100 protein-coding genes, 4 tRNA genes and 5 pseudogenes (1 of these 109 running past the window's edge) are annotated in these 113,035 nt (G+C 70.7%); 42 read left to right on the plus strand and 67 right to left on the minus strand.

Annotation, left to right across the window (positions count from 1 at the left end; genetic code table 11):
• From ACIQMX_RS20215 to ACIQMX_RS20255, 9 genes are all read right to left on the minus strand, one after another.
• On the minus strand, positions 1-450 hold the 5' portion of the coding sequence (locus tag ACIQMX_RS20215; RefSeq protein ID WP_363066868.1) for an HAD family hydrolase. 348 nt of this gene lie to the left of the window's left edge; 450 of the gene's 798 nt are visible here — the first part of the coding sequence; the start codon lies at positions 448-450; the stop codon falls past the left edge of the window.
• Positions 447-1,736 (minus strand): serine--tRNA ligase, encoded by a 1,290-nt coding sequence (gene serS / locus ACIQMX_RS20220; RefSeq protein ID WP_402479859.1) that lies wholly within the window; start codon positions 1,734-1,736, stop codon positions 447-449. The genes ACIQMX_RS20215 and serS overlap by 4 nt, the downstream gene beginning before the upstream one ends.
• A gap of 707 nt (positions 1,737-2,443) precedes the next feature.
• Entirely contained in the window at positions 2,444-3,379 is a 936-nt protein-coding gene (gene pheA, locus ACIQMX_RS20225) for a prephenate dehydratase (RefSeq protein ID WP_219573947.1), read from the minus strand.
• Positions 3,380-3,480: 101 nt separating this feature from the next.
• A complete protein-coding gene (gene efeB / locus ACIQMX_RS20230) occupies positions 3,481-4,731 on the minus strand; it encodes an iron uptake transporter deferrochelatase/peroxidase subunit (RefSeq protein ID WP_402479863.1) in 1,251 nt (416 codons plus the stop codon).
• Positions 4,732-4,836: 105 nt separating this feature from the next.
• Positions 4,837-6,918, minus strand: a complete 2,082-nt coding sequence (locus tag ACIQMX_RS20235) for a copper resistance protein CopC (protein WP_402479866.1) — start codon at positions 6,916-6,918, stop codon at positions 4,837-4,839.
• A 14-nt stretch (positions 6,919-6,932) separates the two neighbouring features.
• Positions 6,933-7,382 (minus strand): copper chaperone PCu(A)C, encoded by a 450-nt coding sequence (locus tag ACIQMX_RS20240; RefSeq protein ID WP_363066863.1) that lies wholly within the window; start codon positions 7,380-7,382, stop codon positions 6,933-6,935.
• The gene (locus tag ACIQMX_RS20245; protein ID WP_363066862.1) at positions 7,379-8,032 is read right to left on the minus strand and encodes an SCO family protein; all 654 of its coding nucleotides are present in this window, start codon (positions 8,030-8,032) and stop codon (positions 7,379-7,381) included. Before ACIQMX_RS20245 ends, ACIQMX_RS20240 begins: the two co-directional genes overlap by 4 nt.
• A 71-nt stretch (positions 8,033-8,103) precedes the next feature.
• On the minus strand, positions 8,104-8,847 hold the full coding sequence (locus ACIQMX_RS20250; protein ID WP_363066861.1) for a YcnI family protein: 744 nt from the start codon (positions 8,845-8,847) through the stop codon (positions 8,104-8,106).
• Between the two features lie 163 nt (positions 8,848-9,010).
• Positions 9,011-9,814 carry a hypothetical protein gene (locus ACIQMX_RS20255; RefSeq protein WP_402479870.1) on the minus strand — a complete coding sequence of 268 codons (804 nt, stop codon included), beginning with the start codon at positions 9,812-9,814 and terminating at the stop codon, positions 9,011-9,013.
• Between the two features lie 257 nt (positions 9,815-10,071).
• Between ACIQMX_RS20255 and ACIQMX_RS20260 the strand changes: the two genes are divergently transcribed.
• Positions 10,072-10,677 carry an ATP-binding protein gene (locus tag ACIQMX_RS20260; protein WP_402479873.1) on the plus strand — a complete coding sequence of 202 codons (606 nt, stop codon included), beginning with the start codon at positions 10,072-10,074 and terminating at the stop codon, positions 10,675-10,677.
• Between the two features lie 37 nt (positions 10,678-10,714).
• Here the strand turns inward: ACIQMX_RS20260 and ACIQMX_RS20265 are convergent, their stop codons facing one another.
• Entirely contained in the window at positions 10,715-12,178 is a 1,464-nt protein-coding gene (locus ACIQMX_RS20265) for an aminopeptidase P family protein (RefSeq protein WP_402479876.1), read from the minus strand.
• Positions 12,179-12,301: 123 nt separating this feature from the next.
• A complete protein-coding gene (locus tag ACIQMX_RS20270) occupies positions 12,302-13,789 on the minus strand; it encodes a PP2C family protein-serine/threonine phosphatase (protein WP_402479879.1) in 1,488 nt (495 codons plus the stop codon).
• 483 nt (positions 13,790-14,272) lie between these two features.
• On the opposite strand from ACIQMX_RS20270, the gene ACIQMX_RS20275 reads away from it, so the two are divergent.
• Positions 14,273-14,995 carry a bifunctional DNA primase/polymerase gene (locus ACIQMX_RS20275; RefSeq protein ID WP_363066856.1) on the plus strand — a complete coding sequence of 241 codons (723 nt, stop codon included), beginning with the start codon at positions 14,273-14,275 and terminating at the stop codon, positions 14,993-14,995.
• 966 nt (positions 14,996-15,961) lie between these two features.
• Here ACIQMX_RS20275 and ACIQMX_RS20280 read toward each other — a convergent pair.
• The 3 genes from ACIQMX_RS20280 to ACIQMX_RS20290 form a co-directional block, all read right to left on the minus strand.
• Positions 15,962-16,927, minus strand: a complete 966-nt coding sequence (locus ACIQMX_RS20280) for a DUF5926 family protein (protein WP_402479882.1) — start codon at positions 16,925-16,927, stop codon at positions 15,962-15,964.
• Positions 16,928-17,069: 142 nt separating this feature from the next.
• Positions 17,070-17,765, minus strand: coding sequence for an ATP-binding protein (locus ACIQMX_RS20285; RefSeq protein WP_363066854.1), 696 nt, complete (start codon positions 17,763-17,765; stop codon positions 17,070-17,072).
• A gap of 205 nt (positions 17,766-17,970) precedes the next feature.
• Entirely contained in the window at positions 17,971-18,816 is an 846-nt protein-coding gene (locus ACIQMX_RS20290) for a glycerophosphodiester phosphodiesterase (RefSeq protein WP_363066853.1), read from the minus strand.
• 190 nt (positions 18,817-19,006) lie between these two features.
• Here ACIQMX_RS20290 and ACIQMX_RS20295 point away from each other — a divergent pair, with 190 nt between their 5' ends.
• Positions 19,007-20,551, plus strand: coding sequence for a trypsin-like peptidase domain-containing protein (locus ACIQMX_RS20295; RefSeq protein WP_363066852.1), 1,545 nt, complete (start codon positions 19,007-19,009; stop codon positions 20,549-20,551).
• 53 nt (positions 20,552-20,604) lie between these two features.
• Positions 20,605-20,694: transfer RNA gene (locus tag ACIQMX_RS20300), tRNA-Ser, on the plus strand.
• Positions 20,695-20,839: 145 nt separating this feature from the next.
• Here the strand turns inward: ACIQMX_RS20300 and ACIQMX_RS20305 are convergent.
• Both ACIQMX_RS20305 and ACIQMX_RS20310 read right to left on the minus strand, forming a co-directional pair.
• Positions 20,840-21,406, minus strand: a complete 567-nt coding sequence (locus ACIQMX_RS20305) for a GrpB family protein (RefSeq protein ID WP_402479887.1) — start codon at positions 21,404-21,406, stop codon at positions 20,840-20,842.
• Between the two features lie 49 nt (positions 21,407-21,455).
• Positions 21,456-22,364: a bifunctional DNA primase/polymerase gene (locus ACIQMX_RS20310; protein WP_402479889.1), complete on the minus strand. Its 909-nt coding sequence runs from the start codon at positions 22,362-22,364 to the stop codon at positions 21,456-21,458.
• Positions 22,365-22,686: 322 nt separating this feature from the next.
• On the opposite strand from ACIQMX_RS20310, the gene ACIQMX_RS20315 reads away from it, so the two are divergent.
• The 8 genes from ACIQMX_RS20315 to ACIQMX_RS20350 all read left to right on the plus strand — a co-directional run bounded on the left by ACIQMX_RS20315 (position 22,687) and on the right by ACIQMX_RS20350 (position 31,047).
• Complete coding sequence (locus ACIQMX_RS20315) at positions 22,687-22,998, plus strand: hypothetical protein (RefSeq protein ID WP_363066833.1); 312 nt, start codon at positions 22,687-22,689, stop codon at positions 22,996-22,998.
• Positions 22,999-23,262: 264 nt separating this feature from the next.
• Positions 23,263-24,444, plus strand: a complete 1,182-nt coding sequence (locus ACIQMX_RS20320) for an acyl-CoA dehydrogenase family protein (protein ID WP_402479892.1) — start codon at positions 23,263-23,265, stop codon at positions 24,442-24,444.
• Positions 24,441-25,475, plus strand: coding sequence for a bifunctional MaoC family dehydratase N-terminal/OB-fold nucleic acid binding domain-containing protein (locus ACIQMX_RS20325; RefSeq protein WP_402479895.1), 1,035 nt, complete (start codon positions 24,441-24,443; stop codon positions 25,473-25,475). The genes ACIQMX_RS20320 and ACIQMX_RS20325 overlap by 4 nt, the downstream gene beginning before the upstream one ends.
• A 1-nt stretch (position 25,476) precedes the next feature.
• On the plus strand, positions 25,477-26,583 hold the full coding sequence (locus ACIQMX_RS20330) for an acyl-CoA dehydrogenase family protein (RefSeq protein ID WP_402479898.1): 1,107 nt from the start codon (positions 25,477-25,479) through the stop codon (positions 26,581-26,583).
• Complete coding sequence (locus ACIQMX_RS20335) at positions 26,580-26,975, plus strand: MaoC family dehydratase (protein ID WP_402479901.1); 396 nt, start codon at positions 26,580-26,582, stop codon at positions 26,973-26,975. The genes ACIQMX_RS20330 and ACIQMX_RS20335 overlap by 4 nt, the downstream gene beginning before the upstream one ends.
• Positions 26,972-28,138, plus strand: coding sequence for a lipid-transfer protein (locus ACIQMX_RS20340; protein WP_402479904.1), 1,167 nt, complete (start codon positions 26,972-26,974; stop codon positions 28,136-28,138). Before ACIQMX_RS20335 ends, ACIQMX_RS20340 begins: the two co-directional genes overlap by 4 nt.
• Positions 28,139-28,343: 205 nt before the next feature.
• Positions 28,344-28,988 (plus strand): SigE family RNA polymerase sigma factor, encoded by a 645-nt coding sequence (locus tag ACIQMX_RS20345; RefSeq protein ID WP_363066827.1) that lies wholly within the window; start codon positions 28,344-28,346, stop codon positions 28,986-28,988.
• Positions 28,989-29,397: 409 nt separating this feature from the next.
• Positions 29,398-31,047: a long-chain fatty acid--CoA ligase gene (locus tag ACIQMX_RS20350; RefSeq protein ID WP_402479908.1), complete on the plus strand. Its 1,650-nt coding sequence runs from the start codon at positions 29,398-29,400 to the stop codon at positions 31,045-31,047.
• Between the two features lie 191 nt (positions 31,048-31,238).
• On the opposite strand, the gene ACIQMX_RS20355 is transcribed toward ACIQMX_RS20350, so the two are convergent.
• Together ACIQMX_RS20355 and ACIQMX_RS20360 are read right to left on the minus strand one after the other, a co-directional pair.
• Positions 31,239-35,858, minus strand: coding sequence for a PAS domain-containing protein (locus ACIQMX_RS20355; RefSeq protein ID WP_402479911.1), 4,620 nt, complete (start codon positions 35,856-35,858; stop codon positions 31,239-31,241).
• Between the two features lie 212 nt (positions 35,859-36,070).
• Positions 36,071-36,529, minus strand: coding sequence for an SSI family serine proteinase inhibitor (locus tag ACIQMX_RS20360; protein WP_363066824.1), 459 nt, complete (start codon positions 36,527-36,529; stop codon positions 36,071-36,073).
• Between the two features lie 226 nt (positions 36,530-36,755).
• On the opposite strand from ACIQMX_RS20360, the gene ACIQMX_RS20365 reads away from it, so the two are divergent.
• The 3 genes from ACIQMX_RS20365 to ACIQMX_RS20375 all read left to right on the plus strand — a co-directional run bounded on the left by ACIQMX_RS20365 (position 36,756) and on the right by ACIQMX_RS20375 (position 37,832).
• A tRNA-Ser gene (locus tag ACIQMX_RS20365) sits at positions 36,756-36,846 on the plus strand.
• Between the two features lie 240 nt (positions 36,847-37,086).
• Positions 37,087-37,159, plus strand: a tRNA-Arg gene (locus tag ACIQMX_RS20370).
• A 229-nt stretch (positions 37,160-37,388) separates the two neighbouring features.
• On the plus strand, positions 37,389-37,832 hold the full coding sequence (locus tag ACIQMX_RS20375; RefSeq protein WP_402479914.1) for a hypothetical protein: 444 nt from the start codon (positions 37,389-37,391) through the stop codon (positions 37,830-37,832).
• Positions 37,833-37,934: 102 nt separating this feature from the next.
• Here the strand turns inward: ACIQMX_RS20375 and ACIQMX_RS20380 are convergent, their stop codons facing one another.
• Positions 37,935-38,375: a VOC family protein gene (locus tag ACIQMX_RS20380; protein ID WP_363066761.1), complete on the minus strand. Its 441-nt coding sequence runs from the start codon at positions 38,373-38,375 to the stop codon at positions 37,935-37,937.
• Positions 38,376-38,623: 248 nt separating this feature from the next.
• Between ACIQMX_RS20380 and ACIQMX_RS20385 the strand changes: the two genes are divergently transcribed.
• Positions 38,624-39,160, plus strand: coding sequence for a hypothetical protein (locus tag ACIQMX_RS20385; RefSeq protein WP_402479918.1), 537 nt, complete (start codon positions 38,624-38,626; stop codon positions 39,158-39,160).
• Positions 39,161-39,173: 13 nt separating this feature from the next.
• Here ACIQMX_RS20385 and ACIQMX_RS20390 read toward each other — a convergent pair whose 3' ends face one another.
• Positions 39,174-39,611, minus strand: coding sequence for a glutaredoxin domain-containing protein (locus tag ACIQMX_RS20390; protein WP_402479921.1), 438 nt, complete (start codon positions 39,609-39,611; stop codon positions 39,174-39,176).
• Positions 39,612-39,727: 116 nt separating this feature from the next.
• Here ACIQMX_RS20390 and ACIQMX_RS20395 point away from each other — a divergent pair.
• A pseudogene (locus ACIQMX_RS20395) lies at positions 39,728-40,180 on the plus strand (helix-turn-helix domain-containing protein); the annotation flags it as partial.
• A gap of 264 nt (positions 40,181-40,444) precedes the next feature.
• On the opposite strand, the gene ACIQMX_RS20400 reads toward ACIQMX_RS20395, so the two are convergent.
• From ACIQMX_RS20400 to ACIQMX_RS20410, 3 genes and pseudogenes are all read right to left on the minus strand, one after another.
• A complete protein-coding gene (locus tag ACIQMX_RS20400; RefSeq protein ID WP_402479923.1) occupies positions 40,445-41,872 on the minus strand; it encodes a serine hydrolase domain-containing protein in 1,428 nt (475 codons plus the stop codon).
• Positions 41,873-42,121: 249 nt separating this feature from the next.
• A pseudogene (locus tag ACIQMX_RS20405) lies at positions 42,122-42,310 on the minus strand (IS5/IS1182 family transposase); the annotation flags it as partial.
• A complete protein-coding gene (locus ACIQMX_RS20410; protein WP_402479925.1) occupies positions 42,283-42,549 on the minus strand; it encodes a hypothetical protein in 267 nt (88 codons plus the stop codon). The gene ACIQMX_RS20410 and the pseudogene ACIQMX_RS20405, both read right to left, overlap by 28 nt.
• Before the next feature lie 164 nt (positions 42,550-42,713).
• Between ACIQMX_RS20410 and ACIQMX_RS20415 the strand changes: the two genes are divergently transcribed.
• The 3 genes from ACIQMX_RS20415 (at position 42,714) to ACIQMX_RS20425 (ending at position 44,796) form a co-directional block, all read left to right on the plus strand.
• Positions 42,714-43,040: a helix-turn-helix domain-containing protein gene (locus tag ACIQMX_RS20415; RefSeq protein ID WP_402479928.1), complete on the plus strand. Its 327-nt coding sequence runs from the start codon at positions 42,714-42,716 to the stop codon at positions 43,038-43,040.
• Between the two features lie 205 nt (positions 43,041-43,245).
• A complete protein-coding gene (locus tag ACIQMX_RS20420) occupies positions 43,246-44,463 on the plus strand; it encodes a cell wall protein (protein ID WP_402479931.1) in 1,218 nt (405 codons plus the stop codon).
• A 63-nt stretch (positions 44,464-44,526) separates the two neighbouring features.
• Positions 44,527-44,796, plus strand: a complete 270-nt coding sequence (locus ACIQMX_RS20425; protein WP_402479934.1) for a hypothetical protein — start codon at positions 44,527-44,529, stop codon at positions 44,794-44,796.
• 124 nt (positions 44,797-44,920) lie between these two features.
• Here ACIQMX_RS20425 and ACIQMX_RS20430 read toward each other — a convergent pair whose 3' ends face one another.
• The 3 genes from ACIQMX_RS20430 to ACIQMX_RS20440 all read right to left on the minus strand — a co-directional run bounded on the left by ACIQMX_RS20430 (position 44,921) and on the right by ACIQMX_RS20440 (position 48,644).
• Positions 44,921-46,144, minus strand: a complete 1,224-nt coding sequence (locus ACIQMX_RS20430; protein WP_402479936.1) for an NAD(P)/FAD-dependent oxidoreductase — start codon at positions 46,142-46,144, stop codon at positions 44,921-44,923.
• A 94-nt stretch (positions 46,145-46,238) separates the two neighbouring features.
• On the minus strand, positions 46,239-47,183 hold the full coding sequence (gene sigJ, locus ACIQMX_RS20435) for an RNA polymerase sigma factor SigJ (protein WP_402479938.1): 945 nt from the start codon (positions 47,181-47,183) through the stop codon (positions 46,239-46,241).
• 60 nt (positions 47,184-47,243) lie between these two features.
• Positions 47,244-48,644, minus strand: a complete 1,401-nt coding sequence (locus tag ACIQMX_RS20440; protein WP_363066751.1) for an FAD-binding oxidoreductase — start codon at positions 48,642-48,644, stop codon at positions 47,244-47,246.
• A gap of 138 nt (positions 48,645-48,782) precedes the next feature.
• On the opposite strand from ACIQMX_RS20440, the gene ACIQMX_RS20445 reads away from it, so the two are divergent.
• From ACIQMX_RS20445 to ACIQMX_RS20470, 6 genes are all read left to right on the plus strand, one after another.
• Positions 48,783-49,673, plus strand: coding sequence for a DUF2797 domain-containing protein (locus tag ACIQMX_RS20445; RefSeq protein WP_402479941.1), 891 nt, complete (start codon positions 48,783-48,785; stop codon positions 49,671-49,673).
• A 35-nt stretch (positions 49,674-49,708) separates the two neighbouring features.
• A complete protein-coding gene (locus ACIQMX_RS20450) occupies positions 49,709-50,584 on the plus strand; it encodes an amidohydrolase family protein (protein WP_363066749.1) in 876 nt (291 codons plus the stop codon).
• A gap of 110 nt (positions 50,585-50,694) precedes the next feature.
• On the plus strand, positions 50,695-51,435 hold the full coding sequence (locus ACIQMX_RS20455; protein WP_306070916.1) for a response regulator transcription factor: 741 nt from the start codon (positions 50,695-50,697) through the stop codon (positions 51,433-51,435).
• A gap of 64 nt (positions 51,436-51,499) precedes the next feature.
• On the plus strand, positions 51,500-53,047 hold the full coding sequence (locus tag ACIQMX_RS20460; protein ID WP_402480151.1) for an ATP-binding protein: 1,548 nt from the start codon (positions 51,500-51,502) through the stop codon (positions 53,045-53,047).
• A 26-nt stretch (positions 53,048-53,073) separates the two neighbouring features.
• Positions 53,074-54,504 (plus strand): glycosyltransferase, encoded by a 1,431-nt coding sequence (locus ACIQMX_RS20465; RefSeq protein ID WP_402479945.1) that lies wholly within the window; start codon positions 53,074-53,076, stop codon positions 54,502-54,504.
• Positions 54,501-56,681, plus strand: coding sequence for an ArnT family glycosyltransferase (locus ACIQMX_RS20470; RefSeq protein WP_402479947.1), 2,181 nt, complete (start codon positions 54,501-54,503; stop codon positions 56,679-56,681). The genes ACIQMX_RS20465 and ACIQMX_RS20470 overlap by 4 nt, the downstream gene beginning before the upstream one ends.
• Positions 56,682-56,700: 19 nt before the next feature.
• On the opposite strand, the gene ACIQMX_RS20475 is transcribed toward ACIQMX_RS20470, so the two are convergent.
• Positions 56,701-57,564, minus strand: coding sequence for an endonuclease/exonuclease/phosphatase family protein (locus tag ACIQMX_RS20475; RefSeq protein ID WP_363066745.1), 864 nt, complete (start codon positions 57,562-57,564; stop codon positions 56,701-56,703).
• 163 nt (positions 57,565-57,727) lie between these two features.
• Between ACIQMX_RS20475 and ACIQMX_RS20480 the strand changes: the two genes are divergently transcribed.
• Both ACIQMX_RS20480 and ACIQMX_RS20485 read left to right on the plus strand, forming a co-directional pair.
• The gene (locus ACIQMX_RS20480) at positions 57,728-59,251 is read left to right on the plus strand and encodes an MFS transporter (RefSeq protein WP_363066744.1); all 1,524 of its coding nucleotides are present in this window, start codon (positions 57,728-57,730) and stop codon (positions 59,249-59,251) included.
• A 94-nt stretch (positions 59,252-59,345) separates the two neighbouring features.
• Positions 59,346-60,164, plus strand: coding sequence for a TetR/AcrR family transcriptional regulator (locus ACIQMX_RS20485; RefSeq protein ID WP_363066743.1), 819 nt, complete (start codon positions 59,346-59,348; stop codon positions 60,162-60,164).
• Here ACIQMX_RS20485 and ACIQMX_RS20490 read toward each other — a convergent pair.
• The 5 genes from ACIQMX_RS20490 to ACIQMX_RS20510 all read right to left on the minus strand — a co-directional run bounded on the left by ACIQMX_RS20490 (position 60,158) and on the right by ACIQMX_RS20510 (position 65,655).
• Positions 60,158-61,084: an NAD(P)-dependent oxidoreductase gene (locus ACIQMX_RS20490; protein WP_363066742.1), complete on the minus strand. Its 927-nt coding sequence runs from the start codon at positions 61,082-61,084 to the stop codon at positions 60,158-60,160. The genes ACIQMX_RS20485 and ACIQMX_RS20490 overlap by 7 nt on opposite strands.
• A gap of 5 nt (positions 61,085-61,089) precedes the next feature.
• Positions 61,090-61,560: a PPOX class F420-dependent oxidoreductase gene (locus ACIQMX_RS20495; protein WP_363066741.1), complete on the minus strand. Its 471-nt coding sequence runs from the start codon at positions 61,558-61,560 to the stop codon at positions 61,090-61,092.
• A gap of 26 nt (positions 61,561-61,586) precedes the next feature.
• Entirely contained in the window at positions 61,587-62,405 is an 819-nt protein-coding gene (locus ACIQMX_RS20500; protein ID WP_402479952.1) for a YceI family protein, read from the minus strand.
• A 203-nt stretch (positions 62,406-62,608) separates the two neighbouring features.
• On the minus strand, positions 62,609-65,110 hold the full coding sequence (locus tag ACIQMX_RS20505; protein WP_402479954.1) for a DHA2 family efflux MFS transporter permease subunit: 2,502 nt from the start codon (positions 65,108-65,110) through the stop codon (positions 62,609-62,611).
• Positions 65,111-65,133: 23 nt separating this feature from the next.
• On the minus strand, positions 65,134-65,655 hold the full coding sequence (locus ACIQMX_RS20510) for a MarR family winged helix-turn-helix transcriptional regulator (RefSeq protein WP_363066957.1): 522 nt from the start codon (positions 65,653-65,655) through the stop codon (positions 65,134-65,136).
• 582 nt (positions 65,656-66,237) lie between these two features.
• Here ACIQMX_RS20510 and ACIQMX_RS20515 point away from each other — a divergent pair.
• Entirely contained in the window at positions 66,238-66,450 is a 213-nt protein-coding gene (locus ACIQMX_RS20515; RefSeq protein WP_363066738.1) for a hypothetical protein, read from the plus strand.
• A gap of 30 nt (positions 66,451-66,480) precedes the next feature.
• Here ACIQMX_RS20515 and ACIQMX_RS20520 read toward each other — a convergent pair whose 3' ends face one another.
• The 9 genes from ACIQMX_RS20520 to ACIQMX_RS20560 form a co-directional block, all read right to left on the minus strand.
• Positions 66,481-67,329, minus strand: coding sequence for a hypothetical protein (locus ACIQMX_RS20520; RefSeq protein ID WP_402479956.1), 849 nt, complete (start codon positions 67,327-67,329; stop codon positions 66,481-66,483).
• Positions 67,330-67,386: 57 nt separating this feature from the next.
• A complete protein-coding gene (locus ACIQMX_RS20525) occupies positions 67,387-68,253 on the minus strand; it encodes an RNA polymerase sigma factor SigF (RefSeq protein ID WP_148019555.1) in 867 nt (288 codons plus the stop codon).
• 234 nt (positions 68,254-68,487) lie between these two features.
• Positions 68,488-69,438 carry an RNA polymerase sigma factor SigF gene (locus tag ACIQMX_RS20530; RefSeq protein WP_402479960.1) on the minus strand — a complete coding sequence of 317 codons (951 nt, stop codon included), beginning with the start codon at positions 69,436-69,438 and terminating at the stop codon, positions 68,488-68,490.
• 179 nt (positions 69,439-69,617) lie between these two features.
• Complete coding sequence (locus ACIQMX_RS20535) at positions 69,618-69,911, minus strand: Dabb family protein (RefSeq protein ID WP_402479963.1); 294 nt, start codon at positions 69,909-69,911, stop codon at positions 69,618-69,620.
• A gap of 11 nt (positions 69,912-69,922) precedes the next feature.
• Positions 69,923-70,087 carry a hypothetical protein gene (locus ACIQMX_RS20540; RefSeq protein ID WP_187285206.1) on the minus strand — a complete coding sequence of 55 codons (165 nt, stop codon included), beginning with the start codon at positions 70,085-70,087 and terminating at the stop codon, positions 69,923-69,925.
• A 541-nt stretch (positions 70,088-70,628) separates the two neighbouring features.
• Positions 70,629-70,713: transfer RNA gene (locus tag ACIQMX_RS20545), tRNA-Ser, on the minus strand.
• Positions 70,714-70,791: 78 nt separating this feature from the next.
• Entirely contained in the window at positions 70,792-71,313 is a 522-nt protein-coding gene (gene tadA, locus ACIQMX_RS20550; RefSeq protein ID WP_402479966.1) for a tRNA adenosine(34) deaminase TadA, read from the minus strand.
• Between the two features lie 9 nt (positions 71,314-71,322).
• Complete coding sequence (locus ACIQMX_RS20555; RefSeq protein ID WP_363066736.1) at positions 71,323-71,868, minus strand: hypothetical protein; 546 nt, start codon at positions 71,866-71,868, stop codon at positions 71,323-71,325.
• Positions 71,869-72,114: 246 nt separating this feature from the next.
• Positions 72,115-72,315, minus strand: a complete 201-nt coding sequence (locus tag ACIQMX_RS20560; RefSeq protein ID WP_363066735.1) for a hypothetical protein — start codon at positions 72,313-72,315, stop codon at positions 72,115-72,117.
• Positions 72,316-72,417: 102 nt separating this feature from the next.
• Here ACIQMX_RS20560 and upp point away from each other — a divergent pair, with 102 nt between their 5' ends.
• Positions 72,418-73,053, plus strand: a complete 636-nt coding sequence (upp, locus tag ACIQMX_RS20565; RefSeq protein ID WP_148019550.1) for a uracil phosphoribosyltransferase — start codon at positions 72,418-72,420, stop codon at positions 73,051-73,053.
• Positions 73,054-73,151: 98 nt separating this feature from the next.
• On the opposite strand, the gene ACIQMX_RS20570 is transcribed toward upp, so the two are convergent.
• From ACIQMX_RS20570 to ACIQMX_RS20590, 5 genes are all read right to left on the minus strand, one after another.
• Positions 73,152-73,751, minus strand: a complete 600-nt coding sequence (locus ACIQMX_RS20570) for a LytR C-terminal domain-containing protein (RefSeq protein WP_363066955.1) — start codon at positions 73,749-73,751, stop codon at positions 73,152-73,154.
• A 144-nt stretch (positions 73,752-73,895) separates the two neighbouring features.
• A complete protein-coding gene (locus ACIQMX_RS20575; RefSeq protein WP_073736427.1) occupies positions 73,896-74,192 on the minus strand; it encodes a type II toxin-antitoxin system VapB family antitoxin in 297 nt (98 codons plus the stop codon).
• 158 nt (positions 74,193-74,350) lie between these two features.
• Positions 74,351-74,971, minus strand: coding sequence for an HhH-GPD-type base excision DNA repair protein (locus tag ACIQMX_RS20580; protein WP_363066734.1), 621 nt, complete (start codon positions 74,969-74,971; stop codon positions 74,351-74,353).
• A gap of 214 nt (positions 74,972-75,185) precedes the next feature.
• The gene (locus tag ACIQMX_RS20585; RefSeq protein ID WP_402479971.1) at positions 75,186-76,433 is read right to left on the minus strand and encodes an RNA polymerase sigma factor; all 1,248 of its coding nucleotides are present in this window, start codon (positions 76,431-76,433) and stop codon (positions 75,186-75,188) included.
• The gene (locus ACIQMX_RS20590; protein ID WP_363066732.1) at positions 76,430-76,843 is read right to left on the minus strand and encodes a YciI family protein; all 414 of its coding nucleotides are present in this window, start codon (positions 76,841-76,843) and stop codon (positions 76,430-76,432) included. The genes ACIQMX_RS20585 and ACIQMX_RS20590 overlap by 4 nt, the downstream gene beginning before the upstream one ends.
• A gap of 280 nt (positions 76,844-77,123) precedes the next feature.
• Here ACIQMX_RS20590 and ACIQMX_RS20595 point away from each other — a divergent pair.
• Together ACIQMX_RS20595 and ACIQMX_RS20600 are read left to right on the plus strand one after the other, a co-directional pair.
• Positions 77,124-77,834: pseudogene (locus ACIQMX_RS20595) on the plus strand (response regulator transcription factor); the annotation flags it as partial.
• A gap of 131 nt (positions 77,835-77,965) precedes the next feature.
• Positions 77,966-79,588, plus strand: coding sequence for an ATP-binding protein (locus ACIQMX_RS20600; protein ID WP_363066731.1), 1,623 nt, complete (start codon positions 77,966-77,968; stop codon positions 79,586-79,588).
• Positions 79,589-79,622: 34 nt separating this feature from the next.
• On the opposite strand, the gene ACIQMX_RS20605 is transcribed toward ACIQMX_RS20600, so the two are convergent.
• The 5 genes from ACIQMX_RS20605 to ACIQMX_RS20625 all read right to left on the minus strand — a co-directional run bounded on the left by ACIQMX_RS20605 (position 79,623) and on the right by ACIQMX_RS20625 (position 83,964).
• Positions 79,623-80,825: an ABC transporter permease gene (locus ACIQMX_RS20605; RefSeq protein ID WP_402479976.1), complete on the minus strand. Its 1,203-nt coding sequence runs from the start codon at positions 80,823-80,825 to the stop codon at positions 79,623-79,625.
• On the minus strand, positions 80,822-81,544 hold the full coding sequence (locus ACIQMX_RS20610) for an ABC transporter ATP-binding protein (protein WP_363066729.1): 723 nt from the start codon (positions 81,542-81,544) through the stop codon (positions 80,822-80,824). Before ACIQMX_RS20610 ends, ACIQMX_RS20605 begins: the two co-directional genes overlap by 4 nt.
• Positions 81,541-82,944: a peptidoglycan-binding protein gene (locus ACIQMX_RS20615; protein ID WP_402479979.1), complete on the minus strand. Its 1,404-nt coding sequence runs from the start codon at positions 82,942-82,944 to the stop codon at positions 81,541-81,543. Before ACIQMX_RS20615 ends, ACIQMX_RS20610 begins: the two co-directional genes overlap by 4 nt.
• Before the next feature lie 13 nt (positions 82,945-82,957).
• Positions 82,958-83,542, minus strand: coding sequence for a hypothetical protein (locus tag ACIQMX_RS20620; protein ID WP_363066727.1), 585 nt, complete (start codon positions 83,540-83,542; stop codon positions 82,958-82,960).
• Positions 83,543-83,667: 125 nt separating this feature from the next.
• The gene (locus tag ACIQMX_RS20625) at positions 83,668-83,964 is read right to left on the minus strand and encodes a hypothetical protein (protein ID WP_402479983.1); all 297 of its coding nucleotides are present in this window, start codon (positions 83,962-83,964) and stop codon (positions 83,668-83,670) included.
• A gap of 582 nt (positions 83,965-84,546) precedes the next feature.
• On the opposite strand from ACIQMX_RS20625, the gene ACIQMX_RS20630 reads away from it, so the two are divergent.
• Both ACIQMX_RS20630 and ACIQMX_RS20635 read left to right on the plus strand, forming a co-directional pair.
• On the plus strand, positions 84,547-85,374 hold the full coding sequence (locus tag ACIQMX_RS20630) for a PP2C family protein-serine/threonine phosphatase (RefSeq protein ID WP_402479985.1): 828 nt from the start codon (positions 84,547-84,549) through the stop codon (positions 85,372-85,374).
• Positions 85,375-85,506: 132 nt separating this feature from the next.
• Complete coding sequence (locus tag ACIQMX_RS20635; RefSeq protein ID WP_402479988.1) at positions 85,507-86,493, plus strand: MASE1 domain-containing protein; 987 nt, start codon at positions 85,507-85,509, stop codon at positions 86,491-86,493.
• Between the two features lie 143 nt (positions 86,494-86,636).
• Here ACIQMX_RS20635 and ACIQMX_RS20640 read toward each other — a convergent pair.
• Together ACIQMX_RS20640 and ACIQMX_RS20645 are read right to left on the minus strand one after the other, a co-directional pair.
• Positions 86,637-86,723 (minus strand): annotated as a pseudogene (locus tag ACIQMX_RS20640) (TetR family transcriptional regulator); the annotation flags it as partial.
• Between the two features lie 199 nt (positions 86,724-86,922).
• Complete coding sequence (locus tag ACIQMX_RS20645; RefSeq protein WP_402479991.1) at positions 86,923-87,057, minus strand: hypothetical protein; 135 nt, start codon at positions 87,055-87,057, stop codon at positions 86,923-86,925.
• 188 nt (positions 87,058-87,245) lie between these two features.
• On the opposite strand from ACIQMX_RS20645, the pseudogene ACIQMX_RS20650 reads away from it, so the two are divergent.
• Positions 87,246-87,844, plus strand: a pseudogene (locus tag ACIQMX_RS20650) (adenylyl cyclase).
• Between the two features lie 601 nt (positions 87,845-88,445).
• Here ACIQMX_RS20650 and ACIQMX_RS20655 read toward each other — a convergent pair.
• The 9 genes from ACIQMX_RS20655 to ACIQMX_RS20695 form a co-directional block, all read right to left on the minus strand.
• Positions 88,446-93,311, minus strand: coding sequence for a DEAD/DEAH box helicase (locus ACIQMX_RS20655; RefSeq protein ID WP_402479993.1), 4,866 nt, complete (start codon positions 93,309-93,311; stop codon positions 88,446-88,448).
• A 297-nt stretch (positions 93,312-93,608) separates the two neighbouring features.
• Positions 93,609-94,244 (minus strand): histidine phosphatase family protein, encoded by a 636-nt coding sequence (locus ACIQMX_RS20660; RefSeq protein ID WP_402479996.1) that lies wholly within the window; start codon positions 94,242-94,244, stop codon positions 93,609-93,611.
• Positions 94,237-94,986 carry an SDR family NAD(P)-dependent oxidoreductase gene (locus tag ACIQMX_RS20665; RefSeq protein ID WP_402479999.1) on the minus strand — a complete coding sequence of 250 codons (750 nt, stop codon included), beginning with the start codon at positions 94,984-94,986 and terminating at the stop codon, positions 94,237-94,239. Before ACIQMX_RS20665 ends, ACIQMX_RS20660 begins: the two co-directional genes overlap by 8 nt.
• Entirely contained in the window at positions 94,971-96,107 is a 1,137-nt protein-coding gene (locus tag ACIQMX_RS20670) for a hypothetical protein (RefSeq protein ID WP_402480002.1), read from the minus strand. The genes ACIQMX_RS20665 and ACIQMX_RS20670 overlap by 16 nt, the downstream gene beginning before the upstream one ends.
• Positions 96,104-97,252, minus strand: coding sequence for a glycosyltransferase family 9 protein (locus ACIQMX_RS20675; RefSeq protein WP_402480004.1), 1,149 nt, complete (start codon positions 97,250-97,252; stop codon positions 96,104-96,106). Before ACIQMX_RS20675 ends, ACIQMX_RS20670 begins: the two co-directional genes overlap by 4 nt.
• Positions 97,249-97,824, minus strand: coding sequence for a phosphoribosyltransferase domain-containing protein (locus ACIQMX_RS20680; protein WP_402480006.1), 576 nt, complete (start codon positions 97,822-97,824; stop codon positions 97,249-97,251). The genes ACIQMX_RS20675 and ACIQMX_RS20680 overlap by 4 nt, the downstream gene beginning before the upstream one ends.
• A gap of 46 nt (positions 97,825-97,870) precedes the next feature.
• On the minus strand, positions 97,871-99,670 hold the full coding sequence (locus ACIQMX_RS20685; protein WP_402480009.1) for a DUF4254 domain-containing protein: 1,800 nt from the start codon (positions 99,668-99,670) through the stop codon (positions 97,871-97,873).
• Positions 99,667-100,314 carry a hypothetical protein gene (locus ACIQMX_RS20690; RefSeq protein WP_402480010.1) on the minus strand — a complete coding sequence of 216 codons (648 nt, stop codon included), beginning with the start codon at positions 100,312-100,314 and terminating at the stop codon, positions 99,667-99,669. Before ACIQMX_RS20690 ends, ACIQMX_RS20685 begins: the two co-directional genes overlap by 4 nt.
• Before the next feature lie 3 nt (positions 100,315-100,317).
• Positions 100,318-100,785 carry an NUDIX domain-containing protein gene (locus ACIQMX_RS20695; RefSeq protein WP_402480013.1) on the minus strand — a complete coding sequence of 156 codons (468 nt, stop codon included), beginning with the start codon at positions 100,783-100,785 and terminating at the stop codon, positions 100,318-100,320.
• A 213-nt stretch (positions 100,786-100,998) separates the two neighbouring features.
• Here ACIQMX_RS20695 and ACIQMX_RS20700 point away from each other — a divergent pair, with 213 nt between their 5' ends.
• Genes ACIQMX_RS20700 through ACIQMX_RS20715 form a run of 4 tightly spaced genes read left to right on the plus strand, consistent with a single transcriptional unit; the run spans position 100,999 to position 104,108 of the window.
• Positions 100,999-102,132, plus strand: a complete 1,134-nt coding sequence (locus ACIQMX_RS20700; RefSeq protein WP_402480015.1) for a helix-turn-helix domain-containing protein — start codon at positions 100,999-101,001, stop codon at positions 102,130-102,132.
• Between the two features lie 25 nt (positions 102,133-102,157).
• Positions 102,158-102,727, plus strand: coding sequence for an isochorismatase family cysteine hydrolase (locus ACIQMX_RS20705; RefSeq protein ID WP_402480018.1), 570 nt, complete (start codon positions 102,158-102,160; stop codon positions 102,725-102,727).
• A gap of 4 nt (positions 102,728-102,731) precedes the next feature.
• Positions 102,732-103,646, plus strand: coding sequence for an FAD-dependent oxidoreductase (locus ACIQMX_RS20710; RefSeq protein ID WP_402480020.1), 915 nt, complete (start codon positions 102,732-102,734; stop codon positions 103,644-103,646).
• Between the two features lie 24 nt (positions 103,647-103,670).
• Positions 103,671-104,108, plus strand: a complete 438-nt coding sequence (locus ACIQMX_RS20715; RefSeq protein ID WP_402480023.1) for an NUDIX hydrolase — start codon at positions 103,671-103,673, stop codon at positions 104,106-104,108.
• A gap of 46 nt (positions 104,109-104,154) precedes the next feature.
• Here the strand turns inward: ACIQMX_RS20715 and ACIQMX_RS20720 are convergent, their stop codons facing one another.
• The 4 genes from ACIQMX_RS20720 to ACIQMX_RS20735 form a co-directional block, all read right to left on the minus strand.
• Positions 104,155-105,873: a relaxase/mobilization nuclease domain-containing protein gene (locus ACIQMX_RS20720; protein ID WP_402480026.1), complete on the minus strand. Its 1,719-nt coding sequence runs from the start codon at positions 105,871-105,873 to the stop codon at positions 104,155-104,157.
• Positions 105,870-106,211 carry a hypothetical protein gene (locus ACIQMX_RS20725; RefSeq protein ID WP_076967746.1) on the minus strand — a complete coding sequence of 114 codons (342 nt, stop codon included), beginning with the start codon at positions 106,209-106,211 and terminating at the stop codon, positions 105,870-105,872. The genes ACIQMX_RS20720 and ACIQMX_RS20725 overlap by 4 nt, the downstream gene beginning before the upstream one ends.
• Positions 106,212-106,536: 325 nt before the next feature.
• The gene (locus ACIQMX_RS20730; RefSeq protein ID WP_402480030.1) at positions 106,537-107,913 is read right to left on the minus strand and encodes a hypothetical protein; all 1,377 of its coding nucleotides are present in this window, start codon (positions 107,911-107,913) and stop codon (positions 106,537-106,539) included.
• Between the two features lie 253 nt (positions 107,914-108,166).
• Positions 108,167-109,687, minus strand: coding sequence for a DnaB-like helicase N-terminal domain-containing protein (locus ACIQMX_RS20735; protein WP_225679214.1), 1,521 nt, complete (start codon positions 109,685-109,687; stop codon positions 108,167-108,169).
• Between the two features lie 321 nt (positions 109,688-110,008).
• Here ACIQMX_RS20735 and ACIQMX_RS20740 point away from each other — a divergent pair, with 321 nt between their 5' ends.
• From ACIQMX_RS20740 to ACIQMX_RS20750, 3 genes are all read left to right on the plus strand, one after another.
• Complete coding sequence (locus ACIQMX_RS20740; protein ID WP_402480033.1) at positions 110,009-110,503, plus strand: helix-turn-helix domain-containing protein; 495 nt, start codon at positions 110,009-110,011, stop codon at positions 110,501-110,503.
• A 170-nt stretch (positions 110,504-110,673) separates the two neighbouring features.
• The gene (locus ACIQMX_RS20745; protein WP_402480035.1) at positions 110,674-110,970 is read left to right on the plus strand and encodes a helix-turn-helix domain-containing protein; all 297 of its coding nucleotides are present in this window, start codon (positions 110,674-110,676) and stop codon (positions 110,968-110,970) included.
• Entirely contained in the window at positions 110,967-112,733 is a 1,767-nt protein-coding gene (locus ACIQMX_RS20750) for a tyrosine-type recombinase/integrase (RefSeq protein ID WP_402480038.1), read from the plus strand. Before ACIQMX_RS20745 ends, ACIQMX_RS20750 begins: the two co-directional genes overlap by 4 nt.
• 82 nt (positions 112,734-112,815) lie before the next feature.
• Here ACIQMX_RS20750 and ACIQMX_RS20755 read toward each other — a convergent pair whose 3' ends face one another.
• On the minus strand, positions 112,816-113,019 hold the full coding sequence (locus tag ACIQMX_RS20755; protein WP_402480041.1) for a hypothetical protein: 204 nt from the start codon (positions 113,017-113,019) through the stop codon (positions 112,816-112,818).
• Positions 113,020-113,035 lie beyond the last annotated feature (16 nt).

Raw genomic sequence — 113,035 nt, forward strand, 5'->3', positions numbered from 1 at the left:
CTTGTTCAGCGGGGCGGACCACATCTCGGCCGGGTCCTCGACCGGAACGGCCGGCAGCGGGCCTTCCTGCACGCGGTACCCGGGGCCGACCAGTACTTCGCCGTCGAGCCCGTCGCGGCTCGCGGCCAGCGCGAGCGGACCGACCTCGGCCTCGACCTTGGAGAGGGCGAGGCCTGCCAGCTGCCGGTCCAGCGTCAGCGACGTCAGCAGCTTGTGCTCGCCCGCGTGGTAGACCTGCGCGCCCTGGCCGCAGACCGCGAGGCCCTCGTAGCCCAGGTCGTCCAGGATGTGCCGGGTCCACGGGACGGCGCGGCCGGTGACGATGATGTGCGCCGCACCGGCCGCGGTCACCGCGGCCAGTGCCTCGCGCGTGCGCTCGGAGACCGTGTCGTCGTCACGCAGCAGCGTGCCGTCGAGGTCGGTCGCGACGAGCTTGTAGGGAAAGGTCACTTGGCGACCGGCTCCAGCAGCTCGCGTCCGCCCAGGTACGGCCGGAGAATCTCGGGCACCCGCACCGAACCGTCGGGCAGCTGGTGGTTCTCCAGGATGGCCACGATCGTCCGCGGTATGGCGCAGAGCGTGCCGTTGAGCGTGGACAGCGGCTTCAGGACCTTCTTGCCGTCGCGGTTGTCCCGCATCCGTACGGACAGCCGGCGTGCCTGGAAGCCGTCGCAGTTGGACGCGGAGGTCAGCTCGCGGTACTTGCCCTGGGTCGGGATCCACGCCTCGCAGTCGAACTTCCTGGAGGCGGAGGAACCCAGGTCGCCGGTGGCGACGTCGATCACCTGGAAGGGCAGCCCGAGCGCGGTGAGCCACTGCTTCTCCCAGTCCAGGAGGCGCTGGTGCTCGGCCTCGGCGTCCGCCGGGTCGACGTACGAGAACATCTCCACCTTGTCGAACTGGTGGACCCGGAAGATGCCACGGGTGTCCTTGCCGTACGTACCCGCCTCGCGGCGGAAACACGGCGAGAAGCCCGCGTAGCGCAGGGGCAGTTTGTCCGCGTCGATGATCTCGTCCATGTGGTACGCGGCGAGCGGTACCTCGGAGGTGCCGACCAGGTAGTAGTCGTCCTTCTCCAGGTGGTACACGTTCTCCGCGGCCTGGCCGAGGAAGCCGGTGCCCTCCATGGCGCGCGGGCGTACCAGCGCCGGGGTGAGCATGGGGATGAAGCCGGCCTCGGTGGCCTGGGCGATCGCCGCGTTGACGAGGGCGAGCTCAAGCAGCGCGCCGACGCCCGTCAGGTAGTAGAAGCGCGACCCGGACACCTTGGCGCCGCGCTCCATGTCGATCGCGCCGAGCGCCTCGCCGAGCTCCAGGTGGTCCTTGGGCTCGAAGCCCTCGGCGCCGAAGTCGCGGATGGTGCCGTGCGTCTCCAGGACGACGAAGTCCTCCTCGCCGCCGATCGGCACGTCCGTGTGGACGATGTTGCCGAGCTGCAGCAGCAGGCTCTTGGTCGCCTCGTCGGCCTCGGTCTGTGCCGCGTCGGCCGCCTTGACGTCGGCCTTGAGCTGCTCGGCCTTCTTCAGGAGCTCGGCGCGCTCGTCCGGAGAGGCCTTGGGAATGAGCTTGCCGAGCGCTTTCTGCTCGGAACGGAGCTCGTCGAACCGGACACCGGACGACCTGCGCTGTTCGTCGGCGGAGAGCAGGGCGTCGACGAGGCCGACGTCCTCTCCACGGGCGCGCTGGGAGGCGCGAACACGGTCGGGGTCCTCACGAAGCAGGCGAAGGTCAATCACCCCTCCAGGCTACCGGTGTTGGCTTCGGTAGTCCGAACCGATTCTGACAAGCGTGTCACTTTGCCCGAATTGCCGGTATTGGTAATGCTGAGGGCGGAATCCCCGCGGATCCGGAGTGGGGCCATCAAGGAAAGGGTCTCTATTCCCCTAAATGGGGCAGAAGGGTGAGGCGCCTTGACGCATCGGCCTTGCGCGGGCGGGGAGTTGGGCGACGCTTGTCCACAGGAATGTGCGGCCGGTCAAAGTTATCCACAGGCTGTGAGGAAGGTCTGTGGACATGGAGTTGATCATTCCGAAAGCCGCGTGACGGCTTGTGGATTCAGGGTTCAAACCCCCTTCAGACGCTCGTTCGGGTGGGAATTCCTCGCCCTAAAGAGTTGATCATTGGAATTGAGATGACAACACACGACCCGTCGACCTGTGGGTCGGTCTGAGTGACGTGGGCAGATTTGTCGACCATGTCGCGTTGTGGTGTCGACTTGTCCCCAGGCCGAGAGGCGTGCCTGTGGATAACTTTTCCGACGGTGACCATCAGCTGATCGCACCGGCCATGAGCGCAGTGACAACGGCCGACGGGCAGCGGTCGAGCCGGTCGGCGAGCGGATGAAGGGCCGTCGGGCAGGGGCGGCGAGTGGTCGGGGAACTGGCAAAGCGGTCGACGGGTGGCCGAAGGACCGGCGGACCGGTCGAAGGGTCGACCGCGAAGGTCAGGCCCGGCCGTCCTGGTTCCGGGCCAGCCAGTCGGAGGCCTCGGTGAAGGCCGCATCCGATGTGCCTGCCCGGAGGGGCCGTACGTCCGCCGTGGTCACGCCGGCCCGCGGATAGGAGCCGAGGAACCGCACGTTCGGGCAGATCCGCTTCAGCCCCATCAGCGCCTCGCCGACCCGGCGGTCGGAGATATGGCCTTCGGCGTCCAGCGCGAAGCAGTAGTTCCCGATCCCCGCACCCGTCGGCCGCGACTGGATCAGCATCAGGTTCACCCCGCGCACCGCGAACTCCTGAAGCAGCTCGAGCAGTGCTCCGGGGTGGTCGTCCCCGAGCCAGATGACCACGGAGGTCTTGTCCGCACCGGTCGGCGCCGACGGGCGGGCCGGGCGGCCCACCAGAACGAAGCGGGTCTGGGCGTTCTCCGCGTCATGGATCTCGGTCACCAGCGGCTCGAGTCCGTAGGTCGCCGCCGCGAACTCCCCGGCGAAGGCGGCGTCGTAACGCCCCTCCTGCACGAGCCGGGCCCCGTCGGCGTTGGACGCAGCCGACTCCCACACGGCCTGGGGGAGATGGTCCGCCATCCAGTTGCGTACCTGCGGTTGCGCGGCCGGGTGCGCGGTGACCGTCTTGACGTCGGACAGCTTGGTGCCGGGACGCACGAGCAGGGCGAAGGTGATGGAGAGCAGCACTTCGCGGTAGATCATCAGCGGTTCGCCGCTGGTCAGCTGATCGAGCGTGGTGGTGATGCCGCCCTCGACGGAGTTCTCGATCGGTACGAGCGCCGCGGCGGCCGTGCCGTTGCGCACCGCGTCCAGTGCCGCCGGTACGGAGACCATCGGGACGAGTTCGCGGGTGGCGGCCTCCGGGAGCGTACGGAGGGCGACCTCGGTGAAGGTGCCTTCGGGGCCGAGATAGGCGTAGCGCGTGGCGGACATACCGTCACCCTAATGCGCCGGGCCGGCCTGCCGTCCCCGTAACGGGCCGCTCTCTCCGGCAGCGGATGCGGGTCCACCGTGTCCCCCCGTCCCGCAGCGGATCACGACTCCAGGAGCCGCTGCCCCACGTACTCTCCCTGCGCCGCACCACCCGGCACCGCGAACAGTCCGCTCGCCTCGTGGCGGAGGAAGGGCGACAGCGCGTCACCCCGGTCGAGCTTGCGCTGCACGGGGACGAAGCCGCGCAGGGGGTCCGCCTGCCAGCAGATGAAAAGCAGCCCGGCGTCCGGACTGCCGTCCGAGGAGATGCCGTCGTGGTACGAGAACGGGCGTCGCAGCATGGCGGCGCCGCTGTTGCGCTCGGGGGAGGAGATGCGGGCGTGAGCGTTGTCGGGGATCAGCAGCTTGCCGTCCGGGCCCGCCTTGTCGAGGTCCATCTCGGTGGTCTCGGTGCCGCCGCTGAGAGGGGCGCCGTTCGCCTTGCGCCGCCCGATGACCCGTTCCTGACGTTCCACCGGGAGCTTCTCCCAGTCGTCCAGCAGCATCCTGATCCGTCGGACGACCGCGTACGAGCCACCGGCCAGCCAGTCGTACGCGGCGTCCTGGGCGCCCGCCGTGACGAAGACACGCCGGTCGAAGTCGCTGTCGGCCGGTTTCGGGTTGCCGGTGCCGTCGATCTGGCCCATGAGGTTGCGGGCGGTCATGGGCTTCGCCGCGGCGCCGGGGGTGCGGTTGAAGCCGTCCATCTGCCAGCGCACGGTGGCCGTCGAGGCGGCCTCCTTCTGCACGGCTCGCAATGCGTGGAAGGCGACGAGCGCGTCGTCGGCGCCGATCTGTACCCAGAGGTCGCCGTTCGAACGGCGGGCGTCGAGATGGTCGGCGGAGAACGGTGGCAGTGGGTCGAGTCCGGGCGGACGGTGGCCCGTCAGGCCCGTCCGTTCGAAGAAGGTGGCGCCGAAGCCGAAGGTGACGGTCAGCGAGGACGGTCCGGCGTCCAGGGCGATGCCGGTGTCGTGCCCGGTGCCGTCCGCCGAGCCGCCGGTGACGGGTTCACCGGCCATCAGCCGCTCGGCCGCGGCCGACCAGCGGCGCATCAGGGCGGCCGCCTCCTTGCGTCCGGCCCCGGGGGCCAGATCGAAGGCGAGGAGGTGGCCGCGGGCCTGAAGCGGAGTGGTGATCCCCGGTTGATGTTTCCCGTGAAACATCACCTCGGTGGAGCCCACCGAGGCCAGTGCCGCCGGAGCCTCGTCCCGGGTCGCGGCGTAGCCGGTGGCGCCGCCGGCTGCCCCGAGGACCAGGCCGGTGGCCCCGGCCGCTCCCGCGGTGCCGAGCAGTCGCCGCCGGGAGACCACGCCGGGCGACGAGGCCGCGGAATCGCTTCCGGTTCGCCTGTTCCCCTTGCCCGCGCTGGTCGACGTGTCTGTACTGTCTGTCCGGTTTCCGCTCACGGTCCCTGCTCAGCCGATCTTGACGTTCTTGTCGACCGTGGTCTGGTCGATGTCCGAGGTCCGTACGGTGACCGCGACGTTCCAGTCGCCCGCGATCGGGATCTGGATTCCGGTGGAGGTCCAGTGCCCCTCCGTCAGCCGCACGGGCACGGCCGGGAGGGGCCCGATGTCCTTGGACTTCAGGGTGAAGGCGAGCTTCACCTCGGGGACGTCCATGGCCTTCCCGTCGATGCCGTCGATCCAGAGGTGCGCCACGTTGGTTCCGGTGCGCCCGGGGTCCAGGTCCATGCGGACCGTGCCCTTGCCGTTCTCGCCGCCGGTGTCGAAGGGCAGGGTGAGGTTGATGGGGCCGTTCGCCGCCGGCGCGGCGGCCGGGGCGGATGAGCGCGCCTCCTCCTCGGTGCGTCCGGGCTCGGTCGAGGTCAGGACGGTGGTCACCGCCAGCAGCGCCACCGCGACCCCGACTTCGGCCAGCACCGAGCGGCGCAGGCCGGAGCGGTCGGGGTCGGCGTCGCGTATCCGCTTCTTCTCCGCGGTGGCCACGGCGGTCTGCTGCCGCGCGAGCTGGGCGGCGCGCGCGGGGTCCTCGGGCTCCTTGGGTTCCTCGGGCTCCTCGGGGGCTGCGGGGGCTGCGGGGGCCGCCACCTGCGACGTCTCGGCGCCGACGCCGGCGGGGTGTGCCCGGGGTGTGTCGTTGTCGACGGTGGCGGGGTGTGCCTCGGACGTGTCGGCGCCGACGGTGGCGGGGTGGGCCTCGGACGTTTCCGTGCCGACGGCGATGGGGCGTGACTCGGACGTGTCCGCGCCCCCGCCCGTCGCCAGCCGGGCGGTCCATCGGCGCGAGATTCCGGCGATCCCGACGAGGACGGCGACGAGCCCCACCTTCACGAGCAGCAGCTGCCCGTATCCGGTGCCGGTCAGTGCGGACCAGGAGCCGACCTGCCGCCAGGACTGGTAGATCCCGGTCGCGGTCAGGACGAGCACGCTGATGAACGCGATCCGCGAGAAGCGGCGTACGGCGTCCGCGGTGATGTCGGGGGTGCGGTACAGCGCGATCAGCAGGGCGGTGAGCCCGCCCAGCCAGGCCGCGACGGCCAGCAGATGGAGCACGTCGACGGGCATGGCGATACCGGGCTGGATCCCGGTCGACGCGTGCTCGGCCAGGGCCCAGGTCCCGGCGATCCCGGCGGCGATGACCGCACCACCGGTGGCCAGACCGAAGGTGAGGTCCTTCTTCTCTCGTTCGTCCTCGCGCTTCGCGTACGCCCCGAACAGCACTGCGATGAACAGCGCACTGGCTCCGAGCAGCAGCAGCCGCGAGACCAGCGCTGCGCCGGGCTTGGTGTCCAGTACCGCCTGGAGACCGTCGAGGTCGAACGCGTCGCCGAGCTTCCCGGAACCGGTGTACGGGCTGCGCAGCAGCAGCATCGCGAGCGTGGCCGCGGTGAGGGTCATCCAGCCGCGGACCACGAGGCGTTGCAGGGGACGGGCGCCCGCTCCGCGCTGCCAGCAGGCCAGCACGAACGCGGCGCCGCCCGCGAGCACGATGAATCCCGCGTACGCGGCGTAGCGGGCGATGCCGTAGAGCGTGCCGACCAGGCCGCCGCCGGCCTCGCTGTCCGGGAGGGCGACGGTGGTCTCGGAGGGCGCGCCGATGGAGAAGGTGAAGGCCCCGGAGACGGGGTGGCTGTCGGCGGAGACGGCCTGCCAGGCAACGGTGTACGTACCGTCGGGCAGCCCGGTGTGCAGGGAGACGCCGTACTTCACGATCGAGCCGCTGTGCAGGTCGCGCGGGGCGTCCTCGGTGTCCGCGCGCTTGCCGGCGGGGTCCAGCACCCGGATGGAGCCGTCTCCCATGGCGACCTGCTCGGAGAAGGTGAGCGTGACCTCCTTGGGCGCGGCGGCGACCACCGCCCCGTCCTGCGGATCGCTCCCGGTGAGCGCTGCGTGCGCCGACGCGGGACCCGCGGCGGCCAGCAGCAGACCGAACACCACGCCGGCCAGGGCGGCGAGGAGCCCGGCGAAGGCCAGTGGCCGACGCGGGGCGGATGCGGACGGGGAGGGCCCGAAAGGCGGGGCGGTGGCTGTCATGGTGTGTCAGTCCCTCACTGCTTCTTCGGGTTGTGGGTGGTCTCCTTCACGGGAAGGTCGACCTTCATGGGGCCGGCCTTCTCGAAGTGCAGTTCCACGGACACGGTCTCGCCCTGCTTGGGCTGCTGCTTGAGCTTCATGAACATGATGTGGTTTCCACCGCGTTCCAGATCCAGCTCACCGCCCGCGGGTACGTCGAAGGACGTCACCATGCGCATGGCCTGGTTCTTCGTCTCGTGGATCGTGACGTCGTCCGAGAGCGGACTGGTGACCGAGGTGAGGCGGTCGGAGCTGCCGCCGTCGTTCCGCACGACGAGGAAGGCCGCTGCCATGTCGTTGACGGGCTGCGGCATGAACGCGCCCATGACCTTCAGCTCCGGTGCGCCGTCCGAGGTCGAACACCCCGCCAGCGTCAGACCCGTGGAGAGGGCCAGGACGCCGGCGAGGGTGGTGCGGCGGTTCACGGCTTCTCCCCCTTGACGAGCTTGGGGAGGTCCTTGGTGTAGTCGTCGGGCGTCGTGTCCTCGCTGTACAGCACGTAACCCTGGTCGGTCTTCGGGGAGAAGGCGATGACCTGGGAGCCGTGCATCGAGACGACCGTGCCGTCCTTCTCCTTCTTCGGAGCGTCGATACCGATGCCGATCTGCCGGGCGCCCGCCTGGATGGTCGGGAAGTCGCCGGTGAGACCGATGAAGGACGGGTCCTGGGACTTGAGCCAGGAGCCCAGCGAGGCCGGGGTGTCGCGCTCCGGGTCCGTGGTGACGAAGACGACCTGGAGCTTTTCCTGGTCGGCCTTGGGCAGGGACTTCTTGGCGATCGCGATGTTGCTCATGATGAGCGGGCAGACGTCGGGGCAGTTGGTGTAGCCGAAGTAGATGAGCGTCGGCTTGCCCTTGGTCTGCTCGCGCAGGTCGTACTTCTTGCCGTGGGTGTCGGTCAGGACGAGATTCGGCTTGGTGAACGGCTGGTCGAGCACCGTCGCGGCCTGTGTCTTCGCCTCCGCCGATACGTCGGCGATGGGCTTCTTGCTGTCGTTGTCACTGCCGCCGCAGGCGGACAGGGTGAGCGCGGCCGCGGCGACGAGCGCCGCGGCCAGCACAGACTTCTTAACCATGGAGCACTGTTCCTGATGGGTCGGTGGAGCGGGTGGGCCTAGCGGGTGGCGCGGGAAACCCGGGTGTGTGTTCAGGCGGTACGGCGACGGCCGGCCAGGACGCCGAAGGCGACGCCCGCGACGCCGATGACGATGCCGACGATGCCGAGCACTCGGGCCGTGGTGTCACTGGAGGAGGAGGCCGAGGCCGTCGTCTTCTCGTCCTTCGCGTGGTCGTCCGTGGCGTTCTTGTCGGCGGAGTCCGAACCGGAGGCGGCGGTGGCGCCGTGCGCGTCCCCGGCGGCCGCGGTCAGCTTGAGGACCGGAGCAGGGCTCTCGGGCTCCTCCGCGCCGTCCTTCGGCTCCTCGATCCAGCGCACGACCTCCTTGTTGTCGTACGTCTGGATGGCCTTGAACACCAGCTGGTCGGCGTCCTCCGGGAGCTGGCCGACCGAGAGCGGGAACTGCTGGAAGCGGCCGGGCTCGATCTTGCTGCCGTCCGCGGTCCAGGTGACCTTGGAGACGGCCTCGTTGATCTTCTTGCCGTGCATGTCGAGCGGCTTGGCCAGCTTGCTGGTGGTCACCTTGATGTCCCAGCCGGGTACGGGCTGCGGCATGACGGACGCCAGCGGGTGGTCGGCCGGGAAGTTGACTTCGAGCTTGGTCGTCGAGGCGTCGTCGCGCTCGTTGGGGACCTTGAAGTTGATGACGGCGTAACCGCCCTTGGCGGCCTCGCCCTGCGGCTGGACGCTGACGTGGGCCGAGGCCGTACCGGCGAGGATCAGCACGGTGGACGCGGCGACGCCGCCGGCGAGGGCGATGCGGGAAACGTTCATGGCAGGGATCACTCCACAGATGCACGAAGGAAGGGTGCTCCGGCGCGCGGGTGCGCGACGGGGTCGCGACACCTCTTCCTCACGAGCGGCGTGCGTACGAGAACCCGTACGGCACCGGAGGGTGCGTGGCAGGGTCGTGCGGCATCGCGTGGAGGGCGTCGCGTCAGGCTGCGAGGGTGAATACGGAGGGCGGCCCGCGCCTGATCACCATGTGCTGCAAGGGATCCCCGGTGGCCGGGGACGGTGCGTCCACGGCGGTACGGGAGAGGCGGGGCCCGGTCACCGGCCCGCCGGGAAGCCCCGCGCGCAGCGCGGCCACGAGGACGAGCGCGGCGCGCAACGCCCGCAGACGCGCCCCCGCCGCCACCTGCTGAGCGCCGTGGACCGACAGCCGGGCGATGCGGAACAGGGCGACCTCGCCGCGCCGCAGCAGCCAGCCGGCGGCCAGTGCGGCCAGCAGATGCCCGAGCATCATGGGAAGGTCCGGCACCATCCCGGCGAGGCCGGCCGAATCGGTGGAAGAGGCGGCCGCCAGGTGCTGGTGGGCCTGTCCGGTCACCGACGCGGGGTCGATCCCCGCGGTGGTGACGATGCGGTGGGCGTCGGTGGCGTTCAACCGGTCGGGCCCGGCACCGCAGACGAGGTTCGCCGCGAACCGGATCAGCGCGTCCTCGCCGGCCGGTACCCGGGGCGAGGCGGCGTGCGTACCGGCCCCGAAGAGCGTGTGCAGGACGAGCTGTCCGCCGGCCAGGGCGCCGGCGATGGAGGGCAGTGAGCGTTCGCGTCCGGCGAGAGGGGCCGCCACCGCCAGGATCCCGAGGAATCCGGCGAGCAGCGTCCACCAGGGGACCGTCGCGCAGGCGGCCAGCGCGTGCCCGGCTGCGGACAACGCGACACAGACCGCGGCGAACACCGCGGCCCTCAGCAGCCGCATACCGGCTCCGGCGCGTCCCACAGACGTAGTCATGGCCGAGACATCATCCCACTGCACCCCCCGTCCCCGTACGGCAGGTCCGGAAGGTCGTCTTCCGCCCGAATGGGCGGGAGCCGGGCCGTTCGGACCGGTTACTGACGGGGCAGAACGGTTCTATGGGTTGGGGATGCACAGGTGTGGCGAATACGGGTATCCGCCGAATGAGCGGTCTCACACCCCGCCCGTGCTTACAAACCGTCTCGGGCGGCAATACGTATCGGTATGTCGAGCCGCAGCCAGGAGGCTGGAGCATGAGCATCTGGTGGTCACTCCATTTGCGGCGCGAAGCTGCGAGCGTTCCGCTCGCCCGACGGTTCCTGCTCGGCACGATGGAATCGGCGGGCGTGGACCCGGACGTCTCCTTCGACCTGTCGCTCGCCTTGAGCGAAGCCTGTGCCAACGCCGTCGAGCACGGCGGGACGCACGGGGGCCAGGGTGATCCGGACCGGGGCGATGGAGCGGAATGGGAAGCCTGGGAGGAGCCGTCCGGTGCCGCCTGCGGGCAGTACCGGGTCACCGCGTATCTGGACGGCGAGAAATGCCGTATCGAAGTCGCCGATTCCGGACCGGGGTTCCCCGCGAGGCGCGCACTTCGCACCGCCGCACAGCAGCATGAGGCAGAGCAGTACGGCGCTGGGCCGTACGACGCAGATCAGTCGTACGCGTCCCAGCAGCAGTACCCACCGCAGTACGCCGAGCACCCGTCGCTCACCGCCGAGGACGGGCGGGGACTGTGTCTCATCGAGCAGCTCGCCGACCACGTCCACTTCGGCAACCGCCCGGGACGGGGCGGTGCCGTGGTGAGTTTCGACAAGGTCCTGAAATGGCGGGAGGGCGCCCTGCTCATGGTTTCCTGAGCAGGGCACCCTCCGGCGCGCGGGACGGGGCGGACGGTCAGCCCTTGAGCCGCGCCATCCACGCCTCGACCTCGTCGGCCTGCCGCGGCAGCTTGTCCGAGAGGTTCCGGTTGCCGTCCTCGGTGACGAGGATGTCGTCCTCGATCCGGACGCCGATGCCGCGGTACTCCTCGGGCACGGTCAGGTCGTCGGCCTGGAAGTAGAGGCCGGGCTCCACGGTGAGGCAGACGCCGGGCTCCAGCGTTCCGTTGACGTACGACTCGGTCCGCGCGGCGGCGCAGTCGTGGACGTCCATGCCGAGCATGTGACCGGTCCCGTGCAGCGTCCAGCGGCGCTGCAGTCCCAGCTCCAGGACCTCGTCCACGGTCCGGTCGCCGAGCAGACCCCACTCGACGAGCTTCTCGGTCAGTACGCGCTGCGCGGCGTCGTGGAAGTCGCGGAAGCCCGCGCCGGGCTTCACCGCGGCGATGCCGGCCTCCTGAGCCTCGTACACCGCGTCGTAGATCTTCCGCTGCAGCGGCGTGAACGTGCCGTTGATGGGAAGCGTGCGGGTCACGTCGGCGGTGTAGAGGTCGTTGGTCTCCACGCCGGCGTCGAGCAGCAGCAGTTCGCCCGAGCGCACCGCGCCGTCGTTGCGTACCCAGTGCAGCGTGGTGGCGTGCGGGCCGGCGGCGCAGATCGAGCCGTAGCCGATGTCGTTGCCCTCGATGCGGGCACGGAGGAAGAACGTTCCCTCGATGTAGCGCTCGCTCGTCGCCTCGGCCTTGTCGAGGACCTTCACGACGTCCTCGAAGCCGCGCGCGGTGATGTCGCAGGCCTTCTCCAGCTCCGCGATCTCGAAGGCGTCCTTGACCAGACGCGCCTCGGAGACGAAGACACGGAGCTCCTCGTCGCGCTCCGCGGTGACCTTGTCGGTGAGCGCGGCCTCGATGCCGGAGTCGTGACCGCGGACGTTGCGGACCGGGCCGGTGGCCTCGGTCAGCGCGGCGGGCAGCTCGCGGACGTCCTTTGCCGGGATGCCGAGCAGCTGACCGGCCTCCGTGAGGGAGTGACGGCGGCCGACCCACAGCTCGCCCTGGCCGTCGAGCCAGAACTCGCCGTTCTCCCGGTCGGAGCGCGGCAGCAGGTAGACGGTCGCCTCGTGGCCGTCGTCCTTCGGCTCCAGGACGAGGACGCCGTCCTGCGTCTGGTCGCCGGTGAGGTACGCGTACTCGGTGGAGGCACGGAAGGCGTACTCGGTGTCGTTGGACCGGGTCTTCAGCCGGCCGGCCGGAATGACCAGCCGCTCACCCGGGAAGCGCGCCGAGAGTGCGGCGCGGCGGTCGGCGGTGTGCGCGGCCTGGGCGATCGGCTCCAGACCATGCAGCTCGGTGTCGGCCCAACCGGACTTCATGTTCGCGGCGAGCTCATCGGAGACGCCCGGGTACAGGCCGTTCTTCCGCTGCTTGACCGGCTCTGCCTCTTCGGTCTCCGGGTTCTCCGGGGTGAGCTCCTCAGACACGACTTGTCTCTCCTTGATACGACACTGGACCCCCTCCATCGTACGGGCGTACGGAAGGGGGCCCAGGGCCGGAAGACCTCTTACACAAGGTGGGCCGCCGCGACCGGCGGGCGAGGGGCCGGCTCAGTCGAAGCGTGCCGCGAGCAGGACCACGTCCTCGGTGCCGTCGCCCCGGTCGATTCCGTCGGGCAGCACGGTGCGCACCACATGGTCGGCGACGGATCCGGCGTCGTGGCGCAGCGCCCTCGGGACGCTCGCCGCGGCCGAGTGGAGCCGCGCGAACGCCCGGTCCATCGAGTCACCGGCGCGGCGCAGCAGACCGTCGGTGTACAGCAGGACGGTCTCGCCCGGAGCCGGGTTGATCTCCACGCTCGGCGCCTCCCAGCACGCGAGCATGCCGAGGGGGGCGGAGAGGGTCGTCTCGACGAACTCGGTGCGCCGGTCGCCGACGATCAGCGGTGGGGTGTGCCCGGCACCGGCCAGCAGGATCTTGCGGCGGGTGGGCTCGCAGTAGGCGAAGAGCGCGGTCGCGGAACGGGCCGGCTCGGTCAGCCGCATCAGGAGTTCGAGATCGGAGAGCACGGCGACCGGGTCCTCGCCCTCCATCACCGCGTACGCCCGCAGGCCTGCCCGCAGCCGTCCCGCGGCGGCCAGGGCGCTGGGCCCGGAGCCGCCGACCGAGCCCACGGACAGGCCGAGCGCTCCTTCCGGCAGCGCCAGCGCGTCGTACCAGTCGCTGCCGCTCTGCGGCGCGGCGTGATGCCGTACGGCCAGCTGTACGCCCGGGACGCGGGGCAGCCGGCTGGGCAGGAGCTCCTCGGCGATGGTGGCGACATCGGTCCTGGCCCGCTCCAGTTCCAGCAGCCGGGCCAGGTGTTCGGCGGCGTACCCGGCGTACAGGCCGACGAGGTGGCGCTGGCGTTCGAGCGGCTCGGCGGGTTCGTCGTAGAGCCAGACCGCGGCGCCGAGCCGTCCGGTCCGCTCGGTGGTGATCGGCAGCGCGTAACTGGCGGCGTACCCCAGACGGGCGGCGACCTCGCGCCTGCGGGGGTCCAGGCTGGTGTCGCCGAGCAGGTCGGGGGTCGTCAGCGGGCCGTCGGCGGTGGGCAGACCTTCGAGGATGCGGCCGTAGGAGGTGGCACTGCGCGGCACCGTCTCGATCTGGCCGAGCTCCGCGTGGGCCAGCCCGAGACCGATGGTGCTGACGGGGCCGCGGAGGTCGGACGGTTCGAAGGCGACCAGTCCGCGACGGGCGCCGACCAGTGCGGCTCCGGCGTCGAGCAGCTCGTGCAGGGCGTCGTCGAGCGTGCTGGTTCCAGCCAGCCGTTCGGTGAGCTCGTGCAGCGTGGTGAGGTCGGAGACCCAGCCCGCCAGACGGTCCTGGATGAAGGCGCCGGGCCCGGGCGGCACCTCGGAGAGAGGCCCGGCAGTGTGCGCCGAAACCGGAACTGTGGGATCGATTCCAGCCACTTTCGGCAGGTGTGGGGCGCTCATGGTCGCCGGCTTTCCGACTGGTTTGTTTCGTCGAATAGCATCGCAAACCCCCATGTCATTCTGCGCCGCTATCAGTGCATCCACATGTACACGTACAAGTAAGGCGATGTCCAGCATTGTCCCCACGGGACTTGTGGTGTCCATGGGGTGAGTAACTTGGCCAAAAAATGCACCCCGCGGCAGTCATTTGCGGTCGACTGAGGTTGCTCGACCGGGGGTTGCCTCCGGATGAAGTGCCAGGGGGAGCGTCATTCCGGGCATGCTGGGTACGTAAATCGGTAGATGGCCGGACGTGGTTCCGACCCCCTTCCGGAACCTGGCAGCGGGCCCGGACGTCCTCACCTGTGACGGCCACGCCCCACCCCCGAGTGGCGGGGCCCGTACGACGGACGGCAGGCGCGGTACACGCCCTGCACCTCGCGACATTCTCGACTGGAACCGGCTCGATTCGGCTCAGCACAGCTCAGGCTCGGTACCGACGATCAACCCGTACCGCAGGCTCGACGGGCATGTACACACAGTGAATTTCCGCACACGTGTTGTGACGCGCGCGTGGTGTGATGTGGACCCTCGGCGTTCAACGGAAAGGAACGAGCGCTCATGCGCGAGATCCTCGGAAGGCGACGCAGGCTCCGGCTCGGACGCAGGGACGGGGCCGCCCGGCTCGACGCGGCCCTGACCTGTGCCACCGCGTGGCAGTGGCCCGTGCTCCCCGGGATCGGCCTCCAGGCGGCCGACGGCCGTGGCGAGCGCGGCCGAGGCTGCGCCTGCCCCGACCCCGAGTGCGCCGTCCCCGGCGCGCACCCCTTCGATCCCGGACTCCTCGCCGCGACCACCGACGCCCGGATGGTGCGCTGGTGGTGGACGAACCGGCCCACCGCGCCGCTCCTGCTGGCCACGGGCGGGCACGCGCCGTGTGCGCTGAGCCTGCCGGCGGTGGCGGGTGCCCGCGCCCTGGCGGAGCTCGACCGGATGGGTATGCGGCTGGGCCCCGTGGTGGCGACGCCGACCCGGTGGTCGCTGCTGGTCGCTCCGTACACGCTGGAACGGCTCGGTGAACTGCTGCACGCCCAGGACTGGGTGCCCAGTTCGCTGCGGTTCCACGGCGAGGGCGGCTATCTCGTCCTTCCGCCGTCCGGGATCGGCACGGGGCAGGTGCGCTGGGAGCGGGCCCCGGAGCGGGTCTCCCGGCCTGGCTCCGGTGGCGGGGCGCCGGTCCGTGCCGTGGCGTCGCCGTGGCTGCCGGATGTGGGGGCGCTTCTGGACGCGCTGGTCGAGGCGAGCAACAGCGCCCCGGACGGCGGAAGCCGGCTCGCGTACTGAGTTGCGGGCTGCCGGCCGGTGGCGGCGCATCGGCGCTCGGCGCTTCGTGGGTGCTCCCGTGCCGTGCGGCGTTCCGCGCGGCGCGGTGATGTGCGGTGATGTGCGGTGGCGCCGTGCCGTCGCACTGTGGTGACGCGGTGGCGTGCATCGGTGCCGTGCCGTCGCACTGTGGTGACGCGGTGGCGTGCATCGGTGCCGTGCCGCTGCCGTCCTTGATGCGGGGCTGTTCTTTTTCGATGCTCCCCGCCCGCCTCTCCGCACCTTCTCTGCCCGCCTCTCCGCCCTCCTGCCCACCCGCTTCTCCACCCGCTTCTCCACTCGCCGTCATTACCGAGCGCTGTCGGATCCCTGCCGGATCACTTCAGGATGCGGTGATCGACGAGGTGCGTTTCGGTCATTCCGTGCGGGCTGTTTCGGTCATGCAAAGTCTGCCGATGCAAAGTCCTTGGGTGGTCGGCTTTCTGATGCGCTTTCCGAAAGCCGTTCGATCCCTCTTCGAAGATCTCTTCGGCAGCCGTTTAGCGGCGGAATCGGAAATCCGGGCCGCCGACGACTTCTGTCCGATTCCGAGCGGTCCGGTGATCGTGCGGAGCCTTTGTCGACGCGGGATCCAACAAGGCGTCCAGGGGGACGGGTTGACGCCGAGCCACGTGGAAGACGTCTCAAGGCCGACGGAAGGGCGGCCGGGGCGAGGTGCGGGGCGGCGGGGAAGCCGCGGGCGCGACCGGTGTCTGTGCAGGGCCTGTGCGCGGTTCGTGCGCCGTGTGATGCGCCGTGGTGCGCCGTGCCCGGACATGAGGATGCCCGATCGCTGGCGACGGGGGATGCACCAGCGACCGGGCTTCTAGAACGGTAACAAGAGATCTGCCGTTCGCAAATTCGATCTCGCGTATTCGGACAGCGATTTACCTGTGAGTACGCTGAGTTGTGACGGGAGTCACCGTGCCGTCCGGATGGTGGTCACTGTCAGCTGAGGGTCACTTGGCGGTTGGTGAGCCCGCCCCGTGCCCGACGCTCCTCGGCGGTGAGCGGCGCGTCCGACGCGAGCGCCGTCGTGAGCCGCTCCGCGAACGCGACGGCGGGCTTCTCGCAGTCCTCGGCGCCCATCGAGCTCGGCAGGTCCCAGACCGGGACCATCAGGCCGTGCGCACGGAAGGAGCCGACCAGCCGGGTCCCCTCGCCGAGCGAGGACGTACCGGCGGCGTGCAGCCGGGCGAGAGCGTCCAGGAGCCGCTCCTCGGGGTGCGGCATGACCCAGCGGAGGTGGTTCTTCTCCGGGGTCTCGCACCAGTAGGCGGCGTCCACCCCGGAGAGCAGGACGGTCGGAAGCGCCGCGTCGTTGGCGCGCTCCAGAGACGCGGACACCTCGGCCGTGGCGTTCTCCGCGTCCGGCACCCAGAATTCGAAGCCCGAGTGCACGACGGGCGCGAACGGGGCTTCGGCGTCCAGGAGGTCCTGGAGCCGCGGCCCTTCGGCCGGTACGCGCCGGGCGGCGACGGGCGAGCCGGGGTCGGCCTCCAGCGCACGCTGGAGCGTGTCGGCGAGGTCGCGGCTGAGGTCGCCGGAGGAGGTGTCGTTCTGCAGGGCGAGCAGGACCGAACCGTCATCGCGCCGCAGCGCGGGCCACGCCATCGGAAGGACGGTCGCGAGCGTCACCGACGGCACGCCCTCGGGCAGTCCGCCCTTCAGCGTCAGTTCGACCGTGGCCGCGGGCACCAGCTCGCGCAGCGCGACCCAGTCGCATTCGCCGGCCAGGCCCTCGAAGGGGCGCTGGACGAGTTCGGCCACGGCCTGGGCGGCGGCGCGGCCGTGACAGGCCTTGTAACGGCGGCCAGAACCGCACGGGCAGGGCTCGCGAGCCCCGACCACCGGGATCTCGCCGTCGTCAAGCTGCTGCTTCCCGGCCTTGGTCTGAGGGCGCTTCTTCGCCATGGTGGGCTTTCTCCCGATTGCGACAGTGCGGTCTGGGCCGCGAGCCTAGCCGCCCGTGCGCCGTACGGGGCACAGCCGGCCCGGCAGCCGGCTGTCGGGGAACGTCCCGCCCGGTGCCTGCGCGCTGGTGTGCGGCTCCGGTTCAGCCCAGGTCGTCGAACGCGCCGGCGAAGTCCAGCCCTTCGAGACCCGCCGAACCGTTCACGGCCGAGCCGCGGCCCGCCGGTCCTGACGTGCCCGGGCCCCGTCCATTGACGCGTCCATTGCCCCGTGTGCTGCCCTGTGCGTCAGGCCGTTCGCCGGCATGGCCGTGCCCTTCGTTGACCAGCACCCAGACGGTCACCTCGCCGGACGAGTCGTCACGCACACCCCACTCCTCGGCGAGGGCGCTGATGATGTTGAGGCCCCGGCCGCCGTGAGCGGTCACCGACGGAGTGGCCGGAACCGGCCGCGTCGGGCCACCTCCGTCCGTCACCTCGACGGTCAGCCCGCCCGTCGTGTCGACGCGCCAGGCGGCGCGCACGTCGCCGTCCCCCACATCGGTGTGCCGGCCCAGTGGCCTGCCGTGCCGGCAGGCGTTGCTGAGCAGTTCGGAAAGAATCAGTACAGCATCGTCGACGACCGAATCCGACACCCCGTGGCTGCGCAACTGCTCACGCATCCGATGCCGTGCCTGACCCACGCCCGCAGGGCCATGGGGTACGGCCATGCTCGACGACGTGGGCACTTCTTGTGCCACCACCAACGCCACCCCCGAGACCTCCTTTGCCCCACGCCACGGAGTGGATGCCCTCCTGGGCTGTGCCGGAAACCGGCCAATGGCCCGCGAGTGACGCACTCGTAACGATCGGGTACGGGGCGAATGCGCCGGTGTACTCCCTGTGACCGACAGTGCGGGGGTGCCTCCCCGCTTGTTCCGGCGGTCTCCGCACCCGGTAGCCGCCCCCCGTCACGGCTCCCGGGCGCCGCTTCCCGTCACGGCTCCCGGCAGGCACCTGCCACGCGGATGCCGCTCCGCCGGTCGCGTTCCACCACCGTTGCGGCTACCCGCGCCCCAGCTGGGCCAGAACCTGTTTCGGACGGTTCGTGATGATCGCCTCGACCCCCAGCCGGATGCAGAGCTCGACGTCCTCCGGTTCGTTGACCGTCCAGACGTGCGCCCGATGACCGGCGCGGTGCAGACGGTCGATGTACCCCGGGTGGCTGCGTACGATCCGCATCCCCGGCCCGGCGATCCGGGCGCCGGCCGGCAGCCGTCCGTCACGCAGCCGCGGCGAGACGAACTGCATCAGGTAGACGGTGGGCAGCCGGGGCGCGGCGTCCTGGATGCGGTGCAGCGAGCGTGCGGAGAAGCTCATGATGCGGACCGGCGAGGGGGCGTCGGACGGCGGTACGTCGAGCTCGAAGCGCTTCAGCAGGTGCAGCAGCCGCTCCTCGACCTGGCCCGCCCAGCGCGTCGGGTGCTTGGTCTCGATGGCCAGCTGCAGCGGGCGGCCGGCGGCCCTCGTCTCGACGAGCAGCTCCAGGAGCCGTTCCAGCGTGAGTACGGAGGCGAGCTCGCCGGGCACCGGGTCCCAGTCCGGGGACTCCGCCTCCTCGCGGTCCTTCCACGAGCCGAAGTCGAGGGCCGCGAGTTCGTTGAGTTCCAGGGCGGAGACCGCGCCCCGGCCGTTGGAGGTGCGGTTCACCCGACGGTCGTGTACGCATACGAGATGACCGTCGGCCGTGAGCCGTACGTCGCACTCCAGGGCGTCGGCGCCGTCCTCGATCGCCTTCCGGTACGCGGCCAGGGTGTGCTCGGGGGCGTCGTCGGACGCGCCCCGGTGTGCGATGACCTGGATGGGATGCTGGCTGGGGCGCTGCTGCCGTGCTTGGGTCACCCGCGCCATGGTGTCACCGGGAGGCCATGGATGCGTACACCTGGTGACGGGAGACCGTTTTGTCCGATGTAAGGGGCCGTGCACAGATGCACAGGTCCTGCTTACAGTGGCCTGACGTGCCGTGGGAAAAGCTGACTCCAGACACGTACACAGCGGATCTCTTGCCGAATGATGATGTGGAACCGAGGAGTAAAGAGCTGTGAGCACAGAGAACGAGGGCAACGAGGGCAACGCGGCCGAGGCCGCCCCGTCCGTTCCGTCCGCACCTCCAGTGCCGGCCGACGCTCCCCAGGGATCCCCCGAGAGCGCGCCCGACGCCCCGCAGCACGCGGACGCGACGCCCACACAGCAGCAGCCGGCCTCCCCGCCGGCCTCCCCCGCCCAGGACCCGGCGACCACGCCCATGACCCCGGTTCCGCCGGCCGCGCCGCAGTACGCGCCCCCGGCCGCGCCGCAGTCCGCAGCCGATGCCGGTTGGCCCCCGCCCCCGGCCGCGCCGCAGTCCGCAGCCGATGCCGGCTGGCCCCCGCCCCCGCCTGCGGTCCCGTCGTACGCCCACGGGGCGCAGGGCGGCGGCCCCGTGTGGGGCGCGCCCGCCCAGCCTCAGACGTCCGGCGCGCCCCGCAAGCGGGGCGCGGGCAGCCTGGTGGCCGCGGTGGTCGTGGCGGCGCTCGTCGCGGGCGGAGTCGGCGGAGCCCTCGGCTTCTGGGCCGCCGACAGCAACAACGGATCCGGCTCCTCCGGTTCGACCACGGTCGCCGCGTCGGGCACCCCCCAGGACCTCAAGCGCGACCCGGGCACGGTCGCCGGCGTCGCGGCGAAGGCGCTCCCCAGCGTGGTCACGATCGATGCGCAGGGCGGTGACGGCGAGGGCGGGACGGGCACCGGCTTCGTGTACGACAAGGAAGGCCACATCCTCACGAACAACCACGTGGTGGCCTCCGCGGCGGACAGCGGCCAGCTCACGGCGACGTTTTCCAACGGCAAGAAGTACGACGCCGAGGTGGTCGGCCGCGCCCAGGGCTACGACGTGGCCGTCCTGAAGCTCAAGAACCCGCCGCAGGGGCTCACCCCGCTGCCTCTGGGCAACTCGGAGCAGGTGGCGGTCGGCGATTCGACGATCGCGATCGGCGCCCCGTTCGGGCTGTCCAACACGGTCACCACGGGCATCATCAGCGCGAAGAACCGTCCGGTCGCCTCCGGTGACGGCAGCGGAGGCAGCAACTCGTACATGAGCGCGCTGCAGACCGACGCCTCGATCAACCCGGGCAACTCCGGCGGCCCGCTGCTGAGTGCCGGGGGCGCGGTCATCGGCATCAACTCCGCGATCCAGTCGACCGGAAGCACCGGTCAGAGCCAGGCCGGTTCCATCGGCCTCGGCTTCGCGATCCCGATCAACCAGGCGAAGAACGTCGCCCAGCAGCTGATCAAGACCGGCCAGCCGGTCTACCCGGTCATCGGCGCCACGGTGACGATGGACGAGAAGACCGGCGGTGCGGTCATCTCGGACCAGGGCGCCGGCGGCACGGAAGCGGTCACGAAGGACGGCCCCGCGGCCCGCGCCGGCCTCCGGGCGGGCGACGTCATCACGAAGTTCAACGACACCGTCGTCGACAGCGGCCCGACCCTGATCGGCGAGATCTGGACCCACAAGCCGGGCGACAAGGTCAATCTGACCTACAAGCGCGACGGCAAGACGTCCACGGTGGAAGTCACCCTGGGCGAGCGCAAGGGCGACAGCTGACCGGCTAGGCTGTCCTCCGCGTCGAAACCGGTCTGCACCGGCTGCTGACGCGGGGTGGGTTGCCCGAGCGGCCTAAGGGAACGGTCTTGAAAACCGTCGTGGCAGCGATGTCACCGTGGGTTCAAATCCCACACCCACCGCCAGTTCAGAGAAACAGCAGGTCACAGGGCGGGTCTCCGGTTCGGAGGCCCGCCCTGTGCGTGTGCTGCGGGCGCACGCGGGCCGTGTGGGCACGGGCATGAGCGGGCCGGAATCATCCGCACCGGACGGCTGCCTGGCGCGGTCGGCTCACTGGCTCCAGCCGGTCTCGGCGGCCCATCGCTCGGCCGCGGCCATCAGGACCTCCGTGGCGGGGGCCTTGATCTGCCCGTAGTCCTGAAGGTCCGGCACACTCGTCGCCAGCCGTTGCTTGAAGGCTCCCCAGGCGCGGCGCGTGGTGTCGTCCGCGCGCAGGTAGTCCCGGAACAGCAGCGCGAAGCGGGCGTTGGCGCCGGTGCTGGGCCGAAGGTGGACGTTGCAGCGGCGCGCGCCGACCGGCGGCGCGAAGACGAGTTTGTGGCAACGGCGGCCGCTGGAGACCTCGACGCGGTTCCACGGCTCGGGACGGCACCGGTAGCCGATGGCCGACATCAGCAAGGTGGCCTGTGTCTCGTCGACCGATCTCATCCGCACCTGGACATCGATGCAGTCCTTGGCGGACAGGCCCGGCACCGCGGTGGATCCCACGTGATCGATGCCGACCGCGAGGCCGCCCAACGCATCGCGCAGTGTGCCGGCCAGCGCCTCGAACTCCACCGGCCACTGGGGCCGGTAGTCGACCACGACCAGGGGACCGAGCTCATCGGGAAACGGCATGGCGCCAGAGGCTACATCCTGTCCGGACGGCTTCGCGGGCGAACGGTACTCATCGTGGGGGCTCGCAGCGCGTGCGGGTGAGCCGGGCGGCCGAGGCGATGGTGGCCCGGGCCTCGTGTTCGGTGAGGCCGGTGGCGACGGCGGCCCGGGTGAGGTCATCGGCCAGCGCGTCGCCGAAGCCGTGTTCGTAGGCGCGGCAGGCCGCCCAGAAGAGCCGGGTGTTGCGCTGGCCCTCGTCCGCGGCCAGGACGAACCGGACCAGTCCGCGTCCTTGTTCGTGATGGCCGTGATCGCGATGGCCCGGGTCGGGATGTCCGTGCCGGTTCCGGGGGCGGGCCGGAGGCGTCAACAAGTGGAGCAGGGCGGTCGGGCAGGGGGCGGGCGGGAGACTGCCGGTGCCGGGTACGAGGCGGTAGGTGCCGTGGGCGGTGACCGAGCCGGGGCCGACCAGATAGCCGCCGGAGCCGCGGATGTCGATGCCGGGGGCGAGGCGGCCGGCGGAGTTCGGTACGGCCACGTCGGGTGGGCCGGTCAGCCAGAGGTGGCGGCCTCCGCTGGGGGTGAGCACCGTGACGGTCGGCGGGATGGTGAAGAGGTGTTGCAGGGCCAGTTGCCGCAGGGCCGCCACGGAGTCGGTCCGGCCGGCGGCGTCGATGTCGAGGTCGATGCCGACGAGGTGGTGCGGGGCGCGTCCGCAGGCGATTCCGTAGCCGGTGGCCCAGGGGGCGGCGGCGAAGAGGGCGCGCACGGCGGTGGGGTCGGTGGTGGCGTCGTGGACGCCGTGTCCGGGACGGCCGCAGGCGCCCCGGCAGCCGGACGGAGGGTTCTCGTCGCGGTGCGGGGAGCGCAGGGCGGGGAGTTTGGTGGCGGACAGCGGAATGACGGGAAGCCCGTGCTCGGCGGCGGAGAGCGCGTGGGCCAGGGCCAGGGTGGCGGTTCGCCGGTCAGTGGTGGCCATGGTTCTATGTTCGTACGAATGTTCGAGTAAAGGAAGAGGGAGGGGAGGGGTCGAGGGAGTGAGGGCGGCGGTCGGGGTCCGTTGGCGGAACGCTTCTTCTCCCGTGGGGCGGGGGCTGTTGCCGCAGGCGTGGCTGACCTGGGAGTTTGCGGGATCTGGGAGTTTATCTTCGCTTCCTCACGCTTGCGAGGGAATCGAATCGAGTGGGTGGTTCGCCGGTGTGGTGCTGGGCAACTTTGATCTCGCGACGTCGTGACCATCGCCGGGCGGTCGGCCAACTGGCCCGGGTTCACTCTTACTTTCGGTTCCTGGAGGAATAGACATGGCAAGCATCCGTACCGCTCGTGCCCTCGCCGTTGTTGCGGCCCTGCCTCTTGCCGCCGTTCTCTTCAGTGGTGTGGCCCAGGCCGACAACGGCTCGTTCGCGAACGACGGATCGAATGCGGGAGTGGCCACGATCGCCGGCAGCGGGGTCGGTGGGGACAACTTCGGTAACTCGTCCACCTCGCAGCAGCAGGCCACGGGATCCGGGGCGTCGAATCAGAGCAACTCCGCCCAGGTGAACGGATCGGCGTTCACCGACATCGACCAGTCCACGCACAACCTGGCGGTGAACTTCACCAACCTCTGGTGATCCGGGGCCTGCCGCGGCCCGGTCGGGGGGCCGGGCCGCGGTTGGGGGAACGACGGCCTGCGTGTCGCCACTGCGGTGGCGGACGCGGGCCGTTGCGTCTCCGGGGCCGGGTGGCCGGTGATCGGGATCGGGTGCGGGTTCAGGGCCGGGAGTGAGGAGGGAATCGGGGGTGGGTCCGGCCGTCCGGTGCCTTGACAGGTGAATGGAATCTGACGGACAGTCAGAAACCCTGATCCTTGTGCCCTTTCCCGGGAGGCAGTCGACGTGCATCTGGCCCCGACCGAGCGCCAGCGGGAGCTGCGCGCCGAACTCCGTGCGTACTTCGCTGAAGTGATGCCCGCAGGCGGTGGGCACGCCGGCCCCGGCTCCCCGGACTCGGACCCGGAGGCCCAGCGGCGGCTGCTGAGTCGCATAGGGGCCGACGGGATGCTCGGTCTCGGCTGGCCCGTCGAGTACGGCGGGCAGGGACGCGGCGCGGACGAACAGTTCGTGTTCTTCGACGAGGCCTACCGGGCCGGCGCCCCGGTCTCCATGGTCACTCTCAACACGGTCGGCCCGACACTCATGAAGTACGGAACGGAGGAACAGAAGGACTACTTCCTGCCGCGCATCCTGGCGGGCCAGCTCGTCTTCGCCATCGGCTACAGCGAGCCGGAGGCCGGCACCGACCTTGCCGCGCTGCGCACCCGGGCCGTACGCGACGGCGACTCCTGGGCCATCGACGGGCAGAAGATCTTCACGAGCAACGCGCAGAACGCGGACTGGATATGGCTCGCCTGCCGTACGGATCCGGACGCGCCCAAGCACCGGGGCATCTCGATCGTTCTCGTGCCCACGGACGCGCCCGGCTTCAGCTGGACACCCATCGACACGGTGGGCGGGCTGACCACGACCGCCACCTACTACGACGGCGTACGCGTGCCCCTGACCTCGGTGGTCGGGGCGGAGAACGGCGGCTGGGGGCTGATCACCAACCAGCTGAACCATGAGCGGGTGGCGCTCGCCGCGATCGGCATGCAGGCCGAGGACTTCTACGGGGCGGCGCTCGCCTTCGCCCGCACTCGCGACCCCGTGACGGGGAGGCGGCCGGCCGACGAGCCGTGGGTCCGCTCCCGGCTGGCCGAGGCGCATGCCCGGCTGGCGGCGACGCGCCTTCTCAACTGGCGCCTGGTGGGGGACGTGGGCGCGGGAGCGCTGGCGCCCGGCGACGCGAGCGGGGTGAAGTTCGCGGGCACCGAGAGCGCGGTGGAGGTGTACCGCCTGTGCCAGGAGGTCACGGGCGATGCCGGTTCGGTCCGGGGCGGTTCGCCCGGCGTCTTCGGGGACGGGGAGCTGGAGCGGATGAACAGGGCGGCACAGATCAACACCTTCGGGGGCGGGGTGAGCGAGGTGCAGCGGGAGATCGTCGCGACGATGCGGCTCGGCATGGAGAGGGGGAAGCGGTGACGGCCGGGCAGGGTGTGGGGGACGAGCTGTACGAGCGGCTCAGGGCGTACGAAGGCCGGGCGGCGGCCACCGCGGGCATCGGCAAGGACCGGGTCAACGAGCCGATGATCAGGCACTGGTGCGAGGCGATGGGGGACGAGCACCCCGCCTACGGCGGACCCGACGCCGTCGCCCCGCCGGCGATGCTCCAGGCATGGACGATGGGCGGGCTGTCCGGACACACGGACCGGAGCGGGGCCTACGACGAACTCTTCGGGCTCCTCGACGGGGCCGGATACACCTCCGTGGTCGCGACCGACTCCGAGCAGGAGTATCTGCGGCCTCTGCGGCCCGGGGACCGGATCACCTTCGACGCGGTGATCGAGACTGTGTCGGAACGCAAGACGACGAAACTGGGGACGGGCTATTTCGTCACCACGCGCATGGATGTCAGGGCGCAGGATGAGATCGCCGGAACGCATCGATTCCGCATCCTCAAATACCGCCCCGCGAAGCCGAATGTGCCGAAGCCGCAGTCCGGGCCGGAGCCCGAGACCACGGGAATGGGCAGGGGAGCGGGAAAGGAAACTGGAAGGGAATCGGGAAGGGAATCGGGAAAGGCGAAGGCGAGGGGGCACGGGCTGCGCTCCAGGCCCGTGATCAACCGGGACAACGCCGGATTCTGGGAGGGCGTCGCCTCCCGCCGGCTGCTGATCCAGCGCTGCACCGCGTGCGAGGCGCTGCGTTTCCCCTGGCTGCCCGGGTGCAACGCCTGTGGGTCGCCCGACTGGGACACGGTCGAGGCGTCGGGTGAGGGCACTGTCTTCAGCCACGTCGTGATGCACCACCCGTCCTTCCCCGCCTTCAGCGAGGACGGCGAGGGCGGGCCGTACGCCGTGGCGCTGATCGAGCTCGCCGAGGGGGTCCGGATGGTCAGCAACGTCATCGGAATGCCCTGCGACAAGGTGCGCGTGGGCATGCCGGTGCGACTGGAATTCCTCCGTACGGACCCTGAGTTGGTCCTTCCGGTCTTCCGGGGAAGTGAGGGCTGACATGGATTTCACGCCGAGCGAGGAACAGATCGCGGCGCAGGGCCTGGCCGCCCGGATTTTCGGTGATTTGTCGACGCATGACCGTATGGTCGCGGCCGGCAGCGGTACGGACGCCGGGCTCTGGAAGGAGGTCTGCGTGGCCGGGCTGCCCGGCGCAGCCGAGGAGACGGGGCTCCTCGGGCTGGTACTGCTGGCGGAGGAGCAGGGCCGGACGACCGCGCAGGTGCCCTTTGTGGCGAGCTGTGTGTACGGGCTCCTCGCCGTCGCCGAGCACGGTACGGACGAACAGCGCGAGCGCCTGCTGCCGCCGCTCCGGGACGGGACGGCGGTGGCGGCCGGGGCGTTCCCGGCCGCTGGCACGGTGCACGTGGCGGCGGGCGGACGTCCGGACGCCGCAGCGGGAAGGGGAGTCGGCGGAAGCCCGGGTGCGGCAGCGGACGCCGCGGCGCACGGGCGGCTGAACGGCCATGTCCCGCTGGTGCCGTGGTTGCGGGATGCCACCCACGTGCTGGTCGCGGCCGCGGACCGGAGCCTGTGGATCGCGCGGACCGCGGGCCCCGGAGTGGTGACGGAGCACGTGGAGACCACGGCCCCGTGGTCGGCGGGGCGGCTCGTGCTGGACGGGGCGCCCGCGGAGCGGCTGGGCGGACCGGGGGCGTACGAGGAGGTGCTGGCCATCGCCCGGACGGCGTTCGCCGGAGTGCAGGCAGGGGTGTGCGCCGGTTCGTTGGCCCGGGCGGTCGAACACACCGGCACACGCGAGCAGTTCGGGCGTCCGCTCTCGACGAACCAGGCGGTGCTGCTGCGGGCGGCCGACGCGTACATGGACACCGAGGCGATACGTGTCACGGCGTACGAGGCGGCATGGCGGCACGACGAGCGGCTGCCCTTCGCGGAACAGGCGCTGACGAGCGCGTGGTGGGCGTCCGAGGCCGGAAGGCGGGTCGTCCACGCGGGTCAGCACCTGCACGGTGGTACGGGCGCCGACCTCGACCATCCCGTACACCGCCACTTCCTCTGGGGGCGTCAGCTCGACGCCCATCTGGGCGGCAGCGGCTCGGTGCTTCAGGAACTCGGCGAACTGCTGGTGAAGGAGGGACCGGAGTGAAAGCCGGTGAGGAACTGGCGCCGCTGGAGATCGCGGTGACCCGCACACTGATCGTGGCGGGCGCGCTCGCCTCCCGCGACTACCAGGACGTGCACCACGACGCGGAACTGGCACGGGAGAAGGGGTCCCCGGACATCTTCATGAACATCCTGACGACCAACGGCCTCGTCGGGCGGTACGTCACCGACCGGTTCGGGCCCTCGGCCGTGCTCAGGCGGGTCGCCATCAGGCTCGGTGCCCCCAACTACCCGGGCGACACCATGGTGCTGAGCGGCACCGTCACCGCAGTGGGCGCCGACGGGACGGCCGAGGTGGCGGTCGTCGGCGTCAACGGGATCGGCAGACATGTGACCGGCACGGTGACCGTCGCTGTGGCGGAGGGGGCCGCATGAGCCTGCGCAGAGCCGATTCGCTCGGCGGAAAGGCGGCGGTGGCCGGGATCGGGGCGACCGAGTTCTCCAAGGATTCCGGCCGCAGCGAACTCAAACTGGCCGTCGAGGCGGTGCACGCCGCGCTGGACGACGCGGGTCTTACGCCCGCCGACGTCGACGGACTGGTCACCTTCACCATGGACACCAGCCCCGAGATCACCGTCGCCCAGGCGGGCGGTATCGGTGAGCTGTCGTTCTTCTCGCGCATCCACTACGGCGGCGGCGCGGCCTGCGCCACCGTCCAGCAGGCGGCTCTCGCCGTCGCCTGCGGGGTGGCCGACGTGGTCGTCTGCTACCGGGCGTTCAACGAGCGGTCGGGGCGCCGCTTCGGCTCCGGGGTTCAGCAGCGGGAGCCCACGGCCGAGGGCACCGCGCTCGGCTGGAACCTGCCCTTCGGGCTGCTCACGCCGGCCTCCTGGGTGGCCATGGCGGCCCAGCGCTATCTGCACGCGTACGGGCTGACGCCGGAGGCCTTCGGCCATGTCGCGGTGACCGACCGGCGCCACGCCGCCAACAACCCGGCGGCGTACTTCTACGGGAAGCCCATCACGCTCGCCGACCATGCCGCCTCCCGGTGGATCGTCGACCCCCTGCGGCTGCTCGACTGCTGTCAGGAGACCGATGGCGGGCAGGCCATCGTCGTCACCAGCGCCGAACGGGCCAGGGACCTGCGGCAGCCGCCCGCGGTGATCGTCGCGGCCGCGCAGGGCGCCGGACGGGCGCAGGAGCAGATGACGAGCTTCTACCGTGACGATCTGACGGGGCTGCCGGAGATGGGTGTCGTCGCCCGCCAGCTGTGGCGCAACTCGGGACTGGCCCCCGCGGACATCGACGTGGCGATCCTGTACGACCACTTCACCCCGTTCGTGCTGATGCAACTGGAGGAGTTCGGTTTCTGCGGACCGGGGGAGGCGGCGGACTTCGTTGCCGCCGGCGCACTGCCCCTGAACACCCACGGCGGTCAGCTGGGGGAGGCGTACCTGCACGGGATGAACGGCATCGCGGAGGCGGTCCGGCAGATCCGGGGGACCTCGGTGAACCAGATACCCGGGGCGGCCACGTCCCTGGTCACGGCAGGCACGGGGGTACCGACCTCGGGCCTCGTGCTGGGCCGTGCAGGGTGACGGGAGCAGGCCCGGTCGCGCAGCGGACGGGCCGGGCCCGGGTCCGTGGTCCCGTCCGTGGTCTCGGGGACGACCCTGAGCGCAGAAGGAGCGCCACCTCCACCTACAGGAGGTGGAGGTGGCCCTGCGCCTACACCCTGAGGCGGACGCGGTTTCGGGACCTGGGGCCGATCCCCGCGGCGGCGCCCGCTCCTAGCGTGGAGTTATGACCACGCCAGTCTGCACGGGCGCCTCCAGGGGAGCCGCTGCCACCGCCCAGGCCGTCCCGCGGAGCCATGCCGTCCCGCGCGCCCACGCCGCCACGCGCACCCCGGCCGCCGCGCGGCCGACGTACGGCGCGCGTGCGCCGTACGTCCCGTACCCGTCGTTCACGTCCTTCGTGAAGGCCCGCGGCCCGGTTCTGCTGCGCGCCGCCCGCTCGCTCACCGCGAACCCCAGCGACGCCGAGGACCTGCTGCAGACCGCGCTGACCAAGACGTACGTCGCCTGGGAACGGATCGAGGACCACCGGGCGCTCGACGGCTATGTCCGCAGAGCCCTGCTGAACACCCGCACCTCGCAGTGGCGCAAGCGCAAGGTCGACGAGTTCGCCTGCGACGAGCTGCCCGAGCAGGAGAGCCTGCCCGGACCCGACCCGGCCGAGCGGCAGACGCTGCACGACGCCATGTGGCGTGCCGTACTGAAGCTCCCCGACCGCCAGCGGGCCATGGTCGTCCTGCGCTACTACGAGGACCTCAGCGAGGCCCAGACCGCCGAGGTGCTCGGAGTGTCCATCGGCACGGTCAAGAGCGCGGTGTCGCGGGCGCTCGGCAAGCTGCGCGAGGATCCGGAGCTGGCCCCCGTCCGGTGACCCGGCCGTCCCGGCGAGGGCCATGGTGTCGCAGGCGGGCTCGCTCGACGGCGGTGTGCGGTGATCGTGTGCGACGGCGGTGTGCGACGGCGGTGGTCGTGTGCGACGGCGGTGTGCGACGGCCGTGTGCGGAGGCTGGGCGCGACGGCGTGCGTGTCGGTCGTGTGGGTCGGCCGCGCGTGTCGGCCGCGCGTGTCGCATGCATGCCGGGGGTCATCTTCCGGCCACCCTTCGGCCACCTTTTGAACGGATTTCGACCTATTTCCAGCCGGAGTCCGACCCACTTCCGGCCGGAGTGAAATTGCCCGGCGACACCGATTCGTTCCCTCGGGAGTAGTGACATACCGCTTGGTATGTGCGCAGAATCAGCGGAACCTTACTGCCGCGTAGCGCCCACCGGGAGGACGCCGTGCTCAGCACCATGCAGGACGTACCGCTGACTGTCACCCGCATCCTCAACCACGGGATGACCATCCACGGGAAGTCGCAGGTCACGACCTGGACCGGAGAGCCGGAGCCGCACCGGCGCAGCTTCGCCGAGATCGGCCGGCGGGCCACCCAGCTCGCCCATGCTCTGCGCGACGAGCTCGGCATCGACGGGGACCAGAGGGTCGCGACCCTCATGTGGAACAACGCGGAACACGTGGAGGCGTACCTCGCCATCCCGTCGATGGGCGCTGTTCTCCACACCCTCAACCTCCGGCTTCCCGCCGAGCAACTGGTCTGGATCGTCAAGCACGCCGACGACAAGGTCGTCCTCGCCAACGGCTCCCTGCTCCCGCTCCTCGCCCCGCTGCTCCCCCAGCTGACGTCGCTGGAGCACGTGGTCGTCTCGGGCCCCGGTGACCGCTCCCTCCTGGACGGTGCCGCGGTGCGGGTGCACGAGTACGAGGAGCTGATCGCAGGCCGTCCCACCACCTACGACTGGCCCGAGCTGGACGAACGCCAGGCCGCCGCCATGTGCTACACCTCCGGCACCACCGGCGACCCCAAGGGCGTCGTGTACTCCCACCGTTCGATCTACCTGCACTCCATGCAGGTCAACATGTCCGAGTCGATGGGCCTGACCGACAAGGACACCACTCTGGTGGTCGTCCCCCAGTTCCACGTCAACGCCTGGGGTCTGCCGCACGCCACGTTCATGTCCGGCGTCAACATGCTGATGCCGGACCGCTTCCTGCAGCCCGCCCCGCTCGCGGACATGATCGAGCGCGAGCGTCCGAGCCACGCCGCCGCCGTCCCCACCATCTGGCAGGGCCTGCTGGCCGAGGTCACCGCGAACCCCCGCGACCTCACCTCGATGGCCAACGTCACCATCGGCGGCGCCGCCTGTCCGCCCGCGCTCATGGAGGCGTACGACAAGCTCGGCGTCCGCCTCTGTCACGCGTGGGGCATGACGGAGACCTCGCCGCTCGGCACCATGGCCAACCCGCCCGCCGGGCTGACCGAGGAGGAGGAGTGGCCCTACCGCATCACGCAGGGCCGCTTCCCGGCCGGTGTGGAGGCGCGGCTGGTCGGCCCCGCCGGCGAGCACCTGCCGTGGGACGGCGAGTCGGCCGGTGAGCTGGAGGTACGCGGTGCCTGGATCGCCGGTGCGTACTACGGCGGCGCCGACGGTGAGGCGCTGCGGCCGGAGGACAAGTTCAGCGAGGACGGCTGGCTGAAGACCGGTGACGTCGGTGTGATCAGCACCGACGGATTCCTCACGCTCACGGACCGGGCCAAGGACGTCATCAAGTCCGGTGGCGAATGGATCTCCAGCGTCGAGCTGGAGAACGCCCTGATGGCACACCCGGATGTTGCCGAGGCCGCGGTCGTGGCCGTGCCCGACGACAAATGGGGCGAGCGTCCGCTCGCGACCGTCGTCCTCAAGGAGGGTGCCACCGCCGACTACGCGGCGCTGAAGGTGTTCCTCGCCGAGTCGGGCATCGCCAAGTGGCAGCTGCCGGAGCGCTGGTCGGTCATCGCGTCCGTGCCGAAGACGAGCGTCGGGAAGTTCGACAAGAAGGTCATCCGCAAGCAGTACGCGGCGGGCGAGCTGGACATCACCCAGCTCTGAGGCGGTCGACGCGGCGGAACACGGGGACGAGGAGGGCGGTACGGGAGTGATCCCGGACCGCCCTCCTCGTCCGCGCGTGCCGACGGCTGGTCGTTGTCGGCTTGTGCCGTCGCCGTCGCCGTCAGCCTCAGCCGTTCGCTACTGGCTACCCGGCCTTCGCTATCAGCCGTCAGTTCGCGTTCAGTTCGCGGTCAGTTCGTGCCGATCTTCGCGAGCAGGTCGACGATGCGGGACTGCACCTCGTCGCTCGTCGAGCGCTCGGCCAGGAAGAGGACCGTCTCGCCCGAGCTCAGCTTCGGCAGCTCCGAGCGGTTCATGTCGGCCGAGGTGTAGACGACCAGCGGGGTGCGGTTCAGCTGGCCGTTGGCGCGCAGCCAGTCGACGATCCCGGCGCGGCGACGGCGTACCTGCATCAGGTCCATCACCACCAGGTTCGGCCGCATCCGGGTCGCGAGCGAGACCGCCTCGCTGTCCGTCGCGGCGCAGGCGACCTGCATGCCGCGCCGCTCCAGCGTCTGCGTCAGCGCGAGCGAGATCTCCTCGCTCTCCTCGATGAGTAGGACGCGCGGCGGATGCTGTTCGCTGTCGCGTGGCGCGAGGGCCTTCAGAAGTACGGCGGGGTCGGCACCGTACGCCGCCTCCCGCGAGGCCTGTCCGAGGCCGGCGGTCACCAGCACCGGCACCTCGGCCGCCACCGCCGCCTGGCGCAGCGACTGCAGGGCCTTGCGGGTGATGGGCCCGGTCAGCGGGTCCACGAAGAGCGCGGCGGGGAACGCCGCGATCTGCGCGTCGACCTCCTCGCGCGAATGCACGATCACCGGTCGGTAGCCGCGGTCGCTCAGCGCCTGCTGGGTGGAGACATCGGGGGCCGGCCAGACGAGGAGCCGGCGCGGGTTGTCCAGCGGCTCCGGGGGAAGTTCGTCGTCGACCGGCTGCGGGGACGGGCGGTTGGCGACCTCGACGGCGCCGCCGGGCCCGTCCAGCGGCTCCGGTCCCTCGACGGCGCCCTCGTCGGGCGCCCCTATCGCGTACGCGCGTCCTTCGGCCGCCGGGGCGGCGATCAACTGCCCCGAACCCTGGCCCTGCACGGTGCCGCCAGGAGCGGTGGGACCGGTGGGGCCCGCGGTGCTGCCGGGGCCGGTCTGTGCGGCGGGCGGCTGCGGTGGGGTTGCGTGGGGCGTGGCGGTGGCCGCGGGGGGCAGGGCGGCGCGTGCGGTGCGGTCGCCCTCGGGCGGTGCGGCGAGCTTGCGGCGCCGGCCGGCCCCGCCCGCACCGCCGCCGAGCGTCTGGTTCTGCTGGTGGGCGAGGTGCTGGGCGAACGGAACGCCCTGCCCCAGCGTCCGCACGCTGAACGCACGCCCCTGCGTCGAGTCGGACGACCCGGGCATGGGCGCCTCGGCGGGCAGCGGCTGCCGCCGCGCGTCAGGACCGGGCGAGAGCGTGCGCGGCCGGCTTTCGGCACGAGCGGCGGACAGGCCCGCGGGGCCCGCCTGGTCCGCAGGGCCGTCAACGCTCTCGGGAGCAGCGCCGCGGGCGTTGACGGCGTTGGCCGTCCCGGTGGTGTGCGTGGTCGGGCCGGAGGCGGGCAGGCCCGAGCCGGATTCGGGCCCGTCCTGGGCGGCGGGGCCGTGACCCGAAGCGTCGTCCATGCCCCAGCCGCCGGGCTGCACAGGCGCGGACGGCTGCTCGGAGAGGCCGGAGCCGATGGTCTGTCCGCCCGGCTGCTCGGGGAGGCCGGAGCCGATGGTCTGTCCGCCCGGCTGCTCGGAGAGGCCGGGGCCGATGGTCTGTCCGCCCGGCTGCTCGGAGAGGCCGGGGCCGGTCGTCTGTCCGCCGGGCTGCCCGGGGAGGCCGGAACCGATCGACTGTCCGCCCGGCGCCTCCTGCGGAGCCTGCGGCGCGTCGGCGTGCCTGGCCCGGCGCCGCCCGGTCGGGAGCGGGTGCGCCTGCGGCGGGGTGTGGTCGTGCTCCGGCGCGCCGGACACCGCGTCGTGGCGCCCGGGCAGCGAGGCGTCCGCCTCACCGGCGGCGGGCGACACCCGGTCGGCATCCGCCGGCGGCAGCGCGAAGGGGACGCGCGGGCCCGCCTCGGCCTGGGCGGCCCGGTCCTGGGCCGCCGAAAGGGCACGCCGGGCGCGTCGGCCGGTCGGCTGCTGCGCCGGCGCGTCGGCCTGCGCCTGTCCGCTCTGTGTCTGTCCGGCCTGCACCTCTCCGCCCCGGCCCTGCCCGGCCTGGACCTCTCCGCCCCGACCTTGTCCGGCCTGGACCTCTCCGTACGGCGGCTGCCCGTCCTGAGCATGCTCGGCGGCCGCCCGCCCGTGCATCCGGGCGGTGTCGTCGTGCCCGGGGAAGGCCGCGGGGCCCGAGGCCTCCACGCCGGCCCCGGCGGCCGTGAGTGCCAGCTGGTTGTCGCCGCCCCGTTGTGCACGGTGTCCGCCCGCCGGAACCGGCATCGGCGCCTCGGCCGGAACGCCCTGCGGCGGTACGGTCTGCCCGCGCTGCGGACGGCCACCGGCCCCCTGGGCGCCCTCGGCCGCCGTCACCACGGATCCCTCGGAAGGTGCGGGCGTCCCCGCCGCGGGCAGCGCGAGCGCCTGTCCCGGGCCCTGCTGCCCGGCGCCGGCCTCCGCCGGGCTGGGCCGGCCGCGCCTACGGCCGGAGCCGCTCGCCTGCGGGGCGGGAACGAGTTCATGCGGGCCCGTCGCGTCGGGCGCGGGCGTAGGCGTGGGCGCGTTCACGGATGCTTCGACGGACTCGGGAGCGGGATGCGCCCCCGCCTCCCGGCGCGCACGCCGGCGCCCGGTGGGCTCGGCCGCCCCCGTGTCGGAGGCGCCGGTCTCGCCCGTGCCGTCGGAGCCTCCCACGGGGCTTTCCAGGAACGCGTCCGTGGAGCCCCTGCGCGCCCGGCGCCCCCGCCTGCCGCCCTCGGGAACCGCGACCGCACCCGACGCCCCGGAATCGGTCTCGCCCAGGGCATCGGCGAACGGCGGCGCGATGCCCGGATCGGGGACCGGCGCAGCCGCAGCGGCCTCGGGCGCCATGGGCGGAGCCACAGCCGTTTCGGGGGCCATCGGCGGGACCACGACGGCCTCGGGTGCCATGGGCGGAGCCATAGCGGCCTCGGGGGCCATCGGCGGCATCACGGTCCCGGAGCCCGCGCCCAGCGGCACTTCGAGCACGTACGCGCTGCCGCTCATCCCCGGCATCTCATGGGTCTGGAGCACACCGCCGTGCGCCCGCACGATCCCCCGCACGATCGGCTCGTGCACCGGGTCTCCCCCGGCGAACGGCCCGCGCACCTCGATCCGTACGACGTCGCCGCGCTGTGCCGCGGCGACGACGACCGTCGAGTCGACGTAACCGCCGCCCGGAGTCAGCCGGGCCTTGCCGGTCGAGTCGACCCCGGCGACGTCCGCGACCAGATGCGCGAGCGCGGTCACGAGCCGTCCCGCGTCGACCTCGGCCTCGATCGGCGGCGCGTGCACGGCGAACTGGGCCCGGCCGGGCCCGATCAGCTCGACCGCCGCGTCGATCCCCGCCGTCACCACCCCGTCGAGCAGCACGTTCGTCTTGACGAGGGCCTCGGAGCCGCCGTCCAGGCGCTGATAGCTCAGCACGTTGTCGACGAGTGTCGTCATCCGCGCGTAACCGGCGGCCAGGTGGTGCAGGATCTGGTTCGCCTCGGGCCACAGCTGGCCGGCGGGGTCGGCGGCGAGTACGGACAGCTCCCCGCGCAGCTCCTCCAGCGGCCCGCGCAGCGACTCGCCGAGCACGGCGGTGAGCTGGGTGTGCCGGGCGGACAGGTCCGCCAGCCGTTCGGCCTGCTCCTCCAGCTCGGAGGCGTAGCGCTCGGTGCGGTCCGCGAGCTCGGCCGTGTGCTGTTCCGTCAGTCCGGTGACCTCGGCGGCGTGCCGCTCGGTGAGTTCCCCGACCTCCGCGGTGTGGCCCGCGGTCAGCTCGGCGACCTCGGTCCTGCGCTTCTCGTCGAGCTCCTCGTACGGGCGGCGGTCGGTGAAGGTCATGACCGCGCCGACGAGCTGATCGCCGTCGCGCACGGGCGCGGTGGTCAGGTCGACCGGCACGGGCGCGCCGCTCTTGGACCACAGGACCTGCCCGCGCACCCGGTGCTTGCGCCCCGACTTGAGGGTGTCGGCCAGCGGCGACTCCTCGTACGGGAACGGCTCGCCCTCGGCCCGCGAGTGCAGGATCAGCGGATGCAGCTCCTGGCCGCCCAGGTCGGTGGCGCGGAAGCCGAGGATCTGGGCCGCGGCGGGATTGACCAGCACGACACGGCCGTCCGTGTCCGTGCCGACGACGCCTTCGGACGCGGCCCGCAGGATCATTTCGGTCTGGCGCTGCGACCGGGCCAGCTCGGCCTCGGTGTCGACGGTGCCGGACAGGTCGCGCACGACGAGCATCAGCAGCTCGTCACCCGTATAGCTGCCGCTGTAGGAGCTCTGGACGTCCCGGTACGCCGCCTGCCCGTCCTCCAGGCTGGCGCTCGTCACCTCGACGGGGTACTCGTTGCCGTCGGTGCGCCGCGCGGTCATCCGCGTGGGCTTGGTCCGGCCCCGCTCGTCCGCAGCCTCCGGCCTCCGCATCGACCCCGGGATCAGCTTGGAGTCGAACTCCGGCAGCAGATCGAGCAGTCCGCGACCGACGAGCGCGGTGCCCGGAGTCTCGAACATTTCGAGGGCGATGGTGTTGGCGTTGACGACCGTACCGTTGCAGTTGACGAGCAGAAGCCCGTCCGGAAGGGCGTCGAGTATGGCTGCGAGGCGAGCAGCGCCTCGGGATGGCCTGCTGCTCACGACGACGCTTCCTCCCTGATTACTGCACCTTGCCGACAGCGGGCCCCATCTTGCCCCTCGGGCCTCAGGCTGTCACTGGAGGAGTCTAAAGGCTGGGGAGGGGCAAGGGACGGTGGATGAGGGGGAGCTCTCACCAAGGTTCTGTGCATACGGTGTACGACTCTGGCCCCTTACGTGCCCCGCAGACCGTCCCGAACCGGTCCAGCCGCAGCTCACCGGACGTTGGGGAGCACCGGCCGCAGGCTGTTCCAGCGCCCGATCTCGCACCCGTTGGTCCGCTCGAACGCGGAGTCGATGGATCGTCCCTCCCACGTTCCGGTGATCCGCGCGGTCGCTCCTCCGCCGAACTGCTGCGTGCACATCGCGTTCCGGGACACCGGCGCGAACGGGTCCGCGCTCTCGCCCGGCAGCTGCGCCAGCCGGTCGCAGGCCTGCTGCGCCACCGGGTGGCTGCCACCGGCCGGGTCGCACTCCAGCTCGTACGTCCCGTCGGCCTCCGGGTTCCCCGACCCGGAGACGACCACGGTGAGGTGCGTGCCGGTGTCGTCGTTCTGCAGCACGGGCAGGGGCAACGGCAACGGCAGGGGACCGGCCGCGGCCGTCGCCGCAGGGGCGGCGGCGGACAGTGCGGCCAGCGACACGACGGCGGTGAGGGCGAGGCGACGCATCATTGCGGACTCCTGTGGTCGTACGTGTCGCCGGCACCGGGCCGGCGACGAAGAAGAACGAAGGGCGGACGCCCCGCCCTGACTAACGCTCCGCACGCCACGGCGTTTCGCAACCGGAGGCGCTTTGCCCTCGCGGCCGACTGCCTAGTACCGTAGGCAGCGATTGGTGACGCAGCGCTCAGCTGTGTCATCATCTGCACGCACCACTCGCGCTCGCGCGGGGTGTGCTGGAGGCGTCGCCTAGTCCGGTCTATGGCGCCGCACTGCTAATGCGGTTTGGGTCTTAAAGCCCATCGAGGGTTCAAATCCCTCCGCCTCCGCTTGATCACCGAAGCCCCGTGCCACTGGCACGGGGCTTCGGTCGTTCCCGGGCCGGACGGGACCCGAAGGGGCTGAGAGGGGCCGGGAGGGGGTGCGGCGCCGGGCGGATCAGAGGGTGTCCCGAACCGGTGATCCCGCAGCTCAGCAGCGGTGCGGCTAATGGATTTCGCGTCACGGCGCAGGTCATGTAATGTTGTTCTCGCAACGCCGACGGGGCAGAAAAAAGCCCGGAACGCCAAGCACTCGTAGCTTAACGGATAGAGCATCTGACTACGGATCAGAAGGTTGCAGGTTCGAATCCTGCCGAGTGCACAGCAGGCCAGAGGCCCTCAGGAGAAATCCTGAGGGCCTCTCGCTTTTGTCCTGACATCAGTCGAGCTCGTCGGCCTTCGCGGCTGACCGTCGGCCCGCAGGCGTCAGTCCCATCCTGAAGCGGATCGTTCCAAACGCGTCCGTGGGATGTCATGACTCTGTCACTGCCGCGCCTCGGGCGTCATCCACCCCTCACCATTTCCCCTACTTGCACACGCCAGGGGGGACCATGCGCATCCGTACCACCACCGCGGCCATAGCCGCCGTACTCGCCTTCGCCGCCGTCGGTTGCAGCAGTGACAGTGACAACGCCGACGACAGCAAGGCCGGCACGACCAAGAGCAGCGCACCCGAGGCGTCGAGCCCGTCGAGCCCGTCGAGCTCTGCGGACGACAGTGGCGCCGCCAAGGACACCAGCCTTCCGGCCGAGCCCACCGGCGCCGAGCGGGACGCCGTCCTTGCGGCGGTCAGGGACGTCAACGCCAACCTCACCCACGACGAGGACAAGGCCATCGACGCCGCTCGCAACCAGTGCGCGGCCCTCGACGGCGGAGCCGCGGACACGGACCACACCGCCGCGCAGCGGTTCTCGTACGACGGCATCACGCTGACCGATGACGACGGCAGCCACATCAACATCGGGCTGCGCAAGACGCTCTGTCCCGCATCCTGACGTCGGCGGTCGGCCCGGGGAGGGGCAGGCAGGCAAGGGGCCTTCAGGGGAAGTCCTGAGGGCCTTGCGCGTTGCCTGCGCAGCCGGCCGACGTACCCCTTCTCAGCTGAGTTGCTCGGCCAGCCCGACGATGATGCCCTCCGGCCCGCGGACGTAGCAGAGCAGATAGCTGTCCTCGAACCGGGCGATCTCGCCGACGAGTTCGGCGCCGTGAGGGCGAAGCCGGGCGACCGTGTCCTCGATGTCGTCGACGGCGAACATGACGCGGTGCGTGCCGAGGATGTTGTGGGGCCGGTTGCGCGGCTCGTCGCTGGTGGCCGCGGGGGTCCGGTACTTCGCCAGTTCGAGCCGGCTGTGACCGTCCGGGGTCCGGACCATCGCGATGTCGCAGCGGACGCCGTCGAGTCCGGTGCACTGGTCGGCGACGGCGCCCTCGACCGTTGCCTTGCCCTCCAGCTCCATCCCGAGCTCCACGAAGTACGCGACGGCGGCGTCCAGGTCCTCGACGACGATGCCGACGTTGTCCATCCGCTGAATCGCCATGCTGGCTTCTCCTTCTTCCCTGTACGGCCGGTGGCGGCCCCTGATGCTCCTGGGACGGAGCCGGTGGCACGTTCTCGACATCCCCGGATCACCGGCTTCCGAAGAATCCTGGTGGCTTCGCAGGCGAGATTCGTCCGGATGGACGTGCACGTCTGTTCCTTCGGGCCGGAGTCGCTGGTTCGTCGGCCCGCTGATCACCCGGGGCTCCACGGAGCCGTGCTGTCAGTCCCCGTCCCTAGGATCACGGCATGTCTGACGCCTTCACCGTCCTGTGGACCCATGACACGTGCCGTGCGCTGCGCAAGGCAGGCCGCGTCGGCGAGCGGCCGCCGGTCGCCTTCAGCGGTATTCACTCGTCCCTGCCCACGTGGTCGGGTGCCCGTGCCGGCGACGAGGTGTACGCGGTGCACGTCAACCGGCGCGAGGTCTTCGTGGTGAGCCGGATGCGCGTGCTCGACGTGGGGCGAGGCGCGTGCTGTGGCACGGTTCCCGTTGCCTGGGAGGACCCCGCGTATCCCGGGCACGCCGACTGGTCGATGCTCGGCGCCGACGGCTGCGGGGCCGAGGCGGTGCATGTGGACGCGACGCCCGTACGCTTCGACGCGGCCATACCCGGAGACCTGCTCGCACGGCTCACCTGGCGCAATCGCCGTGGTCGGACCCGCGTTCTGAAGTACGTGGTGGACGGCCGGCTTGAGAACTCCATCAGCCTTCAGGGGTTCTACCGACTGACTCCGGAGGCCGCCGACGAATTGGCGGGACTCGTGGGCAGCCCTGTGCTGTGATGCGGCGCCCCGCTTACTCGGACGAAGCGAGTTGTTCGCGCACCCACGGCGGAGCGGGGTTGGTGTGGGGTCGTCCGGCCACGACGACGGTCGGCACGGTCTCATTGCCGTCGTTGGCCGACCTCACCACTGCCGCTGCCTCCGGGTCCTGCCAGATGTTGACCCAGTGCAACTGGCGGGCACGACGGCCCAGCCGGATCCGCAGCCGAAGGCAGTACTTGCAGCCCGGACGCCAGTAGACGATCGGCCGGCCGTCGACCTCGCTGCGGCGTTGCGCCTCTCGCGCATCGATTGATCTCGGGAAGACCAGGGACGAGTGCATGGCTGCGAGCAGCGCGAACATCAGCAGGAGCGCGGCGGCTTCGCCGCGGCTCCCGCCGAGGAACAGCCCCGTTGCGACGAGCAAGCCGCAGAGTGCGAACAGTGTGGGCAGGATCCAGGTGCGCGTCATGATGAGGCAGGCTATCGACGAGTCGAACTGCTCCTCGAACCAGCCTGCTCACGTGCATATTCGTCGGCTTCACAAGGTCGGTTCCGGACCGCGCCGTCATCGGCGGCTTCTCCTCGTTGTGGCGGGCGTACCGTGGCGGCGCGGCAGACGAAGACCTGGGACGGACCCTGCGCCGCTTGCGCCGTCTGGCCTCCCTGACCCGGGAAGAGCTGGCTGAGCGGTCCGATGTGTCCGTCGATGTGATCCCGTCAGCTCGAACAGGGCCGGAAACATTCGGCGCGCCTCCCCACGCTGCACGCGTTGGCGAATGGTCTCGGAGTGGAACTGACCACGCTTCTGGGGCGACTGGAGGACGCGTTGAGCATCGCGCTCCGTACTGCCGATGACATGGCGGAAGCAGGCCGGACGACCGGCACGGCCGACGGCCTGAAGGTGTGGGGCGCGCTGACCATGAGCGCAGCCACGTCCGCCGCGCGGAGCGGCGACTACGAGCGAGCCGCGGCGATGATGGAGAGGCGGAGCAGGAAGCCGCCCGCGTGACGAAGCTCCCCGACGCTGCCGCAGCACGACCCGAGCACACCTGTCGCAGTTGACCGACATGTTCGGCGTGGATGGTTCCTCGCAGATCGGCACACCTTCTGAACCCGCCGCAGTCGGCGACGGCGAGGCGGATGACGACGAGCAGGTCTGACTATCTGCGGGGCGGCCACAGCGCTCAGGGCGTCCGCCAGCAGGCATCGGGTGCGAGGGAACAGGAAGGCGACCGCCTCCTCGAACTCCCCAGCCACCTACTCGAACCGGCCCCACACCCCCAGTGCCGACGGACAACGCTCCTACGCGACGTCCGGCCGTGTCATGAGCGGCGACCGCACGTGCAACTCCAGGCTGGGGCCGGTCAGGGGCAGGGTGCTCCAGGTCGCCGTCGCGGTTCCCGCGTCGGCGTCGACGGCCAGCCGAACGCGGTGCGGGGTGGTGATGACGTACAGATCGGCGACGTAGGTGCCGCCCTGCCAGGCGCCGGCCGCGACGATCGGCCGGCCGAGCGGGGCGCTCTCCCGCCAGTCGCCGTGGCCGACCTCGATGTCGAGGAGCGACTCGAATCGTACGAGCCATCCGCCGTCGGTGGGATCGACGGTGACCGTCGTTCCGTCCGGCAGGGCCGACCTCTCGGCCGAGGCGTCGAGTTTCGCGCTGACCGCACGTCCCGGGTCGGCCGAACCCGGCACCGGCGACAAGGAAAGCTGCCTCAGCCGATCGGCGAGGATCTCGTCGTCCCGGGCGCTTCCCGCGTGACCCACGCCGGGCAGCAGGCACTCCCAGACTGCGTCGAACACGTCCTGGGACTCTCCTTGAGCGGTCGCGACGACGACGAGGTCGTGGGACGGGACGACCACACACTGCTGCGCATAGGAGCCATGGCCGTGGTAGCCGTGGCGCGACATCCAGAACTGGTAGCCGTAGCCGTAAGAGAAGTCCGCCTGGTCCGATCCGTCCAGGATCCACTCGCTGTCGATGTGCCGTCTGGTCGCGAGCTCCACCCAACCGCGTGGGACGAGTTGTCGGTCGCCCCACATGCCTCCGCGCCGCAGCAGTTCGCCGAAGGCGGCGACGCCCTCGGTCGTGAGGTGCAGTCCGTGGAATCCGAAGGCGGCGCCACTGGCCAACCGGTCCCATTCGGCGTGGTCGATGCCCATCGGCGTGAACAGGCGCTCGTCGAGGAACTCCGGGAGACCGCGGCCCGTGACCCGTTCCACCATCCGGGCCAGGATGTAGGTGGTCGAGTTGTCGTAGACGTGCCGCGTTCCCTCGGCCGCGGCGAACGGCAGGCTCAGGAAGCCTTTCACCAAGTCGTCGGGTTCCCGCTCCCAGGCTTCGGTGAGGCTGTCGGTGGGGTGCCCGGCCGTCATGGACAGCAGGTGGTGAACGGTGATGTGGCGCCCTTGCTCCGAGACGTCGGCCGGGACGCGGTCGGGCAGCACGTCCACCACACGGTCGTCCAGTGAGAGCAGCCCGTCGCCGATCGCGAGCCCCACGGCGATCGACGTGAACGACTTGGTCAGCGAGTAGAGAAGGTGCGGGCGGTCGGCCGAATACGGCGCCCACCAGCCTTCGGCGACGACGTGACCACGGTGCACGACCATGATGGAGTGGCTCTCGCCCGATCGTGCTTCGAGCCGATCCAGCAGCGCGACGATCGAGCGGGACGACATCCCCGACGCGGCCGGTGCCGAACGCGGCAGAAGGGTGCGCTGAGAAGCCATCCGGGCACCGTACACAAAGGCCTTTTCGGGCCCCAGCGATTTACGGCCGACGGTAGTAGACGCCGAGATCCAGTCTGATTCCTGCCGGTGCTCTCCACGTGCCCGGCTGCCGCCGGGCAGCACTCCGATCACGACCGGCACCTCGGCCATGCGGTTGGCCATGTCTTCGATGGTCGCCCGCACGCAGCGAGTCCGGCAGTTGCCAACACGTGAGGCCGGCCGCTTCCGCCCTTCGCGTCCGCGAGGTGGTCACCGGATCCTGGGGCTTCGTGGGCGGGTGTCCCGGCGGTAGAGGGTCCAGGCGCGTCGGATCAGGCAGCGAACAGTGACGATGGCGCCGGCCAGGGCGATGAAGAACTCGACCGGGGGCTTTCGCCGTTCGGTGCAGCGGCGGAGCTTGCCGAAGTTGTTCATCCAGGAGTTCCTGCGTTCTGCGACGGCATCGGCCGCTCCTGTTCCTTCGGGCAGGACTGGCAGCTGCGCGGGAACCACTGAACCACCGTTCCGTGCGCCTCGGCCGGCTGCGGGCCCAGGTCGCGTACCGCCCCGGTGTGCAGGGCCGCGCCGCAGAAGACGCAGTGCACGCCGCGCTGCTGCTGGTCGGACAGCGTGATGAGCGGAGGCAGCGCGACGAGCCGCCTGTCGGGTGGGGGGTGTGGGGTGGAAGGATGGCGCATGGTCGGTCTCCTGGTGATCTCAGGGTTCTGACTGGCCCCGGCCATATGGAGGTACGAACTCCGGTCCGGGGCCTTTCTGTTGCTGGTGGCGGCGCCACTTGACGGCAAATTTATGGGACCCCCATAATGCAAGTCAAGCGGCACGCCCGATTCGAAGGAACGGGATGGCCGAGACAGGGAGTGAAGGGCCGGTCGAGAGGGAGGAGGTGCAGCGTGTCTTCGATGGCCTGGACGCCGTCGAGTCGATGGAGGACTCGCTAGAGAAGGCGCAGATCATCAGCCGCCTCCTCAGAGATCAGACCGAGCGCACCAAGAGGCTCAAGGAGCACCGTCGGAGGATCGTGCTGCACCTGAGGTCGCAGAAGGTGACGTACCGGGAGATCGCCGAGAACCTGGGGGTCTCGATCGGAACCGTGCAGGACATCGAGCGCGGCTATTCCGGTTCTGGGAAGAACCGTCCCAAGAAGAGCACCGAGACCTCGGCCGAGTAGCAGAACGGCCGAGCGGTGTAGAGACCGCCCGGCCGTATTGACCGGCGGGTGATCACCCCGCCGATCCGAAATCCACCCTGAAGAGAAGGATTCGTCCTCGATCGTAGGTCCGGTACGCGCGTGGTGACCACTCCCACGCCCTGAGTCGGCCGGAAGCAGATCTCTCCCGCGGCCTCGACGGCCGCCCCTCACCCCACGGACTGTGATGCGCCATCCCACCGGCGCGGCTTCGTGCTGCGCTTCTCCGTCATGCCCGGATCCGGCATGGACCCCCGTTCCCCGCGTCCTCCAGGAGCTCGACGCGACGGCCTCCCGGCAGGCCCGGCCGCGCGCGTGGCTGCGGGCCGTCGGGTGGCTCGTCGAGGCGGGGCTGCACCGCCGGGCAGGGGTGACGACGCTGGCGGTCGCGCGGGATCTGGCCGGGCGGATGGACTACCGGCTCGGCTTCGTCCTGTACGACCTGGAGGGCACCGCGGCCCGGTGCGGGGTCTCGGTGGCCACCGTGAAACGGCACGTCCGGGTCTTACGGGAGCTGGGGGCGCTGGTGTGGCGGCGGCACGGGACGAAACGGAACCTGCACCTGCCGGGCCGCCGGTACGCGGGCACGGCGACGGTCTACGCGGCGGTGATTCCGGCCGTGTACGACGCGCATATGGGCCATCGCCTGGAGGGCGCCGGATACGGGGCGCGGGTGTGCGGGATGACGGACGCGGGGCGGGAGCGTGCGGTCGGGGCCGTGCGGGCCAGGCCCCGGCCTGTGGATAACCGGCCGATGAGGAAGCGCAGTTCAGGGCGTCGTGCGCCCCATTCTTCCGGGCGCCACCACGACGTACCCAGAGCTGATGTGGAGAGGAAGGGGAACTACACCCCGCGGAGGTCTCCGCTTCAGGTCGCCCGCGACATCGCCGTCGCCCGGCAGGTGCGCCCGCTCGTCGGCTGGACCCAGCGCGAAGGACTGCGCCGTCTCGCGTACGCGCTGCGCCCGCTCATCGACCGGGGCCTCGACGCCCGCGACATCGCCGCCGAACTCTGCGGCCTGGCTGCCGGATGGCGGCCGGTACGGCCCGCGGCCTGGATCACCGCCGCTCTGGGGCGGGACCGGGAGGAGCCGGTGGCGCATGGGCGTACGGAACCGCCCGAGGCGTTCCACCGTGCCGTGACCGATGCGCGGGAGCCGTGGTCCGTGGTGGGTGCCGACAGTCCGGCGTACGGCGTCGAAGGGCTGACCCGTGAGGAGGTCGTCCAGTTGCGCTCGGCCGCCGCGACCGACCCGGGTCTGGTGATGGCCGCCCTGGAGAACCTCGGCGAGCGGGATGCCCGTCGGCTGTACACGAACCGGCTCGTGGACGAGGTGCTGCTGTACGAGTTCAGCGGAGTGCGCCGTGTTCGTACCGACGCCCGGCGCGACCCCGCCGTCATGTGATCGGCAGGGGTGGCGAGAGGATCCACACACGACAACGACGACGACAGGGACGAGGAAGAGCTGATGGACAGACAGACCCCGCGTAGCGCTGCGGTTTTGTACGGGACCGCCGCATCCAGTGCCGTCATAGGAGCCCTGCTGTGGCTGCGCAGCCGGAACAGCTCGGCGGACAGCTTGTTCCTGTACGGAACCTCGGATTCCGAGATCCACAGTCCGTCGGCCTGGCGGGTGTGGTCGTCGGCGGTGACCGAGGAACGCCTGGGCATGTATCTCCTCGGGGCCGCGCTGGTACTGGCCCTGGCGGCGCGCCTGGTCGCCACCTGGCGCGAATGAACCGCGCCGCCGGAGGGGCCTTCCGGGCACAGAAGCGCTGAGCCGCTGTGCCCGGCGCCCGCGTCCGCGCCGACCCCGCGCCGAGCCCGTACGGACCCCGCACGGGCCGGTACGCCTCCGTGGTTCAGGCCTCGGCCGGGGCAGCGGCCACCTGGGGCTGCTGTCCGGCCCGGACCACCGGACGGCGCCGGGACGGGACGCCGAGGGTGGGGTGGGCGACGCCCCAGGCCGCGCCCTTGCAGACCAACTCCTTGTAGAACGCGGCGAGACGGCCGGTCAGGGCAGCGCTCACGGCGCGGTCGTCGGCGGTGACGTACTGGATGAGGCCTTCCTTGCGGCCCAGCGAGATGCACTGGTTGAAGTAGCGGAGCGGGGTCTTCGGCAGCTTCGTGCCCGTCAGGCGGGCCGCGATGGCGTCGGCGGCCTGCCACGCGGTGGGGACGCCCGAGGCGCACGACATGCGCAGGGGCTTGTCGCCGGGGCCGGCCACCAGGGCGGCGTCGCCGATGGCGTAGACGTCCGGGTGCGAGAGCGAGCGCATCGTGGCGTCGACCACGATCTGGCCGGTGTCGGAGACCTCCAGCGCGGTGGCCCGCGCGATCGGGTGGACCGCGAAACCGGCCGTCCAGACGGTGACGGAGGCGGGGATGGCGGTGCCGTCCTCGGCCGTGACGTGGTCGGGCGCCACCTCGGTGACGGCGGTCTGCTCGTGCACGGTGATGCCGAGCCTGTCGATGACCTTCCGCAGGTGTTCGCGGCCCTTGGGGGACAGGGTGTCGCCGAGACCGCCGCGGACGGCGAGGGCGATGTCCAGGTCCGGGCGGGCCTCGGCGAACTCGGTCGCGGCCTCCAGTCCGGTGAGGCCGCCGCCGATGACGAGGACCTGCTGCCCGGCGTCCAGGCCGGCGAGACGTTCGCGCAGCCGGAGTGCGCCGGGGCGGCCGGAGATCTCGTGGGCGTGCTCGGCGGTGCCGGGGACGCCCTGGCTGTTCCAGCCGCTGCCGAGGGCGTACACGAGGGTGTCGTACGGCAGTTCCTCGGCGCCGTCCGATTCCGTGGCCGTGTCGGTGTCCGTGACCGTGACGTGCTTGCGGTCGGGGTCCACGGCGGTCACCTTCGCGTACCTCAGGGCGACGCCGGTGCCCGCGAACATCTCGCTGAACGGCCTCGGTGCCAGCTCCTGGCCGGTCGCCAGCTGGTGCAGCCGGACGCGCTCGACGAAGTCGGGTTCGGCGTTGACGAGGGTGATGGCGACGTCTTCGCGGCGCAGGCGCTTGGCGAGGCGGCCGGCGGCGATGGCTCCCGAGTATCCGGCGCCGAGGACGATGATGCGGTGCTGCTGCTGCATTTCCCTGCTCCTGTCTCGCGCGGTTTCCACCCCTTGAACCGGGCAGCCCGCAGTTTCCTGACAGGAGGGCGATGTGACCCGCGTCACGCGTCGGTCAGAAGGCGATGAACAGGGGTTCTCCGTGGTCGGAGGCCGCCCACCGCAGGGTCGCGCGTTCGAGCTTGTCGGGGTTGACCTGGCTGCGGAACGCGGTGATGCCGTCGGCGGTGATCTCCGGGCAGATGACGCCGATGACCCGGCCGTCCAGGACCGCCACGACGGCGACGATGCCGTTGGCGGTCGTGAGGTGGACCTCGGGAGAGCCGCCCGCGATGTCGCGCTTGGCCTTGCTGGGCTTGAACAGGCCTCGCATGAACTTCGCGACCGCGAGCGCGCCCTCGAACGCCTTGGCGCGGGCCGGGACCTTGCCGCCGCCGTCGCCGATCGCGACGGCGTCCTCGGTGAGCAGCCGTACGAGCGGCTCGGTCCGTCCGCTGGTGGCGGCGGCGAGGAACTCCTCGACGATCCGCCGGGCGGCCGCCTCGTCGATCTCGGTGCGGGCCTTGCCTTGCGCGATGTGCTTCCTGGCGCGGTGGAGGATCTGCTGGGCGGCGGCCTCGGTGATGTCGAGGATCTCGGCGATCTCCCGGTGCGGGTAGCCGAAGGCCTCCCGCAGCACGTACACCGCCCGCTCGTTGGGGGACAGCCGCTCCATGAGCGTGAGGACCGCGTACGAGACGGAGTCGCGCTGCTCCACGGTGTCGGCGGGGCCGAGCATCGGGTCTCCGGCGAGCAGCGGTTCGGGCAGCCACTGGCCCACGTACATCTCGCGCCGGGCGCGGGCCGAGGTGAGCTGGTTGAGGCACAGGTTGGTGAGGACCTTCGTCAGCCAGGCCTCGGGGACCTCGACCCGGTCCACGTCGGCGGCCTGCCAGCGCAGGAACGTGTCCTGCACGGCGTCCTCGGCCTCGCTCGCGGAGCCGAGAAGGCGGTAGGCGATGGCCTCCAGACGCGCCCTGGAGGCCTCGAACCGTTCCACGTCCTGCGCGGTCAGTGGCATGGCCCGGATCCTAACGCGCGCGGGGCCCGCCGGACCGAAGTGGTGCGGCCGCAGGGTGTTTCACGCTGCCGCGGCCGGTGCGATGTTCTGGTTGGCGCGGAAGAAGTTGTCCGGGTCGTACGTGTGCTTGGCGGCGGCCAGGCGGTCGTACGTGCCGCGGTACGTGGACCGGACGCGGTCCGGTTCCTCGGACTCGCCGAGGAAGTTGACGTACGCGCCGCCCATCGAGTGCGGGTGCAGCTCGGCCCAGTAGTCGACGCACCACTGGCGGATCAGGTCGGCGTTGGCGGGGTCGGGGTCGATGCCCGCGATGATTCCGGACCACGTGGCGTCCCGGTAGGCCCACGGGGTCGCGCCGGGGGCGACGCGGTGGGCGGCTCCGTCCACGGGGTACAGGTGCATCGTCGACAGGCCGGTGGGCAGGTTGCGGCCGTACTTCGCGTGCACGTCGATCGCCGCGTCGGAGATGGCGTCGAAGAAGTCACCGCGCCAGTACCACTGGAGTCCCTTCGGGATCAGGCCGTCGAACATGGTCTGGAGGACGGGGTACGGCATGGGGCTGGTGAAGTGGAAGGCGGGCGGGGCCGGGTCGTTGACCACGGCGAGGGTCTCCTCCAGGCGGCCGTCCGCGAGGTCGCCCGTGTAGCACCAGACCACGCCGCACATCTTCTGCCCGTGGATCTCCTCCGGGAACGGAGGCGCCGGCGGCACGGCCAGGAGGGCGAAGAAGCCGTACAGGTCGTCCGGTGCGGCGGGCAGGAAGTCGCGGTACCAGCGCAGTACCTCGGCCGTGCGGTCCACCGGCCACACGGTCACCGCGACGCCGACCGTGTCCACCGGATGCAGGCCGTACGTGAACGAGGTGACCACGCCGAAGTTGCCGCCGCCGCCGCGCAGCGCCCAGAACAGGTCCGGGTGCTCGGTCTCCGAGGCGGTGACGCAGGTGCCGTCGGCCAGGACGACGTCCGCGGCCTTCAGGCTGTCGATGGTCAGGCCGTGGGCGCGGGTCAGATAGCCGTGGCCGCCGCCCAGGGTGAGGCCGCCCACGCCCGTCGTCGACATGATTCCGGCCGGTACGCCGAGGCCGAAGGTGTGGGTGGCGTGGTCCAGATCACCCAGCTGGGAGCCCCCGCCCACCTGTGCCGTCCGCGCCTCGGGGTCGACGCGCACCCAGCGCATGGGGGACAGGTCGAGGGTCAGGCCGTCCTCGATCAGGCACAGGCCCGGCCCGCTGTGGCCGCCGCCGCGTACGGCCAGTTCGAGTCCCGTGTCCTGGGCGAAGGCGAGGGTGGCCCGTACGTCCGCCACGTCCGCGCACCGGGCGACGGCCGCGGGGCGCCGGTCGATCATGGCGTTGTAGAGGGCGCGGCTCTCGTCGTAGTCCGCGTCCTCCGGCGTGACGACAGACCCCCGCAAGCTTGTGCGCAGGCCTTCGAGAGCGGTGCTGTCGATGCTGGTCATGGGGGAACACCTCTGCAGGATCCTGGGATCGAACCGGCATCTCCCAGTGTGACGCAGATCACAATGGCGGGCCATGTGTGGGAGCATTGCGGGTTCGTATCCGTCCGTATCCACGTCCAGGAGTCCGGGAGTTCGCCCATGGGATGGCAGTGCACCGGCCTTCGCTGGCCCGATGAGCAGGGCGGGCCCGTCCTCGGGTGGCGCCGGGGCCGGCAGACGCGGGGCAGTGCTCTGGCGTACGGGACCGAGCTCGGGTTCCGGGCCTCCGGGGAGCGGGCGTGTGTGGGGGCGCGGGGCAACGCGTGCCCGCTCGCGGCCGTGGTCCCGGCGCGCAGTACGGGCGCCCGGTGCGCGGAGTGCGCGCGGCTGGACCGGGCGCACTCGGTTGCCGCCGACACGATCCCCGACGACCCGCGCACCTACCGCGTGTACCTGGCCTGGTTCGGGGCCGGGATGGTGAAGGTCGGGATCACCGCCGAGGAGCGGGGCGCGGCCCGGCTGCGGGAGCAGGGAGCGGTCGTCTTCAGCTGGCTGGGGCGCGGGCCGCTGATGGCGGCGCGGCGGGCCGAGGAGGTGCTGCGGGCCGCGCTCGGGGTGCCGGACCGGATCCCGTACGCGCGCAAGCGGGCGGTGCGGGCGGACCTGCCGGATCCCGGCGCGCGGGCCGCCGAGGTGGCGGAGCTGTACGGGAAGGCCGCGGCGCTCGACGGGCGCGGCTGGCCCGAGGCGCTGGAGCGGCTGCCGTTCGAGGCGGTCGACCACGCCGGCCTCTTCGGGATCGAGGCAGCGGACGGGCCGGGCGGGCCGGTGCGGGCGGTGACCGGGCTGGTGGACGGGGGCGTGGTCGCCGGGCGGCTGGTCGCGGCGGCCGGACCGGATCTCCAGCTGGACGCGGGCGGGGACGGGGTCGTCGTCGTGGACACCCGGCTGATGACCGGCTGGGAGCTGGCGGCTGCCGGTGCGGGGGCCGGGGTGAGCGTGCCGACCGTGGTGGTCGGGGGCGGCGCACTGCAGACCGGGCTGTTCTGACATCGTCGGTAGCGTTTCGAGGAGGGGAGCGCTGGATGGGTGACGACCGCGACGACGTGGTGCGGTTCCGGGAACGGCTCGGACTGCCGGGAATCATCGACGTACACACGCATTTCATGCCGGAGAAGGTGCTGCGCAAGGTCTGGGCGTACTTCGACGCGGTCGGGCCGCTGACCGGGATGGACTGGCCGATCACCTACCGCCACGACGAGGACGAACGGCTCGCGCTGCTCCGCTCGTTCGGCGTGCTCCGGTTCACCTCGATGATCTACCCCCACAAGGCGGGCATGGCGTCCTGGCTGAACGGCTGGGCGGCCGACTTCGCGGCCCGGGTGCCCGACTGTCTGCACACCGCGACCTTCTTCCCCGAGGAAGGCGTCGAGAAGTACGTGGCGGAGGCCGTCGAGGCGGGCGCCCGGGTCTTCAAGTCGCACATCCAGGTCGGGTCGTACGACCCGAACGACCCGCTGCTGGAGCCGGTCTGGGGACTGCTCGCCGAGGCCGGGGTCCCGGTCGTGACGCACTGCGGGTCCGGGCCGGCGCCCGGCACGTACACGGGGCCGGAACCGATCGGCCGGCTGCTCGCCCGGCACCCCCGGCTGCGGCTGATCGTGGCGCACATGGGGATGCCGGAGTACGCGGAGTTCCTGACGCTCGCCGAGACGTACCAGGAGGTCCGGCTCGACACGACGATGACGTTCACCGACTTCGCCGAGGGCTTCACCCCGTTCCCGGTCGCCGAGCACGGGCGGCTCGCTGCGCTCGGGGACCGCATTCTGCTGGGGACGGACTTCCCGAACATTCCGTATCCGTACGCTCATCAGCTGCACGCCCTGGAGCGGCTGGGGCTCGGGGACGACTGGCTGCGTGCGGTCTGCCACGACAACGCGAAGGCGCTCTTCGACTGCTGAGACGGGCCCGGTGCCGGGGCCGGCCGCCGCCTTCACGCCTTCGTGCCTTTCTCAGGGAATTCACAGAAACGGGAAAGAAGTCTCTCAGGGGCGTCTCACAAGGTGGGGGCATGACGACGACGACCTCGCCCCAGGGGCGTACCGAACTGCTCAGGCCGGACCGGACCCCCGTCCGGGTGCTGGTCGTGGACGACGAGGCTCCGCTGGCCGAGCTGCTCTCCATGGCGCTTCGCTACGAGGGCTGGGAGGTCCGCAGCGCGGGCGACGGCGCCGGCGCCCTGCGCACGGCCCGGGAGTTCCGGCCCGACGCGGTGATCCTCGACGTGATGCTGCCCGACATGGACGGGCTCGCCGTCCTCGGCCGGCTGCGCCGGGAGCTGTCCGAGGTGCCCGTGCTGTTCCTGACCGCGCGGGACTCCGTGGAGGACCGGATCGCCGGGCTCACGGCGGGCGGGGACGACTACGTCACCAAGCCGTTCAGCCTGGAGGAGGTCGTCGCCCGGCTGCGCGGCCTGATCCGGCGGTCCGGTACGGCGGCGGTCCGCAGCGAGTCGACGCTCGTCGTCGGCGACCTGATGCTGGACGAGGACAGCCACGAGGTGAGCCGGGGCGGTGCGAACATTCACCTCACCGCGACCGAGTTCGAGCTGCTGCGCTTCCTGATGCGCAATCCGCGCCGGGTGCTGAGCAAGGCGCAGATCCTGGACCGGGTCTGGAACTACGACTTCGGCGGACAGGCCAACGTCGTCGAGCTCTACATCTCGTACCTGCGCAAGAAGATCGACGCCGGACGGACGCCGATGATCCACACCCGGCGCGGTGCCGGGTACCTCATCAAGCCCGGTGAGTAGCCGCGTGAGACGGCTGGGCAGAGGGCCGTGGACGCTGCGGACCCGGCTCGCCGTGTCCTCGGTGATGCTGATCGCGGTCGTCGCCGCCGTGATCGGCACGGTCACCGCCATCGCGTTCCACACCTACATGTACGGCAAGCTGGACGGCCAGCTGCGCGACATCAGCATGCGGGCCGCCCGCATGCCGGGTACGCCCGGGCCCGGCGGGCCCACGGACAAGGATCCGCTCGGCTTCATCGGCATGGGCGGCGGCCAGCCCCTCAAGACGTTCGGCGCGCTCACCGCGGACGGAGAGGTCACCGACTCGGCGGTCGCCGCGGGCGGCGGCTTCGACGCCTCGGAGAACACCGAACCGCTGACCGGTGCGCAGACGGCCGCGCTGGAGGCGGCCCGTGTCCCCGCGGACGGTGAGGCGCACGACGTCGAGCTGCCCGGACTGGGCGGCTACCGGGTGCAGGCCGCGGGCCCCGCGAGCGACGGCACGACCGTCCTGGTCGGCATCCCGACCTCGGAGGTGAGCGGGGCCCTCAACACGCTGATCCTCGTCGAGGTCTGCGTGACCGGGGCCGGACTGATCGCCGCCGGGATCGCCGGGGCCGCCATGGTCGGGGTCGCCCTGCGGCCGCTGCGCAGGGTGGCGGCCACCGCGACGCGTGTCTCCGAACTCCCGCTGCACAGCGGCGAGGTCACCCTGTTCGAAAGGGTCCCGGACGCAGAGGCGGACCCGCGTACCGAGGTCGGCCAGGTCGGCGCGGCCCTCAACCGGATGCTGGAGCACGTCGGTTCGGCCCTGGACGCGCGGCAGAAGAGCGAGATGCGGGTACGCCAGTTCGTCGCCGACGCCAGCCACGAGCTCCGCACCCCCCTCGCCTCGATCCGTGGATACGCCGAACTCACCCGGCGCGGCCGGGAGGAGGCCGGACCCGACACCCGGCACGCGCTGGGGCGGATCGAGTCCGAGGCGCAGCGCATGACGGGCATGGTGGAGGATCTGCTGCTGCTCGCCCGGCTGGATGCGGGCCGCCCGCTCAGTTACGAGAGCACCGATCTCTCCCCGCTCGTCATAGACGCGGTGAGCGACGCGCGTGTCACCGGCCGGGCCGCAGCCGCAGCCTCCGGGGACGGGGCCGCGGACAGAGCCGGGGACGGGGCCGGACCCACCCATCACTGGCGGCTGGACCTTCCCGAGGTGCCCGCGACCGTGCGCGCCGACCCGACCAGGATCCAGCAGGTCCTGGTCAACCTGCTGGCCAACGCCCGTGCGCACACACCGCCCGGGACCACGGTCACGGCCCGGGTGCTCGCGGAGGCCGGGAACCCCTGGGTGACCCTGGAGGTCCGGGACAACGGGCCCGGCATCCCCGCGGAGCTGTTGCCGCACGTCTTCGAGCGCTTCGCGCGCGGGGACGCCTCGCGGTCCCGGCACGCCGGTTCGACGGGGCTCGGGCTCGCCATCGTGCAGGCCGTCGTCGTCGCGCACGGCGGTGTCGTCGAGGTGCGGTCGGTGCCGGGGGACACGGTGTTCGCCGTCCATCTGCCGGCCGACGCCGCCTCGCCCGTACCGGCGGGATTCCACTCACAGCCGGACCACAGGCTCAGCACACGGGTGTGACAGCGCGGTTGGCGAGTGTCGATGTCATGCGAACCGACACTCCTTGGAGCACCTTGCCGGCCCGGGACCACCTCCTGGCCGGCGCGGGCGATGCGGCAGGTGCCCCCGTACTCGATGTGGTGGTACCCGTCTACAACGAGGAGAAGGACCTGGAGCCGTGCGTGCTGCGGCTCCACGACCATCTGGCACGGACCTTCCCCTACGCCTTCCGGATCACCGTCGCGGACAACGCGAGCACCGACCGGACGCCCGAGGTGGCGCAGCGGCTGGCCCGCACGCTGCCGGGGGTGCGCTCGTACCGGCTGGAGGAGAAGGGCCGCGGGCGGGCGCTGCGTACCGTCTGGTCGCACTCGGACGCCCCGGTCCTCGCCTACATGGACGTGGATCTGTCCACCGACCTGAATGCGCTGCTGCCGCTGGTCGCGCCGCTGATCTCCGGTCATTCGGACCTGGCCATCGGCTCACGGCTCGCCCGCAGCTCGCGGGTGGTGCGGGGGACCAAGCGGGAGTTCATCTCCCGGGCCTACAACATCATCCTGCGGTCCTCGCTGGCCGCCCGGTTCAGCGACGCCCAGTGCGGGTTCAAGGCGATCCGCGGCGATGTCGCGCAGCGGCTGCTGCCGATGGTCGAGGACACCGGATGGTTCTTCGACACGGAGCTGCTGGTGCTGGCCGAGCGGGCCGGGCTGCGCATCCACGAGGTGCCGGTCGACTGGGTCGACGACCCGGACTCGACGGTCCACATCGTGCGGACCGCCACCGAGGACCTGAAAGGCGTGTGGCGGGTGGGCCGTGCTCTGGCCGTCGGCGCGCTGCCGCTCGACCGGCTGGCGCGGCCCTTCGGAGACGACCCGCGCGACCGCGGGATCGGCGGCGTACCGCGCGGACTGGCCCGGCAGCTGGTCGGGTTCTGCGCCGTGGGAGTTCTCTCCACGCTCGTGTACCTGGTCCTGTACTCGCTCTTCCGGCAGGGCGTCGGACCGCAGATCGCCAACGGCGGCGCGCTGCTCGTGTCCGCCGTCGCCAACACGGCGGCGAACCGGAGGCTCACCTTCGGCGTACGCGGCCGGGGCGGAGCCGCCCGCCACCAGGCGCAGGGCCTGGTGGTCTTCGCCATCGGCCTGGTGCTGACCAGCGGCTCGCTCGCCGCGCTGGGCGCCGCCTCGGGCTCGCCCTCGCACGGCACCGAACTCGCCGTGCTGATCGCGGCCAACCTCGCGGCGACCGTGCTGCGGTTCCTGCTCTTCCGCGCCTGGGTCTTCCCGGACCGCGACCGGAGCGCTGACGCGTCCCGCCCGGCGGATGCCCCGGCGTCCTGCGCGGTTCCGGGTGACGGTCGGGTCGATGCCCCGGCGTCCCGCGCGGTTCCGGGCGACGGTCGGGTCGATGCCCCGGCGTCCCGCGCGGCCGCGGTCCCGGCCGATGACACCCACCACGAACTGAGGAACGTCCGATGACCACGCTCGACCACCTCCCGGCGCCGCCCCAGGCCGCGGCGGGCCATGCACGCCCCGGCCCCTCGCTGCCGCACCGCGTGTGGCGCGGCCGGCCGGAGGACCCCCGCTGGGCACGCCCGGCCTTCCTGTCCATGCTGCTGGTCATCACGCTGGCCTACCTGTGGAACCTCAGCTCCTCCGGCTACGCCAACTCCTTCTACTCCGCCGCTGTTCAGGCCGGCAGCCAGAGCTGGAAGGCCTTCTTCTTCGGTTCGCTGGACTCGGCCAACGCCATCACCGTCGACAAGCCCCCGGCCACGCTCTGGCCGATGGCGCTGTCGGTGCGGATCTTCGGCCTGAACTCCTGGGCGATCCTGGCCCCGCAGGTGCTGATGGCCGCGGCGACGGCCGGGGTGCTCTACGCCTCCGTGCGCCGCCGGTTCAGCGCGGCCGCCGGGCTGATCACGATGGGGGTGTTCGCGCTCACGCCCGTCGCCGCGCTGATGTTCCGGTTCAACAACCCGGACGCGCTGCTCGCGCTGCTGATGACCGTCACCGTCTACTGCGTGCTGCGCGCGATGGAGAACGGCCGCACCAAGTGGCTGGTGTGGGCGGGCGTGGCGGTCGGTCTGGCGTTCCTGTCCAAGACCCTCCAGGCGTTCCTGATCCTGCCGCCGCTCGCCGTGCTGTACGCGGTGTTCGCGCCGGTCTCCGTGCGCAAGCGTTTCGGCCAGCTGGGCCTCTCGGCGCTGGCCATGGTCGTCGCGGGCGGCTGGTGGGTGGCGATCGTCGAGCTCTGGCCCGCCTCCTCGCGCCCGTACATCGGCGGTTCGCAGAACAACTCGTTCCTGGAGCTGACCTTCGGCTACAACGGGCTCGGCCGGATCAACGGCGAGGAGACCGGCAGCGTCGGCGGGGGCGGTGGCGGCGGCGGCGGTGGCGGCGGTCAGTGGGGCGAGACCGGCATCGGCCGGATGTTCAACTCCGAGATCGGCAGCCAGATCTCCTGGCTGCTGCCCGCCGCACTCGTCCTCCTGGCCGCCGGTGTCTGGCTGACCTGGCGGGCGAAGCGGACGGACACGGCCCGGGCGGCCTTCCTGGCCTGGGGCAGCTCGCTGCTGATGACCGCGGCCGTGTTCAGCTTCATGGCCGGCATCTTCCACCAGTACTACACGGTGGCCCTGGCCCCCTACCTCGCCGCGCTGATCGGCATGGGCGCCACGGTCCTGTGGGAGGAGCGGTCCCGCTGGTGGGCGGGCGCCGCGCTCGCGGTCACCGTGGGCGTGACGGCGTACTGGTCGTACGTGCTGCTGGGCCGCACCCCGGACTACCGGCCGTGGCTGCGGCCGACGGTGCTCGTCGCCGGGATCGTCGGCGCGCTGGGCCTGCTGCTCGTGTCGCGGCTGGGGCGTCAACTGGCGCTCGCCGCCGTGGGCCTGGGCTTCGTCGCGTCCCTGGCCGGGCCGGCCGCGTACACCGTGAGCACGCTGAACACCGGGCACCAGGGATCCATCGTCACGGCGGGCCCGTCCTCCGGCGGGATGGGTGGCGGCCCCGGCGGGGGTGGCGGCGGTGGCCGTGGTCCCGGTGGCGGTGGCGGTATGCAGCCGCCCGGGCAGGGCACCCAGCAGGGTGGCAGCCAGGGCAACCAGCAAGGCGCCCGGCAGGGTGGCGGCATGGGGCAGCCCCCGACCGGCACGCCGCCCGGCCAGGGGCAGAACCAGGGCGGTCCCGGTGCGGCGCGGAACGGGCAGCAGCCCGGAGCGATGCCCGGTGCGGGCGAGCGGCCCGGCGGCGGCGGCGGCGGCGGTGGAGGCATGGGGGGTCTGCTCAACGGGGCGACCGTCGACGCCGCGGCGAAGAAGCTCTTGGCGGCGGACGCGGACGACTTCACCTGGGCCGCCGCGGCCATCGGCTCCCAGAACGCCGCCAGTTACCAGCTCGCCACCGGCGACCCGGTGATGGCGATCGGCGGATTCAACGGGAGCGACCCGTCCCCGACGCTCTCCCAGTTCAAGAAGTACGTCGAGGACGGCCGGATCCACTACTTCATCTCCAGCGGCACGGGCGGTGGCGGCGGCATGGGCGGCAGCAGCGGCACCTCGTCGCAGATCTCCAGCTGGGTCGAGAAGAGCTTCACGAAGGTCACCGCCGGCAGCGCGACCTTCTACGACCTGACCCGGCCCACGAGCAGCTGAGGGCCGGTACCCGGAAGGTTCAGCGCCGCAGCAACAGGTCGGCGACAACAGGGCGGTGGTCCGAGGCGAGCGTCTCGGCCACCGCCGCGTCGCGTACCCGCACGGTGTCCTTGGAGACCGCCACGTAGTCGATCCGCTGCACCGGATTCAGCGCCGGGTAGGTGGGCCCGCCGGGCTCGATGTCGTCCAGCTCCTCCCACAGGGGCGCCAGTTCGGGAGCCGCCGGGGCCGCGTTGAAGTCGCCGAGCAGGATCTGGTGCACCGGCCGCCGCTCCGACTCCTGGTCCTCGGCCATGATCCGGCGGGTGTCGGCGACCTGGGCGATCCGGACGGACGGGTCGCCGCGGTAGTCGAGGTGCGTCGCGTACACGTGCACGGGGACCCCCTTCACCCGCACCACGACCTCGCCGAAACCGGGCGCGAGCGCCGGGACGGGGTTCGGGTCCTGGGTGGAGAGCCGGGTGATGTCGTGGTTCTCGGCACTCACGATCCGGTACCGGGACAGCACCGCGACGCCGAACTCGCGTCTGGGGGCGCCCGGAACCGCCGGATCGAAGCTGTAGATCGGGGCGAACGACACCTGCATGCCGAGCCGGTCGGCCAGCTCGGCCGCCAGGTCCCGGCCCTGACTGCGGTCGCCCCAGTGGACGTCGACCTCCTGGAGCCCGATCACATCCGCGTCCAGCGAGCGGAGCTCCGCCACCTGCCGGTCGAGATCGAAGACATTGTCCATGCCGGCCCCCGCATGGATGTTGTACGTGGCCACGCGCAGGGGCACCAGCTGCCCCCGGCCGTGCCCCGCGGCTGCCGCGGGAGGTGCGAGCACCGTCCCCAACAGACCTGCGGCCAGCAGGACTTCCACCGTACGACGACGCAGTGACATACCACTCCAGCCCTTGTCGGATCAGCGACCGGCAACGTATCGCGGGAAAGTCGGTTGTACGTGTCCCTTGCACGGCTATACGGTGTACATCTCTTTCCTGTACACCGTATAAGGCCTGGTGTGCACCGCTTGCGAGTCCGTGCCGAACCGTTAGGGAGTCCGTATGACGGCGACCTCCGCCGAGTCGAACCGCCTCTCGGCGCCGAGCCATCCGCAGCGCTGGCTGATCCTCGGCGTCATCTGCCTCGCCCAGCTCACCGTGCTGCTGGACAACACCGTCCTCAACGTCGCGATCCCCTCCCTCACCCGGGAGCTGGACGCCTCCACCGCCGATGTGCAGTGGATGATCAACGCCTACTCGCTCGTGCAGTCGGGGCTGCTGCTGACCGCCGGCAGCTCCGCCGACCGCTACGGCCGCAAGAAGATGCTGATCGCCGGGCTCGCCCTGTTCGGCATCGGCTCGCTGGTGGCCGGGCTCTCCCAGTCGTCCGCGCAACTGATCGCCGCCCGGGCCGGCATGGGAATCGGCGGGGCGCTGCTGATGACCACGACCCTCGCCGTCGTCGTCCAGATCTTCGACGAGAGCGAGCGGGTGAAGGCGATCGGCATCTGGTCGACCGTCAGCTCGCTCGGCTTCGCCGTCGGGCCTCTGATCGGCGGGGTCATGCTCGACCACTTCTGGTGGGGCGCGATCTTCCTGGTCAACATCCCGGTCGCCGTGATCGGCCTGGTGGCCGTGGCGCGGCTGGTCCCGGAGTCGAAGAACCCGAACGGCGAGCGCCCCGACCTCCTCGGCGCCGTGCTCTCCACCATAGGCATGGCCGCGGTCGTGTACGCGATCATCTCCGGCCCCGGACACGGCTGGACGTCGGGCCGGGTGCTGCTGACCGCCTTCGTCGGGGTCGCCGTCCTCACCGGCTTCGCGCTGTGGGAGCTGCACATCCCGTACCCGATGCTGGACATGCACTTCTTCCGGAACCAGAAGTTCATCGGCGCGGTCGCGGGCGCGATCCTGGTCGCGTTCGGGATGGGCGGCTCGCTCTTCCTGCTCACCCAGCAGCTCCAGTTCGTCCTCGGATACGGGCCGCTGGAGGCCGGTCTGCGTACCGCTCCGCTGGCGCTGAGCGTCGTCGCGCTCAACCTCACCGGGCTCGGCGCACGGCTGGTGCCCAGGCTCGGCACGCCCGTCACCATCGCCTGTGGCATGGGGCTGCTCGCCGCCGGGCTGGGCGCGATCGCGCTGCTGGGCGGGGACGGCTACGCGGGGACGCTGCTCGGCCTGCTCGTGATGGGCGCGGGCATCGCGCTCGCCATGCCCGCCATGGCCAACGCGATCATGAGCGCCATCCCGCCCGAGAAGGCCGGTGTCGGCGCCGGGGTCAACGGCACCCTCGCCGAGTGCGGCAACGGACTCGGGGTCGCGGTGCTCGGCGCGGTCCTGAACTCCCGGTTCGCGGCGCTCGTCCCGTCGGCCGTCGGCGCGGCCTCGCTGCCCGCCGCCCTGGCCGCCGCGAGCGGGGACGCGGAGCGGCAGCGGATCACGGACGCCTTCTCCTCGGGCCTGGAGACCAGCATGCTGGTCGGGGCGGTGGCGGTGCTGGCCGGCGGACTGCTGGCCGCGGTACTGCTGCACCGCGCGGAGCGAGGAGAATCGGAACGGGCCGACCCGGCCGTGCCGGCGGCATAGCATCGGACGGGGGCCTACCGGACCGTAATGCTCCGCTTCCGGGGCAGACGGTACGTGTCCGGTGTGCCCCGCCGGCGAGACGAGGGAGTGCGCCATGGTGTCCGCGGCCGACCGTGCGAAGGACCCTGCCCGGACCAGCGTGTGGCTGAACCACCGGCCGCCCTCGCGCGCCCGGAAGGCCGATCAGCCCGCCGGGCTCGACCGCGACCGGATCACGGCGGCGACGGTCCGGCTGCTGGACGCCGAGGGTCTCGCGAAGTTCTCCATGCGCCGCCTCGCCGCCGAGCTGAACGTCACGGCGATGTCCCTCTACTGGTACGTGGAGACCAAGGACGACCTGCTGGAGCTGGCCCTCGACTCCGTCTACAGCGAGATCGACCCGCCGCAGGAGGACGCGTCCTGGGAGACCCGGCTGCGCGCGCTGGCGACGTCCTACCGCACCTTGCTGGTCCGGCACGTCTGGGTCTCCCCGCTCGTCGGGAAGTTCCTCAACACGGGGCCGCACGCGATGCTCATGTCGTACGCCATCCAGGACGTGATCCGCGACACCGGCCTCCCCATGGGGCGGCAGACCGGCGCGCTCTCCGCCGTCTTCCAGTTCGTGTACGGATTCGGGACCGTCGAGGGTCAGTTCGCCCAGCGCAGTGCCGAGGCGGGACTCACCCAGGACGAGTACTTCCAGCAGGCGATGGCGGCCATCCAGGCCCAGCCGCAGCTGGGCCCGATCGTGGAGAACTCGCAGGACCTCATCGCGGCGCGGGGCGCCGACACCGTGCACGAGATGCACGAGCGGGACTTCGCGTTCGCGCTCGACCTGCTGATCGCGGGCATCGTCGCGATGCGCGAGCGGGAGCTGTCCCCGGACGCCGGGGAAGTGGCCCCGGGCGCCCGGGAGGACCGGCCCCGTCAGTAACCGCGGTTCGTGTCCACGGCGAGCGCGGGGATCCGTCCCGCCGTCAGTTCCCGCAGACAGGCCGCGAAGTCCGTGACGATGTCGTCGTCCGCCGTGATGCCCGCGGAGTGCGAGGTGATCACCGTACGGGGCAGCCGCCAGCAGGCGTCGCCGGGTGCGGCCGGCTCGTCGGGCAGCACGTCCAGGACCGCGCGCCCCACCGAACCCGTGTGCAGCGCCGTCTCCAGCGCCGCCAGGTCCACGGTCGCGCCCCGGCCCACGTTGAGGAACGTGGCCCCGCCCATCGCCGCGAACCGGGCCGTCCCGAAGTACCCGGCCGTCGCGTCCGTCAGCGGCAGCGCGGCCACCACCCAGCGGGCGGCCACCGGTTCGTCCGCCACGGCCACCGCGTCGAAGCCCGGCGGAACGGCGCGCGGGGTGCGGACCACGCCCACGGTCCGGATGCCGCACGACCGCAGCAGCCCGGCGACGGCCGAGCCGATCCGTCCGGTGCCGTGCACCAGGGCCGTCTGCCCGGACGCGAGTTCCGAGGGGATGCGGCGCCACTCGGCCCGGGCGTGCTGCGCGGTGAACTCCGGTACCGACTGGCACTCGGCCAGCACCCAGGCCAGCACGTACTGCGCGATCCGCTCGCCCATCCGGCCCACCGTCCGGGTGAGCAGCGCGCCGGCGGGCCACGGCCCGGCGCCGAGCAGGGCGTCCGTGCCCGCGTTCACGCTGTGGAACCACACCAGGCCGTCCCCGCGCAGCGCGTCGGGCAGCGCGGCCCCCACGTACACATAGGGGCCGCCGGAGGCCGGGGCGCCGCGCTCGACGGCGCGTCCGGTGGCCCGCTCCAGGGCCTCTGCCACCGCGGAGCCCACCTCGGGCCCGGCCAGCAGCCGGGCCCGGGCGAGGAGTCCGGGCGGCGGGAGCGTCATCGCGGTCAGCTGCCCGGCGCCAGGTGCGCCGGGAAGCCGCCGGTGGCGACGGGGCTCCACCGCTCGGGGGTGATCCTGATGATCGACTTGCCCTGCTTCACCATCGCCGCCCGGTACTCGTCCCAGTCGGGGTGCTCCCCCGAGATGTTCCGGAAGTACTCGACGAGCGGCTCGACCGAGTCCGGTGAGTCGATCACCTCGGCCGAGCCGTCGATCTGTACCCAGGGCCCGTTCCACTCGTCCGACAGGACGATCACGCTCACCCGCTCGTCCCGCTTCGCGTTGCGGGTCTTGGCGCGCTCCGGGTACGTCGAGACGACGATCCGGCCCGCGTCGTCGACGCCGCAGGTCAGCGGGGAGCCCTGGGGGCGGCCGTCGGACCGGGTGGTCAGCAGGATCGCCCGGTGCCGGGGCCGTACGAACTCCAGCAGATCGTCGAGTTCCACGGCGGTGTTGGTCGCGATGTTCGATGCCATGGGACCGACCCTACGACCGCCCGGGGTCAGACGGCGGGCAGGGAATCGCCCTGCACCGCCTGGATGTCGAGTTCGATCCGCAGCGTCGTCCCGATCGCCGAGATGCCCGCCTGGAGGACCTGGTTGTAGTTCATGGCGAAGTCCTCGCGGCGCAGCTCGGCCGTGGCGCTGAACGCCGCGCGGACGCCGCCCCACGGGTCGGGGCCGGTGCCGAGGTAGCTCAGGTCCAGGTCGACCGGCCGGTCCACGCCGTGCAGCGACAGGTTGCCGTGCACCGTCCAGCGGTCGGGGCCGGCCGGAGTCAGCCCGGTGGAGCGGTAGGTGATCTCCGGGAAGCGCTCGGTGTCCAGGAAGTCGGGCGAGCGCAGGTGCTTGTCCCGCATGCCGTTGCCGGTGTCGATGCTGGTCGCGTCGATGACGGCGTCCACGCGCGACTGCTGGACGTCCTCGGCGATCTCGATCCGGCCGCCGAAGTCGGTGAACCGGCCGTGCACGCTGGAGATCCCCAGGTGCTGCGCGACCGCGCCCACCGAGGAGTGCGCCGGATCCAGCGACCAGGCGCCCGGCGGCGGCAGCTCCACACCGCCCTGGCGGGCCAGTACCACCGTGCCGGCCTCGACCCGGCCGCTGGCCGTGACGAGTGCGGTGGAGGCGGCGGGGGCGTACCCGACCGCCGTCACGATGACGGTGTACGCGCCGGCGGACAGCGGTGTGTCGGTCCACACCGCACCGTCCTCGTCGGCGGCGGCCCGCAGCACCTGCGTCCCGGTCATGTCGGTGACCGTCACGATCGCGTGCTGGACGGCCCAGCCGTCCCGCGTGCGTACCTGTGCGCGAAGTCCCATCCCGTTTTCTCTCCTTGCTCAATGGCCCGTCCGCTTTGACCGGACAGGTCACTCAATGAGTCGGGCCCCGGGGCGGGGACGGCAGGCCGTCCCCTGCCTGCCGTCCCCACCGCCGGGGCCCATTTCCGCCGGCTTGGACAGCCTCTCCGCTCGAAGTGCCGTCCCGCCAGGGGTCTTACGTGTCCGGGGTGTACCCGGACCGGTTACTCGCCCGGGTGAGCGAGCTCGATGTCGTGGCCGTCGACCCCGTGACCGGCCACGGTCAGGGCGCCGGCCACCGGCGGGTAGCCGGTCGCGATGACCGAGTACTCGCCCGCGTCCAGGTCGGCGAAGGCGTACGCCCCGTCCTCCCCGGTCGTCGAGGTGGCGATCACGTTGCCGGCCGCGTCGACCAGCGTCACGCGGGCGTCGGGCAGCGGCCGCCGGCCGGAACCGGCCCGCACCACGCCCTGGACCAGCGCACCGGACCGCAGCGCGGCGTCGATCCGGGTGACGCCCTGGCCGCCGATCTCCACCGGCAGTGCCAGCGGACGGAATCCGGCCGCGTTGACCGCGACGGTCACCGCACCGGGGACCAGCTCACCGAAGGCGAACTCGCCCGCGTCGCCGGACTTGCCGGTGGCCAGCACGTCACCGCGCACATCGGTCACGATGACCATGGCGCCCTCGACCGGCGTGCCGCCCTCGGCGGCCCGTACGGTCCCGGCCAGGCCGCTCGTACCGGCGAGCAGGATGTCGTACGTGAGCGGCTCGTCGCCGACGACCACGGTCGACGCCTGCGGCTGGAAACCGTCGGCCGAAGCGATCAGCACGTACGAACCTGCGCCCGGGGCGTCCAGACCGTAGGAGCCGTCGGCCTGCGCGGCCGAGATGCCCAGCTGCCGGCCGCCCAGCGAGATCAGCGTGACGGCGGCCCGGTCGACGGGCGCGCCCTCGGCACCGCGCACCACACCGCGTACCGCGGTGCCCTGCACGGTCGCCACCGGAGCGGCGGCCACCGGAGCGGCCTCCAGGGTGTCGACCGCGGTGACGCCGGCGGCTGCCTCGGAGGCCAGGGCCGCCGTACCCACACCGGACGGGTTCTGGGCGAGCTCCACGGCCTGGGCCGGAACCGGGGCGTCATTGGCGGCGTTCGTCTTGAGCGCGACCTCCTTGATGAAGATCGTGACCAGGAAGGCGACCAGCGCGGCCGGAGCGGCGTACAGGAACACGTCACCGACGCCGTGCCCGTACGCGGTCTCCATGACCGTGCGGAACGGGGCAGGCAGCTTGTCCAGGTCGGGGATGCCCCCGCCGCCGGTACCGCCGTGGCCCAGCGCGGCCCCCTGGGGACCGAGGTCCGCGAGGCCTTCCTTGACGTAGTGGGTGACGCGGTTCGCCATGACGGCGCCCAGGGCCGAGACCCCGATCGCACCGCCGAGCGAACGGAAGAACGTGACGACGGAGCTGGCGGAGCCGAGGTCCGAGGGGTCGACCTGGTTCTGCGTGGCGAGGACCAGGTTCTGCATCATCATGCCGATGCCGAGACCCATCACGAACATGAAGACGGCGATGTGCCAGTACGTCGTGTCGTAGCGGATGGTGCCGAGCAGTCCGAGACCGGCCGTGACCAGGAAGCCACCGCTGACCAGCCAGGCCTTCCAGCGGCCCGTCTTGGTGATGATCTGGCCCGAGATGGTCGAGGAGAGGAACAGACCGCCGATCATCGGGATCGTCATCACACCGGACATCGTCGGCGACTTGCCGCGCGCCAGCTGGAAGTACTGACTGAAGAAGACGGTGCCGGCGAACATTGCGATACCGACGAACAGCGAGGCGAGCGACGCGAGGGTGATGGTCCGGTTGCGGAAGAGCCGCAGCGGGATGATCGGCTCGCTGGCCCGGGACTCGGTGAAGACGAAGAGCAGCGTGAGCACGACCGAACCGGCCAGCATGGCGCCGGTCTGCCAGGACATCCAGTCGTACTTGTCGCCCGCGAAGGTCACCCAGAGGAGCAGCAGCGAGACGGCGGCGCTGATGAAGAAGGCGCCGGTCCAGTCGACCTTGACCTCACGCTTGACGACCGGGAGCTTCAGGGTCTTCTGGAGCACGATCAGGGCGATGACCGCGAACGGCACGCCGACGTAGAAGCACCAGCGCCAGCCCATCCAGCTGGTGTCGGTGATGACACCGCCGAGCAGCGGGCCGCCGACGGTGGCGACGGCGAAGACCGCGCCGATGTAGCCGCTGTAGCGGCCGCGCTCGCGCGGGGCGATCATCGCGGCCATCACGATCTGGGCGAGGGCGGAGAGACCGCCGACGCCGATGCCCTGCACCACACGGCAGGCGATCAGCATGCCGCTGCTGGTCGAGAGACCGGCGACGACCGAGCCCGCGACGTAGATGACGAGCGCTATCTGGACCAGCAGCTTCTTGCTGAACAGGTCGGAGAGCTTGCCCCACAGGGGGGTGGTCGCCGTCATGGCCAGCAGCGAGGCCGTGACGACCCAGGTGTAGGCGCTCTGGCCGCCGCCCAGGTCGGAGATGATCTCCGGCAGGGCGTTGGAGACGACGGTGGACGACAGGATCGCGACGAACATCCCGAGCATCAGCCCGGCGAGTGCTTCCATGATCTGCCGGTGTGTCATCGGCGTGCCGTCGGAGGAGTCGTGCCCTCCGTGCTTGGCGTGGCCGCCCCGCACACCGGTTGGTGTGGTCGTAGCCATTTAATTCCTTCTCTTTGCTTCTGTTACACGGGTGTACGGGTGTACGAGCCGTCGTGGCTGTCAGTGGGCCGGGAGCGGCAGTCGCCGCTGTGCTTTCCGGGGGCGCACCCGCCGGAGCTGCGACAGGAGAAGCTGTCGCGCAGCCGGGCCAGCAACGTGTTGAGCTGTCCGACCTCGTCGTCGGACCAATCCTGGAGGTTGTGGGCGAACATCTCGGTCGTCCGGCAGTTCAGCTCCGTGAGCACGTCCTCGCCCGCGGGGGTCAGCCGCAGAATGCGGGAGCGCTTGTCCGCCGGGTCCGGGGAGCGTTCGATCCAGCCGCGTTCTGCCACATGGGCGACGTGCCGGCTGGTCACCGACATGTCGACGTCGAGGAGCTCGGCCAGTCTGCTGATCCGCATCTCGCCGTGCCGGCTCAGCAGTGCCAGTACGGCCGCCGAGCCTGCGGGGCATTCGGCGGGGAGGATGCGGGCCAGGCCCCGTTTGACGGCGCCGACTGCGCTGAGCTGCCGGGCCAGTTCTTCGTACTGACTCCGTGCGGCCACGGGACCCCCAGACATTCGCGTCATCTTGTTGCTTAGGGCAACCATAGAAGCCGTTGGTTGCTGCAGGCAAACGAAAAGGGGCTTGCAGAAGTAAAGGGAAACAAAAGGCTCTGTAGGGCGTGGGTCAAACGCCCAGCGTATGCGCCACATAAGTGACGGATGTGTCATGCGCCACTCCAGAGGCGACGGGCGGACGCGCTCCGGGAGCAGCCTGCTCCGGCCTCGCGGCTTCGCGCCTTCGCGTCCTCAGGGGCGCGGGGTCGCAGGGGTGCCGGCCTCATGGCCTCATGGCTTCGCGCCTTCATGGCTTCGCGTCTTCGCGCGTTTACGGCTTTTCGTGCGGTCGCAGGGTCGCCGGTCGCGCACTTATACGGGAGTGCGCGCGTGGCGTGGGAGTGGTGATTCCCAACTGGGTTTCTGGGTGCGGAGGTTGGGTGTCATCCCTCGCTGCGGGCCCAGTGCCGCGCGCGCCGGTCCGGACGGCTCGGCCGCGCGGCCTTCACCGGTTCCCCGGTTATGGGCCCTGCCCCTTCACTGCCCGGGGGTTGGGCGGTTCCGCCGAGTTCGCTAGGGTCCTGCGACATGGCACACAATCCCCACGCTCCGCAGGGTCCCGAGGGCAACAGCGACCCGGCAGGCAACACCCAGATGTTCCGCGCCTTCGTCGACGAGGGTGAGCCGCAGCGCCGGCAGCAGCCCGCCGCCGTGTCCTCCGGGCCGAGGACCGGACTGATCGCCGGCATCGTCGCGGTGATCGTCGTGCTCGGCGCGGTCGCCTGGCTCGCGCTCGGCTGACCGGCCCTCCGGTCATCGCGTAGTCCCCCGTCACTTCCAGACGGCGGTCACGCCCCGGGTCTCGACATGCATGCCCAGGGGCACCCGCCAGGCGTCCACACAGACGGTGTACGTCATCTTCCGCGCCGCTCCCGCGCCGATGGGCACGGGCAGCGGCGCTGTCGATTCCCGGGTCGCCCAGTCGATCCCCAGCCCGCCGATGATGTGCGTGGAGAAGGTGACGGTCCCCGAACGCGCGGGCGAGCCACCGGTGTTGCGGAACTCCACGGTGACCTTCTCGCACCACCGCTCGTCCGCCGCCGCGCGCGCAGGCGTACCGGCCTCGATGACGGCGGGCCCCGCCGGGGCCGTGGAGCCCGGTGCGGACGGGGAGGCGGGGCCGGAGCCGGGCTCGGGGTCCGGGTCCGAGTCGGAGGAGCCCGCGGAACCCGTGGACCCGCCGGCCGGGCCGGATCCGGCCCTGTTCGACGGTGATCCGCTCGTGGCCGTGCCGCCCGTACCGCCCGAGGCGTCTGCCGGGCTCCCGGACGCGCCGGGGCCGGCCGTGCCACCGGCGGCTCCCGTACCGCCCGTACCGCCGTCCGCCGCGTCCGAGGATCCGGGAGAGGGCGTGTGCGGGGCGCCCGAGGAGTCCCCGGCGCCGCCTCCGCCCGGTCTCCCGGACCCGTCCAGCGGGACCAGCGTGACCTTGCCCGAGGGCGCGACCGCCCCCGAGGGAGCCTTCGCCGGGCCCGTCGCCGCCGCGCCCACCGCCGTGTAGCCGTCGCCGCCCGCCCGGTCTCCGCAGCCTGCCAGGGCGCCGCCCAGACACAGCACGGCCGCCGAGGCGGTGATCGCTGTGCCCCGGCGGCCGGACCGGCCGAATGTCTGACGTCGCATCGCGACAGTGTCCCTGACGGACCGTCAAATCGGAACCCTCGGAGTCCGGGTTCCCGGTCAGTCGGCGATGAGCCCCTCCCGGAGCTGGGCCAGCGTGCGGGTCAGCAGCCGCGAGACGTGCATCTGGGAGATGCCGACCTCCTCGCCGATCTGCGACTGGGTCATGTTGGCGAAGAACCGCAGCATGATGATCTGGCGCTCACGCGGCGGGAGTTTGGCCAGCAGCGGCTTGAGCGACTCGCGGTACTCGACGCCCTCCAGCGCCGCGTCCTCGTACCCCAGCCGGTCCGCCAGCGAACCCTCGCCGCCGTCGTCCTCGGGCGAGGGCGAGTCCAGCGAAGAGGCGGTGTAGGCGTTGCCGACGGCCAGGCCGTCGACGACGTCCTCCTCGGAGACGCCGAGCGCCTTGGCCAGCTCGGGAACGGTCGGCGAGCGGTCGAGCTTCTGGGCGAGCTCGTCGCTGGTCTTGGTGAGGGCGAGCCGCAGCTCCTGGAGCCGGCGCGGCACCCGCACCGACCAGGAGGTGTCGCGGAAGAAGCGCTTGATCTCGCCGACGACGGTGGGCATCGCGAACGTGGGGAACTCCACGCCGCGTTCGCAGTCGAACCGGTCGATCGCCTTGATCAGGCCGATCGTGCCGACCTGGACGATGTCCTCCATGGGTTCGTTGCGGCTGCGGAACCGGGCCGCGGCGTAACGCACCAGCGGCAGGTTGAGCTCGATGAGTGTGTCCCGCACATAGGCGCGCTCCGGACTGTCCGTTCCGTCGGGGCCCGGTGCGGGACCCAGCGCGGCGAGCCGCAGGAACAGGGAGCGGGACAGCGTGCGGGTGTCGATGGCTTCCGACGAGCTGGTGAGCACAACGGGTGCGGGTGCGCTCTTGGTGAGCGTGAGCACCTTCGAGCTGCCCTGTTCTGCGGACATGCCACCCCCTTGAGGTCGCGGACGGTCGCGGTGGCCGCGACCATCGGAGGAACGCAGCCTCCACCTGAATACCGGAGGGGACGCTGCGGCAAACGCGGTTCCCGCAGAATGTCACATGTCGGCAACACGCTGTAGTGACTTGTCGACAAGTTCCGGGGGAGTCTGCCCAGTTAACAAGGGGTCTACGGCTTTTGGCCCGCGGGGAACGCCTCAGGACCGGTCTACCCGATCCGGTTACGCCTCGATCCTGTTTGCGGATCGAAGTCGGGCGAAACTTCGGGCGAGGAGTCTTGACACATGCATCTGCGAGACTCCGAGTTCAGCACTGATCTGCGACTGCGTCAGGTTGCTGTAGTAGCGCAGCAGCAGGATCCGCTGTTCACGTTCGGGCAGTTGTACGAGCAGATGGCGGACCAGGTCGCGGTGCTCGACGCCGGCCAGGGCCGGATCCTCGTAGCCGAGCCGGTCCAGCAGGCCCGGCAGCCCGTCACCCTCCTGTGCGGCCTCGAGGGAGGTCGCGTGGTACGAGCGGCCCGCCTCGATGCAGGCCAGTACCTCGTCCTCGGAGATCTTCAGCCGTGCGGCGATCTCCGCGGTGGTGGGGGACCGGCCGTGAGCGGTCGTCAGGTCCTCGGTGGCGCCGGTGACCTGGACCCAGAGTTCGTGCAGCCGGCGCGGCACGTGGACGGTCCGCACGTTGTCCCGGAAGTACCGCTTGATCTCGCCGACGACGGTGGGCATCGCGAAGGTGGGGAACTGGACCCCGCGTTCGGGGTCGAACCGGTCGATGGCGTTGATCAGGCCGATCGTGCCGACCTGGACGACGTCCTCCATCGGCTCGTTGCGGCTGCGGAACCGCGCGGCGGCGTACCGGACGAGGGGCAGGTTCGCCTCGATCAGCGCCGCCCGCACCCGTCCGTGCTCCGCGGTGCCCGCCTCCAGCCCCTGGAGGCGGCCGAAGAGCACCTGGGTGAGCGCCCTGGTGTCGGCGCCCCGGGTCCTGGCGGGCGCGACGGTGTCGTCGGGCGTCTCGGTCTGCACGGCCTCGGTCTGGACCGGCTGGGCCGTCCCGGCCGCCTGTGGTGCCGGGGAGGCCGGGGGCGGCTGCGACGCCGGTGCCGTCCGGGCGGCCGAGACGGCCTGGACGGTCTGGGGAGGCACTTGAGGCGCTGTACTGGCCGGCACGATGACGCCACCCCTTTGCGGTCAACTTCGGTCAACTCGTCCTTCAAAAGCGGTCATAGCATCACAAGACATGTCCACTATGTGCAAGCACCCCATAGCGCCGTGTTGACCTCGAATCGGTTTAAACACAAAGAAAAGCCCCTCACCGTCACGGTGAGGGGCTCGCAGGGCCGAAGCCGTCAGAACGGGTAGTCGGCGATCACCCAGGTGGCGAATTCCCGCCACTGCCCGGCCGCCGCCTGGTGGGCCGGATGCTCGATGTAGGCCTTCAGCGCGGCCTCGTCGGCGACCGCGGAGTTGATGGCGAAGTCGTAGGCGATCGGCCGGTCGGTGATGTTCCAGGCGCACTCCCAGAACTCCAGCCCGGGCACCTTGTCCGCCAGCTCCCGGAAGGCCTCGGCGCCCGCCACCACCCGCGGCTCGTCCCGCTCGACGCCGTCGTTCAGCTTGAACAGGACCAGATGGCGGATCATCGCGGGTACTCCTACTTCACCAGCTCGGACATGAAGTCGCCGACGCCCTGAGCGGCGTCCGAAACGCCCTCGAACCCTACCTGGACGAGGTCCGCGGCCCGGGCGGGGGACGTGATGATCGTGTAGAGCACGAAGACGACTATCAAGTAGAGAGCGATCTTCTTTGCTTGCACCATCAGCCCCTGACTCCCCTTCGATCCCCTGCGCGGTCGGGCGAGTCTATCCGTACACATGGCCGTATCGGCTTGCTGATTCCGATCACTCATGCGGTCTTTAGGGACCAAGGACCCGGAGATCGGGGCCCTTTGCCCGCTCGCACGGCTTCTGCGGAGGGGCAGGATGGAGAACGAGCCCAGCGGATCCGGCAGGAATCCGAGGGGCGAGGAACAGGACCTCTCTGTGGGGTTCTCGCCGCGGCCTCCCCCGATCGCGGCGAGAGCTGGCAGGTCCTGTTCTCATCGGGGGGAGCGGCTTGTCCCCCCGATGCCGCTTCCCCCGACCCGGTCCAGGGCCTGACGACAGGCCCCAGCAGTGGCCCCGGGTCCGACCGCCGTCGGACCCGGGGCCACAGTCGTACCGGCAGCCGCGCCACGGGCGGGCCTGTCGCGCCGCACCGCGGCCCGGCGGCCCGTACCGCAGCCGCACCACGGCCCGACGGCACCGGACGGGCGGAAAACTCGAAGGGCCCGACGCTGTGCGTCGGGCCCTTCACAAGAGCGGTAGCGGAGGGATTTGAACCCTCGGTGAGTTTCCCCACACTCGCTTTCGAGGCGAGCTCCTTCGGCCGCTCGGACACGCTACCGAGAGAGAGCTTAGACCATCTCGGCCGTCCGTCGAAATCCGATTCCCGGCCAGCCTGCGTGCGCGCGGGCAACGCGGGTCAGCGGTCGCGGAAGAAGGCCGTCAGGAGGGCCGCACAGTCCGCCTCCAGGACTCCGTGGATCACCTCGGGGCGGTGGTTGAGCCGGCGGTCCCGTACGACGTCCCAGAGCGAACCGGCCGCTCCGGCCTTCTCGTCCCGGGCGCCGTAGACGACCCGGCCCACGCGGGACTGCACCAGGGCGCCCGCGCACATGGTGCAGGGCTCCAGGGTGACGACGAGGGTGCATCCGGACAGCCGCCACTCACCGAGGGCGGCGGCGGCCCGGCGCAGCGCGAGGACCTCGGCGTGCGCGGTCGGGTCGCCGGTCGCCTCGCGTTCGTTGTGGCCCGTGGCGAGCAGGCCGCCGTCCGGGGCGAGGACGACGGCGCCGACCGGCACATCGCCGGCCGCCGCCGCCAGTCCGGCCTCGTCCAGGGCGCGGCGCATGGGTGCCCGCCACGGGTCCCTCACGGGATCGCGCGGATCGTGCAGGGGTTGCCGGGCCGGGGAGGGGTCGTGCGGGTGCGGTGCTTCGGTCACCCGCGGACCCTAACGGACGGTCTCCAGGACCTCGGCCGCTCCCAGCGCGTCCGCGATCTCGGCCAGGGCCTCCGTCCGCAGCATCAGCAGCTCCGCCTCGGGCAGCCCGAGGTCGGACAGCACCCCGGTGTCGCCGAGCGGACCCGCCGGTACGGCGTCGGGGTCCGGCCCGTCGTCGTCGGTGGAATTGTCGGGGGTTTCGGGCTCGCCGTCCTCCGTACCGTCGAGGCCGACGAGTTCTTCCAGGGCGGCAATCGAGTCCTCGGCCCCGGGTTCGCGGCCGAGCAGTTCATCCGTGAGCAGGATCTCCCCGTACGAGGAACGGGCGGCGGCGGAGGCGTTGGAGACGTAGATACGCGGATCGTCCTCACCGTCCACCCGGACGACGCCGAACCAGGCGTCCTCCTGCTCGATGAAGACGAGCACCGTGTCCTCGTCCACCGAGGCCTCACGGGCCAGATCCGTCAGGTCGGACAGGGTCTCCACATCGTCGAGATCCGTGTCGCTCGCTTCCCACCCGTCTTCGGTGCGCGCGAGCAGTGCGGCGAAGTACACCGTGACTCTCCCACTGGTCTTGGAGGCTCTCGTTCGGATCAGGCCGGATCAGGGAGCGGGGTCCGATCCCAACGAATGCCCTGGGTGTGTCGGTCCGGCGGGAGACAGCCGGTGCTCCGGCTGCCCTGCGTCCCGCCCATCGGAATCGTGGCAGAAACCAGGGCTTCGCGAGAGCAGTTCCGTCGTTGCGTCGGCCATCATTTCTCTCCGGCGCCGCCACCCGGGGGTCCCGCGGAGGCTGACCGGCTACCAGCGGAACGTCCGCATCCGCATGGCCTGGCGCATTCGGGCGGCCTTGACCCGCCGCGGCTGGACCCGGTCGCGGAGCGCCTTGGCCTCGTGAAGCTCGCGGAGGAACTGGGCGCGGCGCCTGCGGCGCTGAGCGTCCGTCTCCGGCGCGTCCTGCGGGTCCGGGCCGTCCCGCTTGTGCTCCGCCCCGTCCGGCATCGGGTCATCACCCCCAGCTGGGTCCGTATGCCCCCACCTTCCCCCCGAACGTGCGGTTGATGCCAGCGCACGGGTACGGGAGGCGCGGCTACTGTGGGTGGCATGCGGATCCACGTCGTCGACCACCCGCTGGTCGCGCACAAACTCACCACCCTGCGCGACAAGCGCACCGACTCCCCGACCTTCCGGCGCCTCGCCGACGAGCTGGTCACCCTGCTCGCGTACGAGGCCACCCGCGATGTGCGTACCGAACAGGTCGACATCGAGACCCCGGTGACACCCACCACCGGAGTGAAGCTGTCGCACCCGCGGCCCCTGGTCGTACCGATCCTGCGGGCCGGCCTCGGCATGCTCGACGGCATGGTCCGGCTGCTGCCGACCGCCGAGGTGGGCTTCCTGGGCATGATCCGCGACGAGGAGACGCTCCAGGCGTCCACGTACGCGACCCGCATGCCGGAGGACCTCTCGGGCCGCCAGGTGTACGTCCTGGACCCGATGCTCGCCACCGGCGGCACCCTGGTCGCGGCCATCCAGGAGCTGATCAAGCGCGGCGCGGACGATGTCACCGCGGTCGTGCTGCTCGCGGCGCCCGAGGGCGTCGAGGTGATGGAGCGCGAGCTGGCGGGGACGCCGGTCACCGTGGTCACCGCCTCGGTCGACGAGCGGCTCAACGAGCACGGCTACATCGTGCCGGGCCTCGGCGACGCCGGGGACCGGATGTACGGCACCGCCGGCTAGCCGACACGAACTGACGGACTCGGGGACCGGCACCTGGGACGGCGGCGGGGGCGCTCACGGGCGCCCCCGCCGCCGCGTTCCGCCCGGCCGCGCGTTCCTCAGCAGGAGGAGGACGGCGCCGGGGCCGGCTTCGTCAGTGCGGTCAGTGCGGTGGCCGCCGCCTGCGGTGTGCTGAACGCCTTGAACTTCGTACCGATGATCAGATCGATGTCCATGCCCTTGCGGGCATCGGTCTTCGTCGCCGCGCCCGGCAGCTGGGTGCCGAGCACCGGGAACGTGCCGTTGACCGCGGTCGGGGCGCCCAGCAGCAGGGCGGTGCCGGCGACCTTCTTGTCGTACGCGGCGGTGGCGTTGCCCACCTTGCCGATGGTGAAGCCGCGCTTCTTCAGCTCGTCGGCCGCCGCCTTGGCCAGTCCGCCACGCGGGGTCGCGTTGTAGACGTTGACCGTGATCTTCGCGGGCTTCGGCAGGACCCTGGCGGGCGCGGACGGCGCGGCGGCCGGGCAGTCCGTCTTCCGGCCGACGGCGCTGGCCTCTTTGTCGCCGCCCGTGAAGACATCGATGAGCTGCAGCGTGCCCCATCCGGCGAGCCCGAGGGCGACCACGGAGGCGGTGGCCGCGAGGACCAGTCTGCTGCGGCGGCGGGGGCGCCGCATGCGGGGGTACTTGTCACCCGTGATGCGGTACTTTCCGCCCATGCCTGGGGGAGTGAGCATGCTCATGGGCGCAGCGTAGTGCGGCCCGGTGATGATGACTATTTGATGATCGACGGATCGCACCCGTCCGAGTGCGAAAGCACCCGAACGAACCCCGTCGGCGCCGAACGCGACCGGTGGGGCGGCTCAGCCGAGTTCGAGCACGCGGGCGTGCAGAACCTGGCGCTGCTGGAGCGCGGCGCGGACCGCGCGGTGCAGTCCGTCCTCCAGGTAGAGGTCGCCCTGCCACTTCACGACGTGGGCGAACAGGTCGCCGTAGAACGTGGAGTCCTCGGCGAGAAGCGTTTCGAGGTCCAGCTGGCCCTTGGTGGTCACGAGCTGGTCGAGGCGGACCGGGCGCGGCGCGACATCCGCCCACTGCCGGGTGCTTTCCCGGCCGTGGTCGGGATAGGGCTGCCCATTTCCGATGCGCTTGAAGATCACACGGAAAGCCTACCGGTCAAGACCCTCCGGGCGCAGCAATGGGGCGGGACTGCGGCGCGGGCCAGGGCGGCATATAAGCGCCCATTCCCGGATTGAGGCAGCGGTGAACGCGGGCCCCGGCGCGGCCCCCGGGCCGGGGCCGGGGGTGCCCGGGGAGCTCACCTGCCCTTGGCCGCCGCCTTCGCCGCCTTCGCGGCTTGTTTGGCCTCCTGCTTGAACGCGCGGACCTCGGCGAGCGACTCGGGCCCGGTGATGTCGGCGACCGAACGGTGCGAGTCCGCCTCCCCGTACGACCCCGCCGCCTCCCGCCAGCCCGGCGGCCGCACGCCGAACTGCTTGCCCAGCAGCGCAAGGAAGATCTGTGCCTTCTGGGTGCCGAACCCCGGCAGGGCGTTGAGCCGTTTACGGAGATCCGCGCCCGTGGTGGCCCCGGTCCACACCGCGCTCGCCTCGCCGTCGTACTGCGCCACCAGGTACTGGCACAGCTGCTGCACCCGCTTGGCCATCGAGCCCGGATAGCGGTGCAGAGCGGGTTTGTCGGTGAAGAGCGCGGCGAAGGCCTCCGGGTCGTACGTGGCGATCTCATGGGCGTCCAGGTCGTCCCCGCCCATCCGCTGAGCCAGTGCGTACGGACCGGAGAACGCCCACTCCATCGGCACCTGCTGGTCCAGCAGCATGCCGACGAGGGCGGCGAGCGGACTGCGGGCGAGCAACTCGTCAGCCTCCGGCTGCTGAGCGATCCGGAGGGTGATGTCTCGGCCCTGGTTGCTGTTGGTCATGGGCCCGATGATTGCGAGCCGGGGGTGCGACGGCCAGTGAAACCACCGCCGGTCCGGCTGTTTGCAGCCGTTTGCCGCTGTTCTCGGCTCCTTCCCGGCCTCTTCGCGGTTCCTTCGCGGCCTCTCCACGACTGTTCCGCGGCCGCTCTCCTGTCCCTCTCCCGTCCCTCTCGGGGTGCCGCGCAGCCCGGGAGCGCGGCGGTCCGGACCCGCTTCAGCCGTCGAGCCGGTCCGCGCGCCCGTACAGATAGCGGGCCTCCGGGATGCTCAGGGTTCCGGAGGCTGCCGCACGGTAGGCGGCTCGGGCGCCCTCCGTGTCTCCCGCCCGTTCCAGCAGGTGGGCGCGGACGGCGTCCAGCCGGTGGTGGCCCGCCAGCCGGTCCGCGAGGGCGTCGGCCTCCGCCAGGCCGGCCCGGGGCCCGTGGACCATGGCGACGGCGACGGCCCGGCTCAGCCCGGCCATCGGCTCGGGAGCGATCCGTACGAGGACGTCGTACAGCGCCAGGATCTGCGGCCAGTCGGTGTCCTCGGCGCGCGACGCCTCGTCGTGCAGTGCCGCGATGGCCGCCTGCACCTGATAGGGCCCGGCGGGCCCCTCGCCCAGCGCCTCCTCGACCAGGGCGATGCCCTCGGCGACGGCCGCCCGGTCCCAGCGGGTGCGGTCCTGCTCGTCGAGCGGGATCAGCTCGCCGAGCGGTCCGGTGCGGGCGGCGCTGCGGGCGTCGGTCAGCAGCATCAGCGCCAGGAGCCCGGTCACCGCCCCGTCCCGGGGCAGCAGCCGGCGTACCGAACGCGTCAGCCGGATCGCCTCCCGGGCCAGGCCGGCGCGGTGCAGGGAATGCCCCGAGGTCGCCGTGTAGCCCTCGTTGAAGATCAGGTACAGCACCTGGAGCACGGCCGCGAGCCGCTGGTCCCGGTCGGCGGGCCCGGGCTGGACGAAGGCGGCGCCCCGGACCTTCCGCTTGGCCCGGCTGATCCGCTGGGCCATCGTCGCCTCCGGCACCAGATGCGCGCGGGCGATCTCGGCGGTCGTCAGCCCGCCGACGGCCCGCAGGGTCAGGGCGATCTGCGCGGCCGGGGCCAGGTCCGGATGGCAGCACAGAAAGAGCAGGGTGAGGGTGTCGTCCTCGGACGGAGCCCGGCTGCCGCCCGGCACGGGTTCGTCGGGCGCCGGTGCGGTGAAGGCGTCCCGCGGCGTGAGCGCGGCCGCCGCCTCCTCGCGAGCCCGCCGGGCATCGTCGCTGCGGAGCCGGTCCACGAGCCGCCGGGAGGCCACCTTGATCAGCCAGCCGCGCGGATTGTCCGGCACTCCCTGCTCGGGCCACTGCCGGGCGGCGGCGATCAGGGCCTCCTGCACCGCGTCCTCGGCCGGATCGAAGTGCCCGTACCGGCGCACCAGCGCGCCGAGGACCTGCGGGGCGTGTCGCCGCAGCAGGTCCTCGACCTCGGTCGTCCGTCTCACACATCGCCTCCGCCGCTGTCGATGGGCCGGATGACCACCGGACGGACGGGCGCACCGGCCGGGGCCGGACACTGCGTGATGCGCGCGGCGATCTCGGTCACGCGGTCCAGACTCCCGCATTCGAGGACCCAGTACCCGGCGAGCAGTTCCTTCGTCTCCCCGTAGGGACCGTCGGTGATCACCGGCCGGCCGTCCTCGCCCGCGGTGACGCACCGGGTCTTCGCCGGCTCGACCAGTCCCTGGGCGTCGACGAGCTCACCGCTCTCGGCGAGATCGTTGGTGACCGCGCCCATGAACGTGAACATGGCCTGGATGTCCTTCTCGCCCCACGCCGGATTGCCGTCGGACGCGTTTCCCCGCATCGCCTCGTAATCGGCCTGCGAGCCCTGCACCATCACCAGATACTTCATGATTCCGCTCCCTCGGTCCGTTCCCTCGCCGCCCCTCGTGGGCGACTCTCACAGGGGACGTCGGAGCGGGGTGGCGGTTCTCGACACCGCGCCGCGGAGTTTTCCGGGAAACCGCGAGAATTCCCGGAACGGCCCAGGGGATGAGGCGCATGGTGGGCGGGGGCCGTGGCTGTCCGGGAGATCGCCGCCGACGACCCGTACGTACCCGTGGGCCCCGCTCGTCCAGGGCGTTGCGTCAGCCGAGCGACATCCACGCGATGTCCGAGTCGAAGGAGCCGCAGTGAGCGCGCGCATATTGGTCGCCGAGGATGACGCGAAGCAGGCACGGCTGATCCGGATCTATCTGGAACAGGCGGGGTACGAGGTGCAGATCGTCTCGGACGGCCGTTCGGCGATCGACCGGGCCAGGTCGTCGCGGCCGGACCTTCTCGTGCTCGACGTGATGATGCCGAACGTCGACGGTCTCGACGTCTGCCGCATCCTGCGCGCCGAGTCGCAGGTCCCGATTCTGCTGCTCACCGCGCGCAGTACCGAGGAGGACCTGCTGCTCGGGCTGGACCTCGGCGCCGACGACTACCTGACCAAGCCCTACAGCCCGCGAGAGCTGTCGGCCCGCGTCCGGGCACTGCTCCGGAGGTCGAAGGCGGCGGCCCCGGCCGCGCCCGCCGTGCTGACCGTGGGGGAGCTGGAGGTGGACACGACGCGCTTCGAGGTGCGCGCCGCCGGGCGGCCGGTGGCGCTGACCGGCAAGGAGTTCGCGATCCTGACGGTGCTGATGGGCGAGCCGGAGCGGGTGTTCACGAGGGCGCAGATCATCGACCGGGTCTTCGGCTTCGACCGGAACGTCCTTCCGCGCACGGTCGACGCCCATGTCATGAATCTGCGGCGGAAGCTGGAGAGGGGCGGCAAGGGTACGCACTACGTGGAGACCGTCTACGGACGCGGCTACCGTCTGGAGCAGGGCGACCAGGGCGACCAGGGCGACCAGGGCGACCAGGCCACGCAGGTCACGCAGACCATGCACGGAACGCAGGCCACGCAGGCCACGCACGGAACGCAGACCCCGCAGACCCCGCAGACCCCGCAGGGCGCGCAGGCCCCCCACGGCTCCGGGACCGTGTGATGAGTTTCCGGCTTCGGGTGCTCGGGCTGATCATGCTCGTGGCGATGGCCGCCACCGCGGCGACCGCCTGGCTCACGCTCCGCCAGGCCAACAGTCAGGTGCAGGAATCCGCCCGGGCCGGCCGCCAGGAGGTGTCCCGCATTCTCGAAGGGCTGACCGCGTACGGCTATGCGCACGGCACCTGGGACGGCGTGGCTCCCACCGTGCGCTCCCTGTCGGCGGCCACGGGGCAGCGCATCCGGATCGCCACGGAGGCGGATGTCCTGGTGGCCGACTCCGATGTGCTCGCCGGCCGCAGTCCCCGGGAGGTGAGCGGGCAGCCGCCGGTGCTGGCCGACGCCCGCCCCCAGCTCCGGCTGCCCGCGGCCAAGCTGCCGCGCGCCTCCGTCAAACGCACGGTGAGCGCGATCGCGGTGTACCGGGCGGCGGTGGCCTACGCGGCCTGTCTGACGCGGGCCGGGGCCACCGTGACGGCACGGGCGGACAGCATCGGTCTTCCCCGCTTCGGAACGGACCGGCGTCCGGCGCAGTGCGCGGAACCAGCGGAGACCGGCCACGATCCGTACGCCACCCAGGACAGTCTCACCGCCGTGAAGTGCGAGAACGATCCGCATCTCGCCGCCTGTCTGCAACGGGCCTTCAACGAGCGCACCGCCTCCGTGGCACCCCCGCGCCTGCAGATCAGCCTCGGGGCGCGTGACGAGGCACCGGCGGGCCTGGCCGCGGCGCCCACCGTGGCCGTGGCGGGCGGGGTCGCCCTCGCGGCCGTCGTCGCGGCCCTGATCCTGAGCCGGGCCGTGCTGCGCCCGGTCCGTGCGCTGACCGCGGCGGCGCGGGGCCTGGGCGGCGGCGATCTCGAACACCGCGTCCCCGTGTCCGGCCGCGACGAGATCGCCGAACTCGGACGGGCCTTCAACCGGATGGCGGACTTCCTCCAGGGCGCGGAGGAACGCCAGCGCCGGATGACCGGCGACATCGCCCATGAACTGCGCACCCCGCTGGCCAATCTGCGGGGCTATCTGGAGGCGCTTCAGGACGGGTTCGTCGAACCCACGCCCGAGCTGCTCGACTCCCTGCACGAGGAGGCGATGCTGCAGCAGCGGATCGTCGACGACCTCCAGGACCTGGCCCTGGCCGAGGCCGGGGTGCTGACCTACCACCGGGAGGTCGCCGACCTGCGGGACGTCCTCGACGCCTCGCGCACCGCGCACCGGGCGGCGTCCGAACGGGCCGGTGTCGCCCTGGAACTGACGGCGCCCCGGCCCGTGCGGGCGGAGATCGACGCCGACCGGCTGCGCCAGGTCGTCGGCAATCTCGTCGGCAACGCCTTGCGCGCCACGGCGCCCGGCGGCACCGTGGCGCTGGAGCTGAGGCAGGACGGGCGCACGGCGGTGATCCGGGTGCGGGACACCGGCAGGGGCATCCCGGAGGAACACCTGCCCCACCTCTTCGACCGCTTCTGGCGCGCCGATCCCGCCCGGGGCCGTGCCACCGGGGGCAGCGGCCTCGGGCTCGCGATCGCCCGGCAGATCGTCACCGATCACAGGGGCACGATCACCGTGGAGAGCACGGTGGGAACCGGGACCACGTTCGTCGTCTCTCTCGCGGCAGCCGACGGGTGAGCCGGGTGAGCGGAGCGGGCTCCGCCCCGGTCGCTCAGGTGCCCGCCAGCGCCTGTGTCGGGGCGAGACGCCCGGCGCGTACCGCCGGATAGAGCCCGGCGATCACGCCGATCACCAGGGTGACCGTCATCCCGGCCGCCGCCGCCCACATCGGCACCTCGGTCGGCCAGTGCCGCACATACGCGTACCCGGCGGTGATCGCCGTACCCAGGACCGTCCCGCCGAGCCCGCCGAGTGCCGACAGGAGCAGGGACTCGGAGACGAACTGTCCGCGGATCTGTCCGCTGGTGGCGCCCAGAGCACGGCGCAGACCGATCTCCGGCCGGCGTTCGAGGACCGAGATGACCATGGTGTTGCCGACGCCGACCCCGCCGACGAGCAGGGCGACGCCCCCGAGCCCGAGCAGCAGACCGGTCAGCGCGGATTCGGTGGCCTCGCGGGCGGCCAGCGCGTCCGAGGGCCGGGAGACGAGCACACCGCCCGGCTTCTGCGGATTCGCCGTGGCGGCGAGCACACCGCGTACGGCACCGACCCGGTCGTCGCGGGCGCGCACGTACACGGTCGACGGGTGCCCGTCGAAGTGCAGATACGTGCGTGCCGCCTGCCGGCCGACCAGTGCGGAGCCGTCGATCTCCGGTGCGAGGGGGGCCGGCCGCAACACACCGACCAGTGAGAACCAGGTGCCGCCGAGCCACAGCCGGGTGCCCGGTGTGTACGCGTCGAGCCGGCGGGCGGCCTGCGCGCCGAGCACGACGGCCGGATACTCCTGCGTCGCCTCGTCCAGCCAGCGGCCCGCCTCCACCGTCGCACCGATCGCGGCCGGCAACTCCGGATCGGCGGCCGCCACCCGGATGCTGCCCGTGCGGCCGACGGGTATCCGGTCGTTGCGGTAGACGGCCGCCGCCTTGATCTCACCGGTCGCGGCCACCTGCAGTACCGGCCCGATCCGCCGGATCATCGTCGCCGCCTCCCGGGGCAGCCTCGTCGTCTCCCCGTCGGGCGACTGCCCGGGGGCGACGCGCAGCATGTTGGTGCCGAGCCGGTCGAGCTTGCGGTCGACCTCCGCACGGCCGGAACTGGAGATTCCGACGACGGCGACCATCGCGGCCACCCCGATGGCGATGCCGAGGGCGGACAGGAACACCCGCAGCGGTCGCGTACGCAGACCGGTGCCACCCAGCCGTACGAAGTCCGGCGGGCTCAACCGGGCGGGTCGCAGCCCGGACGCGCGGTTCATCCGTGTGCTCCCGTCCCGGCCGGCGTACTCGCGCGGTCGCCGACGATCCGGCCGTCCCGCATCTCCACCTTCCGCTCGAACAGCTCGGCCATCTCTCGGTCATGGGTGATCACCACCACCGTGGTGCCCGCGGTGTGCAGTTCGCGCAGGAGCGCCAGGACCGCGGAGCCGGAGGCGGAGTCGAGGTTGCCGGTGGGCTCGTCGGCCAGGAGCAGGGCCGGCCCGCCGATCACGGCACGGGCCACCGCGGCCCGCTGCCGCTCGCCGCCCGAGAGCTGGTGGGGCAGATGGCCGAGACGATGGCCGAGTCCGACGCGGGTCAGCGCCCGTGCGGCCCGGCGCCGCCGCTCCCGCAGCGGCACCCCGGCGTACAGCAGCCCGTCGGCGACGATGTCGAGCACCGGCATCCCGACGGCCAGATGGAACTGCTGGAAGACGAATCCGATGCGCTGCGCACGCAGGGCGGACACCTCGCGGTCGGACAGGCCGGCGACGTCGTGACCGTCGATGACCACGCGCCCGGTGGACGGCCGGTCGAGCGTGCCCATCAGGTGCAGCATGGTCGACTTTCCCGATCCGGACGGGCCGACGATGCAGACGAGTTCGCCGTGGCGGACGGTGAGATCGACGCCGTCGACGGCCGTCACGCCCCCCGGATAGTGCTTGGACACCGCGGCGAACTCCACGACCGCGCGGGTGACTTCCCGGTCCGGGCTCACTCGGGCACCCGCACCTTCATGCCCTCGCGCACCCGGGGGCCGCTCACTTCGACCTTGCCGCCCGCGAACAGCCCGGTCCTGACCGGTACGAAGCCACGGGACGCGCCGTCGCCGGTACCGGCCCCGCTGCCGTCTTCTTCGCTGCCCTCTTCGGAGATCTCCAGCCCGTATCCGCCTTCCGCGAGTGCCACCAGGGCGGCGACCGGGACGGCGAGTACGTTCTTGCGCTGCTTGACGGTGTAGCGCACGGTGACCGGTCCGCTCTGCAGCCTGCCCAACGACGCCTGGTCCCCGAAGACGATCACCACCGCCACGGTGGCGGCCGGGTCTCCCTCCCCGTCGCTCCCGCCCGCCGTGCCACCGTCCGTTCCGGATACGGTTCCGGATTCCGGTGCGGCGGCATCCTTGCCCACGCTCGCCACGGTTCCCGGTACGGACCGCCCGTCGGGCAGCTCCACGCTCACAGTGGTGCCGCGCTGCGCCCAACGGGTCTCGGTGGCCTGCGCGTCGACGGTCACTATGCGGGACGTCGTGGTGTAGCTGACCGGGGTTCCCGTCGCCTCGGCCCCCACCCGGGCGGAGGTGCCCGCGATACGGACCGCTCCGGGCGCGTAGACGACGGAACCGGCATCGACCGTGCCGGTCCGCGGAAGTCCGAGATCCTTCTGCCAGCGCCTGACCGCAGCGGCCGTCAGCTCGGTGTAGGAGTCGTCGACGGTGAAACCCGAGTAGCCGAGAGCGCTGAGGTTGCTCTCGAACTGCTTGACGTCCATCCCGTGCAGGGGGACCGGTCGCTGCCGCGCGGCGGACGCCGGCTGTCCGGCATCCGGGCCGCCGGCCGAACCGCCGCCACCACCCGCGTCGGCTCCGGAGCGCGCACCCGAGGAGGCGCCGCTGCCGGAGTTCTCACCGGAATCCGCCCCCTTTCCGGTTCCGGTTCCGGTTCCTTCTCCGATTCCGGTTCCTTCTCCGGTTCCGGTACTGGAACCGCTCCCACCACCTGCCGCGCTGTCCGTCGTCTGCCGCAGACCGAGGTCGCGGTACATGGGCAGGCTCCCGTACAGCAGCACCACCGGCCGGTCGTCGACCCGCAGCACCTGCTCGCCGCGGTGCGCCGTGGTGCCGGAGGCGGGAAGCCAGGTGATCGTTCCCCGGGCCTTCACGGGGAAGGGCGTCTGCGGACCATGGCCCAGCTGCCCGTCGATCTCCGTGCGGTCGGTCAGGGTCTCGCGCGACACCTCAACCAGCCGGCCGCCTCTGCCCTCGGCCTTGTCATCGTCCGAACCGCCTCCGCCGAGCCCGAGAGCTCCCACCGTGCTGACCGCGGCGACGAGGAGAACCCCCGCCGTGATCAGGAGCGGCCCGCGCCGACGCCGGCCCGGCTCCTTCATGTCGTCCATGCGCCCGGCCCCGTCAGCCCTGGGGCGTGGGCGCGTCGTCGGGAACGCCGATGATGGAAGCGCAGGCCCGTGCGGCGCGCTTCGCTCCGGCCGAGGTCGAGTCCCAGGCGACGTCCTGGGAGTACCCCGATGCGTCGGTGTCGGGGAAGTCGGGCGCCCCGTGCTCCTGCATGCAGGTGGCGTACCGCTGTTTCGTACGGATCTCTTCCTCGGACATCTCGGGCTGCTGCGCCTTCTCGACGCTGTCCGGAACGGCCACGCTGAGGTCGGCGCACTTGTCCTGAGCGTTCAGAGCCTTCGGATCGCGCTTCCACTTCGACTGATCGCCGAGATCGACCATGCCCCGGGCGTCCGGGTCGGGGGCATCGAGTCCCGCCTCGCGCAGACACGAGACCCACTTGCGCTGGGCGTCTATGTATTCGGACAGCTCACTCGAACCGCCCCGGGAGGCGGTGGCGGAGCTCCGCGCGCTCACTGCCGAGGCCACCTCGCCACCGCCCCCGCCACCGTCACCACAGCCCGTCGTCAGGGCCAGCGCCGTCAACGACACCGCGCCCATCACCCACAGCCGGCCCTCGGACCTCCGCCGCGCACGCATCCCCAGGTACTCCTCACAGCCGTCGCCGGCCACCCACTGCGTCCGGCGGGACGAACGTAGAAGCGCACCCATGAAGGACCTGTGAAGAACCGATCAAGAAGTGTTCCGGAGGCGCCACGCCCCGATCAGCCCTGTCGCAGCGCGGCGAGGCCCTTCTTCATGTCCTCGGTGTTCATGACCGGCTGGATCTCGATCGTCGCGCCCAGGCCCTCGAAGAGCGGCTCGGCGATGGAGGGCAGGACCGAACTGTCCTGCATGTCGAAGACGAACGTGCAGCACCGCTTTCCCTCGCTGGGCCCGAAGTAGGCCGCCTCCGGCTTGAGCCGCTCCGCGAGCGACTGCATGATCTCCGGCAGGCGGCCGTTCTTGACCGCCTCGTTCGCGAGCTGGGTGTCCAGCTGTGCTCGCAGCATGACCCGCATGGTGTGGCTCCTTCCGCCCCCGGGCCGGCGCGGACCCATCCGCGCGCACAGGACCCCGGCGACATCCCGCTCAGCGTCACCGCGAGGGCTCGGCGCAGCCAACATCTCGTGCACCATCCGGGCTGCCTGCGCCGATGAGCCGTCCACGGGAAGCCGGAGCGGGCCGGTCTTGCCGAATCCGCCGGTCCCGTCGTGGCACTCCGCCCGCGCGGAAGCCGGCCTGCGCCGCTGAGCCGTCCACGCGGAGCCGGAGCGGGCCGGTCTTCCCGGATCCGCCGGTCCCGTCGTGGCGCTCCGCCCGCGCGGAGCCGCGTACGGGATCCACCGGCGAGCCGAACCTGCTCGCGCCGACGACGACCGAGTGCCGCGACGGTTGCATCGCCGGGGCACGCCGACGCGGCCCCGCACGCCGGAGCCCTGCGGGTCCCGCTCGGCACGGGGCGCCACCGCGCTCGCCGGTCCCCGACATCACCCGTTCAGGCTCCGCAGCGGATGCGGATGACTCCGCACCCGCCGTACGCGCCGGGTGACGGCGATCGGGCTAGGGTTTGAACAGAGGCGAATCGCACAATCAGGATCGTCATGCACCGACACCGCAACGCGCCGGACAGTACCCAGGAACTCCTCGTCACCCTGGGGCGTCTTGTCGATCAGGCGTTGGAGAACATCAGACTCCAGCAGGCCCGGGCGGAGCTCGGCATAGCGCTGCAGCGGCACATGCTCCCCTCCGAACTGCCTGATTTTCCCGGCGCCCGACTGGCGGCCAGGTACGCGCCCGCGCAGGACGGACTGGCCGTCGGCGGTGACTTCTACGACGCCTTCCCGATGAGGGACGGGGTGGCGGGGATGGCCATCGGCGACGTGCAGGGCCACGGAGTGGAGGCCGCCGCCTTCATGGGAGAAGCCCGGGCCAGTCTCCGGGCCCTCGCCAGCGTCACGGCTGATCCCGGGGAGGTGCTGACCTGCGCCAACGACTTGCTGATCTCGCTCGGCTGCGACCTCTTCACCACCTGCTGCCTGCTGAGCTTCGTACCGCGGAGCGGTGATCTCGCCATCGCCCGGGCCGGCCACGTCCCGATGGTGTGGGGCACCGACGCGGGCGATTCGGGTGTGTCACTGGACGAGGGCGGGGTCCCTCTGGGGATTCTGCCCGACCAGGGCTACCCGGTGGTTCATCGACGCCTGACGCAGCCCGGATACCTCGTCCTGCTGACCGACGGCGTGGTGGAGGGGCCGTCCTGCCCGATCGAGGAGGGACTGGCGGAGGTGGCGGCACTGGCCGGCGCCGGCCGCGGCGTCGACCCCGAGGTCTTCGCGTCGCGGGTGATCCGAGTCGCGGACCGCACCGGACACGACGACGATGCCGCCGTTCTCGTCGTCCGCCACGATGACGCCCTGGACACGCGGTAGCAGCCACGGCATGGGCCCGCCGGACACGCGGTAGCAGCCAGGACACACCTCAGCGGGCAAGCGGCAGCTGCCAGGACACACCTCCGCCGGCAGTTCCGTGGTCCGTGCGTCCGTTCTGCCCGGATCCGCGCGGTGTCTGATGCTGATGTGGTGGACAGCTCACGGCTCAGGCAGCACAAAGCGACAGCCCTGAAGATTCTGGTGGTCGCCGCCCTCTACTACGCGACCGCCCGCTTGGGGCTGCTCCAGCAACTGGTGCGCGGCCAGGTCACACCGCTGTGGCCCCCGACCGGCATCGCGGTCGCCGCCCTGCTCCTGTTCGGGATGCGGATCTGGCCGGGCATCGCCGTCGGGGCCCTCGTGGTCAACGCTTCCATCGGCCCCACGGTGGTATCCGTGCTGGCGATCGTCGTCGGCAACACCGTTGCCCCGATCTGCTCCTACCTGCTGCTGAACCGTGCCCGTTTCCGTAACGACCTCGACCGCCTGCAGGACGCACTGGCCCTGATCTTCCTCGGGGCGCTGGGCCCCATGATGATCAGCGCGACCGTCGGCAGCAGCACCCTCGTTCTGTCAGGGGCACTCCCGGCCGGCGGCTTCTGGCCGACCTGGTCGGTGTGGTGGACGGGGGACGCCATGGGCGTGATGGTCGTCACCCCCTTCCTGCTCGTGGCGCGCAGGGCCAGATGGCCGCACGACGTCGGCCTCCTGATCTGGGCCGAGGCAGCGGCACTGGCGACCTGCACCCTGAGCGTGACCTACCTGGTCACCAACTCCGCCAGCTCCTCGCTCCTCTTCCTCGTCTTCCCCTTCCTGGTCTGGGCCTCGTTCCGCTTCGAACGCGCGGGCGCCGCCCCCTGCGCCCTGGGTGTCTCCACGCTCGCGATTCTCGCCTCCGGCCGGATGACGGGCCCCTTCGCCCACCACGACCTGCTCACCAACATGGTCACCCTCCAGGCGTTCAACGGCACCGTCTCCCTCACCGCCCTGCTCCTCACCGCGGTCGTCACCGAACGGAACCGCACCCACGAGGAGATCCAGCGCGTGTGCGCGCAACTCGCCGACGCGGTCAAGCGCCAGGAAACGGGGGGATCACGCCGTGCTCCCCCCGATGCCTGAGCCGGCCATGTGCGCGCCGACGCCGAACACCGGACGTGCGCAGGGCCTTCGGTGGGGAGGGGCGGCGTGCGCGTGCCCCTCGGCGGGGAGCGGCGGGCCACCGGTCTCAGCGGGCTCGACGATCAGCGCGCGGCCACAGCCGCTCAGGCACCGCGTGCCCGCGGAATTCCCTCGACGCCCAGGAGGAAGGTCTCGGAGATCGGTTTCGGGTCGAAGAGGCAGCCGGCGGCACACCCTCACCTCCTTCCCTCAGGTCCTCGCCGTACTGAAGGAGCGTACGGAGCCTGACTCCACCGTGAGGTCATCGGCGCGAGCGACGGCAGACTGGTCGTACCGCCGGCCGCGGCCGACTACCGAGCCATTGCCATCGTGCGCGTTCCGTTCGCTCTCCACGGCGGCGAGGTCCAACTCCCGGGTGACAGAACCCGCTCACGCGATGGGCTTGATCGAAGACTGAAGCAGGAAGGGCTCCACGATCGTGCCCAGGTCGTAGAGGAGGACTTCCTCGCCCCCGAACCCGCCACCACCCCCTGCGATGCTGTCCGGACGAGCTGCTCGCGGCATTGCGGTGCCAACCACCGCCCGTCGTTAGGCGAGTTCGTCGACCACATGCAGCGCCTGGTCCGGCGCGGCGGTCTGCTCGGCGCGGAGTTCATGATGCCCCTATGCCCCTCACACAACGCCACCACGTGCTGGGGCACTACACATCCCGCGAGAAGCTGCGGCGTTACTTCATCGGAGACTGGGATGCCCTGGTCACCCTGCGGACCAACGAGTTCGCCGCAGACGGCCTCCAGGCCGAACTGACGGCGCTCGGAGCCGTCCAGGCGTACCGCGTACTTGCTCACCCGGAAGATCTTCGAGAACGGCGCCCTCGAAGGCGGTGCCTGGGTCAGCCTGAGGGACGAGGCCACCCGCTCCACGCTCGCGCTGAAGCAGATCACCGACTCCACGACGATCGACGACACCACCGAGCTCGAGGCCGAGGTGTCCGATCTGCATGCCATGGCAGAGATCCTCCGCGAAATCGGCCTGCGTGAGGTGCGCTACCAGGAGAACTACCGGGAGGAGCGGCTCCTGGGTGAAGCCGCTGTCGACTTCGATATCTGGCCGGACCTCCCTACCTTCGTCGAGATCGAAGGCCCCGATGAGGCATCGATCCGCCAGGCGGCAGATCTGGTCGACTTCGACTACGCACAGGCCCGGTTCGGCAGCGTCGACCAGATCTACAAGAGCGTCCAGCCAGGACATCCTCGCCGAACCCACCCTCCTCTTCGCCGACGCCGACGCCGACGCCGACGCCGACGCCGACAGGCAGGAGCAGGCCGGGGCGACTCCACCGCGTGAGTGATCTTGGGAATCGGGCGGGTTCATGGAGCTGGCCGTGGCGTCGCGAGTCACCGGCGTCGCCGAGTGCGCCAACAGCGGCGGACACCGATGACGGCAACGCCTGGACCGATGAGTACTGCTGGTTCTGCTGCGGTCAGGGCTGGCCCCGTGTTCTGTGGATCGGTCCCGGCAGTGTGGCCGGCGCCCAGGTCGCCTCCGTGTACGCCTGCGGACCATGCGTCCGCGCCCTGTGGGAGCAGTGGGGTCGTGCGCCGGGTGTGATCCGCGGGGGCGCCGGTACAGGCGCGATGTGGTCATGTGTCCGTGGCGTGCGCTGCGGGCGTCCCGCCGGCGACACCTGCAACCACCAACGCCGAAGGGCCCCACCGCAAGCGGTGGGGCCCTTCAACGTATTGCCCGGTGAGAGCAATGGCGGAGGATACGAGATTCGAACTCGTGAGGGGTTGCCCCCAACACGCTTTCCAAATGTTCGTATGGGGGTTCGGCGGGGGCCGTGCTCGTCCTGACCTGCGGCGTAGTGTTCAGCTTGTCCCCGTCCGGATGGGGCCGGACGAGGGTGAATGCAACCAGAACTGCAACCAGGACGCCGCTGCGACGGGCAGTTAGTCGAGGATGTCGAGGGAGGGAAGAGCGTCCACGACCTTCATCGTCTCCAGGCTGACGGTCACGATCCGCTTGAGGAGATCGATGATGTACCTCGGGTCATCGGACCAGTTGTTGGGGTCGTTGGTGATCTCTGACGCCTTGTCGACCTTTACCTGATAGCGGTCGATGATCCACTCGATGGCGGATCGAGCGCCGAGCTGGTAGCGGTATGCCTCCTCCGGAATGTTCGTGAGGGTGACGCGGCGGTTGTAGACGATCGTCGAGCGGTCCGGCTGCCCCTTGGCCTTCGGGATCTTCATCTTGGTGACTCGGTACAGCTCACTCGCGGGCGTGGCAGACGTGTCGCCAGAGACCTTCTCAACGATGCCTGCGTGCGGCTCTGCCTGCTCGTAGTCGACGTGCAGGTCGACGAGCTTGCGGCCGGCCTCGGCGAAGCTGTGGAAGTCGCGCACCTTGGGGATGCGGGGAAGGGTCTTCTTCAGGTCAGCGGCGAAACCGTCTCGGTACTCCTGGGAGTGGAGCAGGCCGTAGGCGTAGTGGAAGACGTCATCCTTGGTGATGGCGCTGTCGCCGTAGGTCTCACGGTACGCCCGGAGTGCCGCATCAGTGATGTTATCGACCCGCTCGTAGGCGTTCCCGTCGTCACCGAAGTCAAACCCGCCTTCGGTGGCCAGCTCGCGGTAGGTGTGGAGGGGGAAGAAGTAACCGCCCTTGCCAAACACGTCCAGGCAGGGGATTAGGTTGGTAGCCAGGACCGAGAAATCGGCTGTCGCGTGAAAGCCATTGACATAGAAGCCGATGTTCGGATGGTCTGGCGTCGGGAACATCTGCGGCAGCTTGCCGGGGCGGTGGTTGAGATCGCGATCGAAGTAGACGGCCTGCCGGCTGAAAGGCCGGTACGTGCTGGTGGTCACTTTAGCCCCGTCGAAGGTGATCTTCTTCCCGCGAGCTACCTTGGGGATAAGGCTGGATGACCAGCTAATTTTCAGGGGGTTGCGGTCGATGAACTTTTCTGCATCGGGAGCCTTGGGGTGGGTTAGCCCTTTAGTCTTGCAATGCTTAATGAACTCATCGACCTGTCCGTTATAGAAGTCGATGGTGGACTCGACATTCTCCTTGACGATCTGCTCCGAATAGTTGTACACCCACGCGTCGCGATTCGTGCCGAGGCCCAGGGAGTGAGCTTCGAAAATTGCGGCGGTCTGGAGCGTCTTCTCTGTATCCACGAGGGCCTGGAACTTGGAGAAATGCTCGTTTCGTTGGTGGACCCAGTCGCCGGACTCGTTGGGCGTGATTTCCTGCCACTCCACCGAATCCAGAGATTGGCCAGCCAGGATGCTGAGCTTCCGTTCGCGGCTAAGGTATTCTCCGATATCCCGGTAATGCAAGGTGTAATCCTCGCTCGTCTTCTGGCCCCCCTTGACGAGGATTAGGACGGCCACCGTGTTCCGGCTGCCGGAGCCAAAAATCTTGCCGCCTTCCCTTCGGGACTGCTCTCCGGCAGTACGCTGGTTACCTCGAAGGTTGTAGCAATAGATCGCGTCGAATTCGCTGGCAAGTGACTTGCGGAGGCCGTCGTATGTGTTCCCATCGATGTAGCCACCATTTGAAACGTAGGCGACGATACCCTCGTTGGTGATTCGGTCTGAGGCCCACCGGATGGCTCGGATGTAGGAGTCGTACAAAGTGCGTACAGAGCTAGCAGTGGAGAGCGAGGCGTAGGTTTCCTTGATGCGTTCGTCCAGAACGTCGTACTTAAGGTTCTGGTTGTCATCGTTCGCGCTGTCCTGGCCTACGGAATATGGTGGATTGCCAACCACTACGGTGATGTCCTGGTTCTGCTGCTTCTTAGCGCGCTCGCTATTGCCTTCCAGGACTTCCATCCCGTCGAGTTTCGCCGTACCTTCAGCGAGCTGGAAGGTGTCGGTGAGGACGATGCCTTCAAAGGGCTGGTACTCGCCCCCGGCAAGGTCGTGGAAGGCAGCTTCGATGTTGACGGCCGCGATGTAGTACGCGAGGAGCACGATCTCGTTGGCGTGGAGTTCGCTCGTGTACTTGCGTAGCAGGTCGGTGGGCTTGATCAGGCCGGACTGGAGGAGACGGACAGGAAAGGTGCCAGTGCCGACGAAGGGGTCGATGATCTGGACGCCTGTGTCAGAAAGAGAGCGCCCCAGGTGCTTGTTCAGGGCCTGCTCGGTGGCACGGAGGATGAAGTCGACGACCTCGATCGGGGTGTACACGATGCCGAGAGCGTCGGCGGTCTTGGGCAGGGCGGTCTTGAAGAACTTGTCGTACAGCTCGACGATGACGCGCTGGCGTCCCTCGTGATTGTCGATGCCCTCTGCTCGGACGCGCACCGACTCGTAAAAGCCCTTCAGGGTCTTGGCCTCAGCGTCCAGGCCCTGGTCGTCGAGGATGTCGAGCATCCGCTGCATGGCCTTAGAGACTGGGTTGTGCTCCGCGAAGGCGTAGTCCTTGAACAGGGCGTCGAAGACTGGCTTCGTGACGATGTGCTGGGCCAGCATGTCGATCGCGCTGTCGTCGGTGACACCGGGGTTTATGGTGGCCCGTAGTTCGCTGACGAACTCCTGGAAGGCTGCCTGCTTGTCCGGGAATTCCAGAGCCACCTTGATGCGGGTGACATGGCGTTCGGCAATCTGGGCGATGTCCTTGGCCCAGTCCTCCCAGTAGTGGCGCTCGCCGACCTTGTCGACGATGCGGGCGTAGATGGCATCACGCCAGTCGCTGATGGAGAACAGGGCGTCCTGGACGTGCTGGGCGGTCTGGGCCTCCTTGGCCTTGGCGTCCTGGGCACTATCCGTAGTGCTTGAGCCGTCCTGGTCACCGACAGTCTCGTCATTGGGGCCGATGGCCCCGATGCCGATCTTGTTGTCCGGCTTGTGCTTATTGAGCTCGATCTGGTTGACGGTGGCGTTGAAGCGGTCGTCGTGCGCACGCAGGGCCTGCAGGACCTGCCAGACGGTCTTGAAGCGCTGGTTGTCGGCGAGGGCCTTCTCCGGCGGCGTGCCAGCCGGCACGGCGACAGGCAGGATGATGTAGCCGTAGTTCTTGCCGGGGGCCAGGCGCATCACGCGGCCGACTGACTGGACGACGTCGACGACGGAGTTGCGGGGGTGGAGGAAGAGAACGGCGTCCAGGCTGGGGACGTCGACGCCCTCGGAGAGACAGCGGGCGTTGGACAGGATGCGTGCCTGGTTCTGGCCGGGGTCCTGCTTCAGCCAGTCGAGCAGGCGGTTCCGCTTCAGGGTGTTGAAGGTCCCGTCGACGTGGTCGACCTCGCAGTGCAGCACGTCGTCATCGGCATCGTCGTACGCGTCGACGACCTCGTTGAAGCGCTCCGCGATGGACTTGGAGTCTGCGATCGAGCGGGCGAAGGCGACGGCCCGCTTCATGGGGGCCTCGTCCTCGGCGAAGCCGGAGCCGTCGGCGAAGGTGCCGGTTCGCTTGGCGAGGGCGTTCCAGCAGCCGATGATCTTTGCGGCGTCATCGATGCCGAGCTCGGAGGATCCGCCGGCCATGCCCTGCTGCAGCGTCTTGGCGACGACGTCCTCGTCGATGGTGAGGATGAGGACCTTGTAGTCAGTGAGCAGACCCTGCTCCACAGCTTCGCCGAACCCCAGCCGGTGGAACTCCGGACCGAACGTCGCCTCGTTGTCCATCGAGGCCAGGACCGCGTCGGCGTTCTTCGCGTCGGCCTTGGTGTCCTCGTTGTAGATCCGCGGGGTAGCCGTCATGTAGAGCCGGCGGTCACCAGCGAGGTAGTCGTTGTCGTGGACGCGGACGAAAGCGGACTCATCATGGCCGGCGAGTGTGACACCAGTGGTGCGGTGGGCTTCATCGCACAGGATGAGGTCGAAGCTGCCCAGGCCCTTCTTCTGTGCCTCGGCGATCGTGGCGATCGACTGGTAGGTGGAGAACACGACAGTCAGGCCGGGGCCGGATTCCACGCTGGCAATCTGCTTGATCAGGCGGTCAGAGTCGGTGGTGGCGGGCAGGGCCAAGTCGTGGGCGGCCATGTCCTTGTCGTCGCCCTGGGGCTGCCCCCTACCGACCTTGACATCGGAGCACACTGCGAAGGGGCGCAGCGTCAGCTCGGTTTCGAAGGACCACTCGCGCAGCGTCTGGGACAGCAGGGCAATGGACGGAACCAAGAAGAGGACGGTGGTGTGGTCGCCTTCCCCGGCCGCCGCTCGCTCCTTCTGGAGTCGCTCGACGATCTTCAGGCCCGTGAACGTCTTACCCGTACCACATGCCATGATCAGCTTGCCGCGGTTGTTCTCCGTGAACCCGGCGAAGACGGCGTCGATGGCGTCGCGCTGGTGCTTGCGCGGGCTCTTCTTCGTCTGGAGGCTCAGCTCGAAGGGCTCGTTGGCCGCAGGCATGTACCACTCAACCGGGCTGTTCGCGATGTCGGACATGCCGAGCCGGGTAACGGGGATCTGCTGATCAGCCAGTGCGGCCTCGGCGTGCACGCTCCACTTCTCCGTCGTGGAGATGATCATGCGGCGGGTGAAGCCGCCCTTGCCGGAGGCAGTGAAGAAGGAGTCGATGTCCTCCTTCTGGAGTGTGTGGCTGGGGTCGTAGAACTTGCACTGGATCGCGCAGAAGCCGCCGGTCTCGCGGTCCTGCGCAACCAGGTCGATGCCCGTGTCCCGCTTGTCGTGCTCGGTGCCCGGCCAGTCGGCCCACATCCACACCCGCGTGAACTGTTCGGTCCACTGGGGATCGGTGCTGAGGTACTGGAGCATGAGCTCCTCGAAGCGCGTACCGCGGTCGCGGCTTCCGTCGACGCCGTTACGGATCGCCCTGATGACGTCGTGCACCGTCGTGGTCGTGGCCACTGCGCCTCGTTCCCTAATAGCAAGCGACCCGCCTGGCCGCGAGCCGCAACACTTCCCAGAGTCAACTGGGAACCCTACTGCCCTAACCAGCATCGGTACCGAGCGCGGCTGATTCCGCACGTACGGTGGCGGAACTGCCATTGGCCGCCCGTACCTCCATCCACTCCTTCCCATGACAACTGCACTAGATGTGGGAGGGGCGCAGCGTCCGGCCCCGCTGCTGCTGTCGCTCCGCGCTGTGAACGGTCCTGGCCAAGAGGGCCGGAGACATTGGGTGCGCTGGAAGGAGACGCAAGATTAGGAGGGGTCTCTCGGGGACCGCCATGACTGACCGGCCGTCCTACTGGGCGGGCCGCTTGAGGCGGACGCCGCTCGTTGGGGTGCGGGAAGAAGCCGATGCTCGGCGAAGCGCCAGGGAACCTTCGCGGCGGTGACGAATGCGGCGGGGCCTTCTGCGAGATGTGTGAGGACGCCCAGGAAGAGGGTGTGGGAGACCGCCAGGAGGGGGCCGTGGCGTTGGGCAGCGTGGTGGAGGAAAGTGGCGCAGTGGCGGGCGCGGGTGTGTAGGTCGGTGAGGCTTTCGCCGTCTTCGCAGCGTAGGGAAGGGTTGGCGAGGCGGCGGGCTCGCCAGGCGCGATAGACGGGCGGGTAGGTCTCGGCACTGCGGCCGAGCACGATGCTCGGGGCGCGCCACTCCGCGAGTAGGCCGGAGGTGGCCACGATCGGCAGGCCCGTGAGATGCGAGACGAGGGTGGCGGTCTGGCGGGCACGGGGAATCGGGCTGGTGACGATCGCGGTGATGCCCTCGGGGAGGGGGAGCGAGCGGCACACCTGGTCGCGGCCCTCCAAAGTGAGAGCGGCTTCGTGTGGGGCGTGGTAGCCGGGGCGGTGGCCTTCGTAGGCGCCGTGGCGCATGAGCCAGATGTCAGCCAAGGATCCAGCCTCCGTCGACGCGTAGGGTCTGGCCGGTGATGAAGCCGGCGTCCTCAGTGGCGAGGAAGGCGACGGCCGCGGCGACGTCTTCCGGTCGGCCCCGACGGCGGACGCACTGGCGGGCGAGCTGGCGGACGGTCATGGCCTCCGGGTCGTCGACGACTGCGTCCTCGGCGGGGACGTGGATGGAGCCGGGAGCAACGCAGTTCGCGGTGACGCCGGCTGGGCCGAGTTCGCGTGCGAGGGCGCGGGTGAGTCCTTCGAGGCCGGCCTTGGCACTGATGTAGCCGGCGAGCTCGTGGCGGCCCGCAGTGGCCAGGACAGAGCCGATCGTGATGACGCGGCCCCAGCCGGCGGCCGTCATGGCGGGGGTGAGTTCGTGGGCGAGGAGGTAGTGGCTGGTCAGGTTGGTGGCCAGGGTGTCTTCCCAGTGGGTCGGTGTCGTCTCCGGCCACGATCGGCGCGGGTAGGCACCGGCGTTGCTGACCAGGATGTCCACCGGGCCCAGCGTCTCTTGGGCTCGATGACAGAGGAACCGTACGGCCTCGGCGTCTCGAAGGTCCGCCGACAGGGAGATGCAAGAGGAGAGGGAGGCTGAGAGCTCTCCCGCCGTTCGGTCGTCGTCGAAGTGGGCGAGCGCGATTGTGGCGCCGTCGGCTGAGAGGCGGCGAGCAATGGCCGTGCCGAGGCCGCCGGTCGCTCCGGTGACCAGGGCGGTGCGGCCGTTCAGGGGGCCGGGCATGACGACTCCAGGGGGCAGAAGTAGGTGGCGGGGTCGAAGGCGGGGCTCATCGCTTCGGCGAGCCGGGTGAGGAGGACGAGTCGGGCCACTGGGGCCAGGTCGGCGAGGTTGTAGACGCCGAGGATGCGCATGGCCAGGTAGGGGCGGAGAAGGTTCGCCAGGTCGGCGCCGGGCCAGAGACGGTCGGCGACCGGTCGTACGAGCTGGTTCCAGTACGTGGTCACAGCGGCCCGCCGGGGCGCCGCGAGACGTGGGGCGTAGTCGATGTGAATGGTGCTCGTGGTGTGCTCGATGTCCGCTCGTCGGATCTCGGGGGTGTTGTCCGGGACACGGGCGAACGTGGCGGGGTGATCGGCGAAGGCCGCCGGGTTGTACGTGGGCACGAGCCAGCCGCCGAGGGTGGAGGCGTACCAGAGGAAGTTGGCGAACTCGCCGGGGATGCTGTTCATCCCGGCGGTGTCGTAGTCGAACCAGGCGAGCGGGTGGGCGAGGTTGACGTCGGTCGGGTCGCCCTGGGTGAGGGCCGTCCAGACCGGCTCGGTCGCGGCGAAGTGGACCCGCAGCCGGCGGAGGATGGCAACCCAGTCCAAGTGGTGCCGACGGCCGTTGATGTTCAGTGTGTAGGTGCCGAGGCGGGAGACCGGGACGTCGATGAGGTCGTCGGCGATCGGGAAGTCCCTGCCGCCGTAGTACTCGTCGAGTCGGCCGCCGGGGGCCGCACGGTTCCAGTACAGCTTGCGTACCACGCGTGTCGGGTCGGTGGGCCTCGCCGTCGCGAGGATGGCCTCGCGGTACGCAGCCGTGAGCTGATCCATGTAGGCGTGGAGGTCGCCGCTCGCCTCGCTCGCGTTGAGGAGGTCGAGCAGGAGCCCGTGATCGGTGCCGCCGGGCAGACGCTCGTACGCGAAGAGCCGCCCGCCCGGCACACGCAGGTGGGCGTGGAGAGTAGGCACCCGGTAGTGCTGGGCCAGACGTGCGTGCCCGCGAACCTCGGCGAGGCTTTCCACTGGGTCGCGCGTGTACTTCAGGAGCAACGGGCGGCCGAGAAGGTCGACGGGACAGAGCAGGTTACGAGTGAAGCGCCGCACCGGGCCGAGCCGCAGAGGGCTGCGGAGGGTCATGGCCGCACCCCGTTGAGCAGGTCGAGGCACACTCGGGCCAGTTCGGCGGGCGGGAAGGCGTCCATGTGAACGTCGACGTCCGGAGAAATGGCGTCTCGGACAGGGCAGAGGTCGCCCTGGTGCATGCGGTCGGACAGGTCGGTGGCGATGGCGTGGTGATGAGGGAGCCCGGTACGCCACTTGCTGTGGCTGTGGCGCGCGTACAGGCCGATGACGGGCCCCTCTGCGGTGCGCGTCATCGCGGCGAGGTGGGTGAGGCCGGTGTCGTTGCCGACGATCAGGTCGCAGTGCGGGAAGAGATCGGCGAGCTGTTCGGCCGGCACCCCGTCCAGGTGGAGCACCTGAACGTGGCGTCGAGGGGCCTCTGCGCTGACGCGAAAGCCGCCTTCCGGGGCGCCGCCGATGAGCAGCAGCCGGGCCTGTGCTTGCTGGGCTTCGGCGATCTGCTCGGCGAGGGCGATGTACCGCTGGGCGGTGTAGTCCTTGCGCTCCGGCCAGCTGGTGGCGGTGATGGCGGCGATGGTGAGGCCGCCCAGCCAGCCCACCGATCGCAGCTCCTCCACGAGATCGTTCGGGCCGGTCGCTAGGGTCGGCGCGAAGGGAGCCGTGCCGGGGAGGCGGATACCGAGGCGGCGTTCCAGCGCCAGGTAGTGGCGGGCCGGCAGGTCCGGGTGGGCGCGGCCGTCGCTCGACCAGCAGGGCGGGGCCGCTGGATCGAGTACCAGGCTCACCACGGCTTCGGAGCCGTGCGCCTCGATCCCCGCGCGGTCTCCGATCACGGCGCGTCGACCGTGGGGCGTGGCGACTGGGTGGTGAGCGATCAGCCCGGTCCGGGTGATCAGCCCTGCGTACGGCCCCACCGCCCGGACGGAGGTGCGAACCGACCGCAGCCGCAGCCAGTCGAGCACCGCGCGGACCCCCGACAGAGCGAGGAGGGTGTCGCCGAGCTTTCCCTCGAAGGCCACCACGACCTCGCCGCACCCGCTCAGCAGGTGGACGAACTCGGCGGAGGCAGTCAGCGGGAGCGGCGCGCCGAGGGGGACGCTGCCACGGTCGTACCCCAGCGGGGTGGTGTGGACGGCCCCGGCGGGGACGACCGCGGAGCCGTGGTGGAACCGGGCCCCTGGCGGGGCGACCGAGCTCACGCCGGGCCCTCGATCGTGGTGAGCGAGACCAGCGGCAGCTCCAGCTCGTCGAGCAGGGCGCGGGCTCCGCGCGTGGTGTCCTCCACCAGGCAGGCCGCCGCCAGCGGGACGGCGCCGGCCTCGCGGAGGCGGCGGGTGAGGTCGGCCAGGGTCCGACCGGTGGTGATCTCGTCGTCCACGATGACGATGCGCTGTCCCGGAGCGATGCCGTAGGCGAAGACGTCGGTGCGCATGGCGTGCGGCTCGCTGAAGCGGACCGCGCCGTCCAGGGGGAGGTGCAGCTTCCAGGCGATCTTGTAGGGGAGGCGGGCGGCATCGGCCAGGGAGACGGTGGGCAGGATGCCGCCCGCGTCCAGGCCCAGGAGGAAGTCCACGGAGCCGGTGCCCTCCGGCAGCTGCTTCTGGAGCAGACGCCACAGATCGGCCCCCGTGCTGGCGAGGGTGTCGGGATGCACCGGGCTTTCCAGGCCGTCCAACGAGTGGATGACCCGCTCGCGGCGGCTGGTGGCTCCGACGCTGAGCCGCTCGACGATTCGGGCGGAGAAGGGCGGCACGGTGAGGGTTTCGGGCATGACGAAGCTCCTGTCGGTGGAGAGGGGAGAAGGAGAGGTGCGTGGTTCAGGCGGCGAGCTGGAGCGCGTACCAGGTGAGGAGCTGGTCGACCGCCGCGGTGATGGGCTTGAGCACGAGCTCGGTGTCACCGTCACGCCAAGCGTTCGCGACCTCGGCCAGAGGAGGGACCGCGAGGGCCGTCAGGCCCGGCATGCGGGAGGCGGCGGCGAGGATCCGGTCGGGGCCGGACTCCCACTGGTTGTGCTCGCGCAGGAGAAGGCGGCAGGCGAGCACGAGGTGCTTGTAGAGCTGCCGCAGGGCGGTCGCCCCCTCCGCAGTACGCAGACGGCGCATGGTGAGCATGACCTGGGGCAGTTCACGGACGGCAGCGAACGCGAGCTCGTCCCGGCTGATCGTCGGAAGTTCGAGGTCGGATGCCGCATGCAGGACGGGGCTGCCTTGCTGGAGCTGGTGAAGGACGAAGGCCAGGCGCGGAGTGAGGCGTCGGGCGGTCAGTTCTCCGGGCGTGACGAGGGTGGGGCCGAGAGAGGCCGCACTGCCGAGGGCCGTCCGGTACTGCTCCAGGGCCTCATGGATCCTGCCGATGACCTCGTGCTCGGCGATCACCATGAGGTCCAGGTCGGACCAGCCGGCGATCCAGGTCCCCTCTCCGGGGCTTCCGGTCAGGGCGACGAGCCGGACGCCGGGTCCGTACGCCCGCACCGTGTCGGTGAAGTCGGCCGTCGCCGACGCGACTGCTGCCGGAAGACCGAGCCCGTACGGGGTGGCCACGCGCAGCGCAGTCGTGGAGGGCGGGGCGGCGATGCGCCGGAGGCGGGCGCGGAGGGCTGCGATGCTGCCGGTGTTGTCGATGACGTGGTCGGCCAGAGCGGCGACCTGATGGGCGCCGCGGCTCATCTTGATCTCGTCCTTCACGGCGACGGCCTGGGCCGGAGTGCCCGACCGCTCGACGCGTACGGCGAAGGAGGCGTCCAGGTAGACGATCTGGAGCGTGTCGCCCATGAGCTGCTTGAGCTCGGCGATCGAGGCATCGTCGTGGACGGACTCGATGGTGAACAGCTTCGTGTCGACGTGGGCGTCCGCAAAGCGGTTCAGCTCGCCGAGGAGCAGTTCGGCCTGCCGACGGGCCGAGAGTGCGTACGGGTCCGCGAGCCCTTCCCGGTGGGCTGCCTGCCGTAACAGGAAGCCGATCTTGAGGCGTTGGGCGCCGCAGGTCCGCTGAACGAACTGTGCGCTGGTGCTCTTCCCGCACTCGCTCAGCCCGCCGAAGGCGAGTACCTGGCGCAGATGCCGACTCGGCTTGATCTCTGCCGGAGCGACGTCCTCCCGTCCGTACAGCTTGAAGCGGGCCGGCACGGGGAGCCGACGACGGCCGGCGACGACATCGGAGACCAGCGCGTCGAGAGCGGCGCACAGCTCCTCACGTTGCCCGTGAAGGGCCGGGACACGTCGTGCGGCCAGCTCATCGCGGCCCGCCGCCCGCTCGCTGTGCCAGATCCGCAGCGTCAGCACCGACATGCGGTCCACGACGGAGGCGAGCGTCTCGGTGTGCAGCGGCACATCGGCACGGCCCGCGTCCACCAGCGAGCCGAGCACTTCGTCAGCCCGTTCGGCGAGGGCGTTGCGTTCGGCGTTGAGCTGGTCGATCTCTCGCTTGCAGTCGGCGACCTGGGCGGCGGAGAGCAAGGCGCTACGCACCCGGTCCTCGGTGTCCCACAGACGCCCGTTGACGGTGTGGAGCCGGGTGACGGTGTCGTCCAGCCGGTGTCGGTCCTTGTCCTGGAGGGTGGCCATGGCGCGGGTGAGCCCCGGAGGCAGCACCAGGGGCGGGGAGTTCTGAGTCATCGGGGACTCCGGTCGGTGAGTGGGGTGAGGCCAAGGTGATTGAGTACGTCGCTGTGCACGTCGTCCAGGGAGCGGTTCTCGCAGTCCACGACAGCGGTGTACGTGCCGTGGCCGGCCTGGTGAAGCAGAACAGCATGCAGTGTCTTCTGGTAGTCCGGGTAGATCCCCGTCCACGGGCGGCCCTCGCGGGCGCTGGTGATGGCGTAACTGCGCTTGGCGTCGAAGGACGCGAGCAGCAGCACCGAGGTCTCCGATGCGGCGGCCCGCGAACCGGCGATTTCCGTCACGGTCTTGAACGCCTCGCCCACCGTCAGCCCGTCCTTGACCACGCATGTCGCGGTGGCCACAGCGAGGAGCATGGGCAGGCCACGGTCCAGCAGTCCCGTACGACCGGGCTCGCGTGCGGCGGCCCGCTTGGCGTGACCGACGAGCAGCATCTCCGTCAGCTCGACCGTTGTGGACGTCTCGAACCACCACTGGGCGTAGTCGCCGGCCGCTACGCGCGCCCACGGCTCAGGGTCGTGCTCGTGGACGGCTCCCAACGGTTGGAAGACGCGTCGGCGCGCGGCCAGCCGATCGAGGTGAGTCGTCTTGCCGACGTTGTCAGGGCCGTTGAGGCTGACGAAGTCCGGTAACCGCCCCATCGCTCATGCCTCGCGGATCGGTGTGTCGAGAACGGAGGTGATCGCGTCGGTGTTCGTGGCAATGAACTCGGCCAGCTCCGGCGGCATCAGGTTCAGCTCACTGACGGCCTGGGCCGTGAAGGGCACCCGGACCACCTCGTACCCGCCCCGCTCCGGCTTGTCGAACTCGGTGCCCGTCCGTGCGGCCAGGTCCATCGACTCCAGGCGCGCCGCGAAGATGTGCTGGACTCCGACGCCTCCCTCCAGCGCATCGGTGATGAGGTGGACGAGCTCGGCGCGTTCCAGCTTGCCGCCCAGCTCCTCGAACACCTCCCGATGCAGAGCCGCCTCGATGGTCGCGTCCTCTTCCTCGACGCCTCCGCCGACCGACACCCAGTACGGCTCCCTGCCGGGCTTGGTGCGCTTGATGAGGACCAGTTCGTCGCCGTCGAGAAGGATGGCGCGGGCGTTGCGCTTGACGATGTCGGTCATGCCGTTTGCTCCTTGGGTGTGTAACCGGAGAGAACGGGCGGAGGGGCGCTTTTTGGCTGTGGCCACTTTCCCCGGTTCGTGAATACAGCATGGTGCAAACTGATTGCTGAGTGTGACGCACGGGTGCTGCAGCAATGCCGCAGTTATGCCGAACAGGACTGCCCGCGCAGGGTGTTTCGGCGTTTCACCAGGTGACGGACGGGGGGTACGACGGTGGTGACTGTGCAGAGATGGTCCGGCCGCGAAGCACGGCTGCTGCGCGAAGCCCTTCGCATGAGCCTGCGTGACTTCGCCGCCTACCTCGGAGTCAGTGACCGGACCGTGTCGAACTGGGAGGGCGGTGGCGCGGGTTACCAGCCGCGTGCCGAGTCCCAGGCTGTGCTCGACACCGCACTCGACCATGCGTCGGACGACGCGCAGGCGCGCTTCGCGGCGGCACTGGGATCAAGCGGCGCTGCGCCGCCCGTGACAGGCCGAATCGAAGTCGACTCCCACAAGTTCCTGCCAGTTTTCATCGGCGTCGAACGCGCCGGCCGCCTCCGCGCACACATGAGACCGAGTGCGCACGACGGGTGGCTGGAGTCCTCCTCGGCCCGTGTCGACCACCCCGAGGCACAGGAGTGCGTCCTTCACGTCTTCGCGTGCGGGGTGGCCGTCTTCCACCTCGTTCAGCCGCACATGCCCGCCGCGCTCACCGACCTCGCGGTCTGGCGGTACCGCTCCTACGCCTCCGACCTGCCCTGGGCGCGGGACAAGCTCCGCGACCTTCTGGACGAGGAACCCGCCGGTGTTCCCAACCCGGAGTACGTCCTCTCCCTCTACTGGCTCACCTCGGGCCCCTGGTCCGGCGACGCCCACGAAACCGCACTGCGCCTGCTGTCCACGCCCTCCGTCCTGGTAGACCGCGGCGCCCCGGACGGCCCCGCTCCTCTGGGCGGTGCGGTCGAGGAGTCTCTCCTGGCCACCGGCTTCGACCACCCCGACATCGTGTCCTTCGGCGTACGGGGTGTGTCCACCGCCTACGCGGGCTGGTCCGGCGTCGCCTACGCGTCCCACTCCCGCGAGCGCAGCCTCACGATCGACGAGTTGGTCACCTGCGAACTGACCGTCCAAGCCCTCTGGTGTTTCACCCGCCAGGTGCAGCAGATGATCGAGGACGGTCAGGACCCCTTCATGCCCGAGCAGTACGGCTGGCGCTTCCTGCGCGCAGCCTCCTCCCGGCTCACCACCGCCCGAGCCCAGGAGACCGCTCAACACGTTCTGATGCGGGAGGCCATCATGAAGACCAGCGGGCTGGCCGAACGGCTGCGCGCCGCGCAGGACGCTCTGCGAGAGGGTGTCGGGTGAGAATACAGGGCAGGAGAAGCAACGGATGGACATCGGCAGCGCCGCGCTGGTCGTGATCGACATGCAGAACGGCTTCGTGAACGAGCGAAGCCGCCATGCCGTGCCTGCGGTCTCCGATCTCGTCGCCCAGTGGACCGGCGCCGGCCGACCCGTGATCTTCACCCGGTACTTCAACTATCCGGACAGCCCGTACGAGCGCTTCTTCCAGTGGCGCCGACTCCAAGAACCGCCTGAGACCGACATCGTCCCCGAACTCGCGGAGGCGGCAGCCCGCGCGCACGCGGTCGTCGACAAGACCGGCTACACGCTCTTCACCCCCCAGGCAGCCGAACTGGTCCGTGGGGGCGGCTGGACCGACCTCGTCTTCTGCGGGATCGCTACCGAGAGCTGCGTCCTGAAGTCCGCGGCCGACGCCTTCGAACACGGCCACGCACCCTGGATCGTCACCGACGCCTGCGCCAGCGACGCCGGCCCTGACGTACACGGCGCCGGTCTCGTCGTCGCACGCCGCCTGATCGGAACCGGCCAACTTGTCACCACCGAGCACGTGATCGACCAACTCGCGGCGTACGCAGGGGCCCCGATGCTGGAATAGCTGCATGGGCGACACGCTGTACGACACCGACCTGATCATCATCGGCGGCGGACCCGCCGGATGTGCCGCCGCACGTATGGCCGCCAGCGTCGGCATGCGCTCGATCCTGGTCGAGCCGGACCGGCTGTGCCGGAACCTGTACCGGATCCCGGCCCTGAACAACGTCCTCGGCGGCTACACCAGCGGCCCCGAGCTGGCCGACGCCATCGTCGCCGAGCTGAAGAACACGGAGCTGTGCCGCCTCGCACTCGGTCGGTACGTCACCGAGCTCCGCGCCGACGACGACCAGGTGACCGCCACATTGGACACGGGCGCTTCCCTCACCGCCCCGTACGCCATCGTCGCCACGGGCGTCGGCCCTCTCCAACCCAGCGACGCGCCCTGGATCACCGCCCCCGCCGGCCTGACCCTGCCTGCGCTCTGGCAGGCCGACGCCGACGACGACCAAGGCCGGACCCTCCTCGTCCTCGGCGGCGACCGCCCGATCGGCACCTTCCTCCGCGCCCACCCGACCACGGACACGCGCCTCCTCGTGGCGTACCCGGCGACGGACGAGTACAAGATCGACGAGATTCGCGAGGACCCTCGGGTGACGCTCCTCCCCGTCGATCACCTGACGCTGCACGGTGGAGAAGGTGCCCAGCTGTCGGCCGAGGCGGTAGGAAGGGACGGTGCCCACCGCACGATCACGGCGGACGCGGCCTTCCTCAGCCTGGGAAGCGCCCCCGCAGCCCCACCCGGAGACCTGACCCGCGGCCCGGACGGATACTGCCCGCCCACCGACCAGCACCCCCGTCTCCTCGTGGCCGGCGACCTCCGCTCCGCCCGCTTCCAACGGATCATGACCGCCCTGGGCTCCGGTGGCGAGGCGGCGCTGCACGCGTACTACGCGGCCCGGGACCTGCCCATCAAGAGGTGAGGCCACGGTGTTGCGCGTCCAGGGATGGCTCTAGGAAGGGGAACCCCTGTGACCAGTAAGGCAGAAGTGGCGGTCGCTGCTGCCATCGTCGCTCGGGGCGCGCGCGTTATGCTCGTACAACGACGCGTGACGGAAGGCGCCCTGTCATGGCAGTTCCCGGCGGGAAAGATCGAACCCGGCGAAACACCCGAAGAAGCCGCCGTACGTGAGACCCAAGAAGAGACCGGACTATGGGTGGCCCCACAAGAGTCACTGGGGTGCAGAGTGCACCCTCTGACGGGTCGGGAGATTCACTACATCGCATGTCGGCCCGTCGGGGGCGAGGCGGCCGTTGCGAGCGCTGGTGAAGTGGCCGACACGGTCTGGGCCACGCTCGGTGAGATTCCTCAGTACGTGCCGTACGGGCTGTTCGAGCCGGTGCAGCGCTATCTAGACGCTGCCCTGCCGAGCCAGTTTCCGTGAAACGCCACGAGGGTGGGGCTGGTGCGGCAGGGCTGGAACGTGCGGTTCAGCGTCGCCGTGGGGAGCCATTCAGCGGCATGACTTCGCTCCGGGGCACTGGCTCGGGTGCGGCGACCGGTCGCTTCCCGTGGGTGGGCGGGGCCTGGAGGCGCTGGGGGTCGGCAGGAAGATCGGCTGACCTCCGTAGCCGCCACACGAGTACTTCACTCATGTACGCCGCCGTGCCCAGTTCCCTTCGGGCCGCTGCCTCGGTGAGCAGAGTGGTGGGGTCGTGCCCGGCTGCCTGGACTTCGTCGAGAGTGGCGACGAGGGCGTGCCAGCCGGGTTCAGCGAGGATCCGGCCAGCCAGTTCGGGCAGGGCTTGCCGTACGAGGGCGGCATGGCGGCGTTGCCGGGAGGGAGCCATGCGTACGCCTCGCTGGTGAAGAGCCGCTATCGGGCGCTCGGCGGCGATCCGGTAAGCCAAGCGGAGATGTTCAGCAGCCCGGTGCGCGGCTTCGGCCTGCTGGGCATGCTGCTTCCCGGCGTGCCAGTGAGCGGCGGCAGAGACCAGAAAGAGGAGCATGTCGATGGCCATCGCGGTGGCGGCGCCGTCCTCGCCTCGGCCGAAGGCCGGGCCGCTCTGCACGACGTCACGGGCCGCTTGGCGCAGGGCGTGGTCGTGGCCGCGTGCGGCACGTACGTGAGAGCGGGAGGCGCGCTCGAACGCGGCCGCTGCGGCTTGAAGTTCGTGGCGGGTGTGGGCCGCCGACGTCTGGGCGAGGGCGTCGAGCACTTCCCCGGTGGCGGCGATTTGCGCGGCGACGACGCCGTTCTCGCCGTGGTCGACGACGAAGAGGGCCTGCCAGGCGGCGCTGGTGACGCGACGACGGGCGGACGCAGGGCCGGTCACCGGCGGCAGGGCCGGCTGCTGGGCGGAGTGGTCAGGGTTCCCGTTCCAACGTTCGCGGATACGGGGCAGGGAGAGATCCGGGGCGAGCTTGGAGCCGGAGTAGAAGACCGGCTGGCCCTTGGCGTTGCGGTCGCCGGGGAGGGCGACGGTGTAGCCGAGGGGGTCGCCCGACGGTGCGACACGGCGTCGCACGAGCAGGCCGGCCCCGGCGAGGCGGTCGAAGAACTCCTCCTCGCTTCCGGCGCCGGCCACCGAGCGCCGGACCGCCTCCCGCAGTTCCTCGCGCGGGGTGCGTTGTCGACCTCGGCGTTCGGCCTTATGGCGTTCGGAGCTGGTGGGTCGCTTGGCGGCGGTGCCATCGCCCGGCGTGACCCGGCGCAAGCGGTAGTCCGCCTCGATGAGGCGGGCCTCGGCCTGAGCTCGGCGGGCTTCGTTGTGCAGGCGGGGCCGACGGCCGTCGTCGCGGACCAGGGTGGCGACGATGTGGATGTGGTCGGCGGCGTGCCGGACGGCCGCCCACCGGCAGGCGGCGTCGTCGCCCTCGGGGTCGATGCCGGTGGCGGCGACCATGCGGCGGGCGATGGCTGCCCAGGCGTCGTCGGGCAGAACCGGGTCTTCAGGGCTGGCGCGTACGGACAGATGCCACACGTGCTTGTCAGGGCGGCGGCCGGTGGGCAGGGCGTTGACGGGCTGGTCGAGCAGCCGCTGCAGCTGCCCGTAGGTGGCCTGCGGATCGCGGCCCGGGTCGGGCATGAGCGGGTCGAAGGCCGCCACGAGGTGCGGGTCGGTGTGCTCCTCGTGCGTGCCGGGGCCGTACAGGTACCGGATGAGGCCGATCGTCGCGCTGCCGCGCTTATGGATTCGAGGGATCATGCCGGGCAGCCACCGTCCCGGTGGGCGAGCAGGGTGTCGGCGGCGTCTTCCATCCGGCGGGCAGCGTTCAGGACGGCCTGAGCGGCGGCGTCGAGGTGGGGTGCGTCGGCGCCGGAGTTGAGTGCCTTGGCGACCTGATTGAACAAGCCATGAATCCGACCCAGGTGCCGGCGGGCGGCGAACACCTCATCGAGGACTTCCCGCTCGGTGGCGATCTCGGCCGCAGTGCGGGTCAGGTCGCGGGCCGCCTTGTCGACTGCGTAGGCGAGGAAGGCGGCGTTGGTCATCTGGCACTGGGCGGCTGCGTCGGTGAAGCGCTGGTACTCGGCGTCGTTCATGCGGCAGCTGGGCTGGTGCAGGCGCTTGCGGGGCTTCGGCTGACGGGCGCGCTGACGCCGCCGCGACAGGGATTCGGCCTGCCGTGCCGTTCCTGGCTGAGGTCCGCCCTCGGTCGCAGCCTGCCGGTCCGGCGCCCCCTGGCGCAGGACCGGTCCCGCCACCCCTGGGGCGGGAATTCCGGGAGCATTGCTCCCGGGACAACTTGCTCCGCCTTCTGCTGGGGTGGTGGTCGGCTGCTGTTGGCATGTGGCGGGTTCGTGATGGGGGTCGCGCACGGGATCTCCGTCTCAGGTCACCGCTGGGGTGAGTCGTTGCGGTCTTGGGTCAGGAATCTGCGTGTGCGGCCCCGATCCGGGACTTGAACTCGCGGACGACACGGCCCACGACGTTGCTGGAGACGCTGTAACCGGCGTCGCGCACGGCGTCCTCCACACGGTCGCGTCCGACGCTGCCGGTCTCCTCGTACACGCGGCGGGCGGACGCGAGGATGACTTCGTCGGAAGCGCTGGGCTTGCGCACGGACCGCTTTGGCTTCGGCGTGTGGTGCTTGGCCGATGGGGTGAGTGAGGTGCTGCCCGTAGGAGGCGGAGCGGCGTCTTGCGGGCGCGACACCTGGTGCGAGCGGGCGGCCGTTTTCAGGCTGGCGTCGGTGGCATTGGGGCCGGCGCCCAGGTCGGGCGTCCCGTCGGCCGGATCTGACGGGTGCGGACGGGCGTGGTCTTCTGCCCGCCCATCGCGGTCTGCCCGATCGTGGTCCGTCGCTTGCCCGTCGGCTTCTGCCCGGGAGGATCCGGGCTGCGCAGTGGACAGGTCGAGGGGCTGCCCGACGGGCAGGCTCCAGCGCTCGGGCAGATCGACGGTGGCTAGCACCGCTGCTTGACGGCGGGTGGCGAGCTGCCGCAGCAGCTGCTCGTTCCGGAACGGGTCGGCATCGATGCCGGAGCGGGCGAGCGCCTTGGCAAGCCGACGTATGGTGCGGCGGCCTGCCCGTTCGGTTCGCTGTGCGGGAGTCATCTCGGCGAGGCGAGTAGCCAGGGCGACGGCCCGCTGCGTGGCCCGATCGCGGATTATCTCAGCTGCGCCCTGGTCCTGTTCGAAGACCCCCAGCCGGGCGAGCAGCCGCTCGCGGGCCTGCCGAGTGAGTACAGCGCCGAACCCGTGGGAGGTGGCGTCGGGAGTGCGCTGGCGGAGCTCGATGCCCATGGCCAGGTGCCACAGCACGGCCGCCATCACCGGGCCGGTGAAGGCGCGTACGGTGCCGCCGACCGGGCCGGACTCGGCGTAGGCGGGAATGGTCTGCATGGCGGTGATCACCCAGACCAGGACTCCGGGCAAGCCGGCCGTCTGCCGTGGACCATGCAGGTTCTGCCGGGCCATCAGTGCCATCGAGAACAGGGCGAGTTCAGCGGCGGAGAACATCGTTGTGCGCTCGGCGGTGTTGCGCATGTCGAGGTAGTGGGCGGCGAACCGCCAGCTGGTGTCCGCGCTGTAGGCCGTGCACACGAGCGCCGCCACGGTGGCGGTGACGACGGCAGCCGAGGGCCGCCGCTTCCGATCATGGGGGAGGCGTTGGCTGCGTCGGGCCCTCAGGCCCGCGAGCAGTGAACCGGCGGCAATCGCCAAGACGGCTGCGGGCAGGAGCGGGCTGTCGGCGTACGGGAAGGGGGCGGTGGCGAGTGTTTCGGGTATGGCGGGCGGCATGCGCGGATCTACTCCGGGGGAATGGCGGGGAGACGACCACGGCGTTCACGGAGGGGGCGTACACGCGGGGCCCCCTTCTAAAGGGGGGCCCGCGCGTGATCGCTTAGGCACGTGTACGGCGTGTACGGGCGCGTGATCGCTCTACCTGCGGTTTTTCGGTGACCGTGTGCCCTGTGAGCGGTTCACAGGGGTGCACGGGCGTGGAGGCCACGTGCACGGTCCCGTGAACGCTTCGAGGGGGTTGGCGAGGAGGTCAGCCGACGGCGGTCAGGTGGCGGGCGGAGGCGTAGTAGCGGGCCTGCTGGCCGCCTCCGGCCCCTCCGGCGATGCCGTCGGTCTTGGTGGCCAGGCCGCTGTCGACGAGGCGGCCGAGGTGGCGTCGGGCCTTCTCGATGTCGGCGCGGTCGGGGTCACCTCCGCCGATGAGGACGGTGGCCAGGTCGCGTGCGGTCAGCCCGTTGGGGGCGTTGCGCAGCAGGACGGCAGGGTCCTTCGTGGGGTCGACGATGGTGGTGCCGCGCACATGGTCGTGCGTGACGTCCAGGGGGCCGACCTCACCGGTGGGGGTCTTGAGGTGGTGCAGGGTGACCGCAGGATCTCCTGCCCGTCCGCTCACGAACAGGACACTGCCCGCGCCGGCGGTGATCCAGGTGGAGCCGTAGACCTGGTCCAGGCTGGGGCGTTGCCCACGTGGAGCGTCCGCGGTTGCCTTGCGCTGGTGATGCAGCTCCAGGATCTCCACGCCGTTGCGCAGGGCGCGCATGCGGGCGTTGTGGAAGGCGACCGCGAGACTGTCGTCGACCATCGTGCTGACCGCGTCCTTGAGGCTGTCGATCACGATCGTGTCGGCCTGGTGGGCGGCGGCGAGATCGGCGAGGAGGTCGGGCTCCTTGTCGAGGGTCGCGGGCAGCGGGCCCTGCCAGACCACGAGCCGCTCGCGCAGGATCTTCTCGTCGGTCGAGAAAACGCGGCGGGCCATGGCCTTGGCGATCTGCTTGGGGCGGTCCATCGCCAGGTAGAGCACGCGCCGGCTTGGGGCGACGGGCATCTCCAGGACGGTCTCCTGGAGACCGAGGCGGGCGAAGATCACTTGATGGGCCAGCGTGGTCTTGCCGACGCCCGGAGCGCCGACGATCATCAGGCTCTCGCCCGGTGCCCAGACGGTCTTCTCACGCGTACCCCACAAGGGCTCGGCGTCCGCCCCGCTCTCTTTGACGAATGACCACCCGTCGGTGGCGAAGCGGGACAACCGTCCTTGCCCCGAGGCGAGCGCACGCTCCCGCTCTGCGCGCACTTCCGCTTCGACTTCGCTGCGGATCGCCTCGGGATCGGCGCCGGGTTCCCGGGCCCGCTGGAGGGTTCGTACCGCTGAGGTCACCAGGCGGCGAAGGTCGGCTTTCGAGCGGACGATCTCCGCGTGGTACTCGGCGCTGCTAGTGCCGTAGGGAGCGTTGGCGAGCTGAGACAGGTAGGTGTGGCCACCCACGCGCTGTAGGTCCCCTTGCTGCTGGAGCAGCTCGGTGAGGACGATCGGGTCGGTGGGTTTGTCCTCGCGATGCTGAGTGAGGAGCGCGCGCCAGATGGTCTCGTGCGCAGGTCGGTAGAAGGCGTCGTCGCCGAGGATGGGCCTGACCGCGGCGATGACGCCGGGTTCGTGCATGCAGGCGCCGAGGACTGCGCACTCGGCATCCAGGTTGAACGGATGCTCCGTCGGGGTGGAGCCTTCGTCGAAGCGGGATGGCGTCTGGGAGGGCAGGGTCGTACCCTGGTTCACGGAGCTCCTCACCCGGGAGGCCATATGGGGCGGCAACCCCGGCCTCCGGTTTAGATCGTTCAGGGATGGATGGTTGTGCGGTGGAGCCTCTACTTCGGCCCCGGTGTTCGTAGCACCGGGGCCGCTTGCGTGTGCGGTTCCGTCCGTCGCTGTACGGCGGACCACGACCATAGCCGAGATTTTCGGCAACGCAATGCCTTGCATTTCACTGTGCAATGAGGTTTGGTTGTGGATGCTGGATCGACTGGATCTGTTGATGCGTGAAGGGAGGCGCGAGTGAGTGGTGAGGAAGGCGCGGAGCGCGCCGGCCCAGGTCGACCGGTGCCGGAAGATCACGTCGCCGCACGCGTCAAGCTGGAACGCGAGGTCCGCGGTTGGAGCACGGTGAAGCTCGCGGAGGAGATGGCCGCCGCCGGCCATCCGATCAACCAGTCCGCGATCTGGCGCATCGAGAGCGGCAAGCCCCGTCGCAGGGTGAACCTCGACGAGGCGCTCGGCTTCTGCAAGGTTTTCGACCTCACCATGCAGGACCTGACCGGACCGCCGGATGAGCTGGCCACCCCCCGCATCCGCCAGCTTGTACACGAGTACGTCCAGATGACGCTGGAGTACCGCCAACTCCGAACGGCGATCGACCGGAACCAGATGCACCTGCACGAGATCGACGTCGAACTCAACGCCTACGGTGACAAGGGTCCTGAGCAGAGAGGGCAGGTCGACGAACTCCTCCGGCTCGAAGAGCGGACCCAGCGCAGAAATCTGCACCCGTCCCGGGCGCACCTGAGGAATCAGAACCAGCCACCCGTCGGCGAGTAGCCGACCACGGTCCCTTCTGCGGCGCTACGAACGCCGAAAAGCCCCACGCACGGCGACTGCCATCGCCGACGATCATCCACTGCCCCATCCATCCCTGAACGACGCCACCGGCCAGGCCGACGGGAGTTGCCGCTCCCGCGACGCCGCAGGCCGGCGCAAGGAGCACTCCCATGCCGCAGTCCATACTGCCCGTTTCCCAGATAGCCCAGCTTCTGGATGTCTCCGAAGACGCCCTGCGCACGCTGATGGCCGAGCGCCGCCCCACTGGGGACTCGACCCTTGTCGCTCTCACCGTCACCGAGGCCGCCCGTCGAATCGGCATCGGCCGCACCAAGCTCTACGAGTACGTCTCCTCCGGCGAGATCGCCTCCATCAAGATCGGGAGCCTGCGCCGCATCCCAGCGGAAGCGGTGAACGACTTCCTGGCCCGCCGCCTGACGGCGACCGACTTCGGAGCCGCCGCGTGACTCGCGCCTCCGCACCGAAGTCCCGCCAGCCCAACGGCGGCTCCTCGATCTTCAAAGGCAAGGACGGTCGATGGCACGGCTACGTCACCGTCGGGGTCAAGGACGACGGCACCCCCGATCGGCGCCACGTCAGCCGCAAGACCCGCCCCGACGTCACCAAGGTCGTCCGGGAGATGGAACGGCAGCGCGACAAGGGCGCCGTCCGCAAGGTCGGCCAGAGCTGGACGCTGGAGACGTGGCTGACGCACTGGGTGGAGAACATCGCCGCCGCGCATGTCTCGGAAAACACCATCGACGGCTACCGCGTCGCGGTGAGGCACCACCTCATCCCCGGCCTCGGCGCCCACCGCCTGGAGAAGCTCCAGCCCGAGCACCTGGAGCGCTTCTACAAGAAAATGCAAGATTCCGGCAGCGCAGCCGGAACCGCCCATCAGGTACACCGCACCGTACGCACCGCCCTCAACGAAGCGGTGCGCCGCGCCCACCTCACCGTCAACCCGGCCAAGATCGCGAAGGCCCCACGCCTGGAAGAGGAGGAGGTCGAGCCGTACTCGGTCGAGGAGGTCCAGCGGCTCCTAGCCGAGGCGGGCAAGCACCGCAACACCGCCCGCTGGGTCATCGCGCTCGCCCTCGGCCTGCGCCAAGGCGAGGTCCTCGGAATGCAGTGGGACGACGTCGACTTCGACCTTGGCGTCATCCGCGTACGGCGCGGCCGGTTGCGGCCCCGCTACAAACACGGCTGCGGCGACCGCTGCGGACGCAAGCCCGGCTTCTGCCCCCAGAAGATCAACACCCGACGTGAGACGAAGAACGCCAAGTCCCGCGCCGGCCAGCGCCCCATTGGCGTCCCCAACGAGCTACTTCAGCTCCTGCGCCAACACCGCGAGGAACAGGCCCGCGAGCGAGCCTTTGCCCGCGACCTGTGGACGGAGAAGGGGTACGTGTTCACCTCGCCCACCGGCGAGCCCCTGAACCCGAACACGGACTACCACAAGTGGAAGGAGCTATTGAAGGCCGCTGGCGTCCGCGACGCCCGCCTCCACGATGCCCGTCACACCGCGGCGACCGTCCTGCTCATCCTCGGCGTCCCCGACGCGGTCGTCGACGCCATCATGGGCTGGGAGCCCGGCAAGTCCGCCCGGATGCGCCGCCGCTACCAGCACCTGACCAGCCGCGTCCTTAAGGACACCGCCGCCAAAGTCGGCGGCCTGCTGTGGGGCACGGATCAGGTGGCGGAGAACGTCGCACCGGCGGCCGGTCATAGTCCCGTCCCGGCCGAGCTGGTGATTCACGTCGCCCGCCTCGGCGAGCGGCGAGTTCCCTTCCTGCACCGCGAGCACGCTGACGAGGTCGTCGCACGGTGGAGCGAGGACTGGCCCGACCATTCAGCCGAGGTCGAGGACTGGGACCGCTGGCGCTGGGAACAGCAGGGTCCGGGCGGTGCGAGCGCCATCCGCGAGCGTGCACCGGAGCGGGCCGTGGTTTTCCACGCCCGAGCCGTGTTCCTCCCAGGCGGAGAACGCGCGGCGACCGGGGGCCCGGAGCAGTGGTCACTGCCCACCTGGGATTTCGAGACCGACCGCTACACCGACCGCGCCTCGGCCTGGCGAACGGCCCGGCGTCCCGGCACAAGCCAGGAGGTCGAGGCCCAGGTGCGAGGCACGGACAAGGTTGCCGTGGAGGCGGCCTTTGTTGAGGCGTGTGCACAGGCTGTGGACCGCGCTCAGAACCCAGGAAAGTACGGCGACACCGACGAGTGGTAGACGCCCCTCTGGCACGTTCCTCGGGTTGAAGGTCGGCACCAGCGCGGGGGAGTGGGCGACACCGGCCGGCTGCTCCCCCAACTCACTTGAGCATCAGGAAGAGACCAGCCAAGGACGCTCCGAGGGCCATGGTCCCGGCGAAGGCGATGCCACCTCGGCTGATGGCGGCGGGCACCGTGAGCCCCTCCCAGCGCGCGAGAGCCACTGCTGCACCACCTACTCCCATCGCCAGAAGGGTGATCACCAGCAATGCGACGAGGAGTAGTTCAGCCTGCGTGAGGTGCACGGGAATTCTCCGAGTT

The sequence above is a fragment of the Streptomyces sp. NPDC091416 genome (assembly GCF_044756845.1).
Classification (GTDB): Bacteria; Actinomycetota; Actinomycetes; order Streptomycetales; family Streptomycetaceae; genus Streptomyces.

Coding starts and splice junctions, on each gene's coding strand:
- pheA (WP_219573947.1), bottom strand. CDS start 3,379: ATGTCCGCCACGCGCTACGCCTATCTCGGCCCCGAAGGCACCTTCACC.
- ACIQMX_RS20235 (WP_402479866.1), bottom strand. CDS start 6,918: ATGACAGCCACCGCCCCGCCTTTCGGGCCCTCCCCGTCCGCATCCGCC.
- ACIQMX_RS20245 (WP_363066862.1), bottom strand. CDS start 8,032: ATGGTTAAGAAGTCTGTGCTGGCCGCGGCGCTCGTCGCCGCGGCCGCG.
- ACIQMX_RS20250 (WP_363066861.1), bottom strand. CDS start 8,847: ATGAACGTTTCCCGCATCGCCCTCGCCGGCGGCGTCGCCGCGTCCACC.
- ACIQMX_RS20255 (WP_402479870.1), bottom strand. CDS start 9,814: ATGACTACGTCTGTGGGACGCGCCGGAGCCGGTATGCGGCTGCTGAGG.
- ACIQMX_RS20260 (WP_402479873.1), top strand. CDS start 10,072: ATGAGCATCTGGTGGTCACTCCATTTGCGGCGCGAAGCTGCGAGCGTT.
- ACIQMX_RS20270 (WP_402479879.1), bottom strand. CDS start 13,789: ATGCTGGACATCGCCTTACTTGTACGTGTACATGTGGATGCACTGATA.
- ACIQMX_RS20275 (WP_363066856.1), top strand. CDS start 14,273: ATGCGCGAGATCCTCGGAAGGCGACGCAGGCTCCGGCTCGGACGCAGG.
- ACIQMX_RS20280 (WP_402479882.1), bottom strand. CDS start 16,927: ATGGCGAAGAAGCGCCCTCAGACCAAGGCCGGGAAGCAGCAGCTTGAC.
- ACIQMX_RS20290 (WP_363066853.1), bottom strand. CDS start 18,816: ATGGCGCGGGTGACCCAAGCACGGCAGCAGCGCCCCAGCCAGCATCCC.
- ACIQMX_RS20305 (WP_402479887.1), bottom strand. CDS start 21,406: ATGCCGTTTCCCGATGAGCTCGGTCCCCTGGTCGTGGTCGACTACCGG.
- ACIQMX_RS20310 (WP_402479889.1), bottom strand. CDS start 22,364: ATGGCCACCACTGACCGGCGAACCGCCACCCTGGCCCTGGCCCACGCG.
- ACIQMX_RS20315 (WP_363066833.1), top strand. CDS start 22,687: ATGGCAAGCATCCGTACCGCTCGTGCCCTCGCCGTTGTTGCGGCCCTG.
- ACIQMX_RS20330 (WP_402479898.1), top strand. CDS start 25,477: ATGGATTTCACGCCGAGCGAGGAACAGATCGCGGCGCAGGGCCTGGCC.
- ACIQMX_RS20340 (WP_402479904.1), top strand. CDS start 26,972: ATGAGCCTGCGCAGAGCCGATTCGCTCGGCGGAAAGGCGGCGGTGGCC.
- ACIQMX_RS20345 (WP_363066827.1), top strand. CDS start 28,344: ATGACCACGCCAGTCTGCACGGGCGCCTCCAGGGGAGCCGCTGCCACC.
- ACIQMX_RS20360 (WP_363066824.1), bottom strand. CDS start 36,529: ATGATGCGTCGCCTCGCCCTCACCGCCGTCGTGTCGCTGGCCGCACTG.
- ACIQMX_RS20375 (WP_402479914.1), top strand. CDS start 37,389: ATGCGCATCCGTACCACCACCGCGGCCATAGCCGCCGTACTCGCCTTC.
- ACIQMX_RS20380 (WP_363066761.1), bottom strand. CDS start 38,375: ATGGCGATTCAGCGGATGGACAACGTCGGCATCGTCGTCGAGGACCTG.
- ACIQMX_RS20385 (WP_402479918.1), top strand. CDS start 38,624: ATGTCTGACGCCTTCACCGTCCTGTGGACCCATGACACGTGCCGTGCG.
- ACIQMX_RS20390 (WP_402479921.1), bottom strand. CDS start 39,611: ATGACGCGCACCTGGATCCTGCCCACACTGTTCGCACTCTGCGGCTTG.
- ACIQMX_RS20400 (WP_402479923.1), bottom strand. CDS start 41,872: ATGGCTTCTCAGCGCACCCTTCTGCCGCGTTCGGCACCGGCCGCGTCG.
- ACIQMX_RS20410 (WP_402479925.1), bottom strand. CDS start 42,549: ATGCGCCATCCTTCCACCCCACACCCCCCACCCGACAGGCGGCTCGTC.
- ACIQMX_RS20415 (WP_402479928.1), top strand. CDS start 42,714: ATGGCCGAGACAGGGAGTGAAGGGCCGGTCGAGAGGGAGGAGGTGCAG.
- ACIQMX_RS20420 (WP_402479931.1), top strand. CDS start 43,246: ATGCGCCATCCCACCGGCGCGGCTTCGTGCTGCGCTTCTCCGTCATGC.
- ACIQMX_RS20425 (WP_402479934.1), top strand. CDS start 44,527: ATGGACAGACAGACCCCGCGTAGCGCTGCGGTTTTGTACGGGACCGCC.
- ACIQMX_RS20430 (WP_402479936.1), bottom strand. CDS start 46,144: ATGCAGCAGCAGCACCGCATCATCGTCCTCGGCGCCGGATACTCGGGA.
- sigJ (WP_402479938.1), bottom strand. CDS start 47,183: ATGCCACTGACCGCGCAGGACGTGGAACGGTTCGAGGCCTCCAGGGCG.
- ACIQMX_RS20440 (WP_363066751.1), bottom strand. CDS start 48,644: ATGACCAGCATCGACAGCACCGCTCTCGAAGGCCTGCGCACAAGCTTG.
- ACIQMX_RS20445 (WP_402479941.1), top strand. CDS start 48,783: ATGGGATGGCAGTGCACCGGCCTTCGCTGGCCCGATGAGCAGGGCGGG.
- ACIQMX_RS20450 (WP_363066749.1), top strand. CDS start 49,709: ATGGGTGACGACCGCGACGACGTGGTGCGGTTCCGGGAACGGCTCGGA.
- ACIQMX_RS20455 (WP_306070916.1), top strand. CDS start 50,695: ATGACGACGACGACCTCGCCCCAGGGGCGTACCGAACTGCTCAGGCCG.
- ACIQMX_RS20460 (WP_402480151.1), top strand. CDS start 51,500: ATGCTGATCGCGGTCGTCGCCGCCGTGATCGGCACGGTCACCGCCATC.
- ACIQMX_RS20465 (WP_402479945.1), top strand. CDS start 53,074: ATGCGAACCGACACTCCTTGGAGCACCTTGCCGGCCCGGGACCACCTC.
- ACIQMX_RS20470 (WP_402479947.1), top strand. CDS start 54,501: ATGACCACGCTCGACCACCTCCCGGCGCCGCCCCAGGCCGCGGCGGGC.
- ACIQMX_RS20475 (WP_363066745.1), bottom strand. CDS start 57,564: ATGTCACTGCGTCGTCGTACGGTGGAAGTCCTGCTGGCCGCAGGTCTG.
- ACIQMX_RS20480 (WP_363066744.1), top strand. CDS start 57,728: ATGACGGCGACCTCCGCCGAGTCGAACCGCCTCTCGGCGCCGAGCCAT.
- ACIQMX_RS20485 (WP_363066743.1), top strand. CDS start 59,346: ATGGTGTCCGCGGCCGACCGTGCGAAGGACCCTGCCCGGACCAGCGTG.
- ACIQMX_RS20490 (WP_363066742.1), bottom strand. CDS start 61,084: ATGACGCTCCCGCCGCCCGGACTCCTCGCCCGGGCCCGGCTGCTGGCC.
- ACIQMX_RS20495 (WP_363066741.1), bottom strand. CDS start 61,560: ATGGCATCGAACATCGCGACCAACACCGCCGTGGAACTCGACGATCTG.
- ACIQMX_RS20500 (WP_402479952.1), bottom strand. CDS start 62,405: ATGGGACTTCGCGCACAGGTACGCACGCGGGACGGCTGGGCCGTCCAG.
- ACIQMX_RS20505 (WP_402479954.1), bottom strand. CDS start 65,110: ATGGCTACGACCACACCAACCGGTGTGCGGGGCGGCCACGCCAAGCAC.
- ACIQMX_RS20515 (WP_363066738.1), top strand. CDS start 66,238: ATGGCACACAATCCCCACGCTCCGCAGGGTCCCGAGGGCAACAGCGAC.
- ACIQMX_RS20520 (WP_402479956.1), bottom strand. CDS start 67,329: ATGCGACGTCAGACATTCGGCCGGTCCGGCCGCCGGGGCACAGCGATC.
- ACIQMX_RS20525 (WP_148019555.1), bottom strand. CDS start 68,253: ATGTCCGCAGAACAGGGCAGCTCGAAGGTGCTCACGCTCACCAAGAGC.
- ACIQMX_RS20535 (WP_402479963.1), bottom strand. CDS start 69,911: ATGATCCGCCATCTGGTCCTGTTCAAGCTGAACGACGGCGTCGAGCGG.
- ACIQMX_RS20540 (WP_187285206.1), bottom strand. CDS start 70,087: ATGGTGCAAGCAAAGAAGATCGCTCTCTACTTGATAGTCGTCTTCGTG.
- ACIQMX_RS20560 (WP_363066735.1), bottom strand. CDS start 72,315: ATGCCGGACGGGGCGGAGCACAAGCGGGACGGCCCGGACCCGCAGGAC.
- upp (WP_148019550.1), top strand. CDS start 72,418: ATGCGGATCCACGTCGTCGACCACCCGCTGGTCGCGCACAAACTCACC.
- ACIQMX_RS20570 (WP_363066955.1), bottom strand. CDS start 73,751: ATGGGCGGAAAGTACCGCATCACGGGTGACAAGTACCCCCGCATGCGG.
- ACIQMX_RS20580 (WP_363066734.1), bottom strand. CDS start 74,971: ATGACCAACAGCAACCAGGGCCGAGACATCACCCTCCGGATCGCTCAG.
- ACIQMX_RS20590 (WP_363066732.1), bottom strand. CDS start 76,843: ATGAAGTATCTGGTGATGGTGCAGGGCTCGCAGGCCGATTACGAGGCG.
- ACIQMX_RS20600 (WP_363066731.1), top strand. CDS start 77,966: ATGAGTTTCCGGCTTCGGGTGCTCGGGCTGATCATGCTCGTGGCGATG.
- ACIQMX_RS20605 (WP_402479976.1), bottom strand. CDS start 80,825: ATGAACCGCGCGTCCGGGCTGCGACCCGCCCGGTTGAGCCCGCCGGAC.
- ACIQMX_RS20615 (WP_402479979.1), bottom strand. CDS start 82,944: ATGGACGACATGAAGGAGCCGGGCCGGCGTCGGCGCGGGCCGCTCCTG.
- ACIQMX_RS20620 (WP_363066727.1), bottom strand. CDS start 83,542: ATGCGTGCGCGGCGGAGGTCCGAGGGCCGGCTGTGGGTGATGGGCGCG.
- ACIQMX_RS20625 (WP_402479983.1), bottom strand. CDS start 83,964: ATGCGGGTCATGCTGCGAGCACAGCTGGACACCCAGCTCGCGAACGAG.
- ACIQMX_RS20630 (WP_402479985.1), top strand. CDS start 84,547: ATGCACCGACACCGCAACGCGCCGGACAGTACCCAGGAACTCCTCGTC.
- ACIQMX_RS20645 (WP_402479991.1), bottom strand. CDS start 87,057: ATGCCGCGAGCAGCTCGTCCGGACAGCATCGCAGGGGGTGGTGGCGGG.
- ACIQMX_RS20665 (WP_402479999.1), bottom strand. CDS start 94,986: ATGCCCGGCCCCCTGAACGGCCGCACCGCCCTGGTCACCGGAGCGACC.
- ACIQMX_RS20670 (WP_402480002.1), bottom strand. CDS start 96,107: ATGACCCTCCGCAGCCCTCTGCGGCTCGGCCCGGTGCGGCGCTTCACT.
- ACIQMX_RS20680 (WP_402480006.1), bottom strand. CDS start 97,824: ATGCCCGAAACCCTCACCGTGCCGCCCTTCTCCGCCCGAATCGTCGAG.
- ACIQMX_RS20685 (WP_402480009.1), bottom strand. CDS start 99,670: ATGACTCAGAACTCCCCGCCCCTGGTGCTGCCTCCGGGGCTCACCCGC.
- ACIQMX_RS20690 (WP_402480010.1), bottom strand. CDS start 100,314: ATGGGGCGGTTACCGGACTTCGTCAGCCTCAACGGCCCTGACAACGTC.
- ACIQMX_RS20695 (WP_402480013.1), bottom strand. CDS start 100,785: ATGACCGACATCGTCAAGCGCAACGCCCGCGCCATCCTTCTCGACGGC.
- ACIQMX_RS20705 (WP_402480018.1), top strand. CDS start 102,158: ATGGACATCGGCAGCGCCGCGCTGGTCGTGATCGACATGCAGAACGGC.
- ACIQMX_RS20710 (WP_402480020.1), top strand. CDS start 102,732: ATGGGCGACACGCTGTACGACACCGACCTGATCATCATCGGCGGCGGA.
- ACIQMX_RS20715 (WP_402480023.1), top strand. CDS start 103,671: ATGGCTCTAGGAAGGGGAACCCCTGTGACCAGTAAGGCAGAAGTGGCG.
- ACIQMX_RS20720 (WP_402480026.1), bottom strand. CDS start 105,873: ATGATCCCTCGAATCCATAAGCGCGGCAGCGCGACGATCGGCCTCATC.
- ACIQMX_RS20725 (WP_076967746.1), bottom strand. CDS start 106,211: ATGAACGACGCCGAGTACCAGCGCTTCACCGACGCAGCCGCCCAGTGC.
- ACIQMX_RS20730 (WP_402480030.1), bottom strand. CDS start 107,913: ATGCCGCCCGCCATACCCGAAACACTCGCCACCGCCCCCTTCCCGTAC.
- ACIQMX_RS20745 (WP_402480035.1), top strand. CDS start 110,674: ATGCCGCAGTCCATACTGCCCGTTTCCCAGATAGCCCAGCTTCTGGAT.